Source organism: Sulfitobacter sp. THAF37, from assembly GCF_009363555.1.
Classification (GTDB): Bacteria; Pseudomonadota; Alphaproteobacteria; order Rhodobacterales; family Rhodobacteraceae; genus Sulfitobacter.
The window spans coordinates 561404-668246 of record NZ_CP045372.1; the positions used below are offsets into that span (position 1 = coordinate 561404).

Genomic DNA, 106843 nt, shown 5'->3' on the forward strand with positions numbered 1-106843 from the left:
TCCTGGCCCTGCCCGAGGGGATAGAGACGTCCTTTGCCCGCAAGCTCTACCTCGCGTCCATGGACGAGATTCTGGTGCAGTTGCAGCGGGCGCAGGGCGACACGGTGCTGGTGTTGGGCCACAACCCCGGCATCGGGATGTGCGCGGATGCAATCGTGACCGCACCGCCCGATCACCCGCAGTTCATGGCCTATCCCACCGGCGCCACCCTGGTCGCCGATTTCGAGATCGACGACTGGTCCGCCGTCGGCTGGCACAGGGGAAAGTCCGCACATTTTGTCGTGCCACGGGAGCTTTGACAAAAAAGGCGCCCGCAGATGCGGACGCCTTCGACCTGCCTGCCTGCGGGTCTGTCTCTGAGAGCCTGATCCTAGTGCCCCAGGATCTGACTGAGGAACAGCTGTGTCCGGGGCGACTGCGGATTGTTGAAGAACTCTTCCGGTTCGTTCTGCTCCACGATCTGGCCCTGATCCATAAAGATCACGCGGTTCGCCACCTGACGGGCAAAACCCATCTCGTGCGTCACGCACAGCATGGTCATGCCCTCCTCGGCCAGCTCGATCATCGTGTCCAGGACCTCCTTGATCATCTCGGGGTCCAGCGCCGACGTCGGCTCATCGAAAAGCATGATCCGGGGCCGCATGCACAAGGACCGCGCGATGGCGACGCGCTGCTGCTGGCCGCCCGACAACTGGCCGGGGTATTTGTCCGCCTGGTCGGGGATCTTGACCTTTTCGAGGAAATGCATCGCCGTTTCCTCGGCCTCTTTCTTGGGCGTCTTGCGCACCCAGATCGGCGCCAGCGTGCAGTTTTCAAGGATGGTCAGATGCGGGAAAAGGTTGAAGTGCTGAAAACACATCCCCACCTCCGACCGGATCTTGTCGATGTTCTTGAGGTCCGAGGACAGCACAGTGCCGTCCACTTCGATCCGGCCCTTCTGGTGTTCCTCCAGCGCGTTGATACAGCGGATCAGCGTGGACTTGCCCGACCCCGAGGGGCCGCAGATGACGATCCTTTCACCGCGATAGACCGTCAGGTCGATGTCGCGCAGCACATGGAACGTCCCGTACCACTTGTTCATGTTCTGGATCGAGATCGCGACCTCGTCCGACACTTTCATTTGCGTTGCAGTGGCCATGTCTCAGCCCTTTCTTAACGATGATCTGTCGCAAGGCGGCGTTCGAGCCACTGCGAATATTGCGAGATGCCGTAGCAGACGACGAAGAACAGGATCGAGGCGAACATGAACAGTTCCCAGTAGACCCCGTTCCAGTCCGTGGAGGCCAGGATCGGACCCCGGATCATCCCCACGATGTCGAACAGCGAAATCACCGAAACCAGCGTGGTGTCCTTGAACAGACCCACCGCGATGTTCACGATACCCGGGATCGAGATCTTCAGCGCCTGGGGCAGGATGATCAGGCGGATGGCCTGGGCATAGTCCAGCCCCAGCGAATCCGCCGCCTCGTACTGACCCTTGGGCAACGCGGCCAGTCCGCCGCGGATCACTTCGGCGATATAGGCCGAAGCGAACATGGTGATCATGATCACGACCCGCAGGAACAGGTCCACGGTGGATTCGGGCGGAAAGAAATAGGCCAGCATCACGCTTGCGACGAACAGCAGGGTGATCAGCGGCACACCGCGAATGAACTCGATAAAGACCACGCTGATGCCCTTGATCAGCGGCATGTTCGATTGCCGACCCAGCGCCAGCGCGATCCCGATGGGCAGCGACAGCGAAACACAGGTCACGCCCAGCATCAGGTTCAACATGAAGCCGCCCAAATCCCGGCTGGGGATGGCTTCCAGCATCGCGGAGCTGGAGGCGTCCTCCGGAATGAGAGCGCCGCCGATGAACCAGATGATCAGCGCAGCGGCGATCCCGCCAAAGAACCCTTTGGCGAAACTGCTTTTCACGAAACGCGCATAGACAAAATAACCGACGACGAACCCGGCAAGCGCCAGCAATGGGGTCAGGATGGTCCCGCCCCAGATCAGCCAATAGGCGATGAACGGGTAGAGCCCGGTAAAGATCAGCAGCTTGCGCGGCAGATCGAAGAACAGGACCGGTGCGGCCGCGAGGAACAGCATCAGCAGCGCCAGGTTGGGCCGCCAGTAAAGCTCCGACGGATATTTGAAACCGTAGAGCAACTGGTGCCAACGGTCCGTCAGGACGGAGAAACAGGCGGCGGACCTGCCGTCGAGGATTTCGCGGCAGGCAGCGAGGCTGTTGGTGTTCCAGATGCCGCCCAGGATCCAGGGCAGGGTCGATGACAGCAGCAGCCAGATCAGATAAATCGCGGCGATGGTCAGCAGCGCATTGGCCCAGGTGGGAAACAGATTGTCACGCACCCATTTGACTGGCCCTATCGCGGTCGAGGGCGGCGCAGCGGGCGGAATTGCGGTTTCCCGAACAAATGCGACGGATTCTGCGTGTGTGTCCGACATCTCAACGCTCCTTCAGCTTGGTGGCGTTGTTGTAGACGTTCATGAACGCCGAGATCAGAAGCGAGATCGTCAGGTAGAACAGCATCAGCAGCAGGACGCATTCGATGGCCCGACCGGTCTGGTTCAGGGTGATGCCGCCCAGCGTCGCGGTGACATCGGCATAGCCCACGGCAATTGCCAGCGACGAGTTCTTTGTGATGTTGAGGTACTGCGAAATCAGCGGCGGGATGATCACACGCAGCGCCTGTGGCAGCACCACGAGGTTCATGATCCGTCCCGGACGCAGACCCAGCGCCGCGGCGGCTTCGGTCTGGCCTTTGGAAACCGACAGGATGCCCGCGCGAACGTTTTCGGCGATGAAGGCACCGGTGTAGATGGACAGCGCGAACCACAGCGCGATCAGAGGCGCGCCGATCTTGATGCCGCCACCGAAGTTGAAACCCCTCAACTCGGGGTACTCAAGACCGATGGGCGACCCCAGGATGAAATACACCAGGATCGAAGGCAGCAGCAGGATCGCCAAGGACGGCCAGAGCATGGGCAGCAGGCGACCGGTGTCGTAAAGCAGCTTGGTGGCGTAGCGGCGGTAGATGAAAGCGCCGATGACCGACAGAACGAAGACGCCCAACACCACCAAGGACCCTGCCCCCCAGACCGGCGCGGGGATATAGACACCGCGGTTGGTAAAGGCGAAGGCGCCCAGCAGCATGGTTGAGGCCGGATCGTCCCCGCGGAACGCGCTGGGGGCGGGCATCGAGGCGGTCATCAGCGTGAAGATGATGATGATCCAGATCAGCACCGGGATGTTGCGGAATATCTCAACGTAGACCGCCATCAGTTTGCGCACGAGCCAATTGGGAGAAAGCCGCAGCACGCCGGCGATCACACCGAAGATCGTTGCGGTCAGACAGGCCAGAAAGGCAACCAGCAAGGTGTTCAGGATGCCGACGACGGCGGCACGCAAATGGCTTGAACGGCTCGAATAGTCGATCAGGGTCTGGTTGATATCGTAATTCGACGGATTGCCAAGAAAATCATACGAGATGTTCAGCCCGGCAGCCCTGAGATTCTGGATCAGGTTGTTGCCGAGATAGGCGATTGCCAGCGCCAGCAGCAGCGCCGCGATGGCCTGCAAGGTCAGCGACCGATAGCGCGTGTCGTTCAACAGCATAGAAAGCCGGAACGACTCCTTAGGAGGGTCGGTGAGTGTTGTCATCAGATTGTTCCCTGTGTCCCAGCCCTGTTTTTTTTGATGCGCCTTTGCGGCACGGTCGGCGGGGTCATTATTGGTCTTCCTGACGGCCCGAGGGCCGAAAGCTGAGAAGGGCGCGGAAATACTCCGCGCCCTTCGTCTGTTTTCTTACCGGAAGGGCGGGCTGTAAAGCAGGCCGCCGTCTGTCCACTGGGCGTTCAGCCCGCGTGCCAGACCGATGGGAGTGTCTTCGCCGATGTTCGTGGCAAAAATCTCACCGTAGTTGCCCTGGCTTTCGATTGCGCGCTTGGCCCAGTCCGCGTCGAGGCCCAGCATCTCGCCCAGCGTCCCCTCGGTGCCCAGAAGGCGCGCGATTTCGGGATTGGTGGTCGAAGATGCCATTTCGTTGACGTTGGCCGAGGACACACCCAGCTCTTCGGCAGAGATCAGCGCGTTCAGGGTCCAACGGACCACGTCGCCCCATTCGTTGTCGCCGTGACGGACCAGCGGGCCCAGCGGCTCTTTCGAAACGATCTCGGGCAGCAGGACGTGGTCGCCGGGGTTCTCGAACGCGGCGCGCGTCGCGGCCAGGCCGGATGCGTCTGTCGTGTAGACGTCGCAGGCACCGGCAAGGTACTGCTGTTGCGCTTCGGCGTTGGTTTCGATCGGAACCGGCTCGTAGCTGATGTTGTTCACGCGGAAGAAGTCCGCGAGGTTCAGCTCGGTGGTTGTGCCGGTCTGGATGCAGACGGTCGCGCCATCCAGATCCTTGGCCGAGGACACGCCAAGCGCCTTGGGTACCATGAAGCCCTGACCGTCGTAGTAGTTGACGCCGATAAAGTCGAATTTCAGGTCAACATCGCGGGAGAAGGTCCATGTGGTGTTACGTGCCAGCATGTCGATCTCGCCCGAGGCGAGCGCGGTGAAACGGGTCTTGCCGGTGGTCGGGACGAATTCGACAGCTGTCGCATCCCCCAGGACCGCAGCGGCGACTGCGCGGCAGACTGCGACGTCGAAGCCTTTCCATTCGCCGTTTGCATCCGGCGCGGCGAAACCGATCAGACCGGTCGTCACGCCACAGTTCAGTGTGCCACGTGCCTTGACGTCGTCAAGCGTGGCGGCACCGGCAGCACCGGCAGCCAGACCCGCAACGGTCAATGCACCGAAAATTGCAGATTTGTTCATTTTTACCTCTTCCTGATAATCCGCCACGTTCTGGACGGTTGATCCGACATGGCAATGCCGGAGGCGATACTGCGCAGGGTTTCCCGTACTCAGTGTAGGTCAATGTGGTAGGATTCCGCTCGAAAGGTCAAGGGTCCGGTCCGGACTTTTCGCCCGATAACGCCTCACGAAAACGCGGATCGCCCGGCTTTGCGGCTATTCCGCCTGGCACAATGCGAACATGCGCCATGCGTGCAGAAAGGCAGCCTTCTTGACTTCGGCCAGGGCTTCCGCAGCGTCATCCCGGCCCCATTGCTCGGCCTGCCACGCCTCGTCCAGACGGGAAATATCCCACAGCACCTCGATGTCGCGCGCCCCCATGGTCGCGGCAAAGCCCAGCACGAGAGACCCCGACAGGCTGACAAGATCGTGGAAGGCGGCCAATTCGAAGTTGTTCATCGCATGGGTCCGGCGACGCAGCACCTCCAGCGCATCGGGGTCCTGCGGCTGATGCATGATGCCCACGCGGGGTTCCAGCCGCGCGCCCAGCACCTCTGCCGCCCAGTCGAGCATGGGGTCCCAGTGCGCCTTCTGCCGCTTCACCAGTTCCTCGGGCGTGTCGGCGCGGTAGCACAATAGATCGCTGTCGCCATAGTCGGACAACATCTCTGCCACCTCGGCATGCTGGGACGCGACCTTGTCGATCGCGGAATTTGCGGTTCTCGTCACCGGCATCAGGTTGGGATCTATCACCCCCTCCTGCGCGTCCCATTCGGCGGCGACCGCCTTGGCCATCGCCTGTGTCGGCAGGATCAGCGGCTGTTTCGCGGGCGTCTTGACCGGGCGCCCGTCCAGTTCGACGGTATGCCCTTGCGGCGCGGGCACCACTGTCGCGTCCTTCCAGAACCTCTTGGCCTTCCAGTCGCTCATGCGGGCAGCCCCCAAATCTCGTCCAATGCGTCGGGCAGGTCTTCGAACCCGTCGATGACGCGGCGGGCACCGGTCAGGCGGGAGCGGTCGTGATAGCCCCAGCCAACGCCGACCCCCGACACCCCCGAGGCCTGCGCCATGTCCATGTCAAAGCTGGTGTCCCCCACCATCACGGCCCTGTCCGCGGTCACACCCGTCTCGGCCAAAGCCGCCAGCAGCATCGACGGATGCGGTTTCGACGGGTGGAAATCCGCACATTGCAAGGTCTGGAAAACGCCCTGCAACCGGTGGCCCTCGACCAATTTCTCCAAACCCCGTCTGGATTTGCCGGTTGCCACCCCCAGCAATACGTCATCGCGGGCGCGCAGCGCCTCCAGCGCCTCCAGCGCGCCGGAATAGAGCGGCGAGGATTGCGCCACGCCGGTGGTCGCGCGCAGATCCATGTAGGCGGCCTTGTACCCCTGCACCATTCGTGCGTGATCCCCCGCGCCCAGCATCGGCGCCAGAACCGTCATTGCAACGTCCAGCGAAAGACCGACGATACCCAGAACCTCGGCCCGGGGCGGGGCGGGCAAGGCCACCGTATCGAAAGCAGCGGCCATCGCCGCCACGATGTCGCCCTGACTGTCCACCAGCGTGCCATCCACGTCGAAGACAACCAGGCTGAGCGCGCGTCCGGTCATCCCCAGTCTTCCTCGAACGGGTCGTCCGGCACGTCTCCGGGCGACCATTGGAAGGTGTCCCAGGTCCGGGCCATATGTTCCGGCAACGGCGCGACCAGATTCAGGATCGCCTTGGTCACAGGATGCTCCACCGTCAGGCTGCGCGCATGCAGATGCAGCTTTTTCGAGATGTCGCCGCCCAGTTGCGCACCCCAGCCGTCACCGGGGTTTTCCTGGCCCGAGCCGCCGTATTTGCCATCCCCCACGATGGGGTGGCCGATCTCGGCCATATGCGCGCGCAGCTGGTGGGTGCGGCCCGTCACCGGGATCAGCGCGGCCCAGCAGGTCCGGCTACCCGCCTGCGCCAGCACGGCATAGTCGGTGGTGGCGCGTTTGGCGCCTTCGGTGCTGTCGATGTCAGCGGGATGGACCGCGATCATCTTCTCACCCTCACCCCGCGCGCCGTGCCCTGCAGCCTTGACCAGCCCGAACTTGATCTGTCCGTTCTTGGGATGCGGAACCCCGGCGATGGCGGCCCAGTAGATCTTGCGTGTTTCACGGTGCCGGAAATTGGCCGTCAACGCCTGTGCCACGGCCCGGGTCCGCGCCATGATCAAGACGCCCGATGTGTCCTTGTCCAGGCGGTGCACAAGGCGCGGCTTTTCATCCAGATCGAACATCAGCGCCTCGGCCAGCGCATCCACATGCCTGTCCGACTGGCCCGATCCCCCCTGCACCGGCAGGCCCGGCGGCTTGTTCAGCGCGATCACGTGATCGTCGCGATAGATCACGCAGGACCGGATGAATTTGGCCTCCGCATCGCTGATCCGGGTGCGTTTGGGCGGCGGCGGAGCTTCTCCGTCGGGCAGCGGCGGAATGCGCACCTGCTGGCCGACCTCCAACCGGGTCGCGCCCTTGACCCGACCGCCATCGACACGGATTTCGCCCTTGCGGCACATCTTTTCGACGCGGCCCTGCGATATTTGCGGAAAGCGTCGCTTGAACCAGCGGTCCAGGCGCTGGTCGCCCTCGCCTTCTTCCACGGTCAATGTCTGTACACGGCTCATCCGAATGCCCCCCGCGCAAGCCAGAGCCCCAGCATAAGCGCACCTATCGACAGGATCACCGAAGCCCCGATGTAGAGCCCCGCCAGCCCGAACGCCTGCCGTTCGATCAGCGTGACGGTCTCAAGCGAAAAGGCCGAGAAGGTGGTGAAACCGCCCAGCATGCCGGTCATGACAAGGGGAGAATAGTGGGTCAGCCCCTTTTGCGCGGCGAAGACCACGAAGACCCCCATCAGGAAGGACCCGACGATATTGACCGTGACGATGGCCAGCGGAAATTCCTGCGGCCCCGTCAGGCGCAGGATGGCCACGCCGGACAGGAACCGCAACGCGGCTCCGATAGCGCCGCCGAGCGCGACAAGGGACAAGGTCGAGATCATGGCGCGTCTGTCACGCTTTGCGCGGGGATTGTCAAGAATTCAGGCCCGGACAGGGGATTTGCGCGTGATCGAGACCTTTTTCCAGCAACCCGCGCCAGTCCGTGACACTCTGCGCCAGTCGTTGTCAGGATCACCCGACGCCCTGCAGCGCCGAAACCCGATGGACGTCCGAGAACGAAGACATGTCATGGAAGATATGTCAAAAAAGACATGTCTTCCATGACATGTCTTCGCTGCTGATACGGCATCGTCATACTTGGTGCCGGTCAGCCCGTACCGCCCCGCTTGCTGCGCAGCTTCGCGAAGTAGTCCAACCGTTTCTTCAGCTCCCGCTCGAATCCCCGCTCGACCGGGGCATACAGCGACTGCCGCGCCACCCCTTCGGGAAAGTAATCCTGCCCGGAAAACCCGTCTTCGGCATCGTGGTCATAGGCATAGCCATCGCCATATCCCTGTTCCTTCATCATCTTGGTGGGCGCGTTCAAGATATGCTTGGGCGGCGGGGCCGATCCGGTTTCCTTCGCCGCACGCCGCGCGCCCTTGTAGGCGACATAGGCCGCGTTCGACTTGGGCGCGAGCGCGAGATAAGTCACCGCCTGCGCCAGCGCGAGTTCTCCTTCGGGGCTGCCCAGCCGCTCGAAGGTTTCCCAGGATTGCAGGCAGACCGCCTGCGCCTGCGGGTCGGCCAGGCCGATGTCCTCTACCGCCATGCGGGTAATCCGCCGCGCCAGATAACGCGGGTCCTCGCCCCCCTCCAGCATTCGTGCGAACCAGTAGAGCGCCGCATCCGGGTCCGATCCGCGCACCGATTTATGCAGGGCCGAGATCAGGTTGTAATGGGCATCTCCGCTCTTGTCGTATTGCGCCGCGCGCCGCATCAGCCGCGCCGCCAATGAGGCCCTGTCCAGCTTGCCGTCCACCTTCCAGGCGACCAGTTGCTCGATCAGGTTCAGAAGGGCGCGGCCATCGCCATCGGCCATTTCGAGCAGCGCCGTGCGCGCATCGGGATGCAGGGGAAGGTCGACACCCAACTCATGCTCGGCCCGTTGCGCCATCTGCTCCAGCTCTTCTGTCGACAGCCGTTCCAGGACCATCACCTGCGCGCGCGACAGGACCGCCGCATTCAATTCGAAGCTGGGGTTCTCGGTGGTCGCCCCCACCAGAAGGATCGTGCCATCCTCCATATGCGGCAGGAACCCGTCCTGCTGTGCCTTGTTGAAACGATGGATCTCGTCCACGAACAGCAGCGTGCCCTGCCCCTGTCGGCGCCGCAGCTTGGCCGCGTCGAACACCTTGCGCAGCTCCGGCACACCGCTGAAAATGGCGCTGATCTGGACGAAATGCAGGTCCGTCTCATCCGCCAGCAGGCGCGCGATGGTGGTCTTGCCGACCCCCGGCGGCCCCCAGAAGATCAGCGAGGACAGCGCACCCGACGACAGCATCACCGACAGCGGCGCATCGCGGCCGAGAATGCTCTGCTGACCGATGACCTCGGTCAGGGCGCGGGGCCGTAACCGGTCCGCCAGGGGCCGGTGGCCGCTGCCGGTGTCCTCGGGCGCATCGCCGGTATCGAACAGGTCCGGCACGGATCAGACCCGAAACCGCAGCAGACTGCGCCGGTCGCCGCGCTGGATCAGGATCTCGAACCGGCGCAGGTCTCCGCCGAACAGCGCCTCCAGGTCCGCCGGTCGCGCCACCTGGGCCCCGTTCACCGACAACACAAGGTCGCCCTTGCGTAGACCGACCCGGGGACCGAACCGGCCCGGATCCAGCACGACGACCCCTTCCGCCTCCAGCGGCAGGTTCAGTTCGGCGATCACGGCCGGGTTGACCCGTGCGATCCGCAGGGCAGGCAGGACGCTGCGCGCGGGCAGCACCGCCTCCTCGCGCGGGGGCACGTCGGGCGGGCCGATCAGGGCGACCTCAACCTCCTGATCCGCGCCATCCCGACGGAAGCGTACCGGCGTGCGGCTGCCCATGCCAGCGACGCTCATCCGGTAGACCATCTCGTTGGGCGTATGCACCGGTTGATCGCCCACATGGGTAATGACGTCACCCACTTGCAGCCCGGCCGAAAGGAACGGGCTGGCCTCATGCAGTCCTGAAATGATGATACCGCCCGCCCGATCCAGCCCCAACGGCCCGGCCATATCGTTATCCACCGGCTGCCCGCTGATCCCCGCCCAGGGACGGGCAAAGGCCACCTCGCCCCCCCGCGCCTGCGTGACAAAGGCGGCCACGAGGTCGGCAGGGATGGCAAAGCCGATGCCGTTGGACCCGCCCGACCGGGTCAGGATGGAGGTGTTGATCCCGATCAGCCGCCCCTGCATGTCGATCAGTGCCCCGCCGGAATTGCCGGGGTTGATCGGCGCATCGGTCTGGATAAAGTAACCCAACCCCGAGTTGCCCCCGCCCGCGCCCGACCGCGCAAGGCCTGACACGATGCCACTGCTTACGGTCTGACCCACACCGAAAGGGTTGCCGATTGCAAGAGCCAGCTCGCCCACCTCCACCGTCTCGCTGTCGCGCAGGTCGAGATAAGGCAGCGGCTCATTGGCGTCGATCTTGAGGATCGCCAGATCCGCCTCAGCGTCGCCCAGCAACACCTTTGCCGAATATTCGCGGCGGTCGTTCAGCACCACGCGAATTTCGGTCGCCATGCCGACCACATGATAGTTGGACACGACGATCCCGTCTTCGGACAGGATCACACCGGACCCGAGCGAGTTCTGCACTCTCGGGCGTTCGGAAAAGGGATCGCGGAAAAATCGTTCAAAGAACGGGTCGCTTTGCAGCGGGGTGCGGCGGGGTGCGGCCATGATCTTGGCGTAGATGTTCACCACCGCCGGGGTCGCCTGTTTCACCAGCGGCACGAAGCTGAGCTGCATCTGCGCGGCGGATTGCGGCACCTGCTGCGACAGCGCGGGCGCCGCGACGAGGGCAAGGATCATCAACAGATATCTCATGCCCCAGATATGCGCGGCGGGGGCGGAATGCGCAACTCCCCCGCTCTTTTCGGCAGCGAATATCCCCGTCCTACGGCAACAAAAAACCCCGCCGAGGGCGGGGCTTTCTATGCGCTGATTGCGAAAGATCTTATTCCGCGGCTTCTTCCGCTGCCAGGCGGGCCTTGTCGGCGGCACCCTTGGCATCGCGGTCGCGGTCGACGAATTCAATGATCGCCATCGGCGCCATGTCGCCATAGCGGAAACCCGCCTTGAGAACGCGCACGTAACCGCCCTGGCGGTCCTTGTAGCGCGGGCCGAGAACGTCGAACAGTTTCGCCACATAGGCGTCCTGCTTGAGCTTCGCGGCCGCCTGGCGGCGGGCGTGAAGGTCGCCGCGCTTGGCCAGGGTGATCATCTTTTCGATGATCGGACGCAGTTCTTTTGCCTTGGGCAGGGTCGTTTTGATCTGCTCATGTTCGATGAGCGAGCCGGCCATGTTCGACCAGAGCGCCTTGCGGTGCTCATGTGTGCGGTTCAGGCGGCGGTATCCACGTGCGTGACGCATATTTATTCTCCTAATGTGCCCTCTACGGGCGGTTTTGCTTTGTCCGGCTGGCGTGCGTAGCGCCAGCTCTCCTTGGGGTCAGCGTCATCCGGAGGGAGCCGCGTAACCCGGTAGTTGTCCGCCCTCGGGCGGGCAATGAAAGGGCAGGATGCCCGGGGTGCAAGGTGCGCAATGAATGCGCACCCTACGGGTTCTTAAAAGTTGTCTTCGAACTTCTTGGCCAGGTCTTCGATGTTGTCTGGCGGCCAGTCCTCGACGTCCATGCCAAGGTGCAGACCCATGCCGGACAACACTTCCTTGATCTCGTTCAGGGACTTGCGGCCAAAGTTCGGCGTGCGCAGCATCTCTGCTTCGGTCTTCTGAATCAGATCGCCGATGTAGACAATGTTGTCGTTCTTCAGGCAGTTCGCGGAACGTACCGAAAGCTCCAGCTCGTCCACTTTCTTGAGCAGCAACGGGTTGAATTCCAGCCCGTCGTCGTCGTCCTGACGGGAGGCGCTTTCCGGCTCGTCGAAGTTGACGAAGATGCCCAGCTGGTCCTGCAGGATACGCGCGGCGAAAGCCACCGCATCATCCGGAGTGATCGACCCGTCTGTTTCCACCTTCATGGTCAGCTTGTCATAATCCAGCACCTGGCCCTCGCGGGTGGGCTGCACGTCATAGCTGACTTTCTTGACCGGGGAATAGATCGCGTCGATCGGGATCAGGCCGATCGGTGCATCCTCGGGCTTGTTCTTGTCGGCAGAGACATAGCCCTTGCCGGTGTTGACGGTCAGTTCCATGTAGACATCCGCACCATCGTCGAGGTGACAGATGACGTGATCGCGGTTCAGGATCTCGATGCCGGCGGATTCGCTGATGTCGCCCGCGGTGACGACGCCGGGCCCCTTGGCCGAGATCGACAGGCGCTTGGGCCCTTCGACTTCCATGCGGATCGACACGCCCTTGAGGTTCAGCACGATGTCGGTGACATCTTCGCGGACACCGGCAACCGAAGAGAATTCGTGCAGCACGTTGTCAATCTGCACAGAGGTAATGGCCGCCCCCTGAAGGGAGGACATCAGAACGCGGCGCAGCGCGTTGCCCATTGTCAGGCCAAAGCCCCGCTCCAGCGGTTCGGCGACCACGGTGGCCTGCCGCGCGGGGTCGTTGCCCGGCTTGACGTCAAGCTGCTGCGGCTTGATCAACTCGGCCCAGTTCTTGTGGATCATGTGTCCCTCCATCCTTGTATCTGCCGCATGTCCGGTCGGCTGATACGCTCGAGGTTTAAGTAAAGCGGTATGGGGCCGCGCGAAAACACGCAGCCCCGTCAAAATACAGATGCTTAGACGCGGCGGCGCTTGGGCGGACGGCAGCCGTTGTGGGCCATCGGGGTCACATCACGGATCGACGTGATGTTGAAACCGGCAGCCGCCAGGGCGCGCAGGGCGCTCTCACGGCCGGAGCCGGGCCCCTGAACTTCGACTTCAAGGGTCTTGACGCCGTGTTCCTGTGCCTTGCGGCCTGCGTCCTCGGCAGCCATCTGGGCTGCGTAGGGGGTGGACTTCCGAGAGCCCTTGAAACCGCATGTCCCGGCGGACGACCAGCTGATCGCATTGCCCTGGACGTCGGAGATCAGGATCTTGGTGTTGTTGAAGCTCGAATTCACATGCGCCACGCCTGCGGCGATGTTCTTGGAGACCTTGCGCTTGGTGCGGGTACGATCGCGTGCCATGTTCTCAGCCCTCCCTTATTTCTTCTTGCCGGCAATGGCCTTTGCGGGGCCTTTGCGGGTGCGTGCGTTTGTATGGGTGCGCTGGCCACGGACCGGCAGGTTGCGGCGGTGGCGCAGGCCACGGTAGCAGCCCAGGTCCATCAGGCGCTTGACGTTCATCTGCACGTCACGGCGCAGGTCGCCTTCGACAGTGTAGTTTTCGTCGATGTATTCGCGCACTTTCAGGACTTCCGCGTCGCTGAGTTCGTTGACCCGGCGGGTCAGGTCGATACCGACCGCTTCGCAGATCGCGCGGGCGGAGGCGTTACCGATACCGGTGATATAGGTGAGGGCGATGGGAACCCGCTTTGCAGTCGGGATGTTAACGCCGGCAATACGTGCCACGTGTCATATTCCTTTTCGTTGCGAGCCCGTGATGCCGGGCCCTTTTTTCACAACATAAGCCCGATGCGTTTTGGGCGCGTCGGGCCTGGCTGATCAGGTGATCTTGCGGCACGGGTGCGACCCGAAACCACAAATTGATTCTCTTTCGAGATAGCGCTGACTATGGGGTTTTGGCCAAGCCGTCAACCCATGCCGGACGGTTCGCAGAAGGTGTCGTTTCCTTCGAAAAAACCGGTCAGGATTCTCGCAGGTTCCGACCCCGGATCAGGCGTCGAGCAATCCGGCGATCTCGCCCTGCACCGCGTCGATGCTGCCCAATCCGTCCACTGCGCTCAGCATATCCTTGGCATAGTAATAGCCGATCAGGGGCGACGTCTGCTTGTAATAGGCCAGCAGCCGGATCTTCAGGCTTTCGGCATTGTCGTCTGCACGCACGGGCTCGCCCGCTGCACGGGCCTCTTCGGCACGGCCGACGATACGGTCCACCAGCACCTCGTCGTTGACCCGCAACTCGATTACCCGGTCGATCTCCTGGCCCTGTTCCGCCATCAGCCGGTTCAGCGCATCCGCCTGTTCCAGCGTGCGGGGGAAGCCATCAAAGATGAACCCGCCCTTGTTGTCGCCTTCCAGCTTTTCGCGGATCAGGCCGATCACGATCTCGTCGGTTACCAGATCGCCGCGGGCCATGACGTCCGCTACCATCTTGCCCATTTCGGTGCCCGAATCCTTGGCTTCGCGCAGCATGTCACCGGTGGACAGCTGGACCATGTTCCGGGTTTCGACCAGGTGACGTGCTTGTGTGCCTTTACCGGCGCCGGGCGGTCCAAGGAGAATAATGTTCATCGACGTACAGGGCTCCGTTTCTTGCGTGGTTTTCCTTTGCCGGCACCTTTACCGCGCAATTGCGATTTTTCCAGCAGACCTTCGTACTGGTGCGCCAGAAGATGACTTTGCACCTGCTGGATCGTGTCCATCGTGACCGATACAACAATCAGTACCGAGGTGCCGCCGAAGTAGAAGGGGATCGCAAACTGTCCGCGCAGGACCTCGGGCAGGACACAGACCAGGGCCAGGTAGGCCGAGCCAAGCACCAGAACCCGGTTCACGACATATTCCAGGTATTCGGCTGTCTTCTTGCCCGGTCTGATGCCCGGAACGAACCCGTTCTGGCTTTTCAGGTTTTCCGCGACATCATCGGGTTTGAAGCTGACGTTGAAGGTATAGAAATAGGCGAAGAAGACGATCATCGCCACGAAGAACAGCAGGTAGAGCGGCTGCCCCGGGCCGAAGTTCGCCAGCAGGAGCGACATCACCGGCCCCGTGGAATTGCCCGAGAACGTGCTGATCGTCACCGGCAGCAGCAGCAGCGACGAGGCGAAAATCGCCGGGATCACGCCCGCCGGGTTCACCTTGACCGGCAGATGGCTGGACCCGCCATCATACATCTTCATCCCGACCTGGCGGCGGGGGTACTGGATGTGGATCTTGCGCAGTGCGCGTTCCATGAAGACGACAAACATGATCGTCAGGACGACCATCAGCAGGACACCGACAATCACCGCCGGGCTGATCGCCCCCGACCGGCCGGAAGCAAAGAACTGGGCAATCGCGGCGGGCACTTCGGCGATGATGCCGACGAAGATGATCAATGAGATGCCATTGCCGATCCCGCGGGAGGTGATCTGTTCACCCAGCCACATCAGGAACATGGTGCCGCCGACCAGCGTGATCATGCAGGCAATGCGGAAGTAAAGCCCCGGATCCGCGGCGATATCGCCGGCCTCCAGGCTGACCGCCAGCCCGTAGGCCTGCAATGTTGCCAGCGCCACGGTGCCGTACCGCGTGTACTGGTTGATTTTCTTGCGCCCCTGTTCGCCCTCTTTCTTGAGCTGCTCAAGAGCAGGCACCATCGAGGTCATCAGCTGAACGATGATCGAGGCGGAAATATAAGGCATGATGCCAAGGGCAAAGATGCCCATCCGCCCCAGCGCGCCGCCTGTGAACATGGACACCATGCCACCGATCCCCTGCCCCGCGCTTTCCATGAAATCGCGCAGCGCCTGGCCGTCGATCCCCGGCACCGGAATGAAGGTGCCCAACCGGTAGACGATCAGCAAACCCAGCGTGAACAGGATCCGGTTGCGCAGGTCTGTCGCCTTGCCCAATGCGGACCAGCTGGTGTTGGCGGCCATGTTTTCGACGGCTGATACCATGAGGGGTCTCTTTTTTTGCTATGCAAACGCCGCCCCGACCGTTTTCCGGCGGGCGGCGTTCTGGGAAAACTCGAAGAAACATGTAAGCGGGTCGCTGCCCGCCCACAAGCCTTGAGGACCGATTACTCGGCCGAAGCCGCCGCCGCGGGCGCGGTGACGGTCACGGAACCGCCCGCCTTTTCCACAGCTTCGACAGCCGACTTTGACGCGCCTGCGACGTGCAGGTCGATCTTGGACGTAATGTCGCCCTTGGCCAGAACGCGGATGCCGTCCAGGCTGCGGCGGACAAGGCCGGAAGCGACCAGCGCATCGGAGTCGATCGCCTTGCCTGCGTCCAGTTTCTTCGCGTCGATGAATTTCTGGATCAGGCCCAGGTTCACAACGGCAAAGCTCTTGCGGTTCGGCTTGTTGAAGCCACGCTTGGGCAGACGCTGGTAGAGCGGCATCTGGCCGCCTTCGTAGCCCTTGATCGCCACGCCGGAGCGGGACTTCTGACCCTTGATACCACGGCCACCCATCTTGCCCTTGCCGGAGCCGGGGCCGCGACCGACGCGCATCCGCTTCTTGGCGGCACCGGGATTGTCGGAAAGTTCGTTCAGTTTCATGTCGCTTCTCCTTTTGCCGGAATTGGCCCCCAGCGACGGGAGCGGCCAAACGCGGCGTTCACGAATCTCAGGCGGACACGGCATGCGTCCACCGGGCGCGTATAGACGAGCCCCGCCGCAGGATCAAGCGGGGTCAACAGTCCCCCCGCGCGACCCGGTCATCATAGCCTGCGCGCCACAACAAAGTGACCGGGCGGCGAGGCCGGATAATCCCCCGTCTCGATGATCTCGAACCCGGCCTCTTCGATGGCGCGGTCCGGATCGGCGATCCTGAGAAAGCGGACAAACGGCGCCTTGCCGGTCAGCCGGATCATGCCAGGCACATGGGTGTGGCCGCCGAACGCATATCGCCGGCCACCTGGCTTGTGGCGCACCGAGAGATGCACATCAATCCGCGCATCCGGCTGGTGTTCGACTTTCCCGCCGATCACCTGCCACGCCGACACCTCTCGACACGGCGGGGCGGCGCGGTATCCTGCCCCGACATCCTTTTCCCGGAGTATACCCGATGCCGCTACGCCCGCTCGATATCGACCCTGCGCTTTGCCTGATCAATGGCCAGTGGCAACCCCCCGCAGGTGGCGAGGCCTTGCCGCTGACAAACCCGTCGGACGGCAGCCCCCTTTGCGACATTGCGCGGGGCAAGGCGGAGGATGTCGACCGCGCCGTCGCGGCCGCAACGGCGGCACATGCCGGGGCCTGGGGCCGCGCCACAGCGGTCGAACGCGGGCGCATACTGTCGCGGATCGGCGCGCTGGTGCTAGAACACGCCGACGCGTTGGCGCGGCTTGAGGCGCTGGACGTGGGCAAGCCCCTGAAACAGGCCCTTGCGGACGTCAACGCCCTGGCCCGCTACATGGAATTCTACGCCGGTGCCGTGGACAAGCTGCACGGGACGACGATCCCTTATCTCGACGGGTACACCGTCTATACCCTGCGCGAGGCGCATGGCGTCACCGGGCACATCATCCCCTGGAACTACCCGATGCAGATCATCGGCAGATCGGTGGGTGCGGCGCTGGCCACCGGCAACGCGGCTGTCCTGAAACCCGCGGAGGAAGCCTGCCTGACCGCGCTCGCCTTTGGCGAACTGGCGCGGCGGGCGGGTCTGCCGGACGGTGCGCTGAACGTGGTGCCCGGACTGGGGGCCGAAGCGGGCGCGGCGCTGGCTGGCCATCCGGGGGTGAACCACGTCTCTTTCACCGGCTCGGTCGGGGTCGGCAAGCTGATCCAGAAGGCGGCGGGCAACAACGTGGTGCCGGTCACGCTGGAGTTGGGGGGCAAATCCCCGCAACTGGTATTTGACGATGCAGACATCGACGCGGCGCTGCCTTTCCTTGTCAACGCGGGAATCCAGAATGCGGGGCAGACCTGCTCGGCCTCTTCCCGCATTCTCGTCCAGCGCGGCGTCTATGACCGGGTGGTCAGCGCAATGGCCGAACGCTATGCCGCGCTGCGGGTCGGGCCCGCACTGGACGATCTGGACGTGGGGCCGCTGATCTCGGCCCGCCAACAGGACATCGTAAAAGGTTTCATCGCCCGCGGCACGGACCTGGAGGTGGCCGCACAGGCGCGGCTGGGTGATCTGCCCGACGCGGGGGCTTACGTGGCGCCGACCCTGTTTGCCGGAGTGAAGGCGGATCACCCGCTGGCGCAGGACGAGATTTTCGGCCCCGTGCAGGTCATCATCCCCTTCGAGGACGAGGCCGAGGCACTGGCCATCGCCAACGGTACGGATTACGGGCTTGTGGCGTCCGTTTGGACACGGGACGGCGCGCGGCAGATGCGGCTGGCCCGCGCGTTGCGCTCGGGGCAGGTCTTTGTGAACAATTATGGCGCCGGGGGCGGCGTGGAGCTGCCTTTTGGCGGAACAGGCCTGTCGGGTCATGGCCGCGAAAAGGGATTCGAGGCGCTGTACGGGTTTACGTCGCTCAAGACCGTGGCGGCCTTTCACGGTTAGAACCCCAGCACTCGCGTCAGTCTAAGCCGCGCCGCGGCATGGTAAAGGATGATCGGGCCGATGATACCGACCGCCATGGTGGCCACAAGGTGTATCGGCAGGTTCGTCACGCCCGCGACGATCAGCACCTCCCGCAGACCTGCGGAGAAAATCGTGTGCGCAAGGTAGATCGGCATCGAAAGCCCGCCCAGCAGGGCCAGCCCGGCCAGTGCGGCACCGGGCCGGTCCCCAGCAGCGGCGCAGACCGCCGTGATCGCCAGCCACAGCAAAAGCAGGATCACCATGGTCAGCGGCAGCGGCGGATAGGGCACCGCGGCACGACCGATCAACACCACCGCCGCAATGAGGGCCACTGGCGCCACCCATAGCGGCGGGCGCAACCCGACCAGCCCGGCGCAGGCCAGCCCGCCCAGAAAAAAGGGGAGATGATGCACCGCCGCACCGAACAGCGCCGATGGCAGCTCGACCCAAGGCATCGCGAAACCCAGCGCAAGCGCCGCGCCGCCCATGGCCAGCCGGAAACCCGTGCTCCGCAGGTGCGCGGCGGACAGCGGCTGCAAGAGCAGGATCAGGGCAATCTGGATCAGGAAAAGCGCCCAGAGAAACCAGAAATGCGCATAGGGTGGCAGCGGGATCACCGGGAAATCGCTCAGGCTGGTCGGCGTGTTCTGAAGATCGCCCACCACAACCTTGGTGCCAAAGAAAATCCAGGTCCAGATCACCATCGGCCAGAGCAGGCGAATGACCCTGTTGATCATCAGAGCGCCAACCGGCCTGCGCAGCGCGCTGACAAACAGCAGAGCAGAAAGAAAGAAGAAAAGCGGCATGTGAAAGGCATAGATCGCGTTGTCGATCAGCCGGTACATCCCCTGGGATATCGCAAGGCCCGCATCGAAGGCGCCACGCCAGACATGCCCGAAGACGACCAAAAGAATGCCAACGCCCTTCGCAACATCCAACGCGAGGATCCGCATCTCCAAAAACCTTCACTCAGAACGAACCGACCACAATCCGACAGCGCCGCCGCATTGCCGCGCCAGTATTATCTGAAAATTGCGCCAACGTCGGACAATTTTTCACGCCCTGCTCAAAAAGAGCAGGCCATCCCCCTGCGCAAAAGATATCCGAATGCAAAGCGCCCCGCAGTTTCCTGCGGGGCGCTCGATGCCGGGGCCGGAGTTCCGAGAACTCGGGTCAGCCTTTTTCTTCGATGATCTCGACCATATGGGGGATGGAATTGATCATACCGCGCACGGAAGGCGTATCTTCCAGTTCACGAGTGCGGTTCATCTTGTTCAGGCCCAGCCCGATCAGCGTGGCACGCTGTTTTGCGGGGCGGCGGATCGGCGAGCCGATCTGCTTTACGACAATGGTTTTCGCCATGATTTAGGCCTCCTCGGCTACGTGCGAAGACGCTTCATTCGTGTCTTCACGCTTGGGCAGGATGTCCGCGACCTTTTTGCCGCGACGCTGCGCGACGGCACGGGGGGACTGCTCTTTCTTCAGGCCGTCCATGGTGGCGCGGATCATGTTGTAGGGGTTCTGCGAGCCGACGGACTTGGACACAACGTCCTTCACGCCCAGCATTTCGAACACGGCACGCATCGGACCACCGGCGATGATCCCGGTCCCTTCGGGAGCGGTCCGCATCACGACCTTGCCAGCACCCCAGCGACCGTTCATGTCGTGGTGCAGGGTGCGGCCTTCGCGCAGCTGCACGCGGATCATCTGGCGCTTGGCCTGCTCGGTCGCCTTGCGGATCGCCTCGGGGACCTCCTTGGCCTTGCCCTTGCCGAAGCCGACGCGGCCCTTCTGATCGCCGACGACGACCAGCGCGGCAAAGCCGAAACGCTTGCCGCCCTTGACGGTCTTGGACACACGGTTGATCGCCACGAGGCGGTCTGCGAATTCAGGGGTCTCATCGCGCTGATTGCGGCGGTTGCCCCCACGGTTGTCGTCTCTGGCCATCTGCGGCCTCCTTGATCTGCGGACGCAAGCGCCCTTATTTGGGTCAATCTTGGTGAGCGGAAGGCTCCCGGATCATCGAAGGTGCGCATCGCATGCGCACCCTACAGCTTTCTCAATCGTAGGGTGCGCATTCACTGCGCACCGCCACTTAGATCTTCAGACCGCCTTCGCGGGCTGCATCGGCCAATGCCTTGACTTTCCCGTGGTACAGGAAACCGCCACGGTCGAAATAGGCTTCTTCCACTCCGGCTTTCTTGGCGCGTTCGGCGATCGTCGCGCCGACCTTGGTCGCCGCTTCGATGTTGTTCTTGCCGACCATGCCCAGGTCCTTTTCGAGTGTCGAAGCGGCGGCAATCGTCTTGCCGGCCAGATCGTCGATCAGCTGAACGCTGATGTTCTTCGACGACCGGTGCACCGAAAGACGCATGCGGCCCGCATTGACGCGGCGAAGTTTGTTCCGAACGCGCAGGCGGCGTTTGATAAACAACTGTCTTTTCGTGTTTGCCATCTGTGCGTTCCTTACTTCTTCTTGCCTTCTTTGCGGAAGATGAACTCGCCCTTGTAGCGGATGCCTTTGCCCTTGTAGGGCTCGGGCTTGCGCCACGCGCGGATGTTCGAAGCGACTTGACCAACCAGCTGTTCGTCAATGCCTTCCACAACGATTTCGGTCTGCTTGGGCGCGGATACGGTCACGCCGTCGGGCGCGACATAGTCCACGTCATGGGACAGGCCGAGGTTCAGTTTCAGCGTGTTGCCGGTCATTGCGGCACGATAACCCACACCCTGGATCTCCAGCTCTTTCTTGAAGCCTTCGGTCACGCCGGTGACGAGGTTCGCCACCATGGTGCGGGACATGCCCCACTGCTGGCGGGCGCGCTTGGACTTGCCGCGCGGGGTCACGGTGACAACGTTGTCCTCGACCGACAGGGTGACGTCGTCGGTCGCCTTGAAGCTGCGGCTGCCCTTGGGGCCCTTCACTTCAATGGTCTGGCCCGAGACGGACGCGGAGACGCCGCTGGGCAGTTCGACCGGTTTTTTACCAATACGAGACATCGAATTCTCCTTAGAATACGGTGCAGAGCACTTCGCCGCCAACATTGGCAGTCCGTGCAGCGGCATCCGACATCACACCCTTGGGGGTGGAGACAATCGACACACCCAGGCCCTGACGGACCGACGGGAGGTCTTGTGCGCCCATGTAGACGCGGCGACCGGGCTTGGACACCCGCTTGAGCTCGCGGATCACGGGCTCGCCCTCGTAGTATTTCAGGCTGATTTCGATGGCGGGGTGGCCGTCGGCGCCCGTCACTTTCTCGTAACCGCGAATGTAGCCTTCGTCGGCCAGCACATCCAGCACCCAGGCACGCAGCTTGGAGGCCGGTGTCATGACGGTGGATTTGCCGCGCATCTGGCTGTTGCGGATGCGGGTCAGCATATCTGCGATAGGATCGTTCATTGCATGCGCTCCTTACCAGCTCGACTTGACCATGCCGGGGATCTGACCGGCAGAGCCGAGATCACGCAGCGCGATACGCGAGATTTTGAGTTTACGGTAATAGGCGTGCGGACGGCCCGTCAGCTGGCAGCGGTTGTGCAGGCGCACCGCGCTGGAGTTGCGGGGCAGTTTCGCCAGCTTCAGGGAGGCGCGGAAACGCTCTTCCATCGGCTTGCTTTCGTCGCTGATGATGTCCTTCAGCGCGGCACGCTTCGCTGCGTATTTCTTGACCATTGCTTCGCGCTTCTTCTCGCGCTCGATCATGGATTTCTTAGCCATATCTAATCCTTCCCCGCGCTCAGGAATTGAAAGGCATGTTGAACGCTTTCAACAATGCTTTCGCTTCTGCGTCGGTTTTCGCCGTCGTGGCGATGACGATGTCCATACCCCAGCTTTCATCGACCTTGTCGAAGTCGATTTCAGGGAACACGATGTGCTCTTTCAGGCCCATGGCATAGTTGCCACGACCGTCGAAAGACTTGCCCGAAATGCCGCGGAAGTCGCGGATACGGGGCATTGCGATCGTGATCAGACGATCCAGGAATTCATACATGCGCTCACCGCGCAGGGTCACTTTCGCACCCAGCGGCATGTCTTCGCGCACACGGAAACCGGCGATGGATTTCTTGGCGACCGTGGTCAGCGCCTTCTGGCCTGCGATACGCGTCAGATCTTCCTGCGCGCTCTTGGCTTTCTTGCTGTCGCGCACGGCTTCGGCACCACACCCGATGTTCAGCACGATCTTGTCGAGGCGCGGAATCATCATGTCGTTCTTGTAGCCGAATTCTTCCTTCAGCTTCGCCCGGATCTCGTCGCGGTAAACGCTCAGGAGGCGGGGTGTGTAGGTTGCGGTATCAAGCATCGATCACGTCCCCCGTGGTTTTGGCAAAGCGCACTTTCTTGTCGCCTTCAATCTTGAAGCCCACGCGCGTCGCCTTGCCGTTGGCATCGACGATGGCGAGGTTGCTCAGGTCGATCGGCATCGCCTTGGGGATGCGGCCGCCCTGGCTTTCCTGGGACTGGCGGGTTGCGCGGATGGCCATGTTGATGCCTTCCACGACGGCCTTGCCGGACTTGGGATCCACGGACTGGATATTGCCCGTCTTGCCCTTGTCCTTGCCGGCCAGAACGATGACCTTGTCACCTTTGCGAAGTTTGGCAGCCATTACAGCACCTCCGGCGCGAGCGAGATGATCTTCATGAAGTTTTTGCCGCGCAGCTCGCGAACCACCGGCCCGAAGATCCGGGTGCCGATCGGCTCGTTGTTGTTGTTCAGGATGACGGCGGCGTTGCGATCGAAACGGATGGCGGTGCCATCGTCGCGACGTACTTCCTTGGCGGTGCGCACGACAACGGCCTTGCGGACGTCGCCTTTCTTCACACGACCGCGGGGGATGGCTTCCTTGACCGACACGACGATGATGTCGCCGACGGACGCGTACTTACGCTTGGAACCACCCAGTACCTTGATGCACTGAACACGGCGTGCGCCGCTGTTGTCAGCAACATCCAGGTTGGTCTGCATCTGGATCATTTGGTTTCTCCCGACCTTTGGGGGGCGATGCGTGCCTGATCCCCAGGGTTTCGATTAACGGTTGGTGCGTCAGGCCTCAGCGGCTTGCAGCACTTCCCAACGTTTGGTCTTAGACTTCGGCGCACATTCGATGATGCGAACGCTGTCGCCTACCTTGTAGGTGTTGTTCTCATCGTGGGCCCGGTATTTCTTGGACTTACGAATGGTCTTTTTCAGAACCGGATGCGTAAAGCGGCGCTCTACGGAAACGGTGACGGTCTGTGCGTTTGCGTCGGAGGTCACGACACCGGACAAGATACGCTTGGGCATTGGTGCTCTCCTTATTCCGCAGCGGCCGCTTGGGCCTTTTGATTCAACACTGTCTTGACGCGGGCGACGTCACGCTTGACGGTACGCAGGCGCGCGGGGTTTTCCAGCTGGCCGGTGGCTTGCTGGAAGCGCAGGTTGAAGGCTTCTTTCTTCAGTGTGACAAGCTCGTCCCGGAGCTGGTCCGGTGTCTTGTCTTGCAGTTCCTTGGCGTTCATTGACGCTTTCCTTTCAACATCACCAGTAGGCCCCCGAGGGGTGACCATGATTCTGGTGGAGTTCATGATGAGGGGTGCCAATACGCCGGGAGCCTTCGCAACGCAACCCCTCATATCGAATCCCCTGAATAATCGCGGGTTTCGCCGTCAGCCGGTCCGCTTCCCTCTCGCCTTGCGGCGGGTGCTGGGATATCCAGCCGTCATGACTGATATCAGATCCCTCTTCGTGACCCGCCTTTACCATGCCGCCCTGTCGGCGCATGGGCCTGCCATCGACCCGGACGAGATGGAGGCGTCGTGCTACTCCATCGCGGAAGATGACGAGGCAGGGCAGCAATGGTCCGAGGATAACGGTTATCCCGGCTACACCTCCTATGCATCGCTGACCGACCTGCCCTACCGCTTTCCGATCTTCAAGGATCTGGTCGAGGCGCTGGACAGACATGTCGCCGCCTTTGCCGAGGATCTGCAATTCGACCTGGACGGCAAGACGCTCAAGCTGGAGGACCTATGGATCAACATCCTGCCCGAAGGCGGCATCCACACCGGACACCTTCACCCGCATTCGGTGATTTCAGGCACCACTTATGTCGCCATGCCTGACGGGGCCAGCGCCATCAGGTTCGAGGACCCGCGCCTGCCGATGATGATGGCCGCACCGGGACGGGTAAAGGATGCGCGGCCCGAGATGCGCACATTCGCTTATGTCGCCCCCAAGGTCGGCGATGTGCTGCTGTGGGAAAGCTGGCTGAGGCATGAGGTGCCGATGAACATGTCCGAGGACGACCGCATTTCCGTCAGCTTCAACTACAGCTGGGGCTGACACGGAAACGCAAGACACCGCCGGTTTCGAACCGGCGGGGTCTTTTCAGTGTCATCCGGCGATATCAGTTATCCGTCTGCCGTGGTGTTTCCCCGGACTGATCCGTGTCCGTGTCCGTCGTGCCGCTTTCCTCTTCCGAAGCGTCAGGGGAACCCGTGTCAGCCTCTTCGCTGTCCGCGCTTTCGTCCTGCGCACTGCTGTCGGTAGCGGCTTGCGCATCGTCTGAGCCTTCGGAAGTCTCAGATGCCGTCTGGCCAGCCTCAGACCCCTCTTCGGTGCTGGCAGAAGTTTCGCCGTCGGTCTCCGGTGCGGTGTCCTGACCCGTCGACGCATCGTCCTGCTGTGCGCTCGACGCGTCGGATCCACCTTCGCTCGTGGCGTCAGTCTGGCCTGCACCTTCGGACGCAGCCTGGTCATCACCTGAGGCAGGTTCATCATTCCCGTTCGTTGTCGCGGCCTGATCGTCCTGCGCGCTGTCATCGCTGCCTTCGGTCGCGCCTTGCTGCTGGCTGTCGCCTTCGGCAGCCGTGGTATTGTCGTCTCCGGACTGGGATGACGCCTGGCCGCCCTGCTCTTCCGCGCCTTCACCTTCGGATTGCGCCGCCGCATCGCTTCCGCTCTCGGACTGTGCCGCTGGATCGCTCTGCTCGGAATCCGCATCGGCAGCCTGACCGGTCTCAGCGCCGGACTGGCGGCTGGTCGCGCTGTCGCCCTCAGCCGCCTCTTGTTCGGACCCGGCGGCAGCGCCGCTGTCAGACATGTCCTCACCCTGCATTTCGCTGATGCGCTTTTCGATTTCCAGCAGCTTGTTCGACCGGTCCTCCACGTTGGAGGTCAGCTCCGTTACCAGCTGCTGCACTTCCTGACGCTGCGCCTCGGCCTCCTCCACGTCTGCCGCCAGCGCCGTGCGCTCCTGCGTCATTCTGTCGATGTCCGAGGTCAACGTCTCCTGGCGTTGCTCCATCTCGGTGATGCTGGTTTCCATCGAGTTGACCTGTTCGCGCAGATCGCTTTCCTGCTGGCTCAGTTCCTGCATCTTGGCCTCGGACGCCGCCACCTCGTCGGACAAACGCGCGCTGTCGTCCGTCAGGGAGGCCAGCGTCTCGCGCACGTCAGCTTCTTCCTGCCGCGCCTCTTCAAGGCGGGCATTCACGTCGCTCAGCTCTTGCGTCTGGGTTTCGATCTCGGAGTTCAGTTCGCTGCGACGCGCCTCGAAATTGGTGATCTCCTCGCGCATGGGGGCCAGCTGCGCCTCCAGCTCGTCGGCGCGTTGCTGCTGGGTCGCGACTTCGCTTTCAGCGGCGGCCTGCTGGGCCTGCATTTCCTCCAGCTGCGGCTGCAGGGTGTCGATCTCGCCCTGCACCGCGTCACGTTCCCCTTCGAGCGTTTCGATCTCGGGCTGCATGCCGTCGATCTGTGCCCGCAGCTCTTCTATCGTGCCCTCGGCGTTCTCACGCTGGGTGATGTCGCTCTCAAGACGCTGGATCGCGCGGTCGGACTGGCCATTTTCTGTCACGAAATAGAGCGCCGTGCCCCAGCCCAGAACCGCCACCGCGCCAACGGCCACCAGTTCCTTGTTCCACGATGTCTTGCTGTCAGCCATTCTGTGCATCCCCCTGCCGGCCCCGTCGAGCCGTGAAATAATGTCAATATAAACCTAGGAACGCCAAGACCCGGCCAACGGTTCCACCAATTCAAGCCTCAGCGGTAAAGTCATGTGACAGCCACGGCACCCAGCCAGCTGGCCCGGGCTCTGGACCCATTAGCCCGAAACGCTCAGTTTCCAGAGCCCGCCTCCAGCCGCTTGCGCGAGCCGCTCATCGCGCCGGTCGCCGGTACCAGAGACGCGGCCTTGCCCAAGCCGAAGTCGGGCATCCCACTATATACCGTCTCGTACTCGCCTGCCCGCACCAGGTAGGTCTCGTGCCAGATCCCCACATCGGCACGTGAATTGCGCGCCCGCTTGTTGAACGCCTTCCACGCCGGAAAATGCGCCGCGTCCGGCGCATTGGCATAGGTCTCAAGATGATCGTAGCTGCGCCAGTACTGGACCAGCGTGCCAAACCCCAACGTGGTGTACCCAAGAAACCCGGTCTCTGCCGCCGGGCGGGCTTGCAGTTCGCGCAGCATTCGGGGCATCGCCAATACTGCCGGCAGCCATTTCTGCGGCTTCCAAGGGCGGTTGATCCGTATGCCGATCAGAAAGACCACGAAATCGCCCTCGATCCTCGCGCTCAGTCGCTTGTCATTTATCTGCGCCACCTGCCGCCCCTTTTGCCGACTGTTGCCACCAGAGGGTACACCCTGAGAGCCATCTCGCCTATGGCCTTCGGCAAGGGCCAGAATGACACCTGACACCGCAACGATAATCGCGGTATGGTGGGGACATGATGCACCTACGCTCCACGCCCCGAATTGCCCCGGCCTTTCTGCTGGTCAGCCTTATCGCCCTCTTTTCGCTGCTGGCACCGGCTGCGGGCCGCGCCGCCGGTATCGGCGCTTTCATCGGCGACTACGAAGGCGAAGCAACAGTGCTCATAGACGGCGAGACCCTGCACCGTGACCTGAGCGTCACCATTAAGGCAGAGGACGACGACGGCTTTACCCTGAGCTGGACAACGGCCACCCTGCGCGAAGACGGTCGCCGCAAGGAAAAGAGATACACCATCACCTTTCTCCCCAGTGCCCGCCAGGGCATCTACCAGTCCGCAATGAAAACGAACCTCTTTGGCAAGGCCACGCCGCTGGATCCGTTGCAGGGCGAACCCTTTGTCTGGGCACGGATCGAGGAAGATACGCTGTCGGTGTTTTCACTGTTCATCGACCCCACGGGCGACTACGAGGTTCAGGAATATCACCGCACGCTGGCGCCGGGCGGGCTGGAGCTGATGTTTCGCCGTATCCGCGACGGCGAAGCCGAACGCGAGATCAGCACCCTGCTGCGCCGACGGGACTGAAACCGGCGAAAACCACGCGGAAGGCGGGGCGGCCCGAACTGACCCCTTGCCACGTTCCGGTGCATCCCCTATAGCACGGCCATTGAGTCGGGGTGCGTCCACACGCGCCCCGTTTCACTTACACACCAAGACGCGACGAGGGCGTGCGATGAGCGCCGTCCTCCAATCCGTTGACATCCCAAAGACAAGGGATTTGCACATGGCTCAAAGCCAGAACATCCGCATTCGCCTGAAGGCGTTTGACTACCGGGTGCTTGACAGCTCCACCCAAGAAATTGTTAACACCGCCAAACGCACCGGCGCCTCTGTTCGCGGCCCGATTCCGCTGCCGAACAAGATCGAGAAATTCACCGTTCTGCGTGGCCCCCACGTCGACAAGAAATCCCGTGACCAATTCGAAATCCGCACGCACAAGCGTCTGCTGGATATCGTCGATCCGACCCCCCAGACCGTGGACGCGCTGATGAAGCTCGACCTCGCCGCTGGCGTGGACGTCGAGATCAAGCTGCAATCGTAAGGAGGGCAAGAACATGTTGCGCTCAGGCGTTATTGCTAAGAAAGTCGGCATGACCCGGCTGTTCATGGAAGACGGGCGTCAGATCCCCGTTACCGTTCTTCAACTCGACAAGCTTCAGGTCGTTGCACAGCGCACCGCAGAGAAAGACGGCTACACCGCCGTTCAGCTCGGCGCGGGCACTGCAAAGGTCAAGCGGACCTCCAAGGCGATGCGCGGCCACTTTGCCGCCGCTTCCGTGGAACCCAAGCGCAAGGTTGCCGAATTCCGCGTGGACGCGGACAACCTGATCGCGGTGGGCGAGGAAATCATCGCCGACCATTACTTTGCCGGTCAGTATGTTGACGTTGCGGGCACCTCCATCGGTAAAGGTTTTGCCGGTGCGATGAAGCGCCACAACTTCGGCGGTCTGCGCGCCTCGCACGGCGTGTCGATCTCGCACCGTTCGCACGGTTCCACCGGCCAGTGCCAGGACCCCGGCAAGGTGTTCAAGGGCAAGAAGATGGCCGGCCACATGGGTGCCGCCCGTGTCACCACGCAGAACCTCGAAGTCGTCAAGACCGACAGCGCGCGTGGTCTGATCATGGTCAAGGGCGCCGTTCCCGGCTCCAAGGGTGGCTGGGTCACTGTCAAGGACGCGGTCAAGAAACCGTTCCCCGATGACGCGATCCTGCCCGCCGCGCTGAAGTCCGCCGCCGACGAAGCCGCGAAAGCCGCCGAAGAGGCAGCCGCCGCAGCCGCAGCCGAGGCAGAGGCCGAAGCAAAGCGTCTGGCCGAAGAGCAGGCCGCGCAGGAAGCCGAGGCGCTGAAGGCAGCCGAAGAGGAAATCGCAGCCGAAGGTTCCGATGAACCGGCCGCTGACGAAGACAAGAAAGAAGGTGACGCATGAAACTCGATGTCATCAAACTCGACGGCGGCAAGGCCGGTTCGGTAGATCTGGACGAGGCCCTGTTCGGCCTTGAGCCACGCGCCGACATCCTGCACCGCGTCGTGCGCTGGCAGCGTAACAACGCCCAGCAAGGCACGCACAAGGTCAAGACACGGTCCGAAGTCAGCTACTCGACCAAGAAGATCTACCGTCAGAAAGGCACCGGCGGCGCACGCCACGGCGCGCGCTCTGCTCCGATCTTCCGCAAGGGTGGTATCTACAAGGGTCCGACCCCGCGCAGCCACGGCCACGAGCTGACCAAGAAGTTCCGCAAGCTGGGCCTGCGCCACGCGCTGTCGGCCAAGGCGAAAGCGGGCGCTCTTGTCATCATCGACGAGGCGACTTCGGAAGGGAAGACCGCCGCACTGGCCAAGCAGATCAGCTCTCTGGGCTGGAAGCGCGCGCTGGTGATCGACGGAGCCTCAGTCAATGAAAACTTCGCCCAGGCGGCCCGCAACATCGAAGGTCTCGATGTGCTGCCCTCCATGGGTGCAAATGTCTATGACATCCTCAAGCGTGATACCCTGGTGATCACGAAAGCGGGTGTCGAAGCACTGGAGGCCCGTTTGAAATGAGCGCCAAGCACGAACATTACGATGTGATCCGCAAGCCGATCATCACCGAAAAAGCGACCATGGCATCCGAAGCCAACGCGGTTGTTTTCGAAGTGGCGATGGACAGCAACAAGCCCCAGATCAAAGAGGCCGTCGAGGCGCTCTTCGGTGTCAAGGTGAAGGCCGTGAACACGACCATCACCAAGGGCAAGGTCAAGCGTTTCCGCGGCCAGATCGGCACGCGCAAAGACGTCAAGAAGGCCTATGTGACGCTGGAAGAAGGCAACACGATCGACGTGACCACCGGTCTCTGATCGGCTGGTGGGTCGCAACCCACCCTACCGCAAGAACGCAAGGCCCCTGACCGCAAGGTCGGGGGCTTTTTCTGTGCCGGGGTCGCGGGATGGACTGCTTGCTAGGCCCTTGGGAAAGGCACAGAGGGGACAACCTGAAGGCTTCTGCAGGCATGTCTGCTCCCTACGGCCCGGTCATGCGATGTTTCATTGTCCAGGTGAAAGGGATATTGGTGAATGCAACGCCTTCGGCCCCTTGACCCCCCACTCAATCCCCCCTAAACGACCCCATCGGCCTAGCCCCGGATTCGTCCGGGGCTTTGCCTTTGTTCGCATGGACACAAAATCGGGGACCTTCGGGGCCCTATAACCATAGCCGCCCTTCGGGGTGGCGCACAGCTAAACGGAAGACAGACAACATGGCACTCAAGTCGTACAAACCGACGACGCCGGGCCAGCGTGGGCTGGTACTGATCGACCGTTCGGAGCTTTGGAAAGGACGCCCCGTCAAGGCCCTCACGCAGGGTCTGACGAAATCGGGCGGTCGGAACAACACCGGACGGATCACAATGCGTCGTACAGGTGGTGGTGCAAAGCGCCTCTACCGTATCGTTGATTTCAAGCGCAACAAGCTGGACATGTCCGCTGTTGTCGCGCGGATCGAATATGACCCGAACCGGACAGCCTTCATTGCCCTGATCCAGTACGAAGATGGCGAACAGGCCTATATCCTGGCGCCTCAGCGTCTGGCCGTCGGTGACAAGGTCATCGCGGGCGCGAAGGTCGACATCAAGCCGGGCAACGCGATGCCCTTCTCCGGCATGCCCATCGGCACGATCGTCCACAACATCGAAATGAAACCCGGCAAAGGCGGTCAGATCGCCCGTGCCGCAGGCACCTACGCACAATTCGTGGGCCGCGATGGCGGCTACGCCCAGATCCGTCTGAGCAGCGGCGAACTGCGCCTGGTGCGTCAGGAATGCATGGCCACCGTCGGTGCCGTCAGCAACCCCGACAACTCCAACCAGAACTACGGCAAAGCGGGCCGCATGCGTCACAAGGGCATCCGCCCGTCTGTGCGTGGTGTGGTGATGAACCCGATCGACCACCCGCACGGTGGTGGTGAAGGCCGGACCTCTGGTGGTCGTCACCCGGTGACGCCTTGGGGCAAGCCGACCAAGGGTGCCAAGACCCGCAACAAGAACAAAGCGTCCAGCAAGCTGATCATCCGCTCGCGGCACGCCAAGAAGAAGGGGCGTTAATAGATGTCTCGTTCAGTATGGAAAGGCCCTTTTGTCGACTCTTATGTCCTCAAGAAGGCCGAAGCGTCGCGTGAGAGCGGCCGGAACGAAGTGATCAAGATCTGGTCCCGCCGTTCCACGATCCTCCCGCAGTTTGTCGGCCTGACGTTCGGCGTCTACAACGGTCACAAGCACATTCCCGTCAACGTCAGCGAAGACATGATCGGTCAGAAGTTCGGTGAATATTCCCCGACACGGACCTACTACGGTCATGCCGCAGACAAAAAAGCAAAGCGGAAATAAGCCATGAGCAAGGATAAGAATCCCCGCCGCGTGGCAGACAACGAAGCGCGCGCAAAGCTGCGCATGCTCAAGACGTCGCCGCAGAAACTGAACCTCGTTGCTGGCCTCATCCGCGGCAAGAAGGTGGAGCGTGCCCTCACGGACCTCACCTTCTCCAAGAAGCGGATCGCGGTGGACGTGAAGAAATGCCTTCAGTCCGCCATCGCCAACGCCGAAAACAACCACAACCTGGACGTGGACGAGCTGATCGTGGCCGAAGCCTATGTCGGCAAGAACCTGACCATGAAGCGCGGTCGCCCGCGTGCGCGTGGCCGGTTCGGCAAGATCATGAAGCCGTTTGCCGAAGTCACCATCGTCGTGCGTCAAGTTGAGGAGCAAGCATAATGGGTAACAAAGTAAACCCGATCGGCATGCGCCTGCAGGTCAACCGCACTTGGGACAGCCGCTGGTATGCCGATACGAAGGACTACGGCGATCTGCTGCTGGAAGACCTGGCCATCCGCGCCTTCATCAAGGAAGAGTGCAAGCAGGCCGGCGTAGCCCGTGTGATCATCGAACGCCCGCACAAGAAGTGCCGTGTGACGATCCACACCGCGCGTCCCGGCGTCATCATCGGCAAGAAAGGTGCGGACATCGAAGGCCTGCGCCAGAAGATCGCCAAGATGACCAGCTCGGAACTGCACCTCAACATCGTCGAGGTCCGCAAACCCGAACTGGACGCCGCCCTGGTCGGTGAGAGCATCGCACAGCAGCTGGAGCGCCGGGTGTCTTTCCGCCGCGCCATGAAGCGTGCGGTTCAGAACGCCATGCGCATGGGTGCCCTGGGTATCCGTGTGAACCTCGCAGGCCGCCTCGGCGGTGCCGAGATTGCCCGGACCGAATGGTACCGCGAGGGCCGCGTGCCCCTGCACACCCTGCGCGCGGACATCGATTATGCGCATGTCGAGGCATCCACCGCCTATGGCATCATCGGGATCAAGACCTGGATCTTCAAAGGCGAGATCATGGAACATGACCCGGGCGCCCGTGACCGCAAGCACCAGGAACTTCAAGACGGCCCAGCACCTCGCGGTGCCGGCGGTCGCCGGTAAGGAGTAGATAGATGCTACAGCCAAAACGGACGAAATTCCGCAAGCAGTTCAAAGGCTCGATCAAGGGTCTGGCAAAGGGCGGGTCTGACCTGAACTTTGGCACCTACGGCCTGAAGGCGCTGCAGCCGGAGCGTGTGACAGCACGTCAGATCGAAGCCGCACGCCGTGCCATGACGCGCCACATGAAGCGTCAGGGCCGCGTCTGGATCCGCATCTTCCCGGATGTACCCGTGACCTCCAAGCCCGTCGAAGTGCGTATGGGTAAGGGTAAAGGTTCTGTCGACTTCTGGGCAGCCAAGGTCAAGCCCGGCCGGATCATGTTCGAAATCGACGGTGTCGGTGACGACGTGGCCCGCGAGGCGCTGCGCCTGGCCGCGATGAAGCTGCCGATCAAGACACGGGTTGTCGTACGCGAAGATTGGTAAGCCGGACTGCCCCGCCTTCGGGGCCTGTCCAGCCGGAGGCAGGGTATTTCCCAGAAATGCCCGTTCCGGCCCCGGCAGAAATGACAAGCCCCCGCTGAGACATCAGCGGGGGCTTTCTTTTTGCATGCCGCTTCTTACAGATTCTTGCGCAACGATACCTCGCATATGATATATAGCGTTGAAGCGTTTTAGTGTCTGAGTGGAGAGCATGGCGAACAATACGAAAAAAACCGTAGTAAACGGGGGATGGATCGCCCGTAACGCAAAAAGCGGTAAGTTCGTCGCCGTCGGGACGAGCGTGAGTACGTCGAAAAGCAACCCGAAGACGGTTAAGACGATCAAAGAAGTCTCCAGCAAGCGAGGCGTTGCGTTGCAGCGACTTGCGGATCGGTAAACGCCATTACCGGATAACTCTCGCCGACGCGATGGCCGCTCACGATGAGGCCCTGATCTATGGTGGTCGTGATGGTGTTTCCAGCCTTCACCTCATCCAGTCCGCAATTTCAAGGCCATACTCTGGATATCACCGTTCGATCGCGGCAAAGGCTTCTGCGCTTTTGGAAAGCGTGGTTGGCAACCACGGGTTTGTTGACGGTAACAAGCGCACAGCCTGGATTCTGGTGGAGCTGTTGATCGAACGAAGTGGCTATACGCTTAATATTTCAGATGATGAACCGATTGATGATTTCGTCGTCGCCGTTGCGAATAGCACTCTTGGCTTTCCTGGAATCAGGCTCTGGTTTGAAAGTCGAATTGTCCAGACAGGCTATCGATGAGGCAACAGACCGACCAAGGGAGAAAAAGTGGCGAAAAAAGCCAAGTAGCTCTCTTTCCTAGACCAATCCCTCCTCCGCCAGCTCTACCAAAGAAGACATGTCATATTTGACATGTCTTCTTTTGCGTTCGGGGCAGCCGCATCGGCCAAGGGCTGCCGCCGGAGCTGCGGGGGGCTTCCGGACCTTGCACCGCAACCGGTGGCCCGGTGTCCCTCCTTGTCACACCTCCCCGAACGACAAAGGCCGCCCCGAGGGGCGGCCTTTGCTTTACTGTGATCAGGCGCGCCCGTGCGGGCGCATGCCGATCAGTCGGTGATCTTCGACACCACGCCGGCGCCGACGGTACGGCCACCTTCACGGATGGCAAAGCGCAGGCCCTGCTCCATCGCGATCGGCGCGATCAGTTCAACGCCAAAGGACACGTTGTCGCCCGGCATCACCATCTCGGTGCCTTCGTTCAGCTGAACCGTACCGGTCACGTCCGTCGTCCGGAAGTAGAACTGCGGACGGTAGTTCGCGAAGAACGGCGTGTGACGGCCACCCTCTTCCTTGGTCAGGATATAGGCTTCGGCTTCGAACTTGGTGTGCGGGGTCACGGAACCGGGCTTGCACAGCACCTGGCCGCGCTCAACGCCGTCACGCTCAACGCCGCGCAGCAGCGCGCCGATGTTGTCGCCCGCTTCACCACGGTCCAGCAGCTTGCGGAACATTTCCACACCCGTGCAGGTCGTCTTCTTGGTGTCGCGGATGCCCACGATCTCGATCTCGTCGCCCACGTTGATCACGCCGCGCTCAACACGACCGGTCACAACCGTACCACGACCGGAGATCGAGAACACGTCCTCCACCGGCATCAGGAACGGCTGGTCCACCGCACGCTCGGGCGTGGGGATGTAGTCGTCAACCGCCGCCATCAGCTTCTTGATCGACTCTTCGCCGATCTCGGGGTTGTCGCCGTTCATCGCCGCCAGCGCCGAGCCGGGGATGACGGGGATGTCGTCGCCGGGATAGTCGTAGGACGACAGCAGCTCGCGGATCTCCATCTCGACAAGCTCCAGCAGCTCCTCGTCGTCCACCTGGTCAACCTTGTTCATGTAGACGACCATCGCGGGGATGCCCACCTGGCGGCCCAGCAGGATGTGCTCACGCGTCTGCGGCATCGGGCCGTCGGCCGCGTTCACCACCAGGATCGCGCCGTCCATCTGCGCCGCACCGGTGATCATGTTCTTGACGTAGTCCGCGTGACCGGGGCAGTCGACGTGCGCGTAGTGACGGTTCTCGGTCTCGTACTCCACGTGCGCGGTCGAAATCGTGATCCCGCGCGCCTTCTCTTCCGGTGCACCGTCGATCTGGTCATACGCACGGAAGTCACCGAAGTACTTCGTGATCGCCGCCGTCAGCGTCGTCTTGCCGTGGTCAACGTGACCAATCGTACCGATGTTGACGTGCGGCTTGTTACGTTCAAACTTTGCCTTTGCCATGGTATTAGCACCCTTTTTGAATTGAGGGGCCGCATGGGCCCGGTCCTATCTGGCGCGCGATGTATTGGGTCTGAGCGGTAAAATCAAGCGCGACTTCGCACCGCGACGTTCAGCACCTTCAGGCGTCGGTATCCGCCACAACGGCCGCCGGGGCGCCGTTGCCCCGGAACCAGCCCTTTTCCTTGTTCATCTTCACCAGATAGCTCTCGATCGCCTTGGCGGCGTTCTGGCTGAGGTTCTTGAGCTGCTCCTCGGCTGATTTGGTATAGCCCGACCCGACAACCGGCCCCTGGTCGAGGGATTCGAAAACCGTGATCTGATGCGGTTTTTCGGTCAGCTTGACGTTCTTCGCATCGTCCCAGACGGTCAGGTTGATGATCAGGATCGACTTGGGCGCGAACACCACGGGAATGCCCGGCTGCGCCAGCACGTAACCTTCGATGCTCATGCCGAAATGATAGTCGCGGCTGCCATTGTAGCGGCCAAACCGCTCTTCGGTGGCGTCGGTCAGCGCCTTGGTCAGCTGCGCCTTGGAGACCTCCCGGCTCAGTGGACCCTTCACCGCCTTGGGCGCCACCGCGATGTTATGCACAAGGTTGAAGTCGCCCAGAGGCACCGGCGCCTTGTTCAGATCCGCCGCGCCATTGCAGGCGGCCAGGAACACCACGGAAATCAATACGGCAAGTACGCGGATCATCTCTATCCCCTTCAGCACCAAGCTTTCAATGGCGATACCCGATGGCTGCCGCCGGTGCAATCAATTGCCGCGTTGGCCAAGCGGTGCCGGCCCCCTATCTTTCACGGCAGATGCCCAAAGGAGCGACCCATGACAACCACCCTGCCCGTCCGCGTGCCCCTTGTCACCGAACCCTGGGGCATATTCAAAAGCCTCACCGAAGCGCGGCGTAACGTGCTGAGCATCATACCGGACATCGCGACCCGGCAGCCCATGGTGTCGGGCAAGACCGGCAAACGCTGGCACATGGTCATGGACCCCGGCGCAATCCGCGAGGTGTTGTTGGACCGGCTGGACGACTATCCCAAATCGCTGGTGACGAAGAACCTGCTGAAACCGGCCATCGGAGAGAGCCTGTTCATTGCCGAAGGCGCGCACTGGCGCTGGCAGCGCAGGGCGGCGGCGCCGGTGTTCTCGCACCGCAACGTGATGAACCTGTCGCCGATCATGACGGCAGCCGCCGAACGTGCCGCCGCCCGGATCGGCGCGGCGGGGCCGCGCGCGGTGAACATGCTGGACGAGATGGTCACCACGACCTTCGACGTGATCGGCGATGTGACGTTTTCGGGCGGCGACACCTTCGATCGCGACAAGGTACACGGCGCCATCGACGATTACATCGCCGAAGCCGGAAAGATCAGCCTGTTCGACGTACTGGGTTTCCCCGACTGGGTGCCGCGCCCCGGTCGGCTGATGTCGGGGGCCGCGCTGAAGGAGATGAAGTCGATGGCCGACAGTGCCATCGAGGCGCGCGCCCAACGCGGGCACGAGGGCGTGCCCGACCTGCTGGACCTGCTGCTGGAGGGCGTCGACCCCAAGACCAAGCGCCAGATGTCCACGGCGGAACTGCGTGACAATCTGCTGACCTTTATCGTGGCGGGTCATGAAACCACCGCGCTGACCCTGTCCTGGGCAATGTATCTGCTGGGCTTTGACCCGCAGGTGCAGGCCCGCGCCCGCAAGGAAGTCCAGGAGGTGCTGCAAGGTCGTGCCTGCACCGGCGACGACGTCGAGAAGCTGCCCTATGTCCGCATGATCATCGACGAGACCCTGCGCCTTTATCCCGCTGCCGGGATCATCTCCCGCACCGCGCAGAAGCACGACACCCTTTGCGACCGCGAAATCAGGCCCGGCGACACGGTGATGATCCCGATCTACGCCTTGGGTCGGAACGCGCTGCTGTGGGACGACCCCGACCGTTTCGACCCAGAGCGATTTGCCGACCGCAAGTCGATCGACCGCTATGCCTATCTGCCTTTTGGCGATGGCCCCCGCATCTGCATCGGCGCATCCTTTGCCCTGCAGGAAGCGGTGATCATCCTCGCCACCCTTCTGTCCCGGTTCGAGTTCACCCCTGTCCCCGGAAAGCAACCCAAGCCGGTGATGATTCTGACCCTGCGCCCCGAAGGCGGTGTCTGGATGACAGCCAAACCGCTTGAAGGCTAGTCACAGATGGCGCGCAGCGCGGTCCAGTCCGCGGCGCTCATCGACGGCCGGTAGTCGGCTTCGGCGTCGACGGCCTCGCGTGCCGCCGCAATCCGTTCTGCCAGCCTCGGGTGGCTCAGGAAATGCGCGGTCACGCCGTCATGATCCCCGAACCGGCGGCGGAACCCTTCGAACATATCGCCCAGCGCGGCGGGGCTGATGCCCGCCCGGTGCAGCTGGTCATGGGCGAAACGATCGGCGCCCGCCTCGGCCTCCTGCGCATATTGCGCGGAAATCAGTCTTTCAGTCAGAAACAGCACCGCCGCGCCGCCGGCGAAATCGCCAAAGAGCAGCCCCAGCACCCCGATGGATCCCGCGGATCGCAGCGCATGACGGGTCGGATCACGGCTGACCACATGGCCGATCTCGTGCGCCAGCACCGCTGCGACCTGGTCAGGACCCTCCGCCGCGTCGATGAGCCCGCGAAAGAGCACGACAAACCCACCCGGCAAGGCAAAGGCGTTGACCATTTCATGATCCAGCACCGCGACAGTGACCTTCTGTCCTTCCGCGGCCGGCGGGTCGAGCCGACCCAGCAACCGATCCAGCGCCGCCGTACCTTCCGGCGCTTCGCATAGCGGGACGGGGTTGAGGCCCGACTCATTCAGGGCTTCGCGAATATGGCCAAAGGTCGCCTCCCCCAACGCGCGTTCGCCTGCCGGGGGAATATAGGCCGCCATGTTGTCCGCCAGCAGCGGGATCAGCACACCGATTTGCAGACCAACCGCTGCCACCGCCGCCACGGCCCAGGCCGCCAGCCGACCGCGGCCATTCGGCGGGCTGCGGCGCAGCCGGTTGGTCAGACGCGGCAACAGGCTGGTGTCAGTAACATACAGCCGCGCCAACGGGTCGCCGACCAATCGCAGAATGACGCCGTTTCTGCCTGCCATATCGGGCAGTTGCCGCACATCCCCCACCGGCCAGCGCAGGATGCGCCCGTCGTCCAGCCCGATCTGCAGGATCCCGGATGCGATGTGCAGGCTGACTTCCTCGGCCACCGGCCTGTCGCCTTCGAAGTAGGCCGCGCCCATACCGTCGAAGCCAACGCTCATATCGCCACCCCCAGGTCCAGCGCCTCGGCAAAGCCTTCGGCTTCGGCAAAGGCGTCCCGGTCGCGCTGGCTGATCATGTGCAGGCCCGCCGTGGTCGGCAGGGTCGTGGTCCGCGCCAGGTGCCGCATGATCGGGAATGTGACGAAGGTATTGTGCAGCACCCCCCACATCAGAAACACCGACAGGTAGAGCACGCCAAGGATACCGAAGGACAGCCAGCGCGGCAGGTCGCCGAAGCCGCCCAGGCCCATGCTGTCGGCGGGGTCAAGCCAGCCCAGCTGCCCGTACATCGCAAGGCCCAGCATCACCAGGAGGCTGATGCCAAACAGCAATACGATGTAGGAGATGAAAATGCCGAGCGTGTAGATCATCGCTATTCGCGGCCCCCGCAGACGGGACGCAAAGCTGATGCCGTAGGCGGCCTTTTGATTCGCCATGATCCGCTTGGCCACCCAGCGGTAGTGGATCGCGCCATAGACGAGGGCGGACAGCAGCACCGGCACAGCCCAAAGCCGTTGCGGATCCTGCCAGGACGGCGGCCAATGGCCCTGACGAACGGCAAGGACGAACTCGCCCGGCATGTCGTCGATCCGCGCAAGGACAGGTGGCACAACCGGCTCTATCAGCGCAACCCAGAGGCCGAATGCCAAACAGGCGAGCAGCGCCAGCATCAAGGGAACCGCCGCCCGGTAGAGCGTCTGCCAGCGCCCCTGCTGCACCAACCGGGCAGAACCGAAGAATGTGCGGTCGGTGCGGTATTTCTCAAGTGCGAAGGTCATCCGGGGCCAGAGAATGCCAAGGGACAGGATCGTGACCGCCCAGTGTACCAGCGCCCGCGCGGCATAGCCCCAGGCGCCTTTCTCAAGACCGAAGCGCACGCCGCGCCAACGGGTCCGGGCCAGCACGTAGCGCCGCGCGCGATAGCGGGCGTAGAACCAGATGGGGATCACACCGGCGAAGCTGGCGACATATCCCAGCCAGGACGAACTGAAGACCGAGAAACTGACGAACATCAGCAGCAGATTCACGATGCCGATGTAGAAGGTCAGCACCACCACCGCGATGAAGAAGCCCAGCAGCTTTTCCAGCGGATCGCCCACATATTCCAGCGGATGCCCGCCGGGACGGATCGCGGACCAGTACCAGCGCCGCAACCGCGTCTTCATCCAGAACCGGTAGAAACCCAGCGTCAGGATGGTGAATAATCCGGTCTTGAGCGCCAGCCAGAACAGCGCCCAGCGCCTGCCGGTGAATTCGACCTGCATTCCTGCGGGTTTGTGGTCAGGCGTGGCCGTCGCGGGCGACACCGGCCAGGGGCTGTCCGGCACTGCGCTCTCGCTCATGCCTGAACGGTCCGGTCAGGTGAACTTGTTGTCACGTGGAAAGCCGCGCGGCGCCATGCGTCCGGCAGAGGCGCGTTTGCCGGTCCATTCCGTCAGCTCGATCTCCGTCCGGGTGCGGCCCGCCGGATCCAGCCAGGTCAGCCCGGTTGCGCCATCGAAAGTGGTGGCGTCGGATAGCCCGCCATCCTTGTACTTTTGCAGGCGCACCCCCTTGCCCCGACCCATTTCGGGCAGTTCGTCAAGCCCGAAGACCAGCACCTTGCGGTTCTCGCCCACCACGGCGACGCGGTCGCCCCGGACCGGCTTGCAGACCAGCGCCCGTGCGTCACCGCGTACGTTCAGCACCTGCTTGCCGCTGCGGGTCTGGGCCACGACGTCGGTCTCAGGCACGACAAAGCCGTCCCCCGCGGTTGAGGCCACCAGCAGCTTGCGATCCGGCTGGTGGATGAACAAGTCCACGATCCGCACCTCGTTCGGCAGGTCCACCATCAGACGCAGGGGTTCGCCCATGCCACGTCCGCCAGGAAGGTTCGCCGCCGAAATCGTATAAAAACGTCCGTTCGACCCGAACACCAGCAGCCGGTCGGTCGTTTCGGCATGGAATATGAACCGGGGGCCGTCACCGTCCTTGAACTTCAACTCGCGGTTCAGGTCGATATGGCCGGTCATGGCCCGTATCCATCCCATCTCGGAACAGACGACGGTGATCGGCTCGCGGTCGATCATCGCCTCGATCGGCACATCCTCGACCACACCTGCCTCGGCGAAATCGGTCCGCCGCTTGCCGCAGTCCACACCGTCGATGATCCAGTCCTTGCCGAATTGCTTCTTGGTGGCACGCAGCTGTTCGGTGATGCTGTCCCATTGCAGGTCTTCGCTTTCCAGCAAATCCTCCAGCCCCGCGCGTTCCTCCATCAATTCGGACTGCTCGCGCAGCAGCTCCAGCTCTTCGAGCCGCCGCAAGGATCGCAGGCGCATGTTCAGGATCGCATCGACCTGCACTTCGGACAATTCGCCGTCGCCCGGTACGGGGCTGACGTAGTCCTTTTCGTCCATCGCCCGGACGTGGTCCTTGCCCCAATCCTCGCGCATGAGCGCGGCCTTGGGGTCGTCGTCGTAGCGGATGATATCGATCACGCGGTCAAGGTTGAGGAAGGCAACGATGAAGCCTTCCAGCACTTGCAGCCGGTTGTCGATCTTGTCCATCCGGTGGCGGGATCGGCGTTGCAGCACCTCGCGGCGATGATCGAGAAAGGCGCGCAGCACTTCCTTCATGCTGCAGACCTTGGGCGTCACCCCGTCGATCAGCACGTTCATGTTCAGCGAAAACCGCACCTCAAGATCGGAGTTGCGGAACAGCATCCCCATCAGCACCTCAGGGTCCACCGAACGCGACCGCGGTTCGATGATCATACGGACGTCGTCGGCGGATTCGTCACGCACATCGCCCAGGATCGGGATCTTCTTGGTCTGGATCAGTTCCGCGATCTTTTCGATCAGCTTGGACTTCTGCACCTGGTAGGGAATCTCAGTGACGACGATCTGCCACTGGCCCCGGCCCAGGTCCTCGATCTGCCAGCGGCAGCGCAGACGGAAGCCGCCCTTGCCGGTGCGGTAGGCCTGCGCGATGCTCTCGGCCGGTTCCACGATGACGCCGCCGGTGGGGAAATCCGGGCCGGGCACATATTTCAGCAACGTGTCGTCCCGCGCATCCGGTGTCTTGATCAGATGGATGCAGGCATCGCAAAGCTCCGCGATGTTGTGCGGTGGAATGTTCGTGGCCATGCCCACGGCGATGCCGCTCGACCCATTGGCCAGAAGGTTCGGGAACTGCGCGGGCAACACCGCCGGTTCGGTCAGCGTGCCGTCGTAATTCTCGCGGAAATCGACGGCATTCTCGTTCAGACCCTCCAGCATGGCCTCGGCCACGGCGGTCATCCGCGCCTCGGTGTAGCGGCTGGCGGCGGGATTGTCGCCGTCGATATTGCCAAAGTTGCCCTGCCCGTCCACCAGCGGGTAACGCACGTTGAAATCCTGGGCGAGACGCGCCATCGCGTCATAGATCGCGGCATCCCCGTGCGGGTGGTAGTTGCCCATCACGTCGCCCGAGATCTTGGCCGACTTGCGGAAACCGCCGGTCGAGGACAACCGCAATTCGCGCATCGCAAAAAGGATGCGGCGGTGCACCGGTTTCAGGCCATCACGGGCATCGGGCAGCGCCCGGTGCATGATCGTGCTGAGCGCGTAGGTGAGATACCTGTCGCCCAGCGCGCGGCGCAGCGGTTCGGACATGTTGTGCGGGTCCGCTGGGGGAGGATCGGTAACATCAGACATGGAGGACTTTCTATCCAAGCGCCGCTTGTCCGGCAAGCGTACGAATGCCGCTGGCTTCTTATTTTCAGCGGTTCAGTAACCCGACGGATATTATGGGTAGCGTGGGTTTATTTTTCGGGTATGGAACCAAACGGTGCGGGAACTGTGTTAGTATCCTGACACGCGTACATTGGGGGATGTCATGAAACGCTTTATCCTGCTGAGCTTCGGTTTTCTGGGCTGGGCCTTTTATGAAATGAGCGGCGGCCCGGATTTCGAACCGCGCAGCGCGCAGATCGCCAGTATGGCCTCCGCAGCGCAGCCGCAGGAGCGGTCACAGCCGACCGTGATCACAAACATCGAAAGCGACGCGTCGGCACCCACGCGCAGTGCCTTCGTCGATACCGACCCGCCTTTCGACGATTCCGCCGACAGCGACGTCGTGACACGCGTCTCTTTGAACCTGACGACGCTGACCGATGTGCCGAACAAAACAGAGGCCGCAGAGCGGAAGATTACGCCGGCGGTCGCAAAAGTATCCGTGAATAACACCGGTGTGCCGCAGAATGCGGGCGTGCTGACCGCCAGCGCCGACACCCCGGCCATCATCCCAAGCCTGATCGACCCGAACGATGGTGTGAACATGGCGACCTCCGCCGCGACGGGTGGAGATGTGCGGATTGTATCGGGCAGTCGCGTAAATGTGCGCGGCGGGCCGGGTACGGATCACGGCGTGGTGGCAAAACTCACCGAAGGCGACGAGGTGCGCGTCCTGCTCGACAACGGCAACGGCTGGGTCAAGATGCAGCCGCTCGATGGCAGCCCGGAGGGCTGGATGGCCGATTGGTTGCTGACCGGCGGCTGAGCCCGCCTTGCCAAAGCCTGCAGGGCACGCGATGAAGGGTCTCCAGTGCGGGGGCCCTTTTCATGTCGACACGTTCCATCCTGATCACCGGCTGTTCCAGCGGCATCGGGCTGGCCTGTGCGCGGGGCATGCGTGCCCGTGGCTGGCGTGTCTTTGCCAGTTGCCGCAAGCAGGAAGACTGCGACCGTCTGCGCGCCGAGGGGTTCGAGGCACCCCGCCTTGACTATGCGGACGAGGACAGCATTCGCACGGCACTGGACGAGGTGCTTGCGGCGACAGGCGGAACGCTGGACGCGCTCTTTAACAACGGTGCCTTCGCCTTGCCCGGCGCGGTAGAGGATCTGCCCACCGACGGCTTGCGCAGCATTTTCGAAACCAACTTCTTTGGCTGGCACAGCCTGACCCGTGCGGTCATCCCCGTGATGCGAGGCCAGGGGCACGGGCGGATCGTGCAGTGTTCTTCCGTTCTCGGCATGGTCACGATGCCTTGGCGCGGCGCCTACAGTGCCACCAAATTCGCGCTCGAAGGGCTGACCGACACCCTGCGGATCGAAATGCGCGGCACCGGGTTGCATATCTGCCTGATCGAACCGGGACCGGTCACGTCGAAAATCAGGGTCAACTCGATCCCCCATTTCGAACGCTGGATCGACTGGGAAGCCTCGCCGCGCGCCGCGCAGTACCGCAGCCAGCTGCGCAAACGGTTGTATGCCTCCACCGGTCCCGACCGGTTCGAACTGGGGCCGGAGGCCGTGCTGAAGCGCCTCATTCACGCCTGCGAAGCCCGCAAACCCCGCCCGCGCTATTACGTCACAACGCCAACCTACCTTGCCGGCGCACTGCGCCGCCTGCTGCCGACGCGCCTGCTGGATCGGATCACCGGCGCAGGTCAGGGGTTGCGCCGCGACGCTACCCCGCTACGTTCCGACCCAAGGGAAGGGAAAGATCATGTTTGAAGACCCTCTATTCATCGTCGTGCTACTGGCGGTACTGGCCGTCGCCGTGATCCTGCTGATCGGGTTGGGCGGCTTTGCCGGTGGCGGCGAATTCAACAAGCGCAACGCCAACAAGCTGATGCGCTGGCGAATCATCGCGCAGTTCATCGCAGTGCTGCTGATCCTCGGGTTCATCTGGTTGCGCGGGGGGCTGGGCTGATGGTCGTTCTCAACAAGATCTACACCCTAACCGGCGACTCCGGCACCACGGCCCTGGGCAACGGCGACCGCGTGGTCAAACACAGCGTCCGGGTCGAGGCCTATGGCACCTGCGACGAATTGAACTGTTTCGTCGGGGTGGCGCGACAGGAGGCCAAGAGCGAAACGGACGCGGCCCTCAGCCGCATTCAGAACGACCTGTTCGATCTTGGTGCCGATCTGTGCCGCCCCGACATGGCCGCCGATGACAAGGCGGACTATCCGCCGCTTCGCGTCACGACGGGACAGGTCAAACGGCTGGAAGACGAGATCGACCTGATGAACGCCGAGCTGGAGCCGCTGCGCAGTTTCGTTCTGCCCGGCGGCAGTGCGCTTGCCGCCCATCTGCATGTCTGCCGCACCGTCGCCCGCCGCGCCGAGCGCCTGACCGTTCACCTGGCGGGACAGGAGGACGTGAACGAGGCGGCGGTGAAATATCTGAACCGACTCAGCGACTGGTTCTTCGTCGCGGCGCGGATGGCAAACAACGCGGGCAAGGATGACGTGCTCTGGGTGCCCGGCGCGAACCGCGACTGACCCGGCGCTCGGGGAATGTCGGCGCTAACATCCCAAAACGCGGCGTCCCGACACCCGCAATTGCCGATTTTGTCCTGTTTTGCCACGAAAGCTTTCGCTAAACCGACACAAGACAATTCCATCGCTCGCGCCATCCGGTCGAGCAGCAACCAAGGAGAAAAACGCACATGAAGGTATTGGTGCCTGTCAAACGCGTGATCGACTACAACGTGAAGGTCCGTGTGAAATCGGACGGCTCGGGTGTCGATCTTGCCAACGTGAAAATGTCGATGAACCCGTTTGACGAGATTTCCGTCGAACAGGCGATCCGGTTGAAAGAAGCCGGACAGGCCGATGAGGTCGTCGCGGTTTCCATCGGGGTCAAGCAGGCGCAGGAAACCCTGCGCACGGCGCTGGCGATGGGCGCGGACCGTGCGATCCTGGTGGTCGCCGCCGAGGATGTGCACAACGACATCGAACCGCTGACCGTCGCCAAGATCCTCAAGGGCGTCGTCGACGAAGAGCAGCCCGGTCTGGTCCTCTGCGGCAAGCAGGCGATCGACAACGACATGAACGCCACCGGTCAAATGCTGGCGGCGCTCATGGGCTGGAGCCAGGCGACCTTCGCATCCGAGATCAGCATCGACGGCGACAAGGCCAAGGTCACGCGCGAAGTGGACGGCGGTTTGCAGACCATCGAAGTCTCGATGCCCACCGTCGTCACCGTGGACCTGCGCCTGAACGAGCCGCGCTATGCCTCGCTGCCCAACATCATGAAGGCCAAGAAAAAGCCGCTGGATGAAAAAACCCCCGCCGATTACGGCGTCGAGGTTTCCAACCGGCTTGAGATCGTCAAGACGGCAGAGCCCGAGGCGCGCGCCGCGGGTGAAATGGTGCCCGATGTGGACACGCTGGTGGCGAAACTCAAAGAAAAGGGAGTTGTGTAATGGCTGTTCTTCTTCTCGCGGAAGTCACCGACGGCGAACTGTCGATGGATGCCACCGCCAAGGCCGTGACCGCGGCCAAGTCGCTGGGTGACGTGACCGTGCTCTGCGCTGGCGGGTCTGCCGCCGCCGCGGGCGAAGCCGCCGCCAAAATCGACGGTGTCGCCAAGGTTCTGGTGGCCGAGGACGCGACACTGGGCCACCGGCTGGCGGAATCCACCGCTGCGCTGATCGTAAGCCTTGCGGATGACTACGAGCACATCGTCGCCCCCGCCACCACCGACGCCAAGAACGTCATGCCCCGTGTTGCGGCGCTGCTGGACGTGATGATCATCTCCGACGCCTCGGGCGTGGTCGACGGCGACACTTTCGAGCGTCCGATCTATGCGGGCAACGCGATCCAGACCGTCAAATCCTCCGACGCGAAAAAGGTCGTCACCTTCCGTACCTCTACTTTCGACGCGGCGGGCGACGGCGGCTCCGCCTCGGTCGAGACGGTGAACGCAGCGGACGATCCCGGCCTGTCGAGCTGGGTCGAGGACAAAGTCGCCGAAAGCGACCGCCCCGACCTGACCTCGGCTGGCGTGGTTGTCTCCGGCGGCCGTGGCGTTGGCTCCGAAGAGGACTTTGCCCTGATCGAGAAACTGGCGGACAAGCTCGGCGCCGCCGTCGGCGCGTCACGCGCGGCGGTCGACAGCGGTTATGCCCCGAACGACTGGCAGGTCGGCCAGACCGGCAAGGTCGTGGCACCGGATCTCTACGTGGCCGTCGGCATCTCCGGCGCGATCCAGCACCTTGCGGGCATGAAGGATTCCAAGGTCATCGTCGCCATCAACAAGGACGAGGAAGCGCCGATCTTCCAGGTGGCGGACTATGGCCTGGTCGCGGACCTCTTCGAGGCCGTGCCCGAGCTGATGGAGAAACTCTGATCTGAGCCGGTCCGCCGGACCGTTTCGGAAACATGTTCAAGGCCCGCCCCTTTGGCGGGCCTTGTCCGTTTCAGGTGCCTGGCCCGTCAGGCGCCGCGGAATGCCCCGGCCAGCACTTTGGCGCATTCCGCATGGGCCATCGGCCCCAGCATCCGGCGCGCGGCCAACTCCTCCATCGGGGCGAAAACCATTCCTTCCGTTCCGCTGGCCAACGCCTCGGGCGACACCACCGCCTCGACCAGGTTTGCGGCACGGTCCGCCACCTCAGCCAGCATCCCCGCGGTCACAAAGAACGGGCCGAAGCCCGCCTCCCCCACAGTGGCGAGATCGACAGGCGACGGACGGCGATCCGAAAACCAGAGCAACGTACACTTCCTGCCAATCTGCCCCAGCAGCAATTTCATTCGTGCCACCCATGCCCGCTGCAACTCGCGGCGGACAACCGCGAACCGCTCTGCAGACACTTTCTCCAGACGGCTCAGTAAATGGCCGGTGAAATGAAAATCTGCGAAATCCACCTCCGGATAGATGGACTGCAACAATGGCGAGGGGGCCACGAACCGGTCGTTGCGGCGCGGATGGACGGTATAGAACCGGTTCGACATGTTCTGCACCCCCATGACCTGCAGAACGACCGCATCTGCCCGCTGAGCCGCACCGACCACAAAAGGATCATGCACGAAGGTGTCGATCCCGGCATTGGGCTGACCGAAATTCACGCAAGGCCGTTCCAGCACCTGCTCGACCAAGGCGGGGAACGGCGTTTCGATGAACCTGCCGTAGGTTCGCGTCCCGCCCAGAAAGGCGATGTAGGGGTCCGTCAGATCGCGCGCCGGCCCCCGGAACATCAGTTTCGACCGCGCATATCGGCACGGAAAGTAATCAAGGGCCCCCGGCCCCAGCATATCATAGGTCATCCAACCCACCTCATCTAACTCACCCGCAGACAAGATGACCCGCACCGGCTTGCGATTCCGTAAATGGCAGAATTTGCCGAGCCTTTTAGGCACCGGCGGCCCTTGCGGCACCCTGCCCGCAGGCCTTAATGTGACCTGAACTCAGAAAAAGGGACGGGTCATGGGCATCCAGACAATCGGTATCGTAGGCGCAGGACAGATGGGCAATGGCATCGCCCACGTGATGGCGCTTGCCGGTTACGACGTCAAACTCACGGATGTTTCGGAAGATGCCCTGCGCAAGGCGATTGAGGTCATTGACGGAAACCTCGAACGCCAGGTCAAGCGCGAGAAAGTCACCGCCGAAGACAAGGCCGCGGCCATGGGTCGCATCCAGACGACGACCACCTTGTCCGACCTCGGGGCGAGCGATCTGATCATCGAAGCCGCGACCGAGCGCGAGACGGTGAAACAGGCCATCTTCGAAGACCTGATCCCCCATCTGAAACCAGAGACGATCCTGACATCGAACACCTCTTCGATCTCGATCACCCGGCTGGCAAGCCGGACGGACCGGCCGGAGAAATTCATGGGGTTCCACTTCATGAATCCGGTCCCGGTGATGCAGCTGGTGGAATTGATCCGCGGAATTGCCACGGATGAGGAGACCTTCAAGGCCTGCGCCGAAGTGGTTGAGAAGCTGAACAAGACCGCCGCCTCAGCCGAGGATTTTCCGGCCTTCATCGTCAACCGCATCCTGATGCCGATGATCAACGAGGCGGTCTATACGCTGTACGAAGGCGTGGGGTCGGTGAAATCCATCGACAGTTCCATGAAGCTGGGCGCGAACCATCCGATGGGGCCGCTGGAACTGGCCGATTTCATCGGGCTGGACACCTGCCTTGCGATCATGAACGTCCTGCACGACGGGCTGGCGGACACCAAGTACCGCCCCTGCCCGCTGCTGACCAAGTATGTCGAGGCCGGCTGGCTGGGACGCAAGACCCAGCGCGGCTTCTATGACTACCGCGGCGACGAGCCCATACCGACCCGCTGACGCCCCGTCAGCGGCGCTGTCAGTCCTTCAGGGCAAGGGTCTGCGCCCGGAGCCAGGTCATGAAACCGCGCGGGTCATCGGCAAAGCGGTCGATTTCGGCCTGGTCGATCGGATGGCCCACTACGGGCGCCTGCGGCTTGTTGCAGGCATGAACGATCTCATGCAACAGCAGCCCCTGGCGCAGTATCGGGCTAAGCTGATTGGCGATCTGGTAGGCACGGCTGTTCTGCCCGGGAAACTTCATCGGCACCACCGTGGCACCCGAGCGGCGGATCATCTTGGCGGTGAACACGTTCCATTCCGCCTCGACGGCGGGACCCCACCATGTCTCTGACGCGGCCACCACGCCCGAGGGGAACAGCGCGACAACACCCCCGTCCCTCAGGTGCGCCATCGCTTTTGCCCGCATCTCAACCCCTTTGCGCTGCGCATCCGGGTCGTGCGGAAACGGCACCGGGATCATGAAGCTGCCCGCCACCTCGTCGATGGAGGTCAGCAGCGACCTTGTCAGGATGCGATAATCCGACCGGACACGCCCGATCAGGTCGGCAAAGATCATCCCGTCGACCATCCCATGCGGATGGTTCGCCACAACCACCACCGGACCCTCACGCGGAATACGGTCCAGTTGTTCCTGTGGTGTGGTCAGGTCGATGCCCATCGTATCGAGCGCCGCGCGCCAGAACGCCTGACCCGACGGCGCGCCACGTTTCTCGAACTGGCGGATCATGCGCAGGATTGACAGCTTGCCCGTAAAAAGCTCCATCACGCTGATGACGCGCGCCTTCCAGGGATCATCGAACGTGGAGGCATACGACAGGCTGCGACGGTCATATTTGTTGAACGAAACCGTCTCGCCTTGGGCGGTGTTCACCCTTGCATTCCCGTTCGTCAAAGATTGGGTCTCATCCGCCAAGCAACATTACCTCTGTCATAGGGGCATCGGCGGAGTCAGTATCCTTCCCCGAACTTATCCGCAACCAGTGCCGTCAGCGCCTCGGCCAGTGCATCTGCATCGGGGCCCGAGGTCTGGATGTCAATAGTGCTACCACGGGAGGCCGCCAACATCAAAAGACCCATGATGCTGTCACCCGAGGCCGACATGCCGCCCTTGCTGACCTCGGCGCGCGCGTCAAAGGCTTCTACCACCTCCACGAGCTTTGCCGAGGCACGGGCATGCAGCCCCTTTTCATTCACGATCTTGACGGAAATTTCTGTCATCTGACTGGTCGGGCTTTCTAATGCGTGCTCACATTCTGGCTGTCGATGTATTTCTTACCAGCTTCGAGCGCCGCGCGCACGGCATCAGGTACATCCATTTGGCGGGATTTGGCCAGTTTGATCAGCATGGGAAGATTGGCCCCGTATAGGATCCGCCGGTTGGCCTGTTTGCAGGCCAGAAGCGACAGATTCGAAGGTGAGCCGCCGAAAAGGTCCGTCACCACCACCACGCCCGCACCCTGATCAACCTCGTCCGCCGCCACACAGATCTCTTTCTGCTTGGCCTCGCGGTCGTGATCGGCGTGGATCGCGATGGCGCGGACCCCATTTTGCGACCCCACGACATGTTCGATGGCCGACAGATACTCCTGTGCCAATCCTCCATGCGCTACGATCACGATACCAATCAAGTGGGGGCCTCTGCTATCCGTTGGCGGTCCAGTTCGCGATGCCTAATTGACACCGGCCACCCGGCCTCTGCAAGACGCAAAGCATGATCTTCGGCCATGGTCACGGAACGGTGTTGCCCGCCGGTACAGCCGAAGGCGATGGAAATATGCGACTTACCTTCCTCCCGGTAGGCTGGCAACAGATACACGCTGAGGTCCAGTACCTTTTGCGCAAAATCCGCGAAACGAGTGTCTTGTTTCACATAGTCGGCAACTGCCGCGTCGGTTCCGTTCAACGCCTTCAGCGGCTTCTCGTAATGCGGATTGCGCAGGAAACGACAGTCGTAGACAATATCGACCCCCCTTGGCACCCCGCGCTTGTAGGAGAAAGACTGCACCGATACGGCAAGGTGGTGCTGACCGCCGGGCACGAACCATTTTTCGATGTCTTCGCGCAGGCGGTGAATACTGTAGGACGTCGTGTCGATCAGGATGTCCGCGCGGTTGCGGATCGGCGCCAGCAGGTCACGTTCGCGCCGGATTCCTTCCTCCGGCTGGTCCACAGGGGCAAGCGGATGGCGGCGGCGGGTCTCGGAAAACCGTTGCAGCAGCACATCCGTCGAACAGTCGAGATACAGCAGTTCCGAAATCACGTCGGGTGCCGCCGCAAGCTGACGCAGCAGGTCCATCATCGCATCGAGCGAAAAGTCCCGGTTGCGCGGGTCGATCCCCAGCGCCATCGGGCTTTCCCGGGCAGGCGCGGCCAGCAAGGCGGGCATCAATCGCAGGGGCAGGTTGTCAATCGCCTCGAACCCCGCATCCTCCAGCACATTGAGGGCGGTCGATCGCCCCGCACCGGCCTGCCCCGTGACCAGCACGATATGCGGTCGCGTGCTGCGCGGATCGGTCGGCCCGGCTGATTCACTTTGGCTCATGGCGCCGAATTTATGCTGCAACGCAGATAAAGCAAGATGGCGGGTGCAAACTGTGGTCCCTCAACCCGGTGCAGGCAGGGCAGTTCACGCCCGTGAACAAAGGCGGTCCGCTGCGGCGGCAGCCGCTCTTCCTCGGTGTGTGACATGTCGACAACCAGCGCCAGCGGGGTCGGTCCCGCAGAAGGCAGCCGCAGGATGCCGACACCCCGCGCCTCGATCAGGCCCGAAATGGTTTCAGGAGCCTGCGCAATCACATTGTCGCCCTCCCGCACAACCCGCGTTCTGTCGTCCGCGACCAGGTCCGCGCCCAGGGCAATCAATTGCAGCGCCAGAGCGGATTTGCCCGACCCGGAAGGTCCGATAATCAGAACACCCCGATCGCCCACACGGACGGTGCTGCCATGCAGGATGTCGGCGCCTTGGGTCAGGTCGGCAAACCGACAACGAAACGCGCACCCAGCGGATCGGAGGTGATGTCGGCTTCTGTCGGGCGGATATTTTCGGCCCAGATCACGCCGCCATGTGCCTCTACAATCTGTTTGGAAATCGCGAGGCCAAGGCCCGAGTTGTTTCCGAAATGCTCTTCGGGCCGCTGCGAATAGAAGCGGGTAAAGATCTTGGAGAGCGCCTGTTCGGGGATGCCGGGTCCTGTATCCTCGACCACAACCAGCACACGGTTCTCGCGCTTGCGCGCCCAGACCCGGATGGCATCGCCGTCCTCGCAGAAGGAAATCGCATTGGTGATCAGGTTGACAAATACCTGTGCCAGCCGGGCCTCCAGCCCATGCACAAGGATCGGATCGGGCGGCAGATCGGTGATAAAGTCGATGCCTTTCGCCTTCGCTTCCTCGCCCAGATACTGGTTGAGGTTGCCGATCATGTTGAGCAGGTTGAACTGCTCTTCCTCTTCCTTGACCAGTTCCGAATCCAGCCGCGAGGCGTTTGAAATGTCGCTGACCAGCCGATCCAGCCGCCGCACGTCATGGTCGATCACGTCCAGCAGCTTTTCGCGCTGATCCTCACGCTTGACCATCCGCAGCGTGCCCACCGCCGACCGCAGAGAGGCGAGAGGATTCTTGATCTCGTGCGCCACGTCCGCCGCGAATTGTTCGTTGCCGTCGATCCGATTGTACAGTGCCGACACCATGCCGCGCAGCGCACCCGACAGGCGGCCGATCTCGTCCGGGCGGGCCGTCAGATCGGGGATGCGGATGCGGCCCGGGTTCATCTTGCGCGCATTCTTGTCGCGGCCCAGCTCCGCCGCCGCCGACAGATCCGCAAGGGGATTGGCGATGGTCGATGCCAGCACAAGGCTCAGCCCGATGGACACGACAGTTGCGATCACGAACATTTGCAGCACGCGCTCACGCTCGCCGCGCACCAGACGATCGATTTCGCCGGCGGCCGACGCGATGGCCACGAACCCAACAGCCTGGCCGTTCTGCAGGATCGGCGTCATCACCGTGAACAATGTACCGCCGTCCGCGTCGAGTTCTTTTTCGATCCGGGTACCGCTTTCGGCCACGGCGGGGATCATGACCTTCAAACGGTCTTCTATGGGAACGTCTGCTTCTTCGGCCCCGCCAAAGGGCGCCGACAGCTTGGCCCACAACCAGCTCAGGGCGTCGGTCAGAACGGTGCGGTCGTCGATCCCCTCTGCGCCGACCACGGGAATCATCGCGCCCTCAACCTGAGAAACGAGAGTTTCGGCGGCGTCATAGACATAGACGTCAACACCGCTGCGCAGATCAAGCGCCGCCAGTGTCCCGGCGACATCCACACCGTCGCCAGTGGCCATGTTCACCGGCGCGTTGGCGGGCAGCTGCGCCTCGAAAACGTCCGCGATCAGTTCGCTCTCTGAAACGAGGGCGGAGGCACGCTGCACGGCGAGGCTGTCGCGCGAGGAATTGAGATAGAGGATGCCCGCCACCAGCACGTTCAGCGCAATCAGGTTGAACGTGATGATCTTGCGGGTCAGCGGGGATGAGCGCAACGAGAACAGGCTGCGCCGCTCCCGGCGCGACCGCATTTCGTCGGGCGACTCATTGTCCGGCGCGATCCAGTCGTCGCCCAGAACAATGTCGCCGTCGCGCGAAGATGTGCTCGTGTCCCGCACAAAATTCCTTTCGGCAATCGCCAAGGGCCCGCTCTATTCTTCGTTATACCTGTAGCCGATACCGTAGAGCGTCTCAATCGCAGAGAATTCCGAGTCGGCTGAGCGCATCTTCTTGCGCAGGCGCTTGATGTGGCTGTCGATGGTCCGGTCATCCACATAGACCTGATCATCATAGGCCACGTCCATCAGCTGATCCCGCGACTTCACGAAACCGGGGCGTTGCGCCAGTGCCTGAAGCAGCAGGAACTCTGTCACCGTCAGCGACACTTCCTTGCCCTTCCAGCTGACCGCGTGGCGCAGCGGGTCCATGCGCAGATCGCCGCGTTCCATCACCTTGGTCTCTTCGGTATCGCCGACTTCGCCGGTTTCCACCGCGTCCTGACGACGCAAGAGTGCGCGGATGCGTTCAACCAGCAGACGCTGCGAGAACGGCTTTTTCACGTAGTCGTCAGCCCCCATCCGCAGACCCAGAACTTCGTCGATCTCGTCATCCTTCGAGGTCAGAAAGATAATCGGCATTGCGGTCTTCTGGCGCAGACGCTGCAACAGGTCCATTCCATCCATACGCGGCATCTTGATGTCGAGCACCGCCATGTCCGGCAGCTTTTTGTTGAAGGCGTCCAGCGCCGCCTGTCCATCATTGTAGGTTTCCACTTCGAAACCTTCGGCCTCCAGAGTCATCGAGACGGACGTCAGGATATTCCTGTCGTCGTCAACCAATGCAATTTTAGACATTGCCTGCTTCCTTGTGCTGCTCAATAATCGTTTTTGATTTTTGACCATAAGACCCCGATTGTGGCGGGCGAATCAATCTCAAACTACGAATCACCGCGTTTCCTCACATAATTCGGCCATAATTTGGTTAGGGATGACTAAATTGCCGCACTTCACCACGCCTTCAGGCATCTACCCTTGGGTGGTCCGCGGGAAAGGCAAGGCCGGTATCTGCTCGCATTTCGGCAAAGTTTGCGATGGTGGCGCTAACGTCGTCAAACCTGCCTGTTCATATCAGAAGACCTCGTGCTAAGAGGCGCTGCATGACCCCAGATGGTCGTGGGCAGACCGCCTGACCAACGTTGATTTGCGCACTCCCAGCGCGCCTGCAGGAGAAATTACATGACATTTGGACGGGTAAACCCGCAGTTCCGCCTCGAAGATCAGCAGATCACCGGGCTGGGCAATGTCTATTACAACCTGATGGAACCGGCCCTGGTCGAGACCGCACTCAAGCGCGGCGAAGGCACGCTGGGCCAAGGCGGGTCCTTTCTTGTGACCACGGGCAAGTTTACCGGTCGGTCGCCCAAGGACAAGCACGTTGTCAAAACCGACAGCGTCGCCGACACGATCTGGTGGGAAAACAACGCCGCCATGTCTCCTGAAGGTTTCGACGCGCTTTATGACGACATGATCGCGCACATGCAGGGCAAAGACTACTTCGTTCAGGATCTCGTTGGCGGTGCCGACCCGCGTCATGCAATCAATGTTCGCATGATCACGGAACTGGCATGGCACGGTCTGTTCATCCGCACCATGCTGCGCCGCCCCGATCGCACCGACCTCGACGATTTCATCGCCGATTTCACAGTCATCAACTGCCCGACCTTCCTGGCCGACCCGAAGAAACACGACTGCCGGTCGGAAACCGTCATCGCAATGAACTTTGACCGCAAGATGATTTTGATCGGCGGCACCGAATACGCGGGCGAAAACAAGAAGTCGGTGTTCACTCTGCTGAATTACCTGCTGCCGGAAAAGAACATCATGCCGATGCATTGTTCCGCCAACCACGCCACCGGAAACCCGGTGGACACGGCGGTTTTCTTTGGCCTGTCGGGCACCGGCAAAACGACCCTGTCCGCCGATCCGCAGCGCACGTTGATCGGGGACGACGAACACGGCTGGTCTGATAACGGCACCTTCAACTTCGAAGGGGGCTGCTATGCCAAGACCATCAACCTGTCGCCCGAGGCCGAGCCGGAGATCTATGCCACAACGACCAAGTTCGGCACCGTGATCGAAAACATGGTGTACGATGAAGACACCAAGGAACTGGATTTCGAGGACGACAGCCTGACCGCAAACATGCGCTGCGCCTATCCGCTGCATTATATCTCCAACGCGAGCAAGAAAGCGGTTGGCGGGCATCCCAAGAACATCATCATGCTGACCTGCGATGCCTTTGGCGTCCTGCCCCCGATCGCGCGGCTGACCCCGGCACAGGCGATGTACCACTTCCTGTCCGGCTTCACGTCCAAGGTCGCGGGCACCGAGCGCGGCGTGACCGAGCCTGAGCCGACCTTTTCCACCTGCTTCGGCGCGCCCTTCATGCCGCGTCGGCCTGAAGTCTATGGCAACCTGCTGCGCGAAAAGATCGCGCAGCACGGCGCGACTTGCTGGCTGGTCAATACCGGCTGGACCGGCGGCGCCTACGGCACCGGCAGCCGGATGCCGATCATGGCCACCCGCAATTTGCTGACCGCAGCACTTGAAGGATCGCTGGCTGACGTGAAATATCGCAAGGACCCGAACTTCGGCTTCGAAGTTCCCGTGGCCGTCGACGGTGTTCCGGACATCCTTCTGGACCCGCGCCGCACATGGGACAATCCCGAAAGCTACGACCGCCAGGCGGCCAAGCTTGTCGCCATGTTCTCCGAGAATTTCGGCCAGTACATGCCGCATATCGATGACGACGTTAAGGCTGCCGCTCTGGGCTGACGACCATAACGCCTCAGACCGAAATAAGAACGCCCCCGCATTCTCTGCGGGGGCGTTTTTCATTTGGGGCGGGACACATCACATCCTGCCCCAAGGCAACAAGAACGGCCTTCGTCAGGCCACCAGTTCTTCCACCGGAATATCCAGCATGAACTTGGCATCCTCCCGGCTGAGATAAACCATGAAAGCCTCAAGCAGCTGTTCGCGCCCGTGGATGGCCCACTTCAGCGCCCCCGGCTCGGTGTGCATATATCCCACACGCTCGGAAAACCCCTTGAAGGCGACGGCGCGCAGCATGAAACCAAAGATCCAATCTGGGTCCCAGCGGTTGACCGCCTCCAGCAGGCCGGCGCGTGTCAGTACGCTGGACAGCCCCGTACCGCGGTAAAGCCCGTCGTCGGGCGCCATCCAGACCTCGCCGTGGTAAACGGCTTCGCCCCTGATCCGATGCGCGCCGGGAGAGGCGCGGTACCGCGACCGGCCCAGATCGACGCCCGGAATTGGCGGTGGGAAATTCTGATAATTGCGCATCAAGTAGGAACTCAGCGCGATGTCGTTCAGGCCGATGGTCTTGAACGCCTGAGTGTGAATCAGCTCGCCAAACTGGTTGCGACCGATCAGCCAAAAGCCATTCTCGGCGTTCAAATCATGGAGCTCTGGATTGAACGGATCTCCCAGCTTTTGCGCGGGACGCTCTTGTTCGATCACCGTCCGGTAGATGTCGAAGTCGCTGCCCACCGAGATCTCGATCTTGTGCGCATCGAGAATACTACCGCTGGTCGCAATGAAGGGCGCAGCATTGCTTGGAAATTGTATAGTCATGTCTTCCGGTCTCCTTGGCCACCTGAGTGCAGAATACGCCAAAAAGTAGAAAAACACCCGCGAATTTAGTCGAATTTGTCAAAATTGTGGCCACGGCACGTTCAAGTCATGGTTTCCTCCTCAAATCTTGCCTCATTTTTGCCGAAATCTGGAGCCTTCAGCTCGGCCAGACCGGCCAGTTTTTCGGGCTCAAGATCCCGGATCGAAACCGTCCGGCTTGGGACAACCAAGGTCAGGACAGCGGGCGATCCGTCGGGAAAAAATCCAGCCATCATAAGGCGTTGGTAGGCCATCGGCTGCCACCCCGACCCATCGGGAAGGGGCATTCGCGTGAACACATGGTCAAGCCTGGCCAATTGGGTTGCTTGCACGTCAAAGAAGGCCTGGTTCAGCATGTGCCCAAATTCTTCGCCTGCAGGTAGCGTCGCGATAGGCCGACCGATGCTCGACCGTGCATAATCCAGGCCAAACCACTCCACATAGGCCGAACGCTCACCGAACTCCACGCAGATCCACTCGGCCCCTGATTCGCGGTAAACGAGAAGATACGGCCGAACATGGGCGAGATTTGGACTTTCGATCTGGCCCGACGACAGGGCCCAGGCGCGAAATGACTCCCGCAGCAACAGCGAGGTTTCCTCCCAGATCAGACCGATTGGTTTTTGCTCTTGATAGAAATCCCACTCTCCGACGTGGGCTTTGAGGAACTGGAGATTGCCATGCGCCAAAGACGCGCCCCGTAACCAGGTCTTGCCGCGGGCAAGAATATCTTTCGCCCCTGCAAGGCTGGCTGCGCCTTTTTCTGTCAGTTTGTAGCGGCGTTCATCCACGGTAAAGAGCGGGCCGCCCAACTCGGCTTCCAGCGTTGCAATATGCCGACGTAAAGTCTGCCGGGTCGAACCCAGCTCTTTCACGGCATGGCTCAGGTTGAGTGTTCGGGCCAGGGTTTCAAATGACCGCACCATCTCGAACAGCAGCGCGGGCGGCGGTGCTTCGACCTCGCTCTCAGACTGTTCAATGGTGCTCATTGGGACATTCATGAACCGAAATCGTAAACTAATCACCCATTAACGCAACATTTATCACCCACTGAAAGTAAAAATTTAAACGGAAAATGATAGAAACTACTCAATTGAACGGAATCTGGATTCTCGCGATTAAAGTGTATGTTCAACCAGAGGTTCCAAATTATGACCCATCCCGTAGATATTCATGTCGGAAAAAAATTGAAACAGATCCGCACTTTGCGCCGCCTGTCCCAAACAGACGTGGCCCGCCAACTCAACCTGTCCTTTCAACAAATTCAGAAATATGAAATCGGATCGAACCGAGTTGCCGCCAGCCGCCTTTTCGAATTGGCACAGATTCTTGATGTTCCCCCCTCGTACTTCTTCGACGGGCTTCACGACAATTCCAATGCGGCGCCCCAGGGCGACCCCGGCATGGAAATTGTCTCCGCTCTTGCCGCCATCAAGGATGACGCGGTCAAGACCCGGATCGTCACCTTTATCGAAGACATCGCCGGCGTCACAGTCGCCCGCCAGGGCTGAAGCTGGCGTTGTCGCGCCGAGATCCACATGAATTTCCAGCGGGGCGGGGAGGTTGGGCCCTGACCAGATTTTCTGAATCACCTTCTCAATTTCAGCATATTCTCGCCCACTTCCGCTCGGCGCCAGTGAACAGGTCAAAACCGCTAGCCCCCCTTCCCCGCTGGAAGCCTGCCCGGATCTCGGCGCCCGGCGCGCAACTTTAGAACAAATTGACGCACATAATTGCATCTTTGTTGTGCTGCGCCTGCGAAGGCGCTAAGTGGCTAGCCAGCACAACAGGGGACGATAGCCATGCCACACGACGGTCAGGACCTGAAAACGATGAACGCGCCGGTGATCCTTGAAGATCTGCTGTCGCTAACCGCTGCCGCAATCGGCCCGGTGGACGATATTCTTGAAAGAGCACGCACTTCGGTGCGCGAGTTGGTCAGCCGCGATGGCCGGGTTGCAGCAGACCTGATCGAACAGAACCAGACTGCCGCCCACGGGCTGGCCTGGCTGGCGACCTACGCACAATCCCTTCGCCAGATGCAGAAATGGGCCGAAGCCCTGAATAAGGACGGCAAGTTCGGCGAGGCCGAGCAGCTTATCCACCAGATCGCCTTTGGCGAATACCTCTGGCAGATTTACGGCGGCATCCAGATGAACCAGGGCGAGATCCTGCGCCTTCAGGACCTTGGCCTGTCGCAGGACGATGCGCGCAGTCTGATGGCGCCCGCGATCATGACCCTGACCCAGGGCGGCAACACGCAGGCGGCGCGCAGCCGTCTCGTCGCCCTGATGCAGGACCACGCCGCCAACATCACAGTCGGCGCAACCGGGCTCGACGAAGAGCTTGAGATGATTCGCGAGCAGTTCCGCCGCTATGCGGTGGAAAAGGTCGAACCCCACGCCCACGATTGGCACCTGAAAGACGAACTGATCCCGATGGAGGTGATCACCGAACTGGCCGAAATGGGCGTCTTCGGCCTGACCATTCCAGAGGAATACGGCGGCTTTGGCCTGTCCAAGGCTTCCATGTGTGTCGTCTCGGAAGAACTGTCGCGCGGATACATCGGCGTCGGATCCCTTGGCACCCGTTCAGAGATCGCGGCAGAGCTGATCATCGCGGGCGGCACGGCGGAGCAGAAGGAAAAATGGCTGCCCCGCATCGCCTCGGCCGAAACGCTGCCAACGGCGGTCTTTACCGAACCCAACACCGGCTCCGATCTGGGCAGCCTGCGCACCCGTGCGGTAAAGGACGGCGAAGATTACCGCATCACCGGCAACAAGACCTGGATTACCCACGCCGCGCGCACGCATGTCATGACACTCCTGGCCAGAACCGATCCGGAGACCACCGATTACCGGGGGCTGTCCATGTTCCTGGCCGAAAAGACCCCCGGCACCGACACCGACCCCTTCCCGACCGAGGGAATGACCGGCGGCGAGATTGAAGTGCTGGGCTACCGCGGCATGAAGGAATACGAACTGGGCTTCGACGGCTTCCATGTAAAAGGTGAGAACCTGCTCGGCGGTGAAGAAGGCAAGGGCTTCAAACAACTGATGGAGACCTTCGAATCCGCCCGCATCCAGACCGCCGCGCGCGCCATCGGCGTGGCACAGTCCGCGCTGGACATCTCCATGCAATATGCTCAGGACCGGAAGCAGTTTGGCAAATCGCTGATCAACTTCCCCCGCGTATCGTCAAAACTGGCCATGATGGCAGTGGAAATCATGGTGGCGCGCCAGCTCACATATTTCTCTGCCTTCGAAAAGGATGAAGGCCGGCGGTGCGACGTTGAGGCCGGGATGGCAAAGCTGCTGGGGGCGCGGGTCGCCTGGGCCGCCGCAGACAATGGCCTGCAAATCCACGGCGGCAACGGATTTGCCCTGGAATACAAGATCAGCCGCGTGCTCTGCGATGCCCGCATCCTTAACATTTTCGAGGGTGCCGCCGAGATCCAGGCTCAGGTTATCGCCAGACGGCTGCTGGGCTGACGAACGGGTAACAGGCGTTCAGGTCACGAACTGCGAACGGGCCTGTCCAAGGCGCGGGTGCAATCCCCGCGCCAACCATGCCGCCCACAACATTCCGGCCCCGCAGACTGCGAAGAGCCCGGCAATCGGCATCGCAATCAGGATCACGCCGGCCACCGCGGGGGTGACGATGCCCGACGCATCGCGGTAGCTGGCGTAGACCGCCGACATTTCCGTCCGCTCCGAAGGTTTCACCGCCATCAGGAAAGGCAGCGATCCGCAGACATCCAGCATGATCAGCAGAACAGAAGCGAGATAGAGGCTCGCCACCACCATCCAGGGCGACATCGTCAGCGCCCATCCTCCGACAAAAAATGCGCCTCCTACAGCAAAGGCACCGCTGACCGCATTGCGCACCCCCATCCGGCGCACCAGCATCATCAGCAGAGGCGCGGCGAACAAGGTCATGTTCGACGCCGACAGAACCGCCGCGCCGACAGCATTGCCCAGCCCGTTCTCCACGCAGAAGATCGGCAGATAGATGATATAGACCCACCAACCGCAGGAGCGGATCACCGCGAACAGCCAGCCCACCACCAGCCGAGGCTGCTGCAGGAACCGTCCCAGATAGGCCAGCGGTTGCGGCGCATCGGCGCGTGCACGCGCGATCATCTTGCCGTTGCCCAATCGCAGCCTCCAGAACATCGCGATCTGGATCAGTGCAAACAGGCCCGCCACAATAAAGGGGGCAGGCGCCCACCAGTTCAGCAGCCAGACACCGCTGATCGGCCCGATCACCCAGCTTGGTCCGCTGAACATCAGTCGAAGGGATTCGGACCGCCCCAGGTTGGTGCGCGCCACGTAGTCCAGCACATAGGCATTCAGACAGACCGCGCAGGTCACTGTCGCAAGGCTCAGGCTTGCAAGTGCCAGAACGCTCGTCACCGGCATCCCGTTCAGCGCCAGCGCAATCCCCACAAGGTAGAGACACGCGCCTGCGGTATACATCCATCGCCTCGACCAACGTGTGGCAAGCGACGGCACCAACAGCCCGAAAACCAACGACATCATACCGACGCCAAGATAGATCCAGCTGACAAGGCTCGCATCCGGGAAGGCACGGTAGATAACGAGCGGCATTACCGACAGCAGCATGCCGCGCACGCCCGCCTCCAACCCGGAGAGGATGGCAAAATCCCGCACCTGCGGCAGCGGCAGATGGGTCAGTGGCAAAGGAGCGCGGGGCGAGATCATGCCCAGCTTTTGATCACACCCCCTGCATCCCGTCGCGGCATTACGCGACAAACAGCATGTCGGAAACAATGTTTCCCGACACCGCTTGTCACGGCACCGGCGCGGCTCTATCCACTTGCGTATGCCGACGACACGACTCAATTCCGACAACTGGATCGCCGCAGGGTTTGACGCCCTCCGGCAGGCGGGCCCGCAGGCGCTGGCCGCCGAACCGCTGGCGCGAAGGCTCGGCACGACCAAGGGCTCGTTCTACTGGCACTTCAAGGACGTCCCCGCCTATCACGCGGAACTTCTGTCCCGTTGGCGGCAGGACGCGCTGGCACAACTCGAAACGCTGACCCTGCAGGACGGACCGGCAGACCGGCGCCTGCGCGATTTCGGTCGGGCCATGCTGACCGATCGGAGCGAACCCTCTCTGCGGCTATGGGCGCAGACCCTGCCGGAAGTCGGTCGCGCGCTGGCACATGTGGATGCGGCGCGCCTGTCCTACCTCGAAAGCCTGCTGCGGCAGCTTGGCCTGGGCAACCCCGATTTCGCCCGCGCGCTGCTGGCCTCCCTCGTCGGCCTGCCCCAGGTGGCGGCTCCGGAGCCGGACAGTGCAGGGGCCGCCTTCGATGTCCTCGTCGATACGGTGCTCGCTCTCCAATGATCCGCTGCATCCTGTTCGTGTTTACGGGTCTGCTGGTCCTCACCGGCTGCGACGGCGATGAAACGGTGCGCGGTCATGGCGGGGGGGACACGGAATGGCGGCTCGTCGAACTCCGAGGGGTCGCATTCACCGCCACGGCAACCATGACATTCCCCGAAAAAGGCAGGATCACCGGCGAAGGCCCCTGCAACCGGTACTCTGCCACCAATACCGCCCCCTACCCGCGGTTCGACGCTGGCCCGGTCGCCGCCACCCGACGCGCCTGTCCCGAGCTTGCGGCCGAAACGGCATTCTTCAACGCACTCGCCTCCGCGACGCTGTCCGAAGTCGGGACCGATACGCTGATCCTCTCCGATGACGACGGCGCCTTGCTGACGTTCAAAGCTGACGGCTGAACGCATCCACGAAACGCGCGCGGGCCTCGGGCAGCGGCTTGTGTCCCAGCGCCCGCGCCAGATGCGCCTCCAGGAAATAACCCGTGGTGCGCAGGGCGATGGCGATCTCGGCATCCTCCGCCGCCCCCTCTCCGCGCAGCACGTCGGGCAAAGGCAGCAGCCGGTCGACCCAATCGCCCGCCCCCTGCGCCGACACTGCGCGCCCGGTCCTGGGGGAAACATAGATCAGCTCTTCGGTTGTGCCTGTGACCGCGCAGGCCGACAGATCCAGCCCGTACCCCATCTCTTCCAGCAGCCCCAGCTCCCATTGCAGGTAGGCCAGCGGCCAGATGTCGTTCTGGCCCAGTAGGTCCAGCAGGCTTTCCGTCCGGGCATAGAGCGACGGATGCGCCTCTCGCTCCGGCAGGCAGAAGGACAGGATCCCGGTGACGGCATTCAGCCCCGCCAGCGCCAGCCGGTCCGACATCACCAGCGCCGCCCGGCTGCGCACTGGTTCCACCGTGAAAGCGCCGATATGGTCTTCCAGCCGGGCGCGCCACGCCACATCAAGTTGCGCGCCGGGCTGCAGATGCGGGGCGATCTTGCGACTGGTCCCCCCGCGCACCACGCCCAGGTGCCTTCCCCGGGTCGGTGTGAACATCTCGATAATGGCCGAGGTTTCCCCGTGGCGGCGCAACCCCAGCAGGATACCCCGGTCGCGCCACTCCATCAGGCCAGCCCTTCTTCATCCAACAGATGACGCCCCTGCCGATCCTCCACCTCGATCACCCAAAGGTCGGGATCGAACCCGCGCTGGCGCGTCACGGTGGCATCCACATCCGTCTCGGGCCCTTTGGCCAGTTCGACCCACCGCCGCTCTCCGGTCATCAGGTCGAAGGATCGCTGAAAAAGCACCGCGGTCCCGTCCAGCATCGACAGCTTGACCAGAACCGCCCCGCCCGTGTCGTCCCCATGCGCGACGACAAAGGCCGGAATGTCATGCAGCCGCAACCGCGTCAGATAGGCATCGACCCAGAAGCGCGCGGTCAAACGAGGCACGTAACCTCCGGCTTCATTGTTCCAAAAATACACTCTTTTGGCACAACACCACGGCCAGTATCACCCGTTGCCATCTTTGAAATCCAGCCCCATCTCGGAATAGCGTTCCGCCTCTTCCAGCCAGTTCGCCCGGACCTTGACCTGCAGGAACAGATGCACGCGACGGCCCAGAAACTCCTCCAGTTCCTCCCGCGCGGCCTTGCTCACCTGCTTGATGGTCTCGCCCTTGTTGCCCAGAACGATCCCCTTGTGACCGTCACGCAAGACGTAGATCAGCTGGTCGATCCGTGCCGATCCGTCCTTGCGCTCTTCCCAGCTCTCGGTCTCCACGGTCAGCTGGTAGGGCAACTCCTGGTGCAGCCGCAGGGTCAGCTTCTCACGGGTCATCTCTGCGGCGATCATGCGCATCGGCAGGTCCGCGATCTGGTCCTCGGGGTAAAGCCACGGTCCCTCCGGCACCTCGCCCGCCAGCCACTGGCGCAGGGCATCCACGCCGTGGCCCCGTTCAGCCGAGATCATGAAGGTTTCGGCAAAATCGTAACGGTCGTTCAGCTCCTTGCTCAGCCCCAGCAGGACAGGCGCCTCCACCCGGTCGATCTTGTTGATGGCAAGCGCCACCCGACGGCCCTCGCCGATCTGGGCCAGTCCGTCGAGAATCCGCGCCACGCCTTCGGTCAGGCCCCGGTGCGCCTCCACCAGCAGGACCACCACGTCGGCATCAGCCGCACCGCCCCAGGCTGCGGCGACCATGGCCCGGTCGAGCCGCCGACGCGGCTGAAACAGGCCCGGCGTGTCGACGAATACGATCTGCGCCTCGCCTTCCATCGCCACGCCACGGATGCGGGCACGGGTGGTCTGAACCTTGTGGGTCACGATCGACACCTTGGCCCCCACCATGCGGTTCAGGAGGGTGGACTTGCCCGCGTTGGGCTCTCCGATCAGGGCAACGAAACCGGCGCGGGTGGTCATCTGTCATTCTCCAGCTGCTGCAGCAGCATGCTTGCGGCTTCTTGTTCTGCCGCGCGTTTCGACGGTGCGCTGGCGCGCGACCGCTCGCCGTTTTCCAGCCGCGCCTCGATCGTGAAGACCGGCGCGTGATCGGGACCGCTGCGATCCGTCTGCACGTACTTTGGCGGGGACAGCTTGCGCGCCTGCGCCCACTCCTGCAAGGCCGTCTTTGCATCCCTTGCGTCATCCTCCACCGTGGTCAGCCGCGCCCCCCACAGCCGCAGGATCATCTCCTTGGCGGCGTCGAAGCCCCCATCCAGATAAACCGCCGCGATGACGGCCTCGATCCCATCCCCGAGAAGCGCCATCTTGCGCCGCCCCCCCGAGATCATTTCGGACCGGCCCAGCTTGAGCACCTTGCCCAGATCGACCTCCCGCGCGACATCTGCGCAGGTCTCCTTGCGCACCAGCGCGTTGAACCGCGGCGCAAGCTGTCCTTCGGTGGCGCCGGTATCGCGGGCCAGCAATGCTTCGGCCATCACCAGACCAAGCACCCGGTCGCCCAGGAACTCCAGCCGCTGGTTGTCATCCCGGTTGGCCGAGGACATGGAGGCATGGGTCACAGCGCGGACCAACAGCGCGGGGTCGCCGAACCGGTGCCCGAGACGTTCCTGGAACGCCTTGAGGTCGCCGCTCAGTTTCATTTCACGGCTTTGAAGAACCGGTCGCCGCGCCAGGTCCAGAAGAACAGCATCGACCGCCCGGCCGAGCTGAACATGATGCGGTCGGCCCGCCCGATGAGGTTCTCGTATGGCACGAAACCGACGCCCCCGGCCTGCTGCGCGAGCCGGCTGTCGGCGGAGTTGTCGCGGTTGTCACCCATGAAGAAATAATGCCCTTCCGGCACGGTGTAGACCCCGGTGCGGTCGGATTGCTGATCGCCGATGTTGAGGACAGCGTGGGACACGCCGTTCGGCAGCGTTTCGATCTGGCGCCCCTTGATGCAGGTGCCCCCTTCGCCCACCGGGCCGTTTTCGCAGCGCGGGCGCAGCCGTTGCGGCCCCTGCGCGGTCATCTCTTCCTCGAAGGTGCCGTCGTCCCGCATTTCGACCGGTGTGCCGTTGATGTTCAGCACGCCGGCCTTCACCTGGATGGTATCCCCCGGCAGGCCGATCAGCCGCTTGATATAGTCGCGGCCCGAAACCGGATGGCGGAACACCACCACGTCGCCGCGTTCTGGCTCGCTGCCGAACAGCCGGGTGTTGTCGCCGTCGAACACGCCGCAGATATCCTTGGCGTCCACCTCGATCCCGAAACGCGGCAGCATGAGGCTGGGACAGGAGGCGTAGGAATAGCCGTAGGCCATCTTGTTCACGAACAGGAAATCACCGATCAGCAGGGTTTCCTTCATCGACCCGGAGGGAATCCAGAAGGGCTGGAAGAACAGCGTGCGGAAAACGCCCGCAATCAGCAGCGCATAGACGATCGTCTTGACGGTTTCGACAAAGGCGTTGCCTGTCTTTTCCTTCTCGGCCATGCCAAGTTTTCCTTCTGCTCGGGTTTGGGGCTACATGCGCAGGCGGGGCGCGACTGTCAAGGGAAGCCGGGTTGCGGCGCGGCACCGTCCCCGGCCGCGCGCCTGGCAAAGCCGGTGGAATGAAGTATTTTTGGCATAAAGAAGCATTGCCCCGCGACAAACCGAAGCGGTGTGCCGGTCACGGGAGCGGACGCGCTTCGATCACCACGAAGGCCTGCGCCCAAGGGTGATCGTCTGTCAGCGTCACGTGAACGATGGCCTCGTGACCCGGCGGCGTCATATCCTGCAACCGCTGCGCGGCCCAGCCCGTCACCGACATCACCGGCTGGCCGGAGGCAATGTTGCTGACGGCCATGTCGCGCCAGCTGATCCCCATGCGCAGGCCGGTACCCAGCGCCTTTGAACAGGCTTCCTTGGCCGCCCAACGTTTGGCATAGGTGCCTGCCACGTCGCGGCGGCGCTCTGACCTGGCCTGCTCTACCTCGGTAAAAACACGGTCGCGGAAGCGCGCCCCGAAACGATCCAGCGTGCCCTGAATGCGGTCGATATTGGCGAGGTCCGTCCCGATGCCGAGGATCATCACGCCAGTCCCTACCGCGACAGCCGTGCGTCGATGGCGCCGGTTGCCTGGTTCAGGGTCGCGGTCAACAGCGCGTCGTGGCCGCCCCCGCTTGCCGGATCGTAGCGCTGCACCGACATGGTAAACCGCAGGCCCGTCGCCGGGTCGTAACTGGCGTCGAGCGTCGAGAAATCGGCATTCCAGAAACCGATGCCGTCCACACCGATTGTCTTGCACTGGCGATCACCGATCTCGTTATAGGGCGGCGACAGGATCATCAGGTAGACCGCACCGCCCGCTGGTTCCAGCACATCCATCAAAGCGACGCGCACCTTGCCGTTCGAAAAGGTCCGCGAAAAGTCCTCCCACGGTTCGACAATTCCCAGCGGCGACATCCGGCCAGCACAATCGCGCACCTCCTGCGCGGCCAGCGGTGCCGCGATTGTCGCGCCCAGCAGACAGGCCAGCACCTGGCGCTTCATGACCTTGCCTCGTCCATCAGGCGGCGCATCTCGGCGATGGCCGGCTCCAGCCCGAGAAAGATCGCTTCACCGATCAGGAAATGCCCGATGTTCAGTTCCCGCACCTCGGGAAATGCGGCCACCGCAGACACGGTGTCATAGGTCAGCCCGTGTCCGGCGTGCACCTCCAGCCCCAGTTCGTGCGCGAAACGCGACATCTCTTCGAGGCCGCGCAATTCCGCCTGCGCCGTGTCAAAACGGCCTTCGGCATAAGCATCGCAATAGGCACCGGTGTGCAGCTCGATCACCTCGGCGCCGATCCGGTGCGCCGCTTCGATCTGCCGCTTGTCGGCGGCGATGAAGATCGACACGCGGCAGCCGGCCTCTCGGAAGGGGGCGATGAAATGCGCCAGCCGGTTCTCCTCCCGCGCGACTTCCAGACCGCCCTCGGTGGTGCGTTCCTCACGCTTTTCAGGCACGATGCAAACAGCATGGGGACGGTGGCGCAGCGCGATCTTCTGCATCTCGTCGGTGGCTGCCATCTCGAAATTCAGCGGCACCGTCAACACGTCCATCAGCCCCTCGATGTCGGCGTCTGAAATGTGGCGGCGGTCTTCGCGCAGATGCGCGGTGATGCCATCGGCGCCCGCCTCCTCGGCGATTTTGGCAGCGCGCAGCGGATCTGGATACTGCCCCCCGCGTGCATTGCGGACGGTCGCCACATGGTCGATGTTCACGCCCAGTCTGAGTTTTTTTGGGTCTGCCATGTCCATCCTCCGGCTGTAATTTCGCGCACGCTAGTCCACTTTACGCTTGGCGTCAGCCTTGTGCGCCGTTTTTTGTTTCAACGCTTCGAACTTGGCCTTCAACAACCCCTTGCGGCGCTTCTGGTAGGCGCGCAGCAGAGGGACCGTGACGTAGTAGGACAGCGAGGCAAAGAAGATGCCGGGCAGGATCCCACCGATCAGGTAGGGATAGAAAATCTGTTCGATGAAGACCACGATCCCGGACCAGTCCATCGTCGCGTCACTGAAGATTGCGCGCAGGTTCCACCACAGATCGGCGCCCGCATCCGCGAACTTGCCTCCGAAGGAGCGGTGGTCCCCCTCGGTGAAGTGAGAGCCGAGTACGAAGTGACCTGTCTGCAGCGCCATGACGCCGATCGGCACATATGTCAGCGGGTTGCCAAAGAATGTGCCCATGAGCGCCGCCAGCACGTTGCCCTTCATCAGCTTGGCCAGCAACGCCGCGATGAGAAAATGCAATCCGTAGAACGGTGTGAACGCGGTGAAAACGCCGGCCCAGATCCCCCGCGCGATGCGCTCCGGGCTGTCCGGCAGCCGCTTCATCCGGTGCTTCACGTAGTGGAACGCGCGGGTCCAGCCGCCACGGGGCCAGAGAAACTCGGCCATCGCACGCAGGGTCGGCTTCGGATCACGGCGTTTGAAAATCAAATCCAGGTTCCCGTTCTCTGTGATCGCTCAGTGATCTTGGCGTCTGGGCGATCCCTGCGCGTCCGCTTCCTCGGGCAGGTCCTTGTTCCTGTAGCGGCTGATTTGCGCCACTTCGCTTTCCGCCTCCAGCGTCAGCATCAGGGAATGCAGATGCGCGATGTCTCTTAGTTCCACATAGATCAACAACCGATAAAAGTCAGGCCTGCGTTCGATAAAATGGAGGTCCGAAATATTCGCTGAGGCTTCGCCGATCAGGGTGCAGATGCGACCAAGGATCCCGGCCCCATTGCCAAGCGTGATATCCAAAGCCGCCTCGTAAACCGCAGGGTGGTTGCCCTCGTGCCACCGCAGGTCGAGCCATCGCTCGGGCTGGTCCTCGTAGATCGACAGCCGGTCGCAGTCGATCGCGTGGACGGTCACGCCTTTTCCGCGAAAGGTGATCCCGACGATGCGCTCGCCCGGCAGCGGCGTGCAGCACGGCGCCCGGTCAAAGGACTGGCCCGGCTCCAGGCCGATCACGGCCCGCTCCTTGTCGATATGATCCCCCTTGCGCGGAGCGAGGTCGGCGTAGACCGCGCGCACCACTTCACGGCCCGTAAGTTCGGAACTGCCCAGCCGCGCCAGCACTTCCTCTGCGCTGTCCAGACGCATGTTCTTGGCCGCGGTCCGAAGGACCTTGTCGGTCACGCGCTTTCCGACATGCGCAAAGGCCGAGCGCGCCAGTTCCTGCCCCAGCTTGATAAAGCGGTCGCGGTCCACCTCGCGCAGAGACCGGCGGATCGCCGTCTTGGCCTTGCCGGTTGTCGCGATATCCAGCCACGTGACCTGAGGTGTCTGACCCTGCGCGGTGATAATCTCGACCGACTGGCCGTTCTTGATCCGCGTCCACAAAGGCACCCGCATGTGGTCCACCTTCGCCCCCACCACCGCGTTTCCGATCCGGGTGTGGATGGCATAGGCAAAGTCGATGGGCGTGGCGCCGCGCGGCAACTTCACCACGTCGCCCTTGGGCGTAAAGCAAAAGACCTTGTCCGCGTACATCTCCAGCTTGACCGCCTCCAGGAAATCCTCGTGGTTCTCCTCTGCGTCGAACTGTTCCGTGAGCTGCGCAATCCATTTCGCCGGGTCCACGGCAAAGGGGTTCTTGGACCGGACCCCATCGCGGTAGGACCAATGCGCCGCCACCCCGGTCTCCGCGACGTCATGCATCTGGCCGGTCCTGATCTGGACCTCCACCCGCTTGCCGTCGCGGCCCGAAACGGTGGTGTGAATGCTGCGGTAGCCGTTCGACTTCGGCTGGCTGATATAATCCTTGAACCGTCCCGGTACCGCCCGCCAACGCTGGTGGATTGCCCCCAGCGCGCGATAGCAGTCCTCTTCGTTTTCCACGATCACGCGAAAGCCGTAGATATCGGACAGCCGCCCGAAGCTCTGCTCCTTCTCCTCCATCTTCCGCCAGATGGAGTAGGGCTTCTTGGCGCGGCCGAACACCTCGGCCTCGACCCCGGCCTTGTCCAGTTCGACGCGCATGTCGCCGGTGATCCGTTGGATCACGTCTCCGGTTTCACGCTGAAGCGTGATGAAGCGGCGGATGATGCTGGCGCGCCCTTCCGGGTTCAGCACCCGGAACGCCAGGTCTTCGAGTTCCTCGCGCATCCACTGCATCCCCATGCGTCCCGCGAGAGGCGCATAGATGTCCATCGTTTCGCGCGCCTTCTGGCCCTGCTTGTCGGGGCGCATGGCCTTGATCGTGCGCATGTTGTGCAGTCGGTCGGCCAGCTTGACCAGGATCACGCGCAGGTCCTTCGACATTGCCATGAACAGCTTGCGAAAGTTCTCTGCCTGCTTTGTCTCGGACGAATTCAGTTGCAGGTTGGTCAGCTTGGTCACGCCATCGACCAGCTCGGCCACTTCGCGCCCGAACCGCTTCTCGACGTCGGCATAAGATGCCTTAGTATCCTCGACGGTATCGTGCAGCAGCGCGGTGATCAGCGTCGCATCGTCAAGCTGCTGTTCGGTCAGTATCGCGGCCACCGCGACCGGATGGGTAAAATAGGGCAGACCGGAATGCCGGTACTGTCCCTCGTGCATTTCCGCGCCGAAAGCAAATGCGGCGCGGATCAGGTCTTCGTTCGTTTTCGGGTTGTAAGCTTTGACCAGGCGAATCAGATCGTCGGCAGTCGTTTCGGCGCTTTCCATGCCATCCGCCCTATGCGCCCTGTGCCGTGTTACCCTTGACCCTGGGCTGCCATCAGCTGCCGCAGCAGCATTTCTTCGGACATGTTGTCCTCTTCAGGCTTGTCCTGCTCCTGACCCATCAGCAGGGCCATCGCGTCATCCTCGGGTTCGTCGACCTCGATCTGGTTCTGGTTGCTTTCGATCATGCGCTCGCGCAGCTCATCGGCAGACTGGGTCTCTTCCGCGATTTCGCGCAGCGATACGACAGGGTTCTTATCGTTGTCGCGGTCGACGGTAACGGCCGAACCGGCAGAGATTTCGCGCGCACGGTGAGCGGCGAGCATGACAAGCTCAAAACGATTCGGAACCTTGTCGACACAATCTTCTACGGTTACGCGGGCCATTGGGGTGCTCCCATCATGAAAAAGGCGATCAGAAGAGGCTTACCTAGGCCCGTTTGCCCTGATTTACAAGCGATTATTCGAGGCGTTCAACCGCCTCGACATCGGCTTCGGACATCGCCGTCAGCAGGTCCCGCACGGACTTGGCCAGCACCGGATGAACCCAGTCCGCTGCAATCTCTGCCAGCGGTACCAGAACAAAGACGCGATCCTGCAGACGCGGGTGCGGCAGGATCAACTCCGCCGGGGTCCGGGCAACCTGCTCGGACAAGGGCAGCTCGCGCCACGCGCGATGCGTGACTGGGTCCGGTAGAATACGGTCGCCGATCGCCAGCAGGTCGATGTCCAGCGTCCGCTGCCCCCAGCGGCGGCGCCTGGCGCGACCAAAATCTGCCTCGACTTCGTGCAACAGTTTGAGCAATTCCTGTGCATCGCCGAAAAATTCCACCTCGACCGCCGCATTTACATAATCGGGGCCTGCGCCCGCGGGAAAAGCCGGGGTACGGTACAAGGACGATACACGCCGAATCACCAGGCCCCGGGTTGCCAGTTCTGAAATCGCTGCTTTCAGCGTGTCTTTGGGCGTGCCGACGGATGACGTCAGGTTAGCACCCAGCGCCAAAAGGGCGGTTTCTTGGTTATTCGGCGGACGACCGCCTGTGTCCGCACCAGAGTTGGCTTGCAGCATAGTCAAAATTCCATAGTTATTGCCGACACGTTGACTGACGCTCTTCTGGGCATAGTTGTATTATGAGCTGCAAGACACGTTAGATTACAAACCATTTGATGGCGACATTTTCGCCGAAAGGACCCCCAATGTTTTACAAGGACGAGCGTCTTGCATTGTTCATCGACGGTTCGAACCTTTATGCAGCGGCCAAGACACTGGGCTTTGACATCGACTACAAACTGTTGAGAGCCGAATTCATGCGCCGCGGCAAGCTATTGCGCGCGTTCTACTACACCGCGTTGCTGGAGAACGATGAATATTCGCCCATTCGCCCGTTGGTGGACTGGCTTCACTACAACGGTTACTCGATGGTGACAAAGCCGGCCAAGGAATACACCGACAGCATGGGCCGCCGTAAGGTCAAGGGAAACATGGATATCGAACTGGCCGTGGACGCGATGGAACTCGCCCCCCGGGTGGATCATATCGTGATCTTCTCCGGCGACGGCGATTTCCGCCCGCTGATCGAAAGTCTTCAGCGTCAGGGCGTCCGGGTCTCTGTCGTCTCGACCATCCGCAGCCAGCCCCCGATGATCGCGGACGATCTGCGCCGCCAAGCCGACAACTTCATCGAGCTGGAAGAACTGCGCGACGTCATCGGCCGCCCTCCGCGGGACAATCTTGCCGACTAGGGCACGATCAGCCCGACTGAAATAGCACGCTGAAGGCCATCAAGCCCCCAGCGTGCAGTGCGCTCAAATTTGGCGGGATAGTATGCGACACGGGCTTCCGTGCTCCCGTCGAGCGTAATACACTATCGGCTGCTCATCCCTATCCCCTCTAGAGGGGGGGGCGACACTGTGGAACCGCGCGGCAAAGCTGCGCAAAATCAATAAGACCGACAGGCTCCGGGCCGATGCGGCTGTCTGATACGGCCCACTGGACCTGCGGCCCGGGAATGCCTAAGTCAGGATCATGTCCCAGGAGACCCGAATGACCAAGCAGCCCCTCACGCTTTATCTTGCTGCGCCGCGCGGCTTCTGCGCGGGCGTGGACCGGGCGATCAAGATCGTTGAAATGGCGCTTGGGAAATGGGGGTCGCCCGTCTATGTGCGCCACGAAATCGTGCACAACAAATTCGTGGTGGATGGGCTGCGCGAAAAAGGCGCCGTTTTCGTGGAAGAACTCTCGGAATGCCCCGACGACCGCCCGGTGATTTTCTCGGCCCACGGGGTGCCGAAATCCGTGCCCAGTGCGGCCCAAGCCCGCAATATGATCTACGTCGATGCCACCTGCCCCCTTGTCAGCAAGGTGCATATCGAGGCACAGCGCCACGCCGACAACGGTTTGCAGATGATCATGATCGGCCACGCCGGCCACCCCGAAACCGTGGGCACCATGGGCCAGCTTCCGCCGGGTGACGTGCTGCTGGTGGAAACCCCCGAAGATGTTCAGACAATCGAGGTTCGCGACCCCGAGCGGTTGGCCTATGTCACGCAGACCACGCTCAGCGTGGACGACACCGCAGGTATTGTCGCCGCTCTCAAGGCGCGCTTTCCGGCGATCGTCGGGCCGCACAAGGAAGACATCTGCTACGCCACCACCAACCGCCAGGAGGCGGTCAAGGCGATGGCGCCAAAGTGCGACGCCATGCTGGTGGTGGGGGCTCCGAACTCGTCGAATTCCAAGCGTCTGGTCGAGGTGGGCGCGCGTGCGGGTTGCGCCTATGCCCAGCTTGTCCAGCGTGCTGATGACATCGACTGGCGCGCGCTCGAAGGGATCGGGAGCATCGGCATCACCGCCGGGGCCTCCGCCCCCGAGGTTCTGATTGACGAGGTGGTCGACGCTTTCCGCGCCCGTTTCGACGTGACCGAGGAACTGGTCGAAACCGCCGTGGAAAACGTGGAATTCAAAGTGCCGCGGATTTTCCGTCAGGCCAGCTGATACCGCCGCTTTACCCCTTGCCGCGCCTGTAATACCGTTGCGGCAAAGGCAAGAAGGACCCCGCATGATTTCCCTGCAATTTCTGCTGACGGCGCTGGTCGTTGTACTGGCCCCCGGCACCGGTGTCATCTACACGCTTGCGCTGGGGCTGGGCAGCGGCCCGCGTGCGGCGTTTTGGGCGGCTTTGGGCTGCACGCTTGGCATCCTGCCGCATCTGGCGGCGGCGACGCTGGGCCTCGCCGCGATCCTGCACACGTCCGCACTGCTGTTCATCGCAGTGAAATTCGCCGGTGTCGCCTACCTGCTTTATCTCGCCTGGCAAAGCTTGAAAGAGGGCGGTGCTCTGTCCGTTCAGGCGAACGCGGGGGCGGAACCCGGCTGGCGCATTGCCCGACGCGGCGCGCTGATCAATATCCTGAACCCGAAACTGTCAGTCTTCTTTCTTGCTCTGCTGCCGCCGTTTCTGTCCGGCACCCCGGCCACCGCGACGGTTGAGATGGCGCTGCTAGGCGGTATCTTCATGGCAATGACCTTTGCCGTCTTTGTGCTCTATGGCTGTTTTGCCGCTGCCGCGCGCCGCTGGCTGCTGGGGTCCGAGGCGATGATGCGCTGGCTCAACCGTTCCTTCGCGGCGATTTTCGCGGCGCTGGCGGGGCGCCTCGCCCTCGAACGCGCCTGAACCACGACAAAAGCTGACCACCGATGAAACGCATACCTGCCCCCGCCCTGCTGCTGGCCGTCGCCGGACTGATCCCCTTCATCTGGGCCGCCCTGCTGAACCTCGGCGTGACCTCCGGCGCGGACTTTAACCTGCCCGCCGTGCTGCGCGGCGATGGCCGTCTGCTCATGGTGCGCTACGGGGGGATCATCCTTCCCTTCATGGCAGGTGTCCTCTGGGGCTTTGCCACCAGGGCTACGGGCACGCTGGCCTTTGCCGCCTACGCTGCCTCTGTGGCGCCTGCGCTGTGGTGGTTCTTCATGCCCGGCACCTCCGCCGAAACCGCGTTGATCAACATGGCGATCGGCTTTGCCGCGCTGCTGCTGATCGAAGTCGCCTTTGACCGTTGGAAGCTGACCCCGCCGTGGTGGCTCGCATTCCGCATCCAGTTGACCGTCGTGGTCCTGGCCTGCATAGCAATCGGGATCTGGGCATGAGCGATCCGCAAACCCTGGCCGTCTACGACGCGCAGGCCGACGACTACGAAGCGATGATGCGGGCAGAGGCCGAGGGAAGCCGACATGTGCGTGAATTCATCGCGGCCCTGCCGGAAGGGGCGCATGTGCTCGACCTCGGCTGCGGGCCGGGGAACTATGCCCGCATCCTGGCCGAGGCCGGGCTGAAAGTCTGGGCCATCGACGCCTCGGCGGAAATGGTTCGCCGTACCGGCCTGATCAGCGGGGTCACGGCACGTCATGGCACGTTCGAGGACGTGACCGGGCAGGACACCTTTGACGGCATCTGGGCCAGCTTTTCGCTCTTGCACGCCTCGCGCACGGCCTTTCCGGGGCACCTGGACCGGCTGCACGCTGCGCTGAAACCGGGCGGCCCCCTGTTCCTGGGCATGAAAACCGGCACCGGCGGCGGCCGCGACGACCTGGGCCGTCACTACGAATACTACAGCCTTGAAGAGCTGGAGAGCCTTTTGCGCGGCGCGGGGTTCACCCCCCGCCGAAACTGGACCGGCTATGGCAAGGGGCTCGCCGGTCAATACACCGGCTGGGTGGTGATCCACGCCGATGGCTGAACTTTTCGCCTATACCGACGGTGCCTGTTCAGGCAATCCCGGCCCCGGCGGCTGGGGCGCCCTCATGCAGGCGCGCGACGGCGACCGGGTGGTCAAGGAACGCGAACTCAAGGGAGGCGAGGCCGCCACCACCAACAACCGCATGGAGTTGCTGGCCGCGATCAACGCGCTGGAGGCGTTGGAGCGTGAGACCGAGATCACCGTCGTCACCGACAGCAACTACGTCAAGAACGGCATCACCGGGTGGATCCACGGCTGGAAGAAAAACGGCTGGAAGAACGCGGCGAAAAAGCCGGTCAAGAACGCCGAACTGTGGCAACGGCTGGACGCGGCCAACGCCCGCCACCGGGTCACATGGCAATGGGTAAAAGGCCATGCCGGCCACCCGGAGAACGAACGCGCCGACGCGTTGGCGCGTGCGGGCATGGCCCCGTTCAAGAAATGAACCTGCTTCCGGCCCTGGACTACATGTCGGTTCTGGTCTTTGCCATCACCGGCGCCCTGGTGGCCAGCCGCGCGCAACTGGACCTCGTCGGCTTTGCCTTCGTCGCCAGTCTCACCGCCCTGGGCGGCGGAACGATCCGCGATTTGCTGCTGGACCGTAACCCGATCTTCTGGATCGCCGATCCGACCTACCTCGGCGTGGCCGCCGCCGCGGCACTGGCGGTATTCTTTACCGCACACCTGCTGGAAAGCCGCAGGCGCGCGCTGCTCTGGCTCGACAGCCTTGCGCTGGCCATCGCAGTCGCCGCCGGAGCCGGGGTGGCGATGGCGCTGGATCAATCTGCGGTCATCGTGGTGCTGATGGGCATGATCACCGGCTGCATGGGCGGGCTGATGCGCGATGTGGTGGTGGGCGATGTACCGGTGGTTCTGAAACAGGGCGAACTTTACGTGACTGCCGCCTTTGCCGGATCGGCAGGCGCCGCGCTGGCGCGGCACTACGGGTTCGATCCGGTTTTCACGCTGCCGGGCTGCGCGCTGGTCACTTGGAGCCTGCGGGCAGGGTCGCTCAGCTTTGGCTGGCACCTGCCCGTCTACAAGAGCACCCCACCCAAGTCCTGACGACCATGGTTGGCCCCGAGCCTACCGTCGCCAGTGAAACGGTACGATGATCAGCGCGCCGATGGAGGACACGATCGCGTTCATGCCCGGGCTGGCAAAGCCCACCCCGAACATGATCCGGACGAAGTAGAACAGGAACGCCCCGCCGATGCAGATGATGATGCTCTGCAAGATGCCGTTGTGGGTCCACCCGGTCTTTTCCGAGACATAGCCGACGATACCGGCGATGACCACGGTGCCGAAGAGTGCCAGAAACATCGCTCAACCTTCTCCCAGCAGAGTGCCGGGCGCGATCCGCGCGCCGCCTTGGAACACATCCGCGTCCTGCGCAGCCTTGCCCGCCTTCTGCAGGCGCGTCAATGCGACCGCGCCGCTGCCGCAGGCCACACGCAGCGTTTCGTCCAACACCTCACCCGGCCTGCCCGACCCTTCGGCCAGTCGCGAACCCAGCACCTTGATGCGCGTACCGCCCTGATCGAACCAGGCACCGGGAAAGGGCGACAGCCCCCGGATCAACCGGTCGACCTCGACCGCCGGCGCGGTCCAGTCGATGCGCGCCTCGGCCTTGTCGATCTTGGCGGCATAGGTCACGCCCGCCTCGGGCTGCGGGTCAGGCACCAGACCTTCCAGCACCGCCAGCGCCTCCACGATCGCCTTGGCGCCCAGCGCGCTTAACCGGTCATGCAACTGGGCCGTCGTCTCCTCCGCACCGATCTCTACCGTCCGACGCAGCAGAACCGGTCCGGTGTCCAGTCCGGCCTCCATCTGCATGATGCAGACGCCGGTCTGCGCATCGCCCGCCATGATGGCGCGATGTATCGGCGCGGCCCCGCGCCAGCGCGGCAGCAGGCTGGCATGGATGTTCAGGCACCCCCGCGCCGGGGCGTCCAGCACCCCCTGCGGCAGGATCAACCCGTAGGCCACCACCACGGCAACATCCGCGTTCAGCGCCGCGAAATCCGCCTGCGCCTCAGGCGTCCTGAGCGATATCGGGTGGCGCACCTCCAGCCCCAGACCCTCGGCCCGCTGGTGGACAGGGCTGGGGCGGTCCTTCTTGCCACGGCCGGCGGGGCGTGGTGGCTGGCAATAGACGGCGACGATCTCGTGCCCTTCGGCCACCAGAGCCTCTAGCACCGGAACGGAGAAATCCGGCGTGCCCATGAACACGATACGCATGGTGACCTCCTGCTTTAGCCGTTCAACTTCTTCGCGCGACGCAGCAGCATGTCGCGTTTGACCTTGCTGAGGTGGTCGAAATACATCCGCCCCGCGAGATGGTCGATCTGGTGCTGCACCGACGTCGCCTCCAGCCCGACGAACTCGCCGCGCCTGATCATCCCGCTCTCGTCCATGTAGCGCACGCTGACCGCACGGGGTCTGCTGATCCTGGCCGACACGCCCGGCAGGTTCGGCGAAGCTTCCTCGTGCAGGTTCATCTTCGCCGAGGCTTCCAGCACCGTCGGGTTGGCCATGCGGATGCGCTTTTTGCGGTCCTTCGACGCATCGACGACCGCGAGTTGCAGCATCACCCCGATCTGCGGCGCGGCCAGGCCGACGCCGGGCATGGCATCCATCGTCTCGATCATGTCTTCCCAGATCGCGCGGATCTCGTCGGTGATCTCCGGCACGGGCGCCGCAACGGTGCGCAGGCGTTTGTCCGGCCAGGGGATGCAGGTGCGCACCGTCATGCGGCGGCATACTCCGCCATCAGGGCGGCGCGGGCGTCCGGGTCCAGGTGGTCAAAGGTCACGACACCGTCGAGGTGATCCAATTCGTGCTGCACACAGACGGCGGCAAAACCGTCGAAGCTTTGGACGAAACGGCCGCCGTTCAGGCCGGTCCAGACCATCTGTACCTGCGTGGGCCTGTTGACCGTTGCGGTCACACCGGGGATGCTCAGGCATCCTTCCTCGGTGTCCGCGCGGTCCTCTCCGATTTCCTGCAACATCGGATTGATGCAGACCAGCGGGTCGGGCCTGCCCTCTTTCCAGCCGACATCCATCACGAACATCCGCAGCAACTCACCCACCTGAGGCCCGGCCAATCCGCGCCCCGGTGCGGCATACATCGTTTCCAGCATATCAGCCGCCAATGTTTCGATCTGCGGCGTGATCTCCGCCACCGGGGCGCAGACCTGTTGCAGGCGGGGGTCGGGCCATTTCAGGATCGGCAGGATGCTCATGCCCGCGCCAGCTCGCGCTTTAGCTTGACCATCTTGCGGGTGATCATCTGCCGTTTCAGCGGCTTGAGATAGTCGATGAAAAGCTTGCCATCCAGATGGTCGATCTCGTGTTGTACGCAGGTCGCCCACAACTTGTCGAAAGTCTCGGTCCGTTCCTTGCCGTCACGATCCAGCCAACGCACCTCGACCTCGGCGGGGCGGGTCACGTCGGCATATTGGTCGGGGATCGACAGGCAGCCTTCCTCGTAGGTGTTCAGCGTATCGGAGGCCGCGATGACCTCGGGGTTGAACATCACCAGAGGGCGTGGCGCCTCGCCCTCCTCCTTGACACAATCCAGCACGATCAGCCGGCTCATCACACCGATCTGTGGCGCGGCCAGCCCGATGCCGGGTGCGTCGTACATGGTCTGCAGCATGTCATCGGCCAGCGCGCGCAACTCGTCCGACAGGTCGTCGACGGGCGGGGCCACCTTCTTGAGGCGCGGATCGGGGTGCAGAAGGATCGGACGTTTCATGTCCACGATTTAGGCCAACACCCGCGCCACTGCAACCGGGGGCTTGCAGCCGCCCGGTTTCCCGCTAGCTTGCCGCGGACGCCAAAGGAGAACCTCATGAGTTTTGACGAAATCATCGACCGCCGCGGCAGCCATTGTGCCAAATGGGACAAGATGGAAGCAGTCTATGGCGTGCCGCGCGACACCGGCATTCCGATGTGGGTGGCCGACATGGATTTTCGTCCCCCCCAGGTCGTGCGTGACGCGCTGCAGGCGCAGGTCGATCATGGGCTGTTCGGCTACTTCGGAGACGATTCCGACTACCTTTCCGCGATCCAGTGGTGGATGGAGAACCGTCACGGCTGGAAGGTCGATCCATCCTGGATCTTCACCACCCACGGCCTTGTGAACGGTACGGCCATCTGCGTCGATGCCTACACCGCCCCCGGCGACGGCGTGGTCCTGTTCACCCCGGTCTACCACGCTTTCGCCCGTGTGATCGCCGCCGCGGGACGCGAGGTGGTGGAATGCGAAATGGTCAACGACAACGGGCGGTACGAGATGGATTTTGACCGCTGGGACGCGCAGATGACCGGGTCCGAAAAGATGCTGGTCCTCTGCTCGCCTCACAATCCCGGCGGCCGGGTCTGGACCCGCGCGGAACTGCAGGGCGTGGCAGATTTCGCGAAACGGCACGATTTGATCCTGGTATCGGACGAAATTCACCACGACCTGGTCCTGCCGGGCAACAGCCATATCCCGATGGCCCTGATCGACGGCATCGCAGACCGGCTGGTGATGATGAGTGCGACGACAAAGACGTTCAGCATCGCCGGGGCGCACGTCGGCAATGTGATCATTCAGGACGAAAAACTGCGCCAGACCTTTGCCGCCCGGATGGCGGCCCTGGGCCTGTCGCCCAACTCTTTCGGGTTGTTCATGGCAACCGCGGCCTATTCGCCCGAAGGGGCCGCCTGGGTGGACGACCTGATGGTCTACCTCGACGGCAACAGACAGATGTTCGACGCCGCTATCGCCGAAATCCCCGGCCTGTCCTCCATGAAACTGGAGGCGACCTACCTGTCCTGGGTCAACTTCGAAGGCACCGGCATGGAGATGTCCGAGGCGATCCGCCGTGTGCAGGAAGACGCGCGCATCGCGGTCAACCATGGCGAAACCTTCGGCAAGGGCGGCGAAACCTTTCTGCGGTTCAACATCGCAACACCCCGCGCCAATGTCGAGGAAGCCTGCGCGCGCCTCAAAGACGCGTTCAGCGACCTCCAGTAGGTCGCCCAGGCGGCGCCCTCAGCTTCCGTCGGTGATCAGCCCGGCGGGGGTTCCATCTGGCAGTTCGAAATCCAGCGCAGCGCGTTCAGCAACAGCTGTCGCGCGCTTGAACTCGTAATGCATCTCGCCCGGCGCCGCCTCTTCGGTGGCGACGATGAGGCATTGGAAAAGGTGCTTCGATCCGTCGAAGATATCGACCAGCCCGCGCAGCTTCGGCGCATCCTCGATCGCGATGGCAAACCCGGTCTTCCACATCCGCAGGACCGGATGCACCACGCCATCGACCTCGATCCGCAGCCGGGACGCCTTCTTCAGGCTTGCCGTGCGCGCCGCATCCAGCCCCGCCTGTATCTCTTTCGAAAAGACCGTTTCCATGATCCATCCCCCCTGAGCTGCCGTATGAAACTGACTGAAAGCCAAACAAAATCAAGTAAATATTTGATGACAGAATTCCTCTGTGCAGCACCGCAGACCGGTTGCGCAGGCAAAAGCCTGTCCAGACCCGCACCACGGCCCTAGATATGGATCAACTGAAAGAGAGGAGAACAAGATGGGCCTGTTGATTGACGGCGAATGGCACGACAAGGGATATGACACCAGCAAGACGGGCGGCAAATTCGAACGCTCCGCCGCACAATTCCGCAACTGGATCACCGCGGACGGCAGCCCCGGTCCCTCGGGGGAGGGCGGAGTCAAGGCAGAATCAGGTCGGTACCATCTCTATGTCAGCTTTGCCTGCCCTTGGGCACACCGCACGCTGATTTTCCGCCAGATCAAAGAGCTGACAGACCATATCGGCATCTCGGTCGTGCATCCCGACATGCTGGGCGAGGGCTGGACGTTTGACACCGATTTTCCCGGTGCGACTGGCGACAATCTGTTCGATCTGCCCTTCGCGCGGGACATTTACCTGCGGGCGGATCCCAAGTTCAGCGGCCGCGTGACCGTGCCGATCCTCTGGGACAAGTCGCAGGGCACCATCGTGTCCAACGAAAGCGCCGAGATCATCCGCATGTTCAACAGCGCCTTCAACGACCTTACAGGCAACACCGACGATTACTACCCCGAGCCCCTGCGCGACCGCATCGGGGAACTGAACGACCGCATCTACGACACCTTCAACAACGGCGTCTACAAGTCGGGCTTCGCGACCACGCAGGACGCCTACGAAGACGCGGTCTACCCCCTGTTCGATACCCTGGACTGGCTGGAAGGCATCCTGTCCGACAACCGCTACCTGACCGGCGACCGGGTGACAGAGGCGGACTGGCGGCTGCTGCCGACGTTGCTGCGCTTTGACAAGGCCTATCACACCCACTTCAAGTGCAACCGCAACCGGATCACCGACTACCCCAACCTATGGGCCTACACCCGAGAGCTATACCAATGGCCCGGCGTATCGGACACGGTGAATTTCGATCATATCGTACGTCATTATCATTACAGCCACGAATCGATAAATCCCTACCGGATCATCCCGATCAATCCGCAGCCGGACTTTGACGCGCCCCACGGTCGCGGCTGACTGCGGACATCAGGCCTGGTTGGCTTCCCCGCCGTAATATTCCACCATCGCGGCAATATCATCCGGCGGGGTGCCCACAGGCACCAGCGCGCAGGCATTCGCCACATGGGCAAAGATCGACCCGTCCGAGAAGAACGAGGTGTTGCTGACAAAGAACACCCGCGCCGCTGGCAGGCGGTAGCTGGCATAATCCGCAACAGCCAGCGCCGCCCCCTCTTCCAGCACCAGGTTGAGGATGATGACCTGCGGCGCGTGCTGCGCCAGGTAGGATATCGCATCATCCTGGCCATGCCGCAGAACGACGGACATGCCCAGCCTTTCCAGATGGCGTTTCCAGAGCTGGCCAAGTTCGGCACAGCTTTCAACGATCAACACGTTCATTTGGGTCCCTTGTCTGCAGTACCCGATCCTGCGACTTCCACTGTGGTCTGCCTCAGAGGTTAACAAATGGTTAATTACGGGGGAAATTGCTTAACGCTGAGACATATCTTGAAGCAAGTCCGTTTTTGCGCTTTGACAGCGCAGACCGGGCGCGATCGGGGACATGATGTCGATGGATAAGCAGGGGCCGGAACCGGCCAAGCGGGATCACGGCGGCGGGATCGACGCCGCCGCGCGTCGCTTTGGCGGCACGCGGCAAAGCTGGCTGGACCTGTCCACCGGAATCAACCCACTGCCCTATCCGATCAACGATCTTCCAATCGCCGACTGGACGGACCTGCCGGACGAAAACGCCCGACAGCGGCTCGAAACGGCGGCGCGCGCCTTCTGGAACGTCCCGGACGAAGCCGCCCTGCTGGCCGTGCCCGGCGCATCTGCCGCCATCGCCCGCATCCCGATGCTGGCCGCACCGGGCCACGTTCGGATCCCTAACCCCACCTACAATGAACACGCTGCCAGCTTCACCGCCGCAGGCTGGCAGGTCGGCGTGACCTCCGGACAGGCATGCGTGTTGGTCAACCCCAACAACCCTGACGGTCGACACTGGCAGGACACCGACCCCGACGGCGCGCTGCGCATCATCGACGAAAGCTTCTGCGAGGTGACGCCGGAGGCCACTCTGATCAATCTCGCCGCGCATCCCGGCACGCTGATCCTCAAGAGCTTCGGCAAGTTTTGGGGTCTCGCGGGCCTCAGGCTCGGGTTTGTCATCGGCGACCCGGCACTGGTCGACCGGCTGTCGGGCATGCTTGGGCCCTGGGCGGTTTCCGGCCCCGCCCTGCGCATCGGTGCGCGCGCGCTCGCGGACGACGCCTGGACCGACGAGACTCGCAGGCGCCTGCGGCACGACGCGACCCGCCTCGACCGGCTGATGAGCGACGCCGGCGCCGCGCCGCTGGGGGGCACCTCTCTTTTCCGGCTCTACGATGTGGGCGAAGCCGCCCGCTGGCAGGTCCGTCTCGCCCGTCATCACATCTGGAGCCGCATCTTTCCCTACAGCCAAAGCTGGCTCCGCCTTGGCCTGCCAGCCGCGGGCAACTGGGCACGCCTGGAGCAGGCGCTGACATGACGGCCCTGCTCCTCTGCCTTGCCATGCTTCTCGACGCCGCCTTGGGCGAACCCGGCTGGCTGTGGCGGCGGCTGCCTCATCCCGCCGTCCTGATGGGGCGCGCCATCGGCTGGTGCGACACCCGGTTGAACGGTGGCAACCTGCGCCGGGTCAAAGGAGTGCTGACCGTCGCGGCGCTCGTCACCGGGGCCTGGCTGCTGGGCACTGTCCTTGCCAGGCTCGGCCCCGTGATCGAGGTGCTGGTGGTTGCAATCCTGCTCGCGCAACGCTCCCTGGTGGATCACCTGCGCGCGGTCGCCGACGGGCTGCGCCTGTCATTGCCCGCGGGGCGCCGCGCCGTCGCCATGATCGTCAGCCGCGACACCGCCGATTTGCCCGCGGCCTCCGTCGCCCGCTCCGCCATCGAAAGCGCGTCCGAAAACCTCAGCGACGGGGTCATCGCACCCGCATTCTGGTTCCTGCTGGGCGGGCTGCCCGGCATCCTGATCTACAAGGTGGTGAATACGGCCGACAGCATGATCGGCTATCGCACACCGCGCCACCTGGAGTTTGGTTGGGCCGCCGCACGGCTCGACGACCTGCTCAACCTCGTTCCGGCGCGCCTGACCGCGCTGCTGATCGCCCTGACCGCCGGTGTCACCCGAGACTGGCGTGACATCGCCCGCGACGCGGGCCAGCACCGGTCCCCGAACGCCGGTTGGCCGGAAGCCGCCATGTCCCGCGCGTTGGGTGTGGCCTTGGCCGGTCCGCGCCCCTATGATGGCAGGATGCAGAACTTTGCCTGGGTCCATCCCGCCGGACGGCGCAGCCTGAACGCCGCCGACGTCGATGCCTCCATCGTCCGCCTCTGGCAGGCATGGTGCGTGATGCTGGGGGCCTGTTTCCTGCTGTTCCTGATCACGTTCTGAAGGTACTCGATGCGCCATTTGATCTACTCCCTCGCCCTGACGCTGATGCTGCCTCTGCCCGCCTTGGCAGACGCTTCCTGCGGCGGCGACATTGCGGCCTTCAAGGCCGACCTCAAAGCTGAAGCCATCGCGAATGGCATCGCCCCCGCCACCGCCAGCGCGTTTTTCGACGAGGTCCGGCAAGACCCGGCCGTGCTGGCAGCCGACCGCAAGCAGGGTGTCTTCCAGATGCCCTTTACCGACTTTGCCCGCCGCCTGATCTCGGCTGACCGGTTGAACCGCGGTCGCGCGATGGCGCAGAAATACGATGCTGTTTTCGACAGGGTCGAGGCCGAATATGGCGTCAGCCGGGGTGTGCTACTGGCCTTCTGGGCGTTCGAGACGGACTATGGCGCCTTTCAGGGCGACTTCAACACCGCCAACGCGCTGGTCACGCTGGCGCACGACTGCCGCAGACCCGAACTCTTTCGACCGCAGGTCCTGGCCGCCGTGGAACTTTTTGCCCAGGGCGGCATGGACCCGCGCCGCACCACCGGCGCCTGGGCAGGTGAGATCGGCATGGTCCAGATGCTGCCGCGCGACATCCTTGATAACGGAGTGGACGGAGACGGTGACGGTGCCGTCACGCTCAAGACTTCGGTGCCCGACGCCCTTCTGTCGGGGGCAAAGATGCTGCAACACCTTGGGTGGCGCGCGGGGGAGCCCTGGCTGGCCGAAGTCGATCTGCCTGCCGATTTCGACTGGTCGCAGACCGGCCTGGAGACCACCAAACCGGTCAGCGCATGGCAGGACATGGGCGTAACCCCCCGCAACGGCCCCTTGGCCGAGGGGCTGACAGGTGCTGTCCTGGTACCGCAGGGCAAGGGTGGCCCAGCTTTTCTCGCCTATCCGAATTTCCGGGTCTACTTTGACTGGAACCAGAGCTTTACCTACGTGCTGACCGCCGCCTATTTCGCAAACCGGCTGGAAGGCGCGCAGGTCTTTGACGCTGGCAATCCCGCGCCGGGGTTGAACGGCCCGCAAATGAAGACGCTCCAGACCAAGCTGCAGGCGCGGGGCTATGACGTCGGCGACATCGACGGCATCCTCGGCGCAGGCACCCGCGCCGCCGTGCGCGCCGAACAGGCCAGGCTCGGCCTGACCATCGATGGCTGGCCAACCGCCGACCTGTTGTCGAAACTTTGACCCAAAGGAGAAACGGAATGCCGCTCAGAAAAACATCGGCCCAAATGGTCGCCGAGGCCCGCGACAGGATCGAGGAGATCGACAGCGCAGCCGGTATCGCCATGCTGGACGATCCCGGGGTCCAGTTCGTCGATCTGCGCGACCCGCGCGAACGCGAGCGAACGGGCTTCATTCCCGGCGCGTTTCATTGCCCCCGCGGCATGCTCGAATTCTGGGTCGATCCGAACAGCCCTTATTTCAAGGACGTCTTTGCCCAGGACAAGAAGTTCGTGTTCCACTGCGCCTCTGGGTGGCGCTCGGCCATTTCGGTCGCCACGCTGCAGGATATGGGGTTCGATGCCGCGCATCTGCGTGATGGCTTTGGCGGCTGGGAAAAGGCCGGAGGCCCGGTGGAGCACAAGGGCGACAAGACCGCCAAATAACCGGGTCCGGGGCGCGTCAGGGCCGCGGAGTTTTCCCCGCAGACCCATGTTGCCCCCCGCGGGGCGAACGGCGACGGCGCGCGGTCAGGCGACCAGCGCCTCTGCCTTTTTCAGATCGACAGATACAAGCTGACTGACACCCTGTTCGGCCATGGTCACACCGAACAGCCGATCCATCCGCGACATCGTCACCGCGTGGTGCGTGATGATCAGGAACCGCGTATCGGTCTGGCGGCACATCTCGTCCAGCAGATCGCAGAACCGGGTCACGTTGGCGTCGTCGAGCGGCGCGTCCACCTCGTCGAGCACGCAGATGGGCGCGGGATTGGCCAGGAACACGGCAAAGATCAACGCCATCGCGGTCAGCGTCTGTTCGCCGCCCGACAGCAGGCTCAGCGTGCTCAGCTTCTTGCCGGGAGGCTGGCACATGATTTCCAGCCCCGCTTCCAGCGGGTCGTCGGATTCGACCATCACCAGATTTGCATCGCCCCCGCCGAACAGGTGGCTGAACAGCATGGCAAAGTTTGAATTCACCTGCTCGAACGCGGTCAGAAGGCGCTCCCGCCCCTCGCGGTTCAGACTTGCGATACCTGAGCGCAGGGTCTTGATCGCCTCTTCAAGATCGCTTTTCTCGGCGATCAGCGTGTCGTGTTCTTCCTGCACCTCCCTGGCGTCTTCTTCTGCCCGAAGGTTCACCGCACCCAGCGCGTCGCGCTGGCGTTTCAGACGGTTCACATCCGCTTCGAGCGTGTCCGCACCGGGCATCTGGTCGGGGTTCACATCCAGCCGGGTCAGCAACTGGTTCGGCGTCAGCTGGCTGTCTTCCGCGATCCGCTCGGCAGCGGTTGCGACGCTTTCCCGCGCTGCTTCGGCCCGCGCTTCGGATCGCGCCCGCGCCTCGCGCGCTTCCGAGGCGTCGCGCTCCGCCTCGCGTTCGGCCACGGCTGCGGCGCGCAGCGTGGCATCCGCCTGGGACAACGCTTCAGCGGCATCGGTCCGGCGTGCCTCTGCCCGCGCGATCTCGGCACTCAGCTTTTCGCGTTCTGCCGCCAGTTCGGCGGGCGCGGCGCTGGCCTGCTTCAGCTCAACCTCCGAGGCGCTCTTGCGCTCCACCAGTTCCGCTGTCCGTTTTTCGGCTGTCTCCAGCCGATGTTTCCACCCGCTGAGTTCCTTGACCACGTCCTGCGAACGCTTCAGCCGTGCCTCGCCCTCCCGGCGCAGCTCATCATGGGCGGACCGGCGCGACATCATGGTGATCCGCGCGGCCTCGACCGTCATGCGAATGTCCTCTACGCCAGCTCGCGCCTGGGACAGGTCGCCCAGTTCGGCCAGCGCCCGTTCCGCTTCGGTGACGCTGGCACGCGCGGCCATCGCCTCTTCCTCGTGGCGCTTTACGGCAAGGCCAAGGCTCTCCAGCCGCCCCTCCGCCAGGTTGCGGTCCGCCTCCGACCGGCTCAGCGCCCGACCCGCATCGGCAACCATACGGTCGGCCTGACGGCGCGCCTCGCGGGCCCGCTTGTCGGCTTCGGTCTGTTCGACCATCAGGCGGGTCAGCGTCTCATGCGCCGCACGCGCGCCTTCGGCCCGCTGGTTGGCCTGTTCCAGCGATTGCTTGAGCACTTCGAGCCGGTTCAGCTGCTGCAACCGCAATGCCGCGGCAGACGGCGCGTCCTCGGCCCAGGCCCTATAGCCGTCCCAGCGCCACAAATCGCCCTCTGGCGACACCAGGCGCTGGCCCGGCAACAACGCCGCCTGAAGGCGCGGGCCATCGTCCGGGTCCACCAGGCCGATCTGGCCCATGCGACGGACAAGCACATCGGGCACCGACACATGCTGCGTCAGCGGTGTCACTCCGGCAGGTAACGGTTGGTCGGAATCATATGCAGGCAGAATTGCCCAGCCCGAGGGGCCATCGCTTTCCACCTCGGGGGCGCGCAGATCATCTGCCAAGGCCGCCCCAAGCGCCTTTTCAAAACCATGCTCCACCTGCAACCGGTCGAGGATCTGCCCCCCCTCTGCCGTGTCCCGCTCTACCAGTTTCGCCAGCGCGGCGGTCTCGGCGCGCAGCGCGTTCATCTCGCCTTCGGCCTCGGAGCGTTCCGCCCGCGCATCGGCCTCGCGGCCCTGGGTCTCGGCGCGGGCCTCCTCAGCCGCATTCAGCGCCTCGTCGGCGGCGCTGGCTGCTGCGACCGCCTCGGTCTCTGCCAACTGGGCCGCTTCATGATCCGTCGCCGCCTTGGCCAATGCCGCGCGGCTCTGCTCCACCGCTTGCTGCGCCTTCAGCGCCTCGGCCTCGGACTTGGCCTGCGTCTTGCGGCTGTCTTCGAGCAACCGTTCCGCCGAACTGTGCCGCGCGGCCAGCCGCGCCACGTCCTCGGTCAGCTGGGTCAGGTCGCCCTCGCGGGCCTGCAGCACGGTCGCGGCGTCGCGCGCAGCTTCCGCGGCGGTCTCCAGCGCGGCCTCATGCCCTTCGCTTGCCTTGGCCAGCTCGCGCTGTTCCCATTCCAGCCGTTCGATGGTCTCACCCGCGTCCCGGTTCAATCCGCCCTCGCGTTCGATGTCGCGGGTCAGCTGCGTGATGCGGTTGGTCAGCGTCTCGATCGCTGTATGTGCGCGGGCCTCCTGATCTGCCAGGGTATCGCGCTGAACCACCAGACGTTGCAGCACGGCTGCGGCGATTGCTTCTTCCTCACGCAGAGGCGGCAGCGCCTCCTCGGCTGCGCTGCGCGCCTTGATCGCCTGCTGTACCAGGTTCTGCGCCTGCGCCGTGGCCGCAACCCGCGTGCGCAGATCCTCGTCCGCCTTGGCGCGGGCATCATCCGCCTCACGCCAGCGCCGGTACAGCAGCATCCCCTCGGTCCGGCGCAGATGATCCCCGATCTCGCGATAGCGCGCCGCCTGCCGGGCCTGCCGCGCGAGCTGCGCCAGCTGGCTGGCGAGCTGTTCGATCACGTCATCCACCCGCGCCAGGTTCGCTTCGGCGCTGTTCAGCTTCAGCTCCGCCTCGTGCCGCCGCTGATAGAGGCCGGAGATGCCCGCCGCCTCTTCGAGGATGCGGCGCCGGTTCTTCGGCTTGGCATTGATCAACTCGCTGATCTGGCCCTGCCGAACCAGCGCCGGACTGTGCGCCCCGGTCGAGGCATCGGCAAACAGCATCTGTACGTCCCGCGCGCGCACATCCTTGCCCCCTGCCTTGTAGGCGCTGCCCACATCACGGGTGATCCGCCGGACGATATCCAGCGCGTCATGGTCGTTGAAACCGGCGGGTGCCAGCCGTTCTGAATTGTCGATGTGCAGCGCGACTTCTGCAAAGTTGCGGGCTGGCCGGGTCGCGGCCCCGGCAAAGATCACATCCTCCATCCCGCCACCGCGCATGGCGGTGGGGCGATTTTCCCCCATGACCCAGCGCAGCGCCTCCAGCAGGTTCGACTTGCCACAGCCATTCGGACCCACAACACCGGTCAGACCATCGGCAATGATCAGATCGGTCGGATCGACAAAGCTCTTGAAGCCCGTCAGCCTGAGTTTCGAAAAGCGCACCTGCAACGGCCCCGATGATTCCGGTTTACCGAAAATGCGGTCGCGGGCAGGCCCCTGTCAACCGCTGCCTACCATACCGAGGTGACGCAGCCAATTTATCCACAAGATATTGCGACTTCAGAGGACGGCACAGTCCAACTGCACCGAAACCTCGCCGCCAGTCGCGATCTTGCTGCCGGGAATCGGGATACAGTCGATGCGCGGCGCCCTGCGCCGTTTCGGCGGCGCACCATCGCCACAGTCGAGCCTGCCAAAGGCCTGTGCCTGGTCGCCTGTGACCTCTACCACCCGACAACCGCTGACCATCGCCATCGCCGCCCCCGCCTGCGCGCGGATCGGGCCGAACCGCGGGGCGTATTGCATGTTGACGCGGATCGCCTCGGCCCGGCCATCCCGCAGCCGGACGTCGAAGGTGGAGCCCTCAACAGTAACCCGCGTGGGCGCTGCCCCGCTGAACTCCGGCGAGGGACTGTTGCAGCCCACAAGCGCGACCGCAGCGAACAGGACAAGAAAAGGCTTCATACCTGGATTGGATGCGAGAGGGGTTAAGAAATCCTTTATACCGCTTTCGCCGCCGCAAATCCCAGGTCGGGCATTGCGGGCCTGCTGGCCTGGTCATATAATCTGACCAGTTTCAGGGAATAGAAATGCCTTTCCAACCCGTCACACCCGAAAAACTGTCGCAGGCGGTGATCGGCCAGATTGAAAAGCTGATTCTGCGCGGCATCCTGCGTCCCGGCGAACGGCTCCCCCCCGAGCGGGAACTGGCAGAACGGCTGAACGTCTCCCGCCCGTCGCTGCGCGACGCCATCGGTCTTCTGCAGGAGGCAGGTCTGCTGACGGCCAAAGCCGGGGCGGGGGTCTATGTGGCCGACGTGCTTGGCAGCGCCTTTGCCCCCGCGCTGGTGGAGCTGTTCGCCCGCCACGACGAGGCGGTCTTTGACTATCTTTCGTTTCGGCGCGACATGGAAGGGCTGGCAGCGGAACGGGCTGCGACCTACGGCTCGGACACCGATCTGGCGGTGGTGCAGGCGGTCTTCGACAAGATGGAGGCCGCTCACGGTAAACGCAGCGGTGAGGAAGAGGCGCAGCTGGATGCGCAGTTTCACCTGGCGATCATCGAGGCCAGCCACAATGTGGTGATGCTGCACATGATGCGGTCGATGTACGAATTGCTGCGCGGCGGCGTGTTCTACAATCGCCAAGTTATGTTCCGGCAGCGCACGACACGGGCGGCGCTGCTGGATCAGCACCGCGCCATCAACGACGCGTTGCAGGCGCGGGACGCAGCGGCTGCACGGGGCGCAGTTCGAACGCACCTGGACTATGTCGAAGTGGCGCTGACCAACCAGAAAAAGGCGGACCGGAACGAGGAAATCGCCCGCCAACGCCTACAGCACGAAACCCAAGGTTAGCAACCGGGTTATCCGAAACGAAAAAGCCCCGGCGCTGCCGGGGCTTGAACGTGGGAACCGATCGGGATCAGTGCAGCTTGGTATCGACCTGCGAGATTGCGTCGTCGATCAGCTTGTTGCCTTCCGCGGCGGTCATCTGCTTGGCAATGACTTCCCGCGCGGCGGCAATCGCAACAGCCACGGCCTTGTCCCGGACATCCTTGATCGCGGCAGCCTCGGCAGAGGCGATCTGGTCTTCGGCCGCGGCCAGACGACGCTCGACCGACCGCGAAAGTTCCTCGCGCGCCTGTTCGGCGGACCGCTGGGCTTCTTCCTTGGCGGTGGCGACGATCCGGTCGGCCTGTTCCTGCACTTCCTTCTGCTTGCGCTCATAGCTGGCAAGCAAGGTCTGTGCCTCTTCACGCAGGGCGCGGGCCTCATCCAGTTCAGTCCGGATGTCGGAGGCGCGCTTGTCCAGCATCTTGCCCAGCATGCCGGGGACCTTGAAGTACACCAGCACGGCAAGGAACAGCAAGAACGCAAGCAGCACGACAAAGTCGGTATTCGTCAGCGAGAAGAAGACATCCCCCGCGGCGAATGCCGGTGACGCGGCCAGAGCGGTTGCGGTTGCGGTCAGGATCAAACGCATGGGTTATCCTTTCATCCGGGCTGCGACGGCGGCATCGACAGTTTTCGCGTCCGCATTGCCTCCCATGGCCGCCACGATTTCCTTCGTGGTGTCCTTGGCGACGGCTTCGACGTTCTCCATCGCGCCTGCACGGATCTCGGCAATCGCCTTTTCCGACTCGGCGGTTTTCGCGGCGATTTCCTCGTCCGCCTTGGCCATCGCGGCATTCAGGTCGGCCTGCATGTCGGCCTTGGCTTCGGCGATGATGCGCTGCGCCTCGGCGCGGGCATCCACCAGCGCCTTGTTGTAAGCCTCTTCCGCCTTGACGGCTTTGGCCTTGAGGTCTTCGGCCGCGGCGATGTCGTTGGTTATGGTGCCCTGCCGTTCGGCAAGCACGGCCCCGATGCGCGGCAACGCCACGCGGGACAGGATCAGATATGTCGCGATCAGCGCCAGGATCAGCCAGAAGATCTGGTTGCCCCACCAGTCGAAACAAAGCTGCGGCATGCCGATGGCAGAGCCGTTCGGCCCTACGCAGGTGCCGGCAAGTTCGACGTCGATTGGTTCAGTTGCCATCAGGGCCTCCTTGGAAACTTTGTCTTTACGCTTGGGCGGACGTCAGCGACATCCGCCCGGTCGTAAGGATGTCGTAACCCGGAAGTTAAACGGCGAACATCAGCAGCAGCGCGACGAGGAAGGCAAAGATGCCCAGAGCTTCCGCGAATGCGATGCCGATGAAGAGGGTCGCTGTCTGAGATGCAGCGGCGGAGGGATTGCGCAGGGCGCCTGCCAGGTAGTTGCCGGCCACGTTGCCAACCCCGATCGCGGCTGCGCCGGAACCGATTGCTGCCAGACCTGCGCCGATGTGTGCGAGTTCGCCTTCCATGTGAATTCTCCTTACGATTGGAAGTTGAGTGGTGGCGGGCAACCCCGCCGTTGTCTTGGTCCCGCGGGGTTAGTGATGCGGGTGCAGCGCGTCCTTCAGGTAGACGCACGTCAGAATGGTAAAGACATAGGCTTGGATGAAGGACACCAGGACCTCAAGACCGTACATCGCGGTGATTGCGACCACGGAGACGGGGCTGATCAGGGTAATCGCAGCAAAGCCTGCAAACACCTTGATCACCGCGTGACCCGCCATCACGTTGCCCGCCAGACGAATGGAGTGGCTGACCGGGCGCACGAAGTACGAGATCAGTTCGATGATCGCCAGGATCGGACGCAGCGCCAGCGGCGCCGAAGCGACCCAGAACAGGCTGAGGAACCCCGCGCCGTTCTTGACGAAGCCCAGGATCGTAACGGTCAGGAACACCGCCATCGCCAGCAGCACCGTGACCGCGAAATGCGAGGTGGGCGTGAAAGCCGTGGGGATCAGCCCGAGAAAGTTGGCGCAGACGATGAACATGAACAGCGTCATGATGTAGGGGAAGAACTTGACCCCTTCCTTGCCGCAGATATCCTCGACCATCTTGTACACAAACCCGTAGGCCAGTTCGGCCACCGACTGCATCCGCGAGGGCACGATGGCCCGCTTGGAGCTGCCGAGCACAAGCAGGGCGAAGGTTGCCAGAACCGCCAGGAACATCCAGAGCGTCGCATTGGTCACAGTGTACCAAGCTACCGCCCCGTCGCCAAAAAGCGGCTCGACGATGAACTGGTCCATCGGGTGAAAGACCAGGCCGCCTTCTTCTGCACCATGCGCTTCTGTCGCCATCTCAGGCTCCTTCGTTCCTGTCGTCCTTGCCGGACGCGTCCACGGTCGGTTCGACCACCTGTTTCGCCTGGAATTCCTGCGCGGAGCGGAGCATCGTCTTTACCCCGGCGGCAAGGCCCAGAAATGTAAATAGCACCATGAAGATCGGCAGCGTGCCAAACAGCACATCCAATCCGTATCCGATGCCGAAACCGATCCCGAGACCGGCCACGAGTTCGATCACCATACGCCAGGCAAGCTGCGCCTGGGTGTGGCTTTCATCCTGGATGGGCTTCGGCGCATTGCGCCCCTTGACGGCGCTGATCCGTGTTTCGAGCTGCTCTAGCCGCCTCTGCTGCTCCGGATCGCTCATGCCGCATACCCCGTAGGATGACTTGGGCTGTTAGCTACTGGGCAGGGCTGTTAGAGTCAACTGACTTCGGAGAGGAGATAAATGCATAATTTACAATGCGTTACATGATTAATGAGCGCGCCGCGCGACACCACGCCGGTACCAGCACGCGGAAACCATGGGATTTATCATATTCAACCTTTTGGTTGATCATCCTCCTCCGGTGTCCGCCAGGGGGCGGTCTGCGCAAACAGCCAGTCACGGAAAACGCGCACGGCCTTGCGGCGCAGGACCCCATGACCACGCACCAGATGATACCCCCCTTCGCGAATCCCGATGTCGGAAACCCGCACCAGCCGCCCTGCCGCCACCTCGCCCGCGACCACCTCTTCGGACACCAGCAAGACGCCCTGACCGGCAATTGCCGCCTCGACGCTCAGAACGGAACTCATGCGCCAGGTAAACGCCGGGACGTCCGCCGGGGCGACCCCGCCCGCCAATGCGAACCACGTGTCCCAGCTGCCCTCCGATCGGTCCCGAAGCAGCGGATAGCTCAGCAGGTCACGCGGAGAGGGTTTGGCAGCGCGCAGCAGCCCCGGCGTGGCAAAGGGGTGCAACATCGCATTGGTCAGCAGCTCTGAATTCGGATAGCGCGCGCCGGGCGGCACGAAACGGATGGCAAGATCAGCCTCATAGCGCGCCACATCCGCCAGGTGGCGCGACGCCTCCAGCCGCACATTCACCTCCGGGTGCCCGCCGGTGAAAGCTGCCAGATGATGTATGAGGAACTTTGTCGCGAACAGGGGTTCCGAATTGACGGTGATCGTTCCCTCCGGCGTCTCGGCCAGCCCTTCGGTGGCAATGCCGATAGCATCGAGCGCGGGCGAAACCTGCGCCAGATAGGCAGCACCGTCATCGGTCAACACAAGACCCCGCGACAGATCGCGGAACAATTGCACGCCCAGCCGGTCCTCCAGCCCCCGGACATGACGACTGATGGACGAATGGCTGACCCGCAGCTCTTCCGCCGCGCGGGTAAAGCTTTGGTGACGCCCCGCAGCCTCAAAGGCGCGCAGGGCATTCAGCGGGGGCAGTGTTCGGCTCATGCTCACTTGTGCATTTTTCGCACATCTCACGTCAAGCAATTGGTTTTGTCTTGGGCGAGCTTCACCGCCATATCAGGTTGGAACATACTACGAAAGCGACCGCCATGAGCGATATCAGCATCTCCGCCCCGACACAGGCCAAATCCATGCGTGCAGTTTTCAGAACAGTCACAGCCTGCGTGCTGTCCATCGCGGCCTTGTGGCGGCGCAGGCACCATCCACATGTGCGCGATCTGAACGCGCATCTGGCGCGGGACGCAGGGGTAGAACCCCCGCACCCGGAACGACCGGACGGCCCAGGACAGGCCAGCCGCCCGCGCCACCCCATGCTCTGAACCGCTTCCCCTGCGCATTACGCTCAGCTATCTAGACGTGATGACACCCACACTCGATCAGGTTTTTGCTGCCCTTGCCGATCCGACCCGCCGGGCCATTCTGGCCATGCTGCTTGAGGACGACATGGCCGTGACCGACGTTGCGGACCCGTTCGAGATGTCGCTGGCCGCGATCTCCAAGCACCTGAACGTGCTGACCGCAGCGGGGCTGATCTCTCAGGAAAAGAGGGGAAGGGTCAAATGGTGCAAGCTGGAACCGGAAGCGATGAAGGCGGCGTCCATCTGGATGCAGGGGTTCGGGCAGTTCGAACCGGTGCATCTGGACGCGTTTGAACGGTTTCTTGCGCTGGAGCTGCCGGACCGGGACGAAAAAGGCGGGTGACTGCTCACCCGCCTGTTTCAGCGAAATTCAGAAGGCCAACTGGATGACGACAAGTACGACAACAACAAGGCCGATGATGTAGATGATGTTACGCATCCCGTACTCCTCAGACCAGGCCCAGCAGACTCAGGATGGCAAGTACGACGACCACGAGGCCGATGAGATAGATAATGCTGCGCACTTTGACGCTCCTTCTTATTCAGATTGAATGACAAACTCGTGATCGTGCGGGTTGGTTCCGTGCAACTCACATATTCTGTGCGTTGTCGTCCCGCAGCAGAAGCAGCAACGCAAGGATTGTCAGCCCGACACCCACCAAGACCAGCAGCGGCGGAACGCCGTTGCCTAGGATAATCTCCCACGCGATCACCCATGTCGGCGTCAGATAGGTGTAGGCCATGACCTTGGCGGACGGCAGCCGAAGGGTGGCGAACGACAGCAGAACCACCGTGATCGCCGTGGCGCATAAGGTGACATAGGCCAGCGTCACCCACACCAACAGCGGCAGCCCGGCCCAGTCGGTCGCCGTGAGCGCGGGCCACGCGTAGACCACCAGCAACACCGCACCTGCCAGCAGCGTGCCGAAGGTGAATGTGACCGGCCCCTCGCCCCGGTTCAGGCGGCGCACTAGAGGCGTGTAGATCGCGTGACTGACACAGCCGACGAAATAGATCGCTTCGCCCCGGCCCACGTCGAATGCCATCAGCGCCCCCAGATCGGCGCGGAAGATCACCCAAAGCGCCCCGATGCCCCCGATGACCAACGCCAGCGCCATGCGCGGCGTCAGAACCTGACGCAGCATGAACCAGGCGATGACGGCGGCCATAACGGGGACCAACGTGAATACCGCCGCGGCGCTGACCGGCGGCGCGGTTTTCAATCCCTCGAACATCAGGACAAAGTAGATGGCAAAGAACCCGCCCAGCAGGCCGTAACGCCAGGGCGCGGCAAAACTGGCACGCGATAGCGACCCGCGTTGCCATGCCAGCGCCCCGACCACCACGGCCGCGAGGCAGAAGCGCACCGCGTTGAAGGCCGAGGGCGCAATGTCGTTTGCCACCAGCGCACCCAGCGAAAATGACCCGGCGACCAGGGCAGAGAAAGCCAGCATCGCAAGGTGCCCCTGAGCGCCGGGGCTCAACACCACTCCTCACTCACATGCTTCTTGATGAAAGCCACCAGCGCCTGAACTTTCGAGGTACGGTGCAGGTCCACGTGCGTGACGAGCCAGAGCGGCCCCGCCCATTCGTCGCGCGGGGGGTGGACTTCGACCAGACCGGGGTGGCGGGCGGCCTCTACCGCGTCCATGAATCCGATCCCGGCGCCAGACAACAGGGCGGCATCCGCCGCATGCGAGTCGGTGCAGCGAAAGGTGATCGCCTCTTCCGGGACGTTTTCGCGCAGCCAGACGTAGAAAGGCGCGCGGCTGTTCTGATTGTCCGGCCCGATAAAGCGGTGATCGGCGTAGTCCTGCGGCCCCTCGGGCAGGCCGTATTCATCGACATAGGCGCGGCTGGCGTAGGCTCCGATGCGGCTGGAGGCGAGCGACTGCACCACGTTGTCGGGTTGGTCCGGCACCGTCCCCGCGCGGATGGCGACATGCGCCTCACCGTATTCCAGGCGGAACAGGCGGTCGCCGGTCAGGTAACGCACCTTGACCCCTGGATACAGCCGTTGGAACGCGACCAGCATCGGCGCAATGCTATGGGACAGACTGGCCAACGAGGTGACGACAAGATCCCCGGACACATCCGCACCCTGCCCCTTGATCCGTCCGACAAGCTGGTTGAACTGATCCTCGGTGGCCTGCGCCACGCGCAACAGGTCCGTCCCCGCCTCGGTCGCCGTATAACCGCGTGCGTGACGCTGGAACAGCTTGACCCCAAGCCGCCCCTCAAGCGCGTCGATATGCCGGATCACCGTGGCATGATGCACGCCCAGGACTTCTGCCGCGCCACTGACCGTCCCCAGCCGCGCCACATGATAGGCCGTTCTGATTTCGTCCCAGTTGTCCATCCGTCCCCCACATACGCCTGTGCAAATTTGAACAACGTCGGTGCAATTTCTGCCAGTTGTGTTTGTAAATGCAAGTGCTGATTTTGGCTGCAAGAACACCCAACACAGGAAAACAAACCATGTCCATACTCCGCATCGACTCTTCCGCGAATACGACAGACTCGATCACCCGCACCTTGACGGATCGCATCGTTGCCCAGCTGGGCGATACCGATATCGTCACGCGCGACCTTGCCCTGGAACCGCTGCCGCAGATCACGCACACCTGGGCCGTTGCCCGCACGACCCCCGAAGCCGATCGCGCGCCCGAGCAGGTCGAAGCACTGAAGGAATCCGACAAGCTGGTGGCCGAGCTGCTGGCCGCCGACACCATCGTGATCGGCGCACCGGTCTACAACTTCGGCGTGCCCGCATCGCTCAAGGCATGGATCGACCTGGTGGCCCGCGTCGGCGTCACCTTCCGCTACACCGAGACTGGCCCCGAAGGCCTGGTCAAAGGCAAACGCGTCATCATCGCCATGGCGTCCGGCGGGACACCGGCCGGGTCCTCCGCAGATTTCGTCAGCGGCTATCTGAAGTTCGTGCTGGGCTTCATGGGCATGGACGATGTCACCGTCATTGCCGCCGATGCGCTGGCAAAGGACGCCGAGGGAACCGTGGCCCGCGCAAACGATCAGATCGAAAAGATCGCGGCCTGATACCACGCTGCCCCAAGAGGGCATTCAACAGATCGCGCCGGGCCCACGTCTCTTTCGCGGGCCCGGCGCCGGCACTGTTCATATCTCCCCGCCCCTGCGGAACTTCACGGCGACAAGTGGCGTTTTGCGAATGGTCCCGCCAGCTGGCGCAAAGGGGTTTTTCATGGGTGAATGGTTCGCGGGGTCCGAGGATCTCATCGCGCTCGGCCTGCTGGCCTGCGTCTTTGTCGCATTTGTCCTGGAACGCTATCCCCCCGACACAATCGCCGTTGTAGGCGCGGCGGCGTTTATCGTTCTGGGTCTTGTCAGCCCGGATGATGTGCTGGCCGTCTTCTCCAACCCTGCCCCGATCACCATTGCCGCGATGTTCGTCGTCTCGGGCGCGCTGGTCCGGACCGGCGTGCTGGATGCCATTGCGGGCTTTATCGTTGAACGTGCGAAAACCCGGCCAGTGCTGGCTCTGACGGCCTTCTTCTTTGCCGCGCTGACGGCTTCCGCCTTTGTCAACAACACCCCCATCGTGCTGATCCTGATCCCGCTGGTGCTGCGGCTCAGTCATGCGGTCGGGATCGTATCCACGCGGCTGCTGATCCCGCTGTCCTACGTTTCCATCCTCGGCGGCACGTGCACCATGATCGGCACCTCCACCAACCTGCTGGTCGATGGCGTGGCGCGACAGAACGGGGTCGAGGCCTTTGGTATCTTCGAGATCGCCCCCGTCGGGATCGTGGCCGCGCTGACCGGCCTGGCCTTCATGCTGATCGCCGGACGGTTCCTGCTGCCCAACCGTCCGGACCGGGGTGCAACTTCGATGCTGACCGAAACCACGTTCCTGACCGAGGTTGCAATCCTGCCCGACTCACCCCTGATCGGCCAGAAACTGGACGACACGCCCGAGTTCAATCGCGCCGCGATACGGATCACCGGTTTGCGCCGGGGTGGCAACATCCAGCGCAACAAACTGCCCGACGCGGTGCTGGCCAAGGGCGATACGCTGATCCTGTCGCTCCCCACGTCGGAGCTGCTGACCCTGCACGACATGCCGGGTCTGCGGGTGGGGCTGCGCCGCCCGGGCCGCCCGCGCGAGGACGAGAACCACCTGGTTGCCGAAGCCATCGTGCCGCCGGGGCTTGCCGAAGGCCGGGCGATGCTGGGCGAGACCGGCCTGGGCGCGGATTACGGCGTGCGTATCCTGGGGGCGAACCGCCACCGCCACATTCCCGGCCCCGACCTGTGGTCGGTCAAGCTGCGCCCGGCCGACCGGCTGCTGCTGCAGGGTACCGCCGAGGGGCTGGATGCGCTGGCGCGCGGCGGCACCATCGTTTCCGTATCGCGGCCATCGGGCCGCGCCTACCGCCGCCGACAGGCGCCCGTCGCCATCGCGGCACTGCTGGGTGTCGTGGCCCTTGCCGCCGTCGGTCTCGCCAGCATCACCCTGCTGTCGATCCTCGCAGTGGCGCTGATCCTGCTGCTGCGGTGCATTGACAACGACGAGGCATGGGGCTCGATCGACGCGAGCATCCTGATCCTGATCTTCGCCATGCTGGTCATCGGAACCGGGCTGGAAAACAGCGGCGCGGTCGAAACCATCGTGAACGCCCTGACCCCCCTGCTGGAACGCCTGCCCCCGGCGCTTCTGCTTGCGGCAATCTACCTGACCGCTTCGGTCCTGACGGAGCTTGTCACCAACAACGCTGTCGCCGTGATCCTGACCCCCATCGCGATCAGCATCGCGGGGCAACTGGGCGTCGATCCGCGCGCGCTTGTGGTGGCGGTGATGTTCGGCGCCTCGGCCAGTTTCGCCACGCCCATCGGATACCAGACCAACACGCTGGTCTACGGGGCGGGCAATTACCAATTCCGCGACTTCCTGTTGATCGGTGTGCCGATGAACCTGGTCGTCGGCGCGGCAGCGGTATTGGCTATCGCCGTGTTCTTCCCGCTGGGCTGAGCCTGCGCTTGACACCGCCCGGCCCGGCAGCTAAATCCCGCGAAGTTCCCGGAAGCCCAGCCTTCCGGTCCCTGCGGCGTGCAGGGATCGCCCCCCACCAGCGTGTTACGCCCGTGGGGGCATTTGTGTATTCAGCGCCGGCTCCCTACATCTGGGGTGTCCGCAACCGACGATAGGGGGCTCTGCCCATGTTCGAAAACCTCAGCGAACGCCTTTCCGGCGTCTTTGACCGACTGACGAAACAGGGCGCCCTGTCCGACGAAGATGTGAAGACGGCCCTGCGCGAGGTCCGCGTTGCCCTGCTGGAGGCCGACGTGTCGCTGCCGGTGGCCCGCGACTTCGTGAAGGCGGTTCAGGATCAGGCCACCGGACAGGCCGTGACCAGATCCGTCACCCCCGGTCAACAAGTCGTCAAGATCGTGCATGACGCGCTGATCGACACCCTCAGGGGTGAAGGCGAGCCCGGCGCGCTGAAGGTCGACAACCCGCCCGCGCCGATCCTGATGGTCGGCCTGCAGGGCGGCGGCAAGACCACGACCACCGCGAAGCTGGCGAAACGGCTCAAGGATCGCGACGGCAAGAAGGTGCTGATGGCCTCGCTTGACGTGAACCGCCCTGCGGCTATGGAACAGCTGGCGATCCTCGGCACCCAGATCGGGGTAGACACACTGCCGATCGTCAAGGGCGAAGACCCGGTTGCCATCGCCAAACGCGCCAGGACGCAGGCGGGTCTGGGCGGCTACGACGTCTACATGCTCGACACCGCCGGACGCCTGTCCATCGACGAAGAGCTGATGCAACAGGTCGAAGCGGTGCGCGATGTCGCCAACCCACGCGAGACGCTGCTGGTGGTCGATGGCCTGACCGGTCAGGACGCGGTGCACACCGCCCAGAACTTCGACGATCGCATCGGCATCACCGGCGTGGTGCTGACCCGGATGGACGGCGACGGCCGCGGCGGCGCCGCGCTGTCGATGCGTGCCGTCACCGGCAAACCGATCAAGTTCGTCGGCCTGGGCGAAAAGATGGACGCGCTCGAAACCTTCGAACCGGAGCGTATCGCGGGCCGTATCCTCGGCATGGGCGACATCGTCGCGCTGGTGGAAAAGGCGCAGGAAACGATCGAGGCCGAACAGGCCGAGAAAATGATGAAGCGCATGGCCAAGGGTCAGTTCAACATGAACGACCTCAGGATGCAGCTGGAACAGATGATCAAGATGGGCGGCATGCAGGGCATGATGGGCATGATGCCCGGCATGGGCAAGATGGCCAAACAGGCCGAGAGCGCGGGCCTGGACGACAGCATTCTCAAGCAGCAGATCGCCCTCATCCAGTCCATGACCAAGAAGGAACGCGCCAACCCGGCCCTGCTGCAGGCCAGCCGCAAGAAACGCATCGCCAGGGGCGCCGGCCTTGAGGTCAGCGACCTCAACAAGCTGATGAAGATGCACCGCCAGATGTCCGACATGATGAAGAAGATGGGCAAGATGGGTAAAGGCGGCATGCTGAAACAGGCCATGAAGGGCATGATGGGCAAGGGCGGCGCCGGCATGGACCCCAGCCAGATGGACCCCAAGCAACTGGAAGCCGCTGCGAAAGCGATGGGCGGCAAACTGCCCGGCGGTATGGGTGGCCAGAATCCCTTTGGCGGCGGCGGCATGGGCCTGCCGTCGGGCCTGTCCGGTTTCGGTAAGAAGAAGTGAGCGCAATGGCCGATCATATCCCGATGATCGAGACGGAGCGCCTGCGTCTCCGCGCGCCGAAGCTCGACGATCTGCCCGCGTTGACCGCGTTTTTCGCGTCCGCGCGCAGCCACTTCGTCGGCGGGCCGCGGGAGGCTTACGACGCGCGCCGGGGCATGATGGCGGTTTTCGGGAATTGGGCGCTCTGCGGCTTCGGCATGTGGTACATCGCCGATCGGGATAGCGACGCATTCCTCGGCGCGACAGGCATCCTGAACGGCCCTGACTGGGATGAACCGGAACTGGCATGGTATGTCACCGAAGCCGCCGAGGGGCACGGCATCGCATTCGAGGCGACGCAGGCCGCCCGCGCCCACGCCGCGCAGCACCTCGGGCTGGACCGCATCGTGAGCTACCCTGCCCCCGAAAACACCCGCTCCATCGCCCTCGCCACCCGCCTCGGCGCGGTGTTCGAGCGGGAAGGCATGCTCATGGGAGAGGCGATGCACGTCTACCGCCACCCGAAGGTGGCCGCATGATTGCCTCCTTTGCCCCGCAACCCGTAGCCGCGATGAGCGCGCGATTGGCGCAGTCCATTACACCAAAAAGGAGCGCCCGATGACCGACGACACCACCCGCGCCGCCGAGCTGCTGAAAGGCCACCGTGCCAGCATCGACCGGCTGGACGCGATCCTCGTCTATACCTTGGGCGAGCGGTTCAAACACACGCAGGCTGTGGGGAAACTCAAAGCCGAACACGACCTTCCCCCGTCCGACCCGGCCCGCGAAGCGGCTCAGATCGGACGGCTCGAAGATTTGGCGAAAGAGGCCGACCTAGATCCCGAATTCGCCAAGAAGTTCCTGAACTTCATCATCGCCGAAGTCATTCGGCACCACAAAACCCACCAATCGTAGGGTGCGCATTCATTGCGCACCACCTCTCTGACATCAAAAGGAAATACACCATGGCCATGAAAATTCGTCTCGCCCGCGGCGGCTCCAAGAAACGCCCGCACTATTCCATCGTCGCCGCCGACAGCCGCATGCCGCGCGACGGCCGCTTCATCGAGAAGCTGGGCACCTACAACCCGCTGCTGCCCAAGGACAGCGAGGACCGCGTCAAGATGAACGTCGAGAAGGTTCAGGAATGGATCTCCAAAGGCGCGCAGCCGACTGACCGCGTAAAGCGCATGCTGGAAGCAGCGGGCGCCCTGCCCAAGACCGAGCGTAACAACCCGAACAAAGGCACACCGGGCAAGAAGGCCCAGGACCGCGCGCAGGAGAAGGCCGACAAGGCCGCTGCCGCCGCGGAAGCGGCCAACGCCCCCGCCGAGGAAGCCCCGGCAGAAGAAGCAGCCGCGGAAGAATAAGGCACAGCACCCGGCATGGACCAGTTTTCAGACGATTTCCGTGCCGGGCTTGCCGACCTGATGCGTTGGCGGCGCGACGTGCGCCGCTTTCGCCGGACGCCGATCGAAGCGGCGCTGCTGCAACGCTGCCTCGATACGTTCAACCTCGCGCCCTCCGTCGGGCTCAGCGAACCCTGGCGCATCTGCCGGGTGGTCTCGGACTCCGCGCGGGCTCGTGCCGTCGACAACTTCAAGACTGCAAACGCCGAAGCCCTGCGTGGCTACGCCGGAGACAAGGCGGCGCTCTATGCCTCGCTGAAGCTTTCGGGAATGGAGGACGCGCCGGAACATCTGGCGATCTTCTGTGACGACGCGACGCCGAAAGGCGCGGGGCTGGGCGCGGCCAGCATGCCGGAAATGCGCCGCTATTCGGTGGTGAGCGCGATCACCATGATGTGGCTGACCGCCCGCAGTCTCGGGTTGGGTATCGGCTGGGTCTCGATCCTTGACCCCGTCCGCCTCAGCAACGATCTTGAGGTACCGGCAGACTGGACGTTGGTGGCTTACCTTTGCCTCGGTTGGCCCGAAGAAGACAGCCTGACGCCGGAACTGGAAACAAAGGGCTGGGAAACCCGCGCTACGGCACTGCATATTGAGGAACGCTGATGTTTCGCCTGATCGTCATCTTAATCACTCTCGCCGTCGGCTTCGCCCTGGGGGTCGGATATGACCGCTGGTTGATGCGCAAGGAATGTGCCGCCGGCGACGGGGGCTGGACCGGCACGATCTGCGTCAATTCGGATCTGCTGCAATGACCGATCTCATCTGTGTCGGTGCCATTGCCGGAGCCTACGGCGTACGCGGCGAACTGCGGGTAAAGAGCTATTGCGCGGTCCCCGAGGATATCGAAACCTACACCCCCCTGTGGTCCGAGGACGGCAGCCGCAAATTCGCCCTCGCGATCCTGCGTCCGATCAAGAACGGCTTTGCCGCGCGCATCCCCGAAGTCGCCACGAAAGAGGACGCAGACGCCCTTCGCGGTACCCGCCTGTATGCCGAACGGGCGCAACTGCCCGGCTTGCCGGACGATGAGTTCTACCATGCCGATTTGATCGGGCTTCAGGTCTACGATACCGGCGGCGTGATGCTTGGCCGGGTGAAAACGGTGCAGAACCACGGCGCCGACGACCTGCTGGAGCTTCAGCTGGCGGGCACGTCGGCCACAACCTTCCTGCCCTTCACCAAGCGGGCGGTGCCTACGGTGGACCTGGCCGCCGGTCGCATCGTGGCCGACCCGCCCGAAGGCACCCTGCCAGACCCGGACAACTGATGCCGCGTCGCATCATCCTGCACGCGGGCTTTCACAAGACCGGTACAAGCTCCATACAGGCCGTCCTGCGCGAGAACCGCGTGGCGCTGAAGAAACATGTGGCGTTGCGCCTGCGCTGGCATATGAAGGATCTGGTCGCCGCCACGCGTGGCTATTCCACCTGGCGCGACCCGTTGACCCTGATCAAGGTGCAGGACAGGTTCACCCGACTGATGGACGAGCTTCCCGGCATGCCCCGCCGAACATTGGTCATCTCTGCCGAGGAACTGGCGGGCCACCTGCCCGGTCGGGATGAGCTGTCGGACTACTCGGCCGCGCCCGTCCTGCTCTATGCCTTCTGGGAAATCGCCCGCGCCCGCTTTCCCGAGGCCGACATCCTGATCTATCTGTCCACGCGCGCGCCGGGTCCCTGGCTGGAGTCTGCCTGGGCGGAGCACGTCAAGGCGTCGAACATGACACTGGAGTTCGAGGACTTCGCGGCGCGATACCAAGGGGCCGCCGACCTTGAGGGCATGGTCGGGGAGGTCGCCAGCCGGGTGCCCGTGCCGGTGCATCATCGCGCGCTTGAGGCTTGTACCACCCTGCCGCTGGGGCCTGCCGATCCGCTGCTCGACCTGTGCGACCTGCCGCCGTCCCTGCGTGCGGCCCTGACCCCGGTGCCGCCCGCTAACACCAGGCTGAACGCCGATGTCCTGCGCGCCATGCTTGAGGCCAACCGCACCCACGAGGGCGCGGACGCACGCAACGCGGCCAAAGCCGAGATCCTGAAAGAGGCACAAGCGCGATGAAACCGCCCCGGTCCCACGGACGGCAATCCGTCCGTCCCACCCTGCAACCGCACGCCCTGATGCGGGATGCGCCGGACTACACCGATGTCTGGCAGGCGCGGGTCATCACATTGTTCCCCGAACTGTTCCCCGGCGTGCTGGGGGCCAGCCTCAGCGGTCGGGCCCTGAAGGAAGGGCTGTGGCAGCTGCACACGCACGACCTGCGCGCCCATGGCATTGGCAGGCACCGCAACGTGGACGACACCCCGGCCGGCGGCGGAGCGGGCATGGTGATGCGCGCCGATGTGGTCGGCCCCGCGATCGAAGCGGCGCAGTCGCACGCGCGGGGGCGTTGGCCGATCCTCTACATGTCACCGCGCGGCACGCCCTTCAGCCAGACCATGGCGCGGGATCTTGCGGCCTGCGCGGGCGTCACCATGCTGTGCGGCCGGTTCGAGGGGGTCGATGAACGGGTCCTGGAACATTATGGCGTCACCGAAGTCTCGCTGGGCGATTTCGTGATGACCGGGGGCGAGCTGGCCGCGCAGGCGATGATCGACGCCACCGTGCGCCTGCTGCCCGGCGTGCTGGGAAACGCCGAAAGCGCGGTGGAGGAGAGCCATTCCAATGGGCTGCTGGAACATCCGCAGTACACCCGCCCGGCCACCTGGGAAGGAAAAGACATCCCGCCTGTGTTGATGTCGGGCAATCATGGCGAGATCGCCAAATGGCGACAGGCCCAGTCCGAACGGATCACCGAGACCCGGCGCCCGGACCTCTGGTCGCGGTACAGGAAGGCTTAGAAGTCCGCGTTGACGCCCGGCAGCTTCAGCGCCTTGATCAGATCACGCAATTCCTGCCGCGCGGCGACGTTTGAGATATTGAGCTGCTTCACGCCGATATCCTTGAGATCCAGCAGGGTCAGGCCACGCGGAAACAACTCGCGAAAGATCACACGCTCGTTAAAGCCAGGCGCCACGCGAAAGCCGATGCGCTTGGCCAGGTTGGCGACGGCGCGTTCCATCTTTTCCTTGTTGACCATGCGCTGTGCCCCCAGGCGGTTGCGCACCACGACCCAGTCGATCGGGGCAAGCCCCGCCTGCGCCCGCAATTGTCGCGCGTTCCAGACCATTTCGGAATAGACGGAGGGGCCGGTGATCTTGTCCCCACTGGCGTCGGTGTGGGCCAGCAGGTCAAAGTCGATGAAACTGTCGTTAAGCGGCGTAATCAACGTGTCGGCAAGCGAATGGGCCACCTGGCTGAGCCGAGTGTGCGAACCGGGACAGTCGATCAGGATGAAATCGCTGTCCGGCTCCATCGCGGCGACGGCCGCACTGAGACGGTGGTCATAGACGTTTTCTCCCGGTCGCAGCGCGCCTGCCTCGATCTCGGGCAATTCGTGCAATGTCGGGCTGGGAAGGTCCAGGTCGGCCTGCGCGAGGAAGCCGCGCCGGTTTTCCACATAGCGTCCGAAGGTGCGTTGCCGCAGGTCCAGGTCCAGACCGCTGACCTTGTGGCCCATGCGCACCAGCGCGGTGGCCACATGCATCGATACGGTGGATTTGCCTGCGCCGCCTTTTTCGTTACCGACGACAATAATATGCGCCATTCTGCTGCCCTTCTGCCGCACCTGC

133 protein-coding genes (1 of these 133 only partly in view) are annotated in these 106843 nt (G+C 62.9%); 55 read left to right on the top strand and 78 right to left on the bottom strand.

Annotated elements, in window-relative coordinates; genetic code table 11:
- Nucleotides 1-299, top strand: the 3' portion of a protein-coding gene (locus FIU94_RS02770) for a histidine phosphatase family protein (RefSeq protein WP_152464326.1). It extends 193 nt beyond the left edge of the window; only the last 299 of its 492 coding nucleotides appear in the window; the start codon falls outside the window, past its left edge; it ends in the stop codon at nucleotides 297-299.
- 71 nt (nucleotides 300-370) lie between these two features.
- On the opposite strand, the gene FIU94_RS02775 is transcribed toward FIU94_RS02770, so the two are convergent.
- The 18 genes from FIU94_RS02775 to FIU94_RS20830 all read right to left on the bottom strand — a co-directional run bounded on the left by FIU94_RS02775 (nucleotide 371) and on the right by FIU94_RS20830 (nucleotide 16586).
- Nucleotides 371-1138: an amino acid ABC transporter ATP-binding protein gene (locus FIU94_RS02775; RefSeq protein ID WP_071969891.1), complete on the bottom strand. Its 768-nt coding sequence runs from the start codon at nucleotides 1136-1138 to the stop codon at nucleotides 371-373.
- A 14-nt stretch (nucleotides 1139-1152) separates the two neighbouring features.
- Entirely contained in the window at nucleotides 1153-2451 is a 1299-nt protein-coding gene (locus tag FIU94_RS02780; protein WP_152464327.1) for an amino acid ABC transporter permease, read from the bottom strand.
- Between the two features lies 1 nt (nucleotide 2452).
- Nucleotides 2453-3667 carry an amino acid ABC transporter permease gene (locus FIU94_RS02785; RefSeq protein WP_152464328.1) on the bottom strand — a complete coding sequence of 405 codons (1215 nt, stop codon included), beginning with the start codon at nucleotides 3665-3667 and terminating at the stop codon, nucleotides 2453-2455.
- A gap of 144 nt (nucleotides 3668-3811) precedes the next feature.
- Nucleotides 3812-4828 (bottom strand): amino acid ABC transporter substrate-binding protein, encoded by a 1017-nt coding sequence (locus FIU94_RS02790; protein ID WP_152464329.1) that lies wholly within the window; start codon nucleotides 4826-4828, stop codon nucleotides 3812-3814.
- A gap of 195 nt (nucleotides 4829-5023) precedes the next feature.
- Nucleotides 5024-5737 (bottom strand): ATP12 family chaperone protein, encoded by a 714-nt coding sequence (locus tag FIU94_RS02795; protein ID WP_152464330.1) that lies wholly within the window; start codon nucleotides 5735-5737, stop codon nucleotides 5024-5026.
- Entirely contained in the window at nucleotides 5734-6420 is a 687-nt protein-coding gene (locus tag FIU94_RS02800; protein ID WP_152464331.1) for an HAD-IA family hydrolase, read from the bottom strand. The genes FIU94_RS02795 and FIU94_RS02800 overlap by 4 nt, the downstream gene beginning before the upstream one ends.
- Nucleotides 6417-7466, bottom strand: coding sequence for an RluA family pseudouridine synthase (locus FIU94_RS02805; RefSeq protein ID WP_152464332.1), 1050 nt, complete (start codon nucleotides 7464-7466; stop codon nucleotides 6417-6419). The genes FIU94_RS02800 and FIU94_RS02805 overlap by 4 nt, the downstream gene beginning before the upstream one ends.
- The gene (crcB, locus tag FIU94_RS02810; protein WP_152464333.1) at nucleotides 7463-7843 is read right to left on the bottom strand and encodes a fluoride efflux transporter CrcB; all 381 of its coding nucleotides are present in this window, start codon (nucleotides 7841-7843) and stop codon (nucleotides 7463-7465) included. Before crcB ends, FIU94_RS02805 begins: the two co-directional genes overlap by 4 nt.
- A gap of 266 nt (nucleotides 7844-8109) precedes the next feature.
- Nucleotides 8110-9429: a replication-associated recombination protein A gene (locus tag FIU94_RS02815; protein WP_152464334.1), complete on the bottom strand. Its 1320-nt coding sequence runs from the start codon at nucleotides 9427-9429 to the stop codon at nucleotides 8110-8112.
- 3 nt (nucleotides 9430-9432) lie between these two features.
- Entirely contained in the window at nucleotides 9433-10809 is a 1377-nt protein-coding gene (locus FIU94_RS02820) for a trypsin-like peptidase domain-containing protein (RefSeq protein WP_152464335.1), read from the bottom strand.
- Between the two features lie 130 nt (nucleotides 10810-10939).
- The gene (gene rplQ / locus FIU94_RS02825) at nucleotides 10940-11356 is read right to left on the bottom strand and encodes a 50S ribosomal protein L17 (RefSeq protein ID WP_152464336.1); all 417 of its coding nucleotides are present in this window, start codon (nucleotides 11354-11356) and stop codon (nucleotides 10940-10942) included.
- Between the two features lie 194 nt (nucleotides 11357-11550).
- Nucleotides 11551-12567 carry a DNA-directed RNA polymerase subunit alpha gene (locus tag FIU94_RS02830; RefSeq protein WP_152464337.1) on the bottom strand — a complete coding sequence of 339 codons (1017 nt, stop codon included), beginning with the start codon at nucleotides 12565-12567 and terminating at the stop codon, nucleotides 11551-11553.
- A gap of 113 nt (nucleotides 12568-12680) precedes the next feature.
- A complete protein-coding gene (gene rpsK, locus FIU94_RS02835) occupies nucleotides 12681-13070 on the bottom strand; it encodes a 30S ribosomal protein S11 (RefSeq protein WP_071969871.1) in 390 nt (129 codons plus the stop codon).
- Nucleotides 13071-13085: 15 nt separating this feature from the next.
- On the bottom strand, nucleotides 13086-13454 hold the full coding sequence (gene rpsM, locus FIU94_RS02840; RefSeq protein WP_152464338.1) for a 30S ribosomal protein S13: 369 nt from the start codon (nucleotides 13452-13454) through the stop codon (nucleotides 13086-13088).
- A 264-nt stretch (nucleotides 13455-13718) separates the two neighbouring features.
- Nucleotides 13719-14297: an adenylate kinase gene (locus tag FIU94_RS02845; protein ID WP_152464339.1), complete on the bottom strand. Its 579-nt coding sequence runs from the start codon at nucleotides 14295-14297 to the stop codon at nucleotides 13719-13721.
- Nucleotides 14294-15667, bottom strand: a complete 1374-nt coding sequence (secY, locus tag FIU94_RS02850) for a preprotein translocase subunit SecY (RefSeq protein ID WP_152464340.1) — start codon at nucleotides 15665-15667, stop codon at nucleotides 14294-14296. Before secY ends, FIU94_RS02845 begins: the two co-directional genes overlap by 4 nt.
- 122 nt (nucleotides 15668-15789) lie before the next feature.
- On the bottom strand, nucleotides 15790-16272 hold the full coding sequence (rplO, locus tag FIU94_RS02855; protein ID WP_152464341.1) for a 50S ribosomal protein L15: 483 nt from the start codon (nucleotides 16270-16272) through the stop codon (nucleotides 15790-15792).
- Nucleotides 16273-16433: 161 nt separating this feature from the next.
- Nucleotides 16434-16586 (bottom strand): hypothetical protein, encoded by a 153-nt coding sequence (locus FIU94_RS20830; protein WP_172975834.1) that lies wholly within the window; start codon nucleotides 16584-16586, stop codon nucleotides 16434-16436.
- A 15-nt stretch (nucleotides 16587-16601) separates the two neighbouring features.
- Between FIU94_RS20830 and FIU94_RS02860 the strand changes: the two genes are divergently transcribed.
- Nucleotides 16602-16823 carry a hypothetical protein gene (locus tag FIU94_RS02860; protein ID WP_152464342.1) on the top strand — a complete coding sequence of 74 codons (222 nt, stop codon included), beginning with the start codon at nucleotides 16602-16604 and terminating at the stop codon, nucleotides 16821-16823.
- Entirely contained in the window at nucleotides 16781-18232 is a 1452-nt protein-coding gene (locus FIU94_RS02865; protein ID WP_152464343.1) for an aldehyde dehydrogenase family protein, read from the top strand. The genes FIU94_RS02860 and FIU94_RS02865 overlap by 43 nt, the downstream gene beginning before the upstream one ends.
- On the opposite strand, the gene FIU94_RS02870 is transcribed toward FIU94_RS02865, so the two are convergent.
- From FIU94_RS02870 to rpmC, 12 genes are all read right to left on the bottom strand, one after another.
- Nucleotides 18229-19206, bottom strand: coding sequence for an acyltransferase family protein (locus tag FIU94_RS02870; protein ID WP_152464344.1), 978 nt, complete (start codon nucleotides 19204-19206; stop codon nucleotides 18229-18231). The genes FIU94_RS02865 and FIU94_RS02870 overlap by 4 nt on opposite strands.
- Before the next feature lie 220 nt (nucleotides 19207-19426).
- The gene (rpmD, locus tag FIU94_RS02875) at nucleotides 19427-19615 is read right to left on the bottom strand and encodes a 50S ribosomal protein L30 (protein ID WP_114273606.1); all 189 of its coding nucleotides are present in this window, start codon (nucleotides 19613-19615) and stop codon (nucleotides 19427-19429) included.
- 3 nt (nucleotides 19616-19618) lie between these two features.
- Nucleotides 19619-20200, bottom strand: a complete 582-nt coding sequence (rpsE, locus tag FIU94_RS02880) for a 30S ribosomal protein S5 (protein ID WP_152464345.1) — start codon at nucleotides 20198-20200, stop codon at nucleotides 19619-19621.
- 148 nt (nucleotides 20201-20348) lie between these two features.
- On the bottom strand, nucleotides 20349-20708 hold the full coding sequence (rplR, locus tag FIU94_RS02885) for a 50S ribosomal protein L18 (RefSeq protein ID WP_152464346.1): 360 nt from the start codon (nucleotides 20706-20708) through the stop codon (nucleotides 20349-20351).
- An 11-nt stretch (nucleotides 20709-20719) separates the two neighbouring features.
- Nucleotides 20720-21253, bottom strand: a complete 534-nt coding sequence (gene rplF / locus FIU94_RS02890; protein WP_152464347.1) for a 50S ribosomal protein L6 — start codon at nucleotides 21251-21253, stop codon at nucleotides 20720-20722.
- Nucleotides 21254-21263: 10 nt separating this feature from the next.
- The gene (rpsH, locus tag FIU94_RS02895; RefSeq protein ID WP_152464348.1) at nucleotides 21264-21656 is read right to left on the bottom strand and encodes a 30S ribosomal protein S8; all 393 of its coding nucleotides are present in this window, start codon (nucleotides 21654-21656) and stop codon (nucleotides 21264-21266) included.
- A 12-nt stretch (nucleotides 21657-21668) separates the two neighbouring features.
- Nucleotides 21669-21974, bottom strand: coding sequence for a 30S ribosomal protein S14 (gene rpsN / locus FIU94_RS02900; RefSeq protein WP_152464349.1), 306 nt, complete (start codon nucleotides 21972-21974; stop codon nucleotides 21669-21671).
- Between the two features lie 19 nt (nucleotides 21975-21993).
- Nucleotides 21994-22557, bottom strand: a complete 564-nt coding sequence (rplE, locus tag FIU94_RS02905) for a 50S ribosomal protein L5 (protein WP_152464350.1) — start codon at nucleotides 22555-22557, stop codon at nucleotides 21994-21996.
- Nucleotides 22550-22861: a 50S ribosomal protein L24 gene (gene rplX / locus FIU94_RS02910; protein ID WP_152464351.1), complete on the bottom strand. Its 312-nt coding sequence runs from the start codon at nucleotides 22859-22861 to the stop codon at nucleotides 22550-22552. The genes rplE and rplX overlap by 8 nt, the downstream gene beginning before the upstream one ends.
- Nucleotides 22861-23229: a 50S ribosomal protein L14 gene (gene rplN / locus FIU94_RS02915; RefSeq protein ID WP_067296687.1), complete on the bottom strand. Its 369-nt coding sequence runs from the start codon at nucleotides 23227-23229 to the stop codon at nucleotides 22861-22863. Before rplN ends, rplX begins: the two co-directional genes overlap by 1 nt.
- A 69-nt stretch (nucleotides 23230-23298) precedes the next feature.
- Nucleotides 23299-23538, bottom strand: a complete 240-nt coding sequence (gene rpsQ / locus FIU94_RS02920; RefSeq protein ID WP_152464352.1) for a 30S ribosomal protein S17 — start codon at nucleotides 23536-23538, stop codon at nucleotides 23299-23301.
- 11 nt (nucleotides 23539-23549) lie between these two features.
- Entirely contained in the window at nucleotides 23550-23753 is a 204-nt protein-coding gene (rpmC, locus tag FIU94_RS02925) for a 50S ribosomal protein L29 (protein ID WP_152464353.1), read from the bottom strand.
- A gap of 202 nt (nucleotides 23754-23955) precedes the next feature.
- Here rpmC and FIU94_RS02930 point away from each other — a divergent pair, with 202 nt between their 5' ends.
- On the top strand, nucleotides 23956-24576 hold the full coding sequence (locus FIU94_RS02930; protein ID WP_152464354.1) for a 2OG-Fe(II) oxygenase family protein: 621 nt from the start codon (nucleotides 23956-23958) through the stop codon (nucleotides 24574-24576).
- Between the two features lie 64 nt (nucleotides 24577-24640).
- Here the strand turns inward: FIU94_RS02930 and FIU94_RS02935 are convergent, their stop codons facing one another.
- Both FIU94_RS02935 and FIU94_RS02940 read right to left on the bottom strand, forming a co-directional pair.
- A complete protein-coding gene (locus FIU94_RS02935; RefSeq protein ID WP_152464355.1) occupies nucleotides 24641-26179 on the bottom strand; it encodes a hypothetical protein in 1539 nt (512 codons plus the stop codon).
- A gap of 173 nt (nucleotides 26180-26352) precedes the next feature.
- Entirely contained in the window at nucleotides 26353-26838 is a 486-nt protein-coding gene (locus tag FIU94_RS02940; RefSeq protein WP_152464356.1) for a DUF4188 domain-containing protein, read from the bottom strand.
- A 125-nt stretch (nucleotides 26839-26963) separates the two neighbouring features.
- Here FIU94_RS02940 and FIU94_RS02945 point away from each other — a divergent pair, with 125 nt between their 5' ends.
- The 11 genes from FIU94_RS02945 (at nucleotide 26964) to FIU94_RS02995 (ending at nucleotide 33658) form a co-directional block, all read left to right on the top strand.
- The gene (locus tag FIU94_RS02945; RefSeq protein ID WP_254702599.1) at nucleotides 26964-27533 is read left to right on the top strand and encodes a hypothetical protein; all 570 of its coding nucleotides are present in this window, start codon (nucleotides 26964-26966) and stop codon (nucleotides 27531-27533) included.
- A 199-nt stretch (nucleotides 27534-27732) separates the two neighbouring features.
- Nucleotides 27733-28050 carry a 30S ribosomal protein S10 gene (rpsJ, locus tag FIU94_RS02950; RefSeq protein WP_025050499.1) on the top strand — a complete coding sequence of 106 codons (318 nt, stop codon included), beginning with the start codon at nucleotides 27733-27735 and terminating at the stop codon, nucleotides 28048-28050.
- 13 nt (nucleotides 28051-28063) lie between these two features.
- Nucleotides 28064-28936 (top strand): 50S ribosomal protein L3, encoded by an 873-nt coding sequence (gene rplC / locus FIU94_RS02955; RefSeq protein ID WP_152464357.1) that lies wholly within the window; start codon nucleotides 28064-28066, stop codon nucleotides 28934-28936.
- The gene (gene rplD, locus FIU94_RS02960) at nucleotides 28933-29550 is read left to right on the top strand and encodes a 50S ribosomal protein L4 (protein ID WP_152464358.1); all 618 of its coding nucleotides are present in this window, start codon (nucleotides 28933-28935) and stop codon (nucleotides 29548-29550) included. The genes rplC and rplD overlap by 4 nt, the downstream gene beginning before the upstream one ends.
- Nucleotides 29547-29843, top strand: a complete 297-nt coding sequence (locus FIU94_RS02965) for a 50S ribosomal protein L23 (protein ID WP_152464359.1) — start codon at nucleotides 29547-29549, stop codon at nucleotides 29841-29843. Before rplD ends, FIU94_RS02965 begins: the two co-directional genes overlap by 4 nt.
- A 398-nt stretch (nucleotides 29844-30241) precedes the next feature.
- Nucleotides 30242-31084, top strand: coding sequence for a 50S ribosomal protein L2 (gene rplB, locus FIU94_RS02970; RefSeq protein ID WP_152464360.1), 843 nt, complete (start codon nucleotides 30242-30244; stop codon nucleotides 31082-31084).
- Nucleotides 31085-31087: 3 nt separating this feature from the next.
- Nucleotides 31088-31366 carry a 30S ribosomal protein S19 gene (gene rpsS / locus FIU94_RS02975; RefSeq protein WP_067296663.1) on the top strand — a complete coding sequence of 93 codons (279 nt, stop codon included), beginning with the start codon at nucleotides 31088-31090 and terminating at the stop codon, nucleotides 31364-31366.
- Between the two features lie 3 nt (nucleotides 31367-31369).
- Nucleotides 31370-31750 (top strand): 50S ribosomal protein L22, encoded by a 381-nt coding sequence (rplV, locus tag FIU94_RS02980; RefSeq protein WP_152464361.1) that lies wholly within the window; start codon nucleotides 31370-31372, stop codon nucleotides 31748-31750.
- Nucleotides 31750-32457, top strand: a complete 708-nt coding sequence (gene rpsC, locus FIU94_RS02985) for a 30S ribosomal protein S3 (protein WP_071969825.1) — start codon at nucleotides 31750-31752, stop codon at nucleotides 32455-32457. The genes rplV and rpsC overlap by 1 nt, the downstream gene beginning before the upstream one ends.
- Before the next feature lie 11 nt (nucleotides 32458-32468).
- Complete coding sequence (gene rplP / locus FIU94_RS02990; RefSeq protein ID WP_067296658.1) at nucleotides 32469-32882, top strand: 50S ribosomal protein L16; 414 nt, start codon at nucleotides 32469-32471, stop codon at nucleotides 32880-32882.
- 365 nt (nucleotides 32883-33247) lie between these two features.
- Nucleotides 33248-33658: a type II toxin-antitoxin system death-on-curing family toxin gene (locus FIU94_RS02995; RefSeq protein WP_172975835.1), complete on the top strand. Its 411-nt coding sequence runs from the start codon at nucleotides 33248-33250 to the stop codon at nucleotides 33656-33658.
- Between the two features lie 305 nt (nucleotides 33659-33963).
- Here FIU94_RS02995 and tuf read toward each other — a convergent pair whose 3' ends face one another.
- Nucleotides 33964-35139 carry an elongation factor Tu gene (tuf, locus tag FIU94_RS03000; RefSeq protein WP_152464363.1) on the bottom strand — a complete coding sequence of 392 codons (1176 nt, stop codon included), beginning with the start codon at nucleotides 35137-35139 and terminating at the stop codon, nucleotides 33964-33966.
- Between the two features lie 118 nt (nucleotides 35140-35257).
- Nucleotides 35258-35836: a hypothetical protein gene (locus tag FIU94_RS03005; RefSeq protein WP_254702600.1), complete on the bottom strand. Its 579-nt coding sequence runs from the start codon at nucleotides 35834-35836 to the stop codon at nucleotides 35258-35260.
- 129 nt (nucleotides 35837-35965) lie between these two features.
- Here FIU94_RS03005 and FIU94_RS03010 point away from each other — a divergent pair, with 129 nt between their 5' ends.
- Entirely contained in the window at nucleotides 35966-37321 is a 1356-nt protein-coding gene (locus FIU94_RS03010) for a cytochrome P450 (protein WP_152464364.1), read from the top strand.
- Here the strand turns inward: FIU94_RS03010 and FIU94_RS03015 are convergent.
- From FIU94_RS03015 to parC, 3 genes are read right to left on the bottom strand one after another with little or no spacing between them, the layout of a single operon-like run.
- Nucleotides 37318-38412, bottom strand: a complete 1095-nt coding sequence (locus tag FIU94_RS03015; protein ID WP_152464365.1) for a M48 family metallopeptidase — start codon at nucleotides 38410-38412, stop codon at nucleotides 37318-37320. The genes FIU94_RS03010 and FIU94_RS03015 overlap by 4 nt on opposite strands.
- A complete protein-coding gene (locus FIU94_RS03020; RefSeq protein WP_254702601.1) occupies nucleotides 38409-39755 on the bottom strand; it encodes a DUF898 family protein in 1347 nt (448 codons plus the stop codon). The genes FIU94_RS03015 and FIU94_RS03020 overlap by 4 nt, the downstream gene beginning before the upstream one ends.
- A 15-nt stretch (nucleotides 39756-39770) precedes the next feature.
- Nucleotides 39771-42089, bottom strand: coding sequence for a DNA topoisomerase IV subunit A (parC, locus tag FIU94_RS03025; RefSeq protein WP_152464366.1), 2319 nt, complete (start codon nucleotides 42087-42089; stop codon nucleotides 39771-39773).
- Between the two features lie 181 nt (nucleotides 42090-42270).
- On the opposite strand from parC, the gene FIU94_RS03030 reads away from it, so the two are divergent.
- The 6 genes from FIU94_RS03030 (at nucleotide 42271) to FIU94_RS03055 (ending at nucleotide 46515) form a co-directional block, all read left to right on the top strand.
- The gene (locus FIU94_RS03030) at nucleotides 42271-42933 is read left to right on the top strand and encodes an SH3 domain-containing protein (RefSeq protein WP_152464367.1); all 663 of its coding nucleotides are present in this window, start codon (nucleotides 42271-42273) and stop codon (nucleotides 42931-42933) included.
- A 62-nt stretch (nucleotides 42934-42995) separates the two neighbouring features.
- A complete protein-coding gene (locus FIU94_RS03035; protein WP_152464368.1) occupies nucleotides 42996-43889 on the top strand; it encodes an SDR family oxidoreductase in 894 nt (297 codons plus the stop codon).
- Nucleotides 43882-44088 carry a twin transmembrane helix small protein gene (locus FIU94_RS03040; protein ID WP_152464369.1) on the top strand — a complete coding sequence of 69 codons (207 nt, stop codon included), beginning with the start codon at nucleotides 43882-43884 and terminating at the stop codon, nucleotides 44086-44088. The genes FIU94_RS03035 and FIU94_RS03040 overlap by 8 nt, the downstream gene beginning before the upstream one ends.
- Nucleotides 44088-44663, top strand: a complete 576-nt coding sequence (locus tag FIU94_RS03045; protein ID WP_152464370.1) for a cob(I)yrinic acid a,c-diamide adenosyltransferase — start codon at nucleotides 44088-44090, stop codon at nucleotides 44661-44663. The genes FIU94_RS03040 and FIU94_RS03045 overlap by 1 nt, the downstream gene beginning before the upstream one ends.
- 167 nt (nucleotides 44664-44830) lie before the next feature.
- A complete protein-coding gene (locus FIU94_RS03050) occupies nucleotides 44831-45589 on the top strand; it encodes an electron transfer flavoprotein subunit beta/FixA family protein (RefSeq protein ID WP_152464371.1) in 759 nt (252 codons plus the stop codon).
- A complete protein-coding gene (locus tag FIU94_RS03055; RefSeq protein WP_152464372.1) occupies nucleotides 45589-46515 on the top strand; it encodes an electron transfer flavoprotein subunit alpha/FixB family protein in 927 nt (308 codons plus the stop codon). Before FIU94_RS03050 ends, FIU94_RS03055 begins: the two co-directional genes overlap by 1 nt.
- A gap of 86 nt (nucleotides 46516-46601) precedes the next feature.
- On the opposite strand, the gene FIU94_RS03060 is transcribed toward FIU94_RS03055, so the two are convergent.
- The gene (locus FIU94_RS03060; RefSeq protein WP_152464373.1) at nucleotides 46602-47432 is read right to left on the bottom strand and encodes a DUF6473 family protein; all 831 of its coding nucleotides are present in this window, start codon (nucleotides 47430-47432) and stop codon (nucleotides 46602-46604) included.
- Nucleotides 47433-47592: 160 nt separating this feature from the next.
- Here FIU94_RS03060 and FIU94_RS03065 point away from each other — a divergent pair, with 160 nt between their 5' ends.
- A complete protein-coding gene (locus tag FIU94_RS03065; protein ID WP_152464374.1) occupies nucleotides 47593-48468 on the top strand; it encodes a 3-hydroxybutyryl-CoA dehydrogenase in 876 nt (291 codons plus the stop codon).
- Nucleotides 48469-48487: 19 nt separating this feature from the next.
- On the opposite strand, the gene FIU94_RS03070 is transcribed toward FIU94_RS03065, so the two are convergent.
- From FIU94_RS03070 to FIU94_RS03100, 7 genes are all read right to left on the bottom strand, one after another.
- Nucleotides 48488-49342, bottom strand: coding sequence for a lysophospholipid acyltransferase family protein (locus FIU94_RS03070; protein WP_254702602.1), 855 nt, complete (start codon nucleotides 49340-49342; stop codon nucleotides 48488-48490).
- 77 nt (nucleotides 49343-49419) lie between these two features.
- Nucleotides 49420-49689 carry an HPr family phosphocarrier protein gene (locus FIU94_RS03075; RefSeq protein WP_152464376.1) on the bottom strand — a complete coding sequence of 90 codons (270 nt, stop codon included), beginning with the start codon at nucleotides 49687-49689 and terminating at the stop codon, nucleotides 49420-49422.
- A gap of 17 nt (nucleotides 49690-49706) precedes the next feature.
- Nucleotides 49707-50099 carry a PTS sugar transporter subunit IIA gene (locus tag FIU94_RS03080; protein ID WP_152464377.1) on the bottom strand — a complete coding sequence of 131 codons (393 nt, stop codon included), beginning with the start codon at nucleotides 50097-50099 and terminating at the stop codon, nucleotides 49707-49709.
- On the bottom strand, nucleotides 50096-51013 hold the full coding sequence (gene rapZ / locus FIU94_RS03085) for an RNase adapter RapZ (RefSeq protein WP_152464378.1): 918 nt from the start codon (nucleotides 51011-51013) through the stop codon (nucleotides 50096-50098). Before rapZ ends, FIU94_RS03080 begins: the two co-directional genes overlap by 4 nt.
- The gene (locus tag FIU94_RS03090; protein ID WP_368407141.1) at nucleotides 51010-51399 is read right to left on the bottom strand and encodes an HPr kinase/phosphorylase; all 390 of its coding nucleotides are present in this window, start codon (nucleotides 51397-51399) and stop codon (nucleotides 51010-51012) included. Before FIU94_RS03090 ends, rapZ begins: the two co-directional genes overlap by 4 nt.
- Before the next feature lie 38 nt (nucleotides 51400-51437).
- Nucleotides 51438-53129 carry a sensor histidine kinase gene (locus FIU94_RS03095; RefSeq protein ID WP_152464380.1) on the bottom strand — a complete coding sequence of 564 codons (1692 nt, stop codon included), beginning with the start codon at nucleotides 53127-53129 and terminating at the stop codon, nucleotides 51438-51440.
- Between the two features lie 33 nt (nucleotides 53130-53162).
- Complete coding sequence (locus FIU94_RS03100; RefSeq protein ID WP_152464381.1) at nucleotides 53163-53864, bottom strand: response regulator transcription factor; 702 nt, start codon at nucleotides 53862-53864, stop codon at nucleotides 53163-53165.
- Nucleotides 53865-54245: 381 nt separating this feature from the next.
- On the opposite strand from FIU94_RS03100, the gene FIU94_RS03105 reads away from it, so the two are divergent.
- Complete coding sequence (locus FIU94_RS03105; protein ID WP_152464382.1) at nucleotides 54246-55844, top strand: phosphoenolpyruvate carboxykinase; 1599 nt, start codon at nucleotides 54246-54248, stop codon at nucleotides 55842-55844.
- A 114-nt stretch (nucleotides 55845-55958) separates the two neighbouring features.
- Here FIU94_RS03105 and FIU94_RS03110 read toward each other — a convergent pair whose 3' ends face one another.
- Nucleotides 55959-56666: a hypothetical protein gene (locus FIU94_RS03110; RefSeq protein WP_152464383.1), complete on the bottom strand. Its 708-nt coding sequence runs from the start codon at nucleotides 56664-56666 to the stop codon at nucleotides 55959-55961.
- 101 nt (nucleotides 56667-56767) lie between these two features.
- Nucleotides 56768-57694, bottom strand: coding sequence for a LysR family transcriptional regulator (locus FIU94_RS03115; protein ID WP_254702603.1), 927 nt, complete (start codon nucleotides 57692-57694; stop codon nucleotides 56768-56770).
- Nucleotides 57695-57856: 162 nt separating this feature from the next.
- Between FIU94_RS03115 and FIU94_RS03120 the strand changes: the two genes are divergently transcribed.
- Both FIU94_RS03120 and FIU94_RS03125 read left to right on the top strand, forming a co-directional pair.
- Nucleotides 57857-58216 carry a helix-turn-helix domain-containing protein gene (locus tag FIU94_RS03120; RefSeq protein WP_152464384.1) on the top strand — a complete coding sequence of 120 codons (360 nt, stop codon included), beginning with the start codon at nucleotides 57857-57859 and terminating at the stop codon, nucleotides 58214-58216.
- Between the two features lie 291 nt (nucleotides 58217-58507).
- A complete protein-coding gene (locus FIU94_RS03125; RefSeq protein ID WP_152464385.1) occupies nucleotides 58508-60196 on the top strand; it encodes an acyl-CoA dehydrogenase family protein in 1689 nt (562 codons plus the stop codon).
- Between the two features lie 18 nt (nucleotides 60197-60214).
- Here the strand turns inward: FIU94_RS03125 and FIU94_RS03130 are convergent, their stop codons facing one another.
- Complete coding sequence (locus FIU94_RS03130) at nucleotides 60215-61429, bottom strand: MFS transporter (RefSeq protein ID WP_152464386.1); 1215 nt, start codon at nucleotides 61427-61429, stop codon at nucleotides 60215-60217.
- Between the two features lie 121 nt (nucleotides 61430-61550).
- On the opposite strand from FIU94_RS03130, the gene FIU94_RS03135 reads away from it, so the two are divergent.
- Both FIU94_RS03135 and FIU94_RS03140 read left to right on the top strand, forming a co-directional pair.
- Nucleotides 61551-62078 carry a TetR/AcrR family transcriptional regulator gene (locus FIU94_RS03135; protein ID WP_152464387.1) on the top strand — a complete coding sequence of 176 codons (528 nt, stop codon included), beginning with the start codon at nucleotides 61551-61553 and terminating at the stop codon, nucleotides 62076-62078.
- Nucleotides 62075-62473: an META domain-containing protein gene (locus tag FIU94_RS03140; RefSeq protein WP_152464388.1), complete on the top strand. Its 399-nt coding sequence runs from the start codon at nucleotides 62075-62077 to the stop codon at nucleotides 62471-62473. The genes FIU94_RS03135 and FIU94_RS03140 overlap by 4 nt, the downstream gene beginning before the upstream one ends.
- On the opposite strand, the gene recO is transcribed toward FIU94_RS03140, so the two are convergent.
- From recO to folK, 12 genes are all read right to left on the bottom strand, one after another.
- Nucleotides 62457-63182, bottom strand: coding sequence for a DNA repair protein RecO (gene recO / locus FIU94_RS03145; protein ID WP_152464389.1), 726 nt, complete (start codon nucleotides 63180-63182; stop codon nucleotides 62457-62459). The two genes, FIU94_RS03140 and recO, sit on opposite strands and share 17 nt — an antisense overlap.
- The gene (locus FIU94_RS03150) at nucleotides 63182-63511 is read right to left on the bottom strand and encodes a DUF1491 family protein (protein WP_152464390.1); all 330 of its coding nucleotides are present in this window, start codon (nucleotides 63509-63511) and stop codon (nucleotides 63182-63184) included. Before FIU94_RS03150 ends, recO begins: the two co-directional genes overlap by 1 nt.
- Nucleotides 63512-63571: 60 nt before the next feature.
- Nucleotides 63572-64480, bottom strand: coding sequence for a GTPase Era (era, locus tag FIU94_RS03155; protein ID WP_152464391.1), 909 nt, complete (start codon nucleotides 64478-64480; stop codon nucleotides 63572-63574).
- On the bottom strand, nucleotides 64477-65163 hold the full coding sequence (gene rnc / locus FIU94_RS03160; RefSeq protein WP_152464392.1) for a ribonuclease III: 687 nt from the start codon (nucleotides 65161-65163) through the stop codon (nucleotides 64477-64479). The genes era and rnc overlap by 4 nt, the downstream gene beginning before the upstream one ends.
- On the bottom strand, nucleotides 65160-65996 hold the full coding sequence (gene lepB / locus FIU94_RS03165) for a signal peptidase I (protein ID WP_152464393.1): 837 nt from the start codon (nucleotides 65994-65996) through the stop codon (nucleotides 65160-65162). The genes rnc and lepB overlap by 4 nt, the downstream gene beginning before the upstream one ends.
- A 178-nt stretch (nucleotides 65997-66174) precedes the next feature.
- Nucleotides 66175-66576: a holo-ACP synthase gene (gene acpS / locus FIU94_RS03170; RefSeq protein ID WP_152464394.1), complete on the bottom strand. Its 402-nt coding sequence runs from the start codon at nucleotides 66574-66576 to the stop codon at nucleotides 66175-66177.
- 11 nt (nucleotides 66577-66587) lie between these two features.
- Nucleotides 66588-67037, bottom strand: a complete 450-nt coding sequence (locus FIU94_RS03175) for a hypothetical protein (protein WP_152464395.1) — start codon at nucleotides 67035-67037, stop codon at nucleotides 66588-66590.
- A complete protein-coding gene (locus FIU94_RS03180) occupies nucleotides 67034-67783 on the bottom strand; it encodes a pyridoxine 5'-phosphate synthase (RefSeq protein ID WP_152464396.1) in 750 nt (249 codons plus the stop codon). Before FIU94_RS03180 ends, FIU94_RS03175 begins: the two co-directional genes overlap by 4 nt.
- A 30-nt stretch (nucleotides 67784-67813) precedes the next feature.
- Entirely contained in the window at nucleotides 67814-68470 is a 657-nt protein-coding gene (locus tag FIU94_RS03185) for a DUF2062 domain-containing protein (RefSeq protein ID WP_152464397.1), read from the bottom strand.
- 27 nt (nucleotides 68471-68497) lie between these two features.
- Entirely contained in the window at nucleotides 68498-70669 is a 2172-nt protein-coding gene (locus FIU94_RS03190; protein ID WP_152464398.1) for a bifunctional (p)ppGpp synthetase/guanosine-3',5'-bis(diphosphate) 3'-pyrophosphohydrolase, read from the bottom strand.
- A gap of 29 nt (nucleotides 70670-70698) precedes the next feature.
- On the bottom strand, nucleotides 70699-71052 hold the full coding sequence (rpoZ, locus tag FIU94_RS03195) for a DNA-directed RNA polymerase subunit omega (RefSeq protein WP_152464399.1): 354 nt from the start codon (nucleotides 71050-71052) through the stop codon (nucleotides 70699-70701).
- Between the two features lie 73 nt (nucleotides 71053-71125).
- Nucleotides 71126-71737, bottom strand: a complete 612-nt coding sequence (gene folK, locus FIU94_RS03200) for a 2-amino-4-hydroxy-6-hydroxymethyldihydropteridine diphosphokinase (protein WP_152464400.1) — start codon at nucleotides 71735-71737, stop codon at nucleotides 71126-71128.
- Nucleotides 71738-71865: 128 nt separating this feature from the next.
- Here folK and FIU94_RS03205 point away from each other — a divergent pair, with 128 nt between their 5' ends.
- From FIU94_RS03205 to FIU94_RS03235, 7 genes are all read left to right on the top strand, one after another.
- Nucleotides 71866-72411, top strand: a complete 546-nt coding sequence (locus FIU94_RS03205; RefSeq protein WP_152464401.1) for an NYN domain-containing protein — start codon at nucleotides 71866-71868, stop codon at nucleotides 72409-72411.
- Between the two features lie 301 nt (nucleotides 72412-72712).
- A complete protein-coding gene (ispH, locus tag FIU94_RS03210; protein ID WP_152464402.1) occupies nucleotides 72713-73663 on the top strand; it encodes a 4-hydroxy-3-methylbut-2-enyl diphosphate reductase in 951 nt (316 codons plus the stop codon).
- A 64-nt stretch (nucleotides 73664-73727) separates the two neighbouring features.
- The gene (locus FIU94_RS03215; RefSeq protein WP_152464403.1) at nucleotides 73728-74342 is read left to right on the top strand and encodes a LysE family translocator; all 615 of its coding nucleotides are present in this window, start codon (nucleotides 73728-73730) and stop codon (nucleotides 74340-74342) included.
- 23 nt (nucleotides 74343-74365) lie between these two features.
- Entirely contained in the window at nucleotides 74366-74818 is a 453-nt protein-coding gene (locus FIU94_RS03220) for a DUF3429 domain-containing protein (protein WP_152464404.1), read from the top strand.
- On the top strand, nucleotides 74815-75408 hold the full coding sequence (locus FIU94_RS03225) for a bifunctional 2-polyprenyl-6-hydroxyphenol methylase/3-demethylubiquinol 3-O-methyltransferase UbiG (RefSeq protein WP_152464405.1): 594 nt from the start codon (nucleotides 74815-74817) through the stop codon (nucleotides 75406-75408). Before FIU94_RS03220 ends, FIU94_RS03225 begins: the two co-directional genes overlap by 4 nt.
- A complete protein-coding gene (gene rnhA, locus FIU94_RS03230) occupies nucleotides 75401-75853 on the top strand; it encodes a ribonuclease HI (protein WP_152464406.1) in 453 nt (150 codons plus the stop codon). The genes FIU94_RS03225 and rnhA overlap by 8 nt, the downstream gene beginning before the upstream one ends.
- On the top strand, nucleotides 75850-76473 hold the full coding sequence (locus tag FIU94_RS03235; protein WP_152464407.1) for a trimeric intracellular cation channel family protein: 624 nt from the start codon (nucleotides 75850-75852) through the stop codon (nucleotides 76471-76473). The genes rnhA and FIU94_RS03235 overlap by 4 nt, the downstream gene beginning before the upstream one ends.
- A 21-nt stretch (nucleotides 76474-76494) precedes the next feature.
- Here the strand turns inward: FIU94_RS03235 and FIU94_RS03240 are convergent, their stop codons facing one another.
- From FIU94_RS03240 to def (FIU94_RS03260), 5 genes are read right to left on the bottom strand one after another with little or no spacing between them, the layout of a single operon-like run.
- Nucleotides 76495-76731 carry a hypothetical protein gene (locus FIU94_RS03240; RefSeq protein WP_152464408.1) on the bottom strand — a complete coding sequence of 79 codons (237 nt, stop codon included), beginning with the start codon at nucleotides 76729-76731 and terminating at the stop codon, nucleotides 76495-76497.
- A 3-nt stretch (nucleotides 76732-76734) separates the two neighbouring features.
- Nucleotides 76735-77649: a methionyl-tRNA formyltransferase gene (fmt, locus tag FIU94_RS03245; protein ID WP_152464409.1), complete on the bottom strand. Its 915-nt coding sequence runs from the start codon at nucleotides 77647-77649 to the stop codon at nucleotides 76735-76737.
- 14 nt (nucleotides 77650-77663) lie between these two features.
- Nucleotides 77664-78161: a peptide deformylase gene (gene def / locus FIU94_RS03250; RefSeq protein WP_152464410.1), complete on the bottom strand. Its 498-nt coding sequence runs from the start codon at nucleotides 78159-78161 to the stop codon at nucleotides 77664-77666.
- On the bottom strand, nucleotides 78158-78655 hold the full coding sequence (def, locus tag FIU94_RS03255; RefSeq protein WP_152464411.1) for a peptide deformylase: 498 nt from the start codon (nucleotides 78653-78655) through the stop codon (nucleotides 78158-78160). The genes def (FIU94_RS03250) and def (FIU94_RS03255) overlap by 4 nt, the downstream gene beginning before the upstream one ends.
- Nucleotides 78652-79170 (bottom strand): peptide deformylase, encoded by a 519-nt coding sequence (def, locus tag FIU94_RS03260; protein WP_152464412.1) that lies wholly within the window; start codon nucleotides 79168-79170, stop codon nucleotides 78652-78654. Before def (FIU94_RS03260) ends, def (FIU94_RS03255) begins: the two co-directional genes overlap by 4 nt.
- A gap of 96 nt (nucleotides 79171-79266) precedes the next feature.
- On the opposite strand from def (FIU94_RS03260), the gene FIU94_RS03265 reads away from it, so the two are divergent.
- A complete protein-coding gene (locus tag FIU94_RS03265) occupies nucleotides 79267-80436 on the top strand; it encodes a MalY/PatB family protein (RefSeq protein ID WP_152464413.1) in 1170 nt (389 codons plus the stop codon).
- An 18-nt stretch (nucleotides 80437-80454) separates the two neighbouring features.
- Here the strand turns inward: FIU94_RS03265 and FIU94_RS03270 are convergent, their stop codons facing one another.
- Nucleotides 80455-80811, bottom strand: a complete 357-nt coding sequence (locus tag FIU94_RS03270; RefSeq protein WP_152464414.1) for a hypothetical protein — start codon at nucleotides 80809-80811, stop codon at nucleotides 80455-80457.
- 175 nt (nucleotides 80812-80986) lie between these two features.
- Here FIU94_RS03270 and FIU94_RS03275 point away from each other — a divergent pair, with 175 nt between their 5' ends.
- Nucleotides 80987-81961 carry a glutathione S-transferase family protein gene (locus tag FIU94_RS03275; protein ID WP_152464415.1) on the top strand — a complete coding sequence of 325 codons (975 nt, stop codon included), beginning with the start codon at nucleotides 80987-80989 and terminating at the stop codon, nucleotides 81959-81961.
- Between the two features lie 9 nt (nucleotides 81962-81970).
- On the opposite strand, the gene FIU94_RS03280 is transcribed toward FIU94_RS03275, so the two are convergent.
- The gene (locus FIU94_RS03280) at nucleotides 81971-82342 is read right to left on the bottom strand and encodes a hypothetical protein (protein WP_152464416.1); all 372 of its coding nucleotides are present in this window, start codon (nucleotides 82340-82342) and stop codon (nucleotides 81971-81973) included.
- A gap of 172 nt (nucleotides 82343-82514) precedes the next feature.
- On the opposite strand from FIU94_RS03280, the gene FIU94_RS03285 reads away from it, so the two are divergent.
- From FIU94_RS03285 to FIU94_RS03300, 4 genes are read left to right on the top strand one after another with little or no spacing between them, the layout of a single operon-like run.
- The gene (locus FIU94_RS03285; protein WP_152464417.1) at nucleotides 82515-83471 is read left to right on the top strand and encodes a threonine-phosphate decarboxylase; all 957 of its coding nucleotides are present in this window, start codon (nucleotides 82515-82517) and stop codon (nucleotides 83469-83471) included.
- Nucleotides 83468-84379: an adenosylcobinamide-phosphate synthase CbiB gene (gene cbiB / locus FIU94_RS03290; protein ID WP_152464418.1), complete on the top strand. Its 912-nt coding sequence runs from the start codon at nucleotides 83468-83470 to the stop codon at nucleotides 84377-84379. Before FIU94_RS03285 ends, cbiB begins: the two co-directional genes overlap by 4 nt.
- 9 nt (nucleotides 84380-84388) lie before the next feature.
- Complete coding sequence (locus tag FIU94_RS03295) at nucleotides 84389-85564, top strand: lytic murein transglycosylase (RefSeq protein ID WP_152464419.1); 1176 nt, start codon at nucleotides 84389-84391, stop codon at nucleotides 85562-85564.
- Nucleotides 85565-85581: 17 nt separating this feature from the next.
- Nucleotides 85582-85986 carry a rhodanese-like domain-containing protein gene (locus FIU94_RS03300; RefSeq protein ID WP_152464420.1) on the top strand — a complete coding sequence of 135 codons (405 nt, stop codon included), beginning with the start codon at nucleotides 85582-85584 and terminating at the stop codon, nucleotides 85984-85986.
- An 84-nt stretch (nucleotides 85987-86070) separates the two neighbouring features.
- Here FIU94_RS03300 and smc read toward each other — a convergent pair whose 3' ends face one another.
- Nucleotides 86071-89526, bottom strand: coding sequence for a chromosome segregation protein SMC (smc, locus tag FIU94_RS03305; RefSeq protein WP_152464421.1), 3456 nt, complete (start codon nucleotides 89524-89526; stop codon nucleotides 86071-86073).
- Between the two features lie 117 nt (nucleotides 89527-89643).
- Nucleotides 89644-90048, bottom strand: a complete 405-nt coding sequence (locus FIU94_RS03310; RefSeq protein ID WP_254702604.1) for a hypothetical protein — start codon at nucleotides 90046-90048, stop codon at nucleotides 89644-89646.
- Between the two features lie 125 nt (nucleotides 90049-90173).
- Here FIU94_RS03310 and FIU94_RS03315 point away from each other — a divergent pair, with 125 nt between their 5' ends.
- Nucleotides 90174-90941 (top strand): FCD domain-containing protein, encoded by a 768-nt coding sequence (locus FIU94_RS03315; protein WP_152464422.1) that lies wholly within the window; start codon nucleotides 90174-90176, stop codon nucleotides 90939-90941.
- 67 nt (nucleotides 90942-91008) lie between these two features.
- Here the strand turns inward: FIU94_RS03315 and FIU94_RS03320 are convergent, their stop codons facing one another.
- From FIU94_RS03320 to FIU94_RS03345, 6 genes are all read right to left on the bottom strand, one after another.
- Nucleotides 91009-91569, bottom strand: coding sequence for a F0F1 ATP synthase subunit B (locus tag FIU94_RS03320; RefSeq protein ID WP_152464423.1), 561 nt, complete (start codon nucleotides 91567-91569; stop codon nucleotides 91009-91011).
- A 3-nt stretch (nucleotides 91570-91572) separates the two neighbouring features.
- Nucleotides 91573-92124 (bottom strand): F0F1 ATP synthase subunit B', encoded by a 552-nt coding sequence (locus FIU94_RS03325; RefSeq protein ID WP_152464424.1) that lies wholly within the window; start codon nucleotides 92122-92124, stop codon nucleotides 91573-91575.
- An 85-nt stretch (nucleotides 92125-92209) separates the two neighbouring features.
- Nucleotides 92210-92434: a F0F1 ATP synthase subunit C gene (locus tag FIU94_RS03330; protein WP_011567586.1), complete on the bottom strand. Its 225-nt coding sequence runs from the start codon at nucleotides 92432-92434 to the stop codon at nucleotides 92210-92212.
- A 69-nt stretch (nucleotides 92435-92503) separates the two neighbouring features.
- Complete coding sequence (locus FIU94_RS03335) at nucleotides 92504-93262, bottom strand: F0F1 ATP synthase subunit A (RefSeq protein WP_152464425.1); 759 nt, start codon at nucleotides 93260-93262, stop codon at nucleotides 92504-92506.
- A 1-nt stretch (nucleotide 93263) separates the two neighbouring features.
- Entirely contained in the window at nucleotides 93264-93614 is a 351-nt protein-coding gene (locus FIU94_RS03340; RefSeq protein WP_152464426.1) for an AtpZ/AtpI family protein, read from the bottom strand.
- 173 nt (nucleotides 93615-93787) lie between these two features.
- A complete protein-coding gene (locus FIU94_RS03345) occupies nucleotides 93788-94699 on the bottom strand; it encodes a LysR substrate-binding domain-containing protein (protein ID WP_152464427.1) in 912 nt (303 codons plus the stop codon).
- A gap of 104 nt (nucleotides 94700-94803) precedes the next feature.
- On the opposite strand from FIU94_RS03345, the gene FIU94_RS03350 reads away from it, so the two are divergent.
- Nucleotides 94804-95034 carry a hypothetical protein gene (locus FIU94_RS03350; RefSeq protein ID WP_152464428.1) on the top strand — a complete coding sequence of 77 codons (231 nt, stop codon included), beginning with the start codon at nucleotides 94804-94806 and terminating at the stop codon, nucleotides 95032-95034.
- Between the two features lie 40 nt (nucleotides 95035-95074).
- Entirely contained in the window at nucleotides 95075-95416 is a 342-nt protein-coding gene (locus FIU94_RS03355; RefSeq protein ID WP_152464429.1) for a metalloregulator ArsR/SmtB family transcription factor, read from the top strand.
- Between the two features lie 247 nt (nucleotides 95417-95663).
- On the opposite strand, the gene FIU94_RS03360 is transcribed toward FIU94_RS03355, so the two are convergent.
- Entirely contained in the window at nucleotides 95664-96557 is an 894-nt protein-coding gene (locus FIU94_RS03360) for a DMT family transporter (protein ID WP_254702605.1), read from the bottom strand.
- Nucleotides 96554-97432 (bottom strand): LysR family transcriptional regulator, encoded by an 879-nt coding sequence (locus FIU94_RS03365; RefSeq protein WP_152464430.1) that lies wholly within the window; start codon nucleotides 97430-97432, stop codon nucleotides 96554-96556. The genes FIU94_RS03360 and FIU94_RS03365 overlap by 4 nt, the downstream gene beginning before the upstream one ends.
- 119 nt (nucleotides 97433-97551) lie before the next feature.
- Here FIU94_RS03365 and FIU94_RS03370 point away from each other — a divergent pair, with 119 nt between their 5' ends.
- From FIU94_RS03370 to trmD, 11 genes are all read left to right on the top strand, one after another.
- The gene (locus FIU94_RS03370) at nucleotides 97552-98130 is read left to right on the top strand and encodes an FMN-dependent NADH-azoreductase (protein ID WP_152464431.1); all 579 of its coding nucleotides are present in this window, start codon (nucleotides 97552-97554) and stop codon (nucleotides 98128-98130) included.
- 163 nt (nucleotides 98131-98293) lie between these two features.
- Entirely contained in the window at nucleotides 98294-100081 is a 1788-nt protein-coding gene (locus tag FIU94_RS03375) for an SLC13 family permease (RefSeq protein ID WP_152464432.1), read from the top strand.
- 188 nt (nucleotides 100082-100269) lie between these two features.
- On the top strand, nucleotides 100270-101784 hold the full coding sequence (ffh, locus tag FIU94_RS03380) for a signal recognition particle protein (RefSeq protein WP_152464433.1): 1515 nt from the start codon (nucleotides 100270-100272) through the stop codon (nucleotides 101782-101784).
- Nucleotides 101785-101789: 5 nt separating this feature from the next.
- Entirely contained in the window at nucleotides 101790-102302 is a 513-nt protein-coding gene (locus tag FIU94_RS03385; RefSeq protein ID WP_152464434.1) for a GNAT family N-acetyltransferase, read from the top strand.
- Between the two features lie 79 nt (nucleotides 102303-102381).
- Nucleotides 102382-102678 carry a chorismate mutase gene (locus FIU94_RS03390; protein ID WP_152464435.1) on the top strand — a complete coding sequence of 99 codons (297 nt, stop codon included), beginning with the start codon at nucleotides 102382-102384 and terminating at the stop codon, nucleotides 102676-102678.
- A gap of 50 nt (nucleotides 102679-102728) precedes the next feature.
- Complete coding sequence (rpsP, locus tag FIU94_RS03395; protein WP_152464436.1) at nucleotides 102729-103133, top strand: 30S ribosomal protein S16; 405 nt, start codon at nucleotides 102729-102731, stop codon at nucleotides 103131-103133.
- A 15-nt stretch (nucleotides 103134-103148) separates the two neighbouring features.
- Complete coding sequence (gene bluB / locus FIU94_RS03400) at nucleotides 103149-103778, top strand: 5,6-dimethylbenzimidazole synthase (protein ID WP_152464437.1); 630 nt, start codon at nucleotides 103149-103151, stop codon at nucleotides 103776-103778.
- Nucleotides 103778-103927 (top strand): hypothetical protein, encoded by a 150-nt coding sequence (locus FIU94_RS20835; protein ID WP_172975837.1) that lies wholly within the window; start codon nucleotides 103778-103780, stop codon nucleotides 103925-103927. Before bluB ends, FIU94_RS20835 begins: the two co-directional genes overlap by 1 nt.
- The gene (gene rimM / locus FIU94_RS03405; RefSeq protein ID WP_152464438.1) at nucleotides 103924-104442 is read left to right on the top strand and encodes a ribosome maturation factor RimM; all 519 of its coding nucleotides are present in this window, start codon (nucleotides 103924-103926) and stop codon (nucleotides 104440-104442) included. The genes FIU94_RS20835 and rimM overlap by 4 nt, the downstream gene beginning before the upstream one ends.
- Nucleotides 104442-105230 carry a hypothetical protein gene (locus FIU94_RS03410; protein WP_152464439.1) on the top strand — a complete coding sequence of 263 codons (789 nt, stop codon included), beginning with the start codon at nucleotides 104442-104444 and terminating at the stop codon, nucleotides 105228-105230. Before rimM ends, FIU94_RS03410 begins: the two co-directional genes overlap by 1 nt.
- Entirely contained in the window at nucleotides 105227-106012 is a 786-nt protein-coding gene (gene trmD / locus FIU94_RS03415) for a tRNA (guanosine(37)-N1)-methyltransferase TrmD (protein WP_152464440.1), read from the top strand. Before FIU94_RS03410 ends, trmD begins: the two co-directional genes overlap by 4 nt.
- Here the strand turns inward: trmD and FIU94_RS03420 are convergent.
- Complete coding sequence (locus tag FIU94_RS03420) at nucleotides 106009-106818, bottom strand: division plane positioning ATPase MipZ (RefSeq protein ID WP_152464441.1); 810 nt, start codon at nucleotides 106816-106818, stop codon at nucleotides 106009-106011. The genes trmD and FIU94_RS03420 overlap by 4 nt on opposite strands.
- Nucleotides 106819-106843 lie beyond the last annotated feature (25 nt).

Excerpts from the sequence above, each read along its gene's own strand:
- FIU94_RS02775 (WP_071969891.1), bottom strand. The coding sequence starts at position 1,138 with ATGGCCACTGCAACGCAAATGAAAGTGTCGGACGAGGTCGCGATCTCG.
- FIU94_RS02780 (WP_152464327.1), bottom strand. The coding sequence starts at position 2,451 with ATGTCGGACACACACGCAGAATCCGTCGCATTTGTTCGGGAAACCGCA.
- FIU94_RS02785 (WP_152464328.1), bottom strand. The coding sequence starts at position 3,667 with ATGACAACACTCACCGACCCTCCTAAGGAGTCGTTCCGGCTTTCTATG.
- FIU94_RS02790 (WP_152464329.1), bottom strand. The coding sequence starts at position 4,828 with ATGAACAAATCTGCAATTTTCGGTGCATTGACCGTTGCGGGTCTGGCT.
- FIU94_RS02795 (WP_152464330.1), bottom strand. The coding sequence starts at position 5,737 with ATGAGCGACTGGAAGGCCAAGAGGTTCTGGAAGGACGCGACAGTGGTG.
- FIU94_RS02800 (WP_152464331.1), bottom strand. The coding sequence starts at position 6,420 with ATGACCGGACGCGCGCTCAGCCTGGTTGTCTTCGACGTGGATGGCACG.
- FIU94_RS02805 (WP_152464332.1), bottom strand. The coding sequence starts at position 7,466 with ATGAGCCGTGTACAGACATTGACCGTGGAAGAAGGCGAGGGCGACCAG.
- crcB (WP_152464333.1), bottom strand. The coding sequence starts at position 7,843 with ATGATCTCGACCTTGTCCCTTGTCGCGCTCGGCGGCGCTATCGGAGCC.
- FIU94_RS02820 (WP_152464335.1), bottom strand. The coding sequence starts at position 10,809 with ATGAGATATCTGTTGATGATCCTTGCCCTCGTCGCGGCGCCCGCGCTG.
- rplQ (WP_152464336.1), bottom strand. The coding sequence starts at position 11,356 with ATGCGTCACGCACGTGGATACCGCCGCCTGAACCGCACACATGAGCAC.
- FIU94_RS02830 (WP_152464337.1), bottom strand. The coding sequence starts at position 12,567 with ATGATCCACAAGAACTGGGCCGAGTTGATCAAGCCGCAGCAGCTTGAC.
- rpsK (WP_071969871.1), bottom strand. The coding sequence starts at position 13,070 with ATGGCACGCGATCGTACCCGCACCAAGCGCAAGGTCTCCAAGAACATC.
- FIU94_RS02845 (WP_152464339.1), bottom strand. The coding sequence starts at position 14,297 with ATGAACATTATTCTCCTTGGACCGCCCGGCGCCGGTAAAGGCACACAA.
- secY (WP_152464340.1), bottom strand. The coding sequence starts at position 15,667 with ATGGTATCAGCCGTCGAAAACATGGCCGCCAACACCAGCTGGTCCGCA.
- rplO (WP_152464341.1), bottom strand. The coding sequence starts at position 16,272 with ATGAAACTGAACGAACTTTCCGACAATCCCGGTGCCGCCAAGAAGCGG.
- FIU94_RS20830 (WP_172975834.1), bottom strand. The coding sequence starts at position 16,586 with ATGATCCGGCTGACCGGCAAGGCGCCGTTTGTCCGCTTTCTCAGGATC.
- FIU94_RS02865 (WP_152464343.1), top strand. The coding sequence starts at position 16,781 with ATGCCGCTACGCCCGCTCGATATCGACCCTGCGCTTTGCCTGATCAAT.
- FIU94_RS02870 (WP_152464344.1), bottom strand. The coding sequence starts at position 19,206 with ATGCGGATCCTCGCGTTGGATGTTGCGAAGGGCGTTGGCATTCTTTTG.
- rpmD (WP_114273606.1), bottom strand. The coding sequence starts at position 19,615 with ATGGCGAAAACCATTGTCGTAAAGCAGATCGGCTCGCCGATCCGCCGC.
- rpsE (WP_152464345.1), bottom strand. The coding sequence starts at position 20,200 with ATGGCCAGAGACGACAACCGTGGGGGCAACCGCCGCAATCAGCGCGAT.
- rplR (WP_152464346.1), bottom strand. The coding sequence starts at position 20,708 with ATGGCAAACACGAAAAGACAGTTGTTTATCAAACGCCGCCTGCGCGTT.
- rplF (WP_152464347.1), bottom strand. The coding sequence starts at position 21,253 with ATGTCTCGTATTGGTAAAAAACCGGTCGAACTGCCCAGCGGCGTCTCC.
- rpsH (WP_152464348.1), bottom strand. The coding sequence starts at position 21,656 with ATGAACGATCCTATCGCAGATATGCTGACCCGCATCCGCAACAGCCAG.
- rpsN (WP_152464349.1), bottom strand. The coding sequence starts at position 21,974 with ATGGCTAAGAAATCCATGATCGAGCGCGAGAAGAAGCGCGAAGCAATG.
- rplE (WP_152464350.1), bottom strand. The coding sequence starts at position 22,557 with ATGCTTGATACCGCAACCTACACACCCCGCCTCCTGAGCGTTTACCGC.
- rplX (WP_152464351.1), bottom strand. The coding sequence starts at position 22,861 with ATGGCTGCCAAACTTCGCAAAGGTGACAAGGTCATCGTTCTGGCCGGC.
- rplN (WP_067296687.1), bottom strand. The coding sequence starts at position 23,229 with ATGATCCAGATGCAGACCAACCTGGATGTTGCTGACAACAGCGGCGCA.
- rpsQ (WP_152464352.1), bottom strand. The coding sequence starts at position 23,538 with ATGCCCAAGCGTATCTTGTCCGGTGTCGTGACCTCCGACGCAAACGCA.
- rpmC (WP_152464353.1), bottom strand. The coding sequence starts at position 23,753 with ATGAACGCCAAGGAACTGCAAGACAAGACACCGGACCAGCTCCGGGAC.
- FIU94_RS02930 (WP_152464354.1), top strand. The coding sequence starts at position 23,956 with ATGACTGATATCAGATCCCTCTTCGTGACCCGCCTTTACCATGCCGCC.
- FIU94_RS02935 (WP_152464355.1), bottom strand. The coding sequence starts at position 26,179 with ATGGCTGACAGCAAGACATCGTGGAACAAGGAACTGGTGGCCGTTGGC.
- FIU94_RS02945 (WP_254702599.1), top strand. The coding sequence starts at position 26,964 with ATGATGCACCTACGCTCCACGCCCCGAATTGCCCCGGCCTTTCTGCTG.
- rpsJ (WP_025050499.1), top strand. The coding sequence starts at position 27,733 with ATGGCTCAAAGCCAGAACATCCGCATTCGCCTGAAGGCGTTTGACTAC.
- rplC (WP_152464357.1), top strand. The coding sequence starts at position 28,064 with ATGTTGCGCTCAGGCGTTATTGCTAAGAAAGTCGGCATGACCCGGCTG.
- rplD (WP_152464358.1), top strand. The coding sequence starts at position 28,933 with ATGAAACTCGATGTCATCAAACTCGACGGCGGCAAGGCCGGTTCGGTA.
- FIU94_RS02965 (WP_152464359.1), top strand. The coding sequence starts at position 29,547 with ATGAGCGCCAAGCACGAACATTACGATGTGATCCGCAAGCCGATCATC.
- rplB (WP_152464360.1), top strand. The coding sequence starts at position 30,242 with ATGGCACTCAAGTCGTACAAACCGACGACGCCGGGCCAGCGTGGGCTG.
- rpsS (WP_067296663.1), top strand. The coding sequence starts at position 31,088 with ATGTCTCGTTCAGTATGGAAAGGCCCTTTTGTCGACTCTTATGTCCTC.
- rplV (WP_152464361.1), top strand. The coding sequence starts at position 31,370 with ATGAGCAAGGATAAGAATCCCCGCCGCGTGGCAGACAACGAAGCGCGC.
- rpsC (WP_071969825.1), top strand. The coding sequence starts at position 31,750 with ATGGGTAACAAAGTAAACCCGATCGGCATGCGCCTGCAGGTCAACCGC.
- rplP (WP_067296658.1), top strand. The coding sequence starts at position 32,469 with ATGCTACAGCCAAAACGGACGAAATTCCGCAAGCAGTTCAAAGGCTCG.
- tuf (WP_152464363.1), bottom strand. The coding sequence starts at position 35,139 with ATGGCAAAGGCAAAGTTTGAACGTAACAAGCCGCACGTCAACATCGGT.
- FIU94_RS03005 (WP_254702600.1), bottom strand. The coding sequence starts at position 35,836 with ATGATCCGCGTACTTGCCGTATTGATTTCCGTGGTGTTCCTGGCCGCC.
- FIU94_RS03010 (WP_152464364.1), top strand. The coding sequence starts at position 35,966 with ATGACAACCACCCTGCCCGTCCGCGTGCCCCTTGTCACCGAACCCTGG.
- FIU94_RS03015 (WP_152464365.1), bottom strand. The coding sequence starts at position 38,412 with ATGAGCGTTGGCTTCGACGGTATGGGCGCGGCCTACTTCGAAGGCGAC.
- FIU94_RS03020 (WP_254702601.1), bottom strand. The coding sequence starts at position 39,755 with ATGAGCGAGAGCGCAGTGCCGGACAGCCCCTGGCCGGTGTCGCCCGCG.
- parC (WP_152464366.1), bottom strand. The coding sequence starts at position 42,089 with ATGTCTGATGTTACCGATCCTCCCCCAGCGGACCCGCACAACATGTCC.
- FIU94_RS03030 (WP_152464367.1), top strand. The coding sequence starts at position 42,271 with ATGAAACGCTTTATCCTGCTGAGCTTCGGTTTTCTGGGCTGGGCCTTT.
- FIU94_RS03035 (WP_152464368.1), top strand. The coding sequence starts at position 42,996 with ATGTCGACACGTTCCATCCTGATCACCGGCTGTTCCAGCGGCATCGGG.
- FIU94_RS03040 (WP_152464369.1), top strand. The coding sequence starts at position 43,882 with ATGTTTGAAGACCCTCTATTCATCGTCGTGCTACTGGCGGTACTGGCC.
- FIU94_RS03045 (WP_152464370.1), top strand. The coding sequence starts at position 44,088 with ATGGTCGTTCTCAACAAGATCTACACCCTAACCGGCGACTCCGGCACC.
- FIU94_RS03050 (WP_152464371.1), top strand. The coding sequence starts at position 44,831 with ATGAAGGTATTGGTGCCTGTCAAACGCGTGATCGACTACAACGTGAAG.
- FIU94_RS03055 (WP_152464372.1), top strand. The coding sequence starts at position 45,589 with ATGGCTGTTCTTCTTCTCGCGGAAGTCACCGACGGCGAACTGTCGATG.
- FIU94_RS03060 (WP_152464373.1), bottom strand. The coding sequence starts at position 47,432 with ATGACCTATGATATGCTGGGGCCGGGGGCCCTTGATTACTTTCCGTGC.
- FIU94_RS03065 (WP_152464374.1), top strand. The coding sequence starts at position 47,593 with ATGGGCATCCAGACAATCGGTATCGTAGGCGCAGGACAGATGGGCAAT.
- FIU94_RS03075 (WP_152464376.1), bottom strand. The coding sequence starts at position 49,689 with ATGACAGAAATTTCCGTCAAGATCGTGAATGAAAAGGGGCTGCATGCC.
- rapZ (WP_152464378.1), bottom strand. The coding sequence starts at position 51,013 with ATGAGCCAAAGTGAATCAGCCGGGCCGACCGATCCGCGCAGCACGCGA.
- FIU94_RS03100 (WP_152464381.1), bottom strand. The coding sequence starts at position 53,864 with ATGTCTAAAATTGCATTGGTTGACGACGACAGGAATATCCTGACGTCC.
- FIU94_RS03105 (WP_152464382.1), top strand. The coding sequence starts at position 54,246 with ATGACATTTGGACGGGTAAACCCGCAGTTCCGCCTCGAAGATCAGCAG.
- FIU94_RS03110 (WP_152464383.1), bottom strand. The coding sequence starts at position 56,666 with ATGACTATACAATTTCCAAGCAATGCTGCGCCCTTCATTGCGACCAGC.
- FIU94_RS03115 (WP_254702603.1), bottom strand. The coding sequence starts at position 57,694 with ATGAGCACCATTGAACAGTCTGAGAGCGAGGTCGAAGCACCGCCGCCC.
- FIU94_RS03120 (WP_152464384.1), top strand. The coding sequence starts at position 57,857 with ATGACCCATCCCGTAGATATTCATGTCGGAAAAAAATTGAAACAGATC.
- FIU94_RS03125 (WP_152464385.1), top strand. The coding sequence starts at position 58,508 with ATGCCACACGACGGTCAGGACCTGAAAACGATGAACGCGCCGGTGATC.
- FIU94_RS03130 (WP_152464386.1), bottom strand. The coding sequence starts at position 61,429 with ATGATCTCGCCCCGCGCTCCTTTGCCACTGACCCATCTGCCGCTGCCG.
- FIU94_RS03135 (WP_152464387.1), top strand. The coding sequence starts at position 61,551 with ATGCCGACGACACGACTCAATTCCGACAACTGGATCGCCGCAGGGTTT.
- FIU94_RS03140 (WP_152464388.1), top strand. The coding sequence starts at position 62,075 with ATGATCCGCTGCATCCTGTTCGTGTTTACGGGTCTGCTGGTCCTCACC.
- recO (WP_152464389.1), bottom strand. The coding sequence starts at position 63,182 with ATGGAGTGGCGCGACCGGGGTATCCTGCTGGGGTTGCGCCGCCACGGG.
- era (WP_152464391.1), bottom strand. The coding sequence starts at position 64,480 with ATGACCACCCGCGCCGGTTTCGTTGCCCTGATCGGAGAGCCCAACGCG.
- rnc (WP_152464392.1), bottom strand. The coding sequence starts at position 65,163 with ATGAAACTGAGCGGCGACCTCAAGGCGTTCCAGGAACGTCTCGGGCAC.
- lepB (WP_152464393.1), bottom strand. The coding sequence starts at position 65,996 with ATGGCCGAGAAGGAAAAGACAGGCAACGCCTTTGTCGAAACCGTCAAG.
- acpS (WP_152464394.1), bottom strand. The coding sequence starts at position 66,576 with ATGATCCTCGGCATCGGGACGGACCTCGCCAATATCGACCGCATTCAG.
- FIU94_RS03175 (WP_152464395.1), bottom strand. The coding sequence starts at position 67,037 with ATGAAGCGCCAGGTGCTGGCCTGTCTGCTGGGCGCGACAATCGCGGCA.
- FIU94_RS03180 (WP_152464396.1), bottom strand. The coding sequence starts at position 67,783 with ATGGCAGACCCAAAAAAACTCAGACTGGGCGTGAACATCGACCATGTG.
- FIU94_RS03190 (WP_152464398.1), bottom strand. The coding sequence starts at position 70,669 with ATGGAAAGCGCCGAAACGACTGCCGACGATCTGATTCGCCTGGTCAAA.
- rpoZ (WP_152464399.1), bottom strand. The coding sequence starts at position 71,052 with ATGGCCCGCGTAACCGTAGAAGATTGTGTCGACAAGGTTCCGAATCGT.
- folK (WP_152464400.1), bottom strand. The coding sequence starts at position 71,737 with ATGCTGCAAGCCAACTCTGGTGCGGACACAGGCGGTCGTCCGCCGAAT.
- FIU94_RS03205 (WP_152464401.1), top strand. The coding sequence starts at position 71,866 with ATGTTTTACAAGGACGAGCGTCTTGCATTGTTCATCGACGGTTCGAAC.
- ispH (WP_152464402.1), top strand. The coding sequence starts at position 72,713 with ATGACCAAGCAGCCCCTCACGCTTTATCTTGCTGCGCCGCGCGGCTTC.
- FIU94_RS03215 (WP_152464403.1), top strand. The coding sequence starts at position 73,728 with ATGATTTCCCTGCAATTTCTGCTGACGGCGCTGGTCGTTGTACTGGCC.
- FIU94_RS03220 (WP_152464404.1), top strand. The coding sequence starts at position 74,366 with ATGAAACGCATACCTGCCCCCGCCCTGCTGCTGGCCGTCGCCGGACTG.
- FIU94_RS03225 (WP_152464405.1), top strand. The coding sequence starts at position 74,815 with ATGAGCGATCCGCAAACCCTGGCCGTCTACGACGCGCAGGCCGACGAC.
- rnhA (WP_152464406.1), top strand. The coding sequence starts at position 75,401 with ATGGCTGAACTTTTCGCCTATACCGACGGTGCCTGTTCAGGCAATCCC.
- FIU94_RS03235 (WP_152464407.1), top strand. The coding sequence starts at position 75,850 with ATGAACCTGCTTCCGGCCCTGGACTACATGTCGGTTCTGGTCTTTGCC.
- FIU94_RS03240 (WP_152464408.1), bottom strand. The coding sequence starts at position 76,731 with ATGTTTCTGGCACTCTTCGGCACCGTGGTCATCGCCGGTATCGTCGGC.
- fmt (WP_152464409.1), bottom strand. The coding sequence starts at position 77,649 with ATGCGTATCGTGTTCATGGGCACGCCGGATTTCTCCGTTCCGGTGCTA.
- def (WP_152464410.1), bottom strand. The coding sequence starts at position 78,161 with ATGACGGTGCGCACCTGCATCCCCTGGCCGGACAAACGCCTGCGCACC.
- def (WP_152464411.1), bottom strand. The coding sequence starts at position 78,655 with ATGAGCATCCTGCCGATCCTGAAATGGCCCGACCCCCGCCTGCAACAG.
- def (WP_152464412.1), bottom strand. The coding sequence starts at position 79,170 with ATGAAACGTCCGATCCTTCTGCACCCCGATCCGCGCCTCAAGAAGGTG.
- FIU94_RS03265 (WP_152464413.1), top strand. The coding sequence starts at position 79,267 with ATGAGTTTTGACGAAATCATCGACCGCCGCGGCAGCCATTGTGCCAAA.
- FIU94_RS03270 (WP_152464414.1), bottom strand. The coding sequence starts at position 80,811 with ATGGAAACGGTCTTTTCGAAAGAGATACAGGCGGGGCTGGATGCGGCG.
- FIU94_RS03275 (WP_152464415.1), top strand. The coding sequence starts at position 80,987 with ATGGGCCTGTTGATTGACGGCGAATGGCACGACAAGGGATATGACACC.
- FIU94_RS03280 (WP_152464416.1), bottom strand. The coding sequence starts at position 82,342 with ATGAACGTGTTGATCGTTGAAAGCTGTGCCGAACTTGGCCAGCTCTGG.
- FIU94_RS03285 (WP_152464417.1), top strand. The coding sequence starts at position 82,515 with ATGGATAAGCAGGGGCCGGAACCGGCCAAGCGGGATCACGGCGGCGGG.
- cbiB (WP_152464418.1), top strand. The coding sequence starts at position 83,468 with ATGACGGCCCTGCTCCTCTGCCTTGCCATGCTTCTCGACGCCGCCTTG.
- FIU94_RS03295 (WP_152464419.1), top strand. The coding sequence starts at position 84,389 with ATGCGCCATTTGATCTACTCCCTCGCCCTGACGCTGATGCTGCCTCTG.
- FIU94_RS03300 (WP_152464420.1), top strand. The coding sequence starts at position 85,582 with ATGCCGCTCAGAAAAACATCGGCCCAAATGGTCGCCGAGGCCCGCGAC.
- FIU94_RS03310 (WP_254702604.1), bottom strand. The coding sequence starts at position 90,048 with ATGAAGCCTTTTCTTGTCCTGTTCGCTGCGGTCGCGCTTGTGGGCTGC.
- FIU94_RS03315 (WP_152464422.1), top strand. The coding sequence starts at position 90,174 with ATGCCTTTCCAACCCGTCACACCCGAAAAACTGTCGCAGGCGGTGATC.
- FIU94_RS03320 (WP_152464423.1), bottom strand. The coding sequence starts at position 91,569 with ATGCGTTTGATCCTGACCGCAACCGCAACCGCTCTGGCCGCGTCACCG.
- FIU94_RS03325 (WP_152464424.1), bottom strand. The coding sequence starts at position 92,124 with ATGGCAACTGAACCAATCGACGTCGAACTTGCCGGCACCTGCGTAGGG.
- FIU94_RS03330 (WP_011567586.1), bottom strand. The coding sequence starts at position 92,434 with ATGGAAGGCGAACTCGCACACATCGGCGCAGGTCTGGCAGCAATCGGT.
- FIU94_RS03335 (WP_152464425.1), bottom strand. The coding sequence starts at position 93,262 with ATGGCGACAGAAGCGCATGGTGCAGAAGAAGGCGGCCTGGTCTTTCAC.
- FIU94_RS03340 (WP_152464426.1), bottom strand. The coding sequence starts at position 93,614 with ATGAGCGATCCGGAGCAGCAGAGGCGGCTAGAGCAGCTCGAAACACGG.
- FIU94_RS03345 (WP_152464427.1), bottom strand. The coding sequence starts at position 94,699 with ATGAGCCGAACACTGCCCCCGCTGAATGCCCTGCGCGCCTTTGAGGCT.
- FIU94_RS03350 (WP_152464428.1), top strand. The coding sequence starts at position 94,804 with ATGAGCGATATCAGCATCTCCGCCCCGACACAGGCCAAATCCATGCGT.
- FIU94_RS03355 (WP_152464429.1), top strand. The coding sequence starts at position 95,075 with ATGACACCCACACTCGATCAGGTTTTTGCTGCCCTTGCCGATCCGACC.
- FIU94_RS03365 (WP_152464430.1), bottom strand. The coding sequence starts at position 97,432 with ATGGACAACTGGGACGAAATCAGAACGGCCTATCATGTGGCGCGGCTG.
- FIU94_RS03370 (WP_152464431.1), top strand. The coding sequence starts at position 97,552 with ATGTCCATACTCCGCATCGACTCTTCCGCGAATACGACAGACTCGATC.
- FIU94_RS03375 (WP_152464432.1), top strand. The coding sequence starts at position 98,294 with ATGGGTGAATGGTTCGCGGGGTCCGAGGATCTCATCGCGCTCGGCCTG.
- ffh (WP_152464433.1), top strand. The coding sequence starts at position 100,270 with ATGTTCGAAAACCTCAGCGAACGCCTTTCCGGCGTCTTTGACCGACTG.
- FIU94_RS03385 (WP_152464434.1), top strand. The coding sequence starts at position 101,790 with ATGGCCGATCATATCCCGATGATCGAGACGGAGCGCCTGCGTCTCCGC.
- FIU94_RS03390 (WP_152464435.1), top strand. The coding sequence starts at position 102,382 with ATGACCGACGACACCACCCGCGCCGCCGAGCTGCTGAAAGGCCACCGT.
- rpsP (WP_152464436.1), top strand. The coding sequence starts at position 102,729 with ATGGCCATGAAAATTCGTCTCGCCCGCGGCGGCTCCAAGAAACGCCCG.
- bluB (WP_152464437.1), top strand. The coding sequence starts at position 103,149 with ATGGACCAGTTTTCAGACGATTTCCGTGCCGGGCTTGCCGACCTGATG.
- FIU94_RS20835 (WP_172975837.1), top strand. The coding sequence starts at position 103,778 with ATGTTTCGCCTGATCGTCATCTTAATCACTCTCGCCGTCGGCTTCGCC.
- rimM (WP_152464438.1), top strand. The coding sequence starts at position 103,924 with ATGACCGATCTCATCTGTGTCGGTGCCATTGCCGGAGCCTACGGCGTA.
- FIU94_RS03410 (WP_152464439.1), top strand. The coding sequence starts at position 104,442 with ATGCCGCGTCGCATCATCCTGCACGCGGGCTTTCACAAGACCGGTACA.
- trmD (WP_152464440.1), top strand. The coding sequence starts at position 105,227 with ATGAAACCGCCCCGGTCCCACGGACGGCAATCCGTCCGTCCCACCCTG.
- FIU94_RS03420 (WP_152464441.1), bottom strand. The coding sequence starts at position 106,818 with ATGGCGCATATTATTGTCGTCGGTAACGAAAAAGGCGGCGCAGGCAAA.